The organism is Nibrella saemangeumensis (assembly GCF_039541915.1).
In the GTDB taxonomy this organism is placed as follows: Bacteria; Bacteroidota; Bacteroidia; order Cytophagales; family Spirosomataceae; genus Nibrella; species Nibrella saemangeumensis.
The window spans coordinates 1-97,906 of record NZ_BAABHD010000076.1 but is presented as its reverse complement, the minus strand read 5'-3'; the positions used below and the strand labels follow the sequence as shown (position 1 = coordinate 97,906).

Here is a 97,906-nt window from a genome sequence, read left to right as displayed (position 1 = left end):
GTTGCCTCGCTGTGTCAATCGCTTGTCTTTTAATCCGGTTAGATGTCTGGTCTGCACTTTTTAGTATCAAAGATACCAAAATGACTACTTGTGTCCAGACGGTAGACTGTGAAGCGGGGGTGTATTTGTAGACCGGACCGGGTCGCCGGTGCGATTGTACTCCGGTTAATCGTCGGCCAACCAAAACCGGAATTTTATTCCGGTCTACAGGCATTACTGATTTCTACTCTGGAACGCGATCAGGTCGATCAGGATGCGGCCGGTTTCGTTCAGATACAGGTCTTTTTTCTTCTTGGGCGCAGCTGTGGTTGTAGATGGCGTCGTGGTCGAATCACTTTCTGCTTCATCATCGCCTGTCTGCGTTACCTTATTCATGGCGGCCCGTTTCTTCTCAGCTTCTTCGCGCTCTTTCCGGCGCTTGGTCTCCTGTAGGGATACCATCGTATTTTGTTTGGCTTTCTTGAACTCAGCCAGTTCCTGCGATAGTTGCTTCAGCTCCGGGTCTGACTTCAGACGCTGCTCATACTTGTCGCGCAGACGGTTGACCGTTTTTTCGTCGAGGCCACGGCTGGCTTCGTACCGGGTAGAGGCAATCTGATCCCACGGCAGGGCGCTCGGTTGTGAGCTTTCGCCGTATTCTTCAGCGGTTAGGGCAGACGGCAGTTCGATGTCCGGTACAACACCTTTATGCTGGGTACTGCTGCCGTTGATGCGGTAGAACTTCTGCACGGTCATCTTTACCTGACCTACTTTCTCCGGCTCGCGGGGTAACCACTGGCTCAGGTCGAGCAGTTGCTGCACGGTTCCTTTCCCGAATGTTTGCTCGCCCACGATAACACCGCGCTTATAATCCTGAATAGCGGCCGCAAAAATCTCGGAGGCCGAGGCACTGAATCGGTTTACCAGCACCGCCAGCGGACCGTCGTACGATACCGACGGATCAGGATCGTTGTAGACCTCAGTCTCGCCGGTCGACTCGCGCACCTGCACCACAGGGCCTTTCGGAATAAACAGGCCGGTCAGGTTGATAGCCTCTACCAGCGAGCCCCCCCCGTTGTAACGCAGGTCAATCACAATACCGTCTACCTTCTGGGCTTTCAGCTCGTCGATCAGCTTCTTTACGTCAGACGTGGTGCTGGCCATGTCTGCGTCACGCCGACGGGCCGCTTCGAAGTCGCGGTAGAAGATAGGTATGTTTACCACGCCGATCTTAAACGTGCGGTTGTTTTCCGAGACCTCGATGACCTCTTTCTTAGCCCGCTGCTCTTCGAGTTTTACTTTCTCGCGGACCAGCCGGATCTCTTTTGCCGGAGCACCGGCCAGCGCCGTAGCGGGCTGAATCTGCAGGCGGACAACCGTGCCCTTGGGGCCTTTGATGAGCTTCACGGCATCATCAACCTGATAGCCGACGATGCTCACGATCTGACCATTGTCACCCTGCGCGACACCGACAATCCGGTCTTCCTTATTCAGCAGTTTGCTCTTAAACGCCGGGCCACCGGGTAATACCTCCACGATCTTGATGTATTCGCCATCTTCGCGCAGCATGGCACCAATACCTTCCAGTGACTGGCTCATCTCCTGATTGAAGCGGTCGGCGGAACGGGGCGACAGGTAGTTGGTGTGCGGGTCAAGCGCTTCGGTAAACGAGTTCAGATAGATCTGGAACACATCTTCGCTGCGGAATCTGCCCAGCGCCCGCTCCTGATTTTTGTAACGCTCGCGCAGCATAGCATACACCGCACTATCTTTCTTGCCACTCAGCTTTAACTCCAGTGCCTGATTCTTCAGCAGCTTCCGCCAGATTTCATTCTGCTCCTCCACTGACTTCGGCCAGGTAGCTTTCTGCCGGTCCGTATTGAAAGTTTCGTCTACTGAAAAGTTAAAGGGCTTCTGTAACGTCTCCTGGACGTACTCAAGGCGCTCCTGGAAGCGCTTCCGGTAAATGTTGAACAGGTCGTATGCCGGTGTTAAGTCACCGTTGACCAGAGCCTCGTCAATCTGGGTACGGTACTTCTCCAGCGAACTCACATCGGAGGCCAGCAGGTATGATTTGTTGTTGTCGATCTCCTTCAGGTAGTTATCCCAGACAACCGACGAAAGGGAATCATTCAACCGCACCTTCCGGTAATGATACGTGGTCAGGAGTTTCGACACCACCTGAGATACTTTCTCCTGCGATACCGTCGGTTTCAGGTCTTCGCCCCCCGACGATAACTGAACGCCCGCGTTACTGCCTTTTGGGGCACGCGCCGTTTGCGAGTCCGGCTGAAAGCTCAGCATCAGCACGGGTACAAGGGTTACCAGATATTTCTTCATACTACCTGTTAGGTTATTTAGTCCCGTACCCTCTGTACGGTTGCTGCGGAGCGGCTTTGGGCCGGCCAGCAGACTTTATTTTACGATCTCCAATAACTCGATATCAAAAATCAGCGTCTCGTTCGGACCAATCTCGCCCCCGGCACCGCGATCGCCATAAGCGAGGTTACCCGGAATATACAGCGTCCATTTCGAGCCAACCGGCATCAGCTGCAGCGCTTCAACCCACCCCTGAATAACACCCGTTACCGGAATCTCAATGGGCTGTCCCCGCTCTACCGAACTGTCAAAAACTTTACCATTAAGCAGCCGGCCGGTATAGTGGGCTTTTACCTTATCGGTGGTCGTTGGCTTGGGACCGGTACCTTCCTTCACGATCTGGTACTGCAGGCCACTAGCGGTAGTAACCACACCCGGTTTCGTCTTATTCTCTGCTAAGAACGCATCACCCACCTTTTTGTTAGCGTCACCGGCTTTTTTACTTTCTTCCATCTTGGCTGCGTACTGTTTCTGCATATAAGCCATCAGTACCTGCTGCGATAATTCTTCACTCATGGCCATTTTCTGGCCTTTCAAAGCATCCTGTAAGCCACGGGCCAGTACCTCGGTATTTAAATCGCTAATACCCTGCTGCTTGATATTTTGCGCAATACTGACGCCGATACTATAACTTAACGAGTCACGGCTGGTGGCAATTCGGGAAGAGGCTGTGGCCGGAGTAGCTTTCTGGCCGGTGGCCGGCGCTCCGGGGGTTGCCGGTCTGGCAGCCGGAGCACCGGCCGGTTTCCTGGCCTGCGCCAGCGTTTGGTTCAAAAAAGCACTGCCCGACACAAAAGCAGCCGACAAAAGGCCGGCCTTAACCCACTGATTCAAAGTCATGCGAAAGAAATTCAGATTATAATTAGAGTGATTTACTGACAAAACGTAAAATAGAGTATAAAAAGTTTGGTAATCGCCTGAGCGGACGAAATAAATAGCCGTTGGCTCAGGATTAGCCCGGCCCGGCGCTACTGGCAGGTTTCCGGGCTTTGCATCAGGTAAAGTAACAAATCTTAGTAGCAAAGTCCAAACCCCAAAAACAGAATTGTGGCTAATGAAGGCATATCAGTTTGAGCGGTCAAATCTAACCCATCAACGGCATAACCGGGGCCTGGACAATAAGGACGCAAAGTCCAAGAAATCGGATACTACTGGCCGGCGGGGCGGGGGCTAAGGCTGGGAAAGGCCGTCGCCTTTTTTGTTGACAGTCACTTAGGAATGGCTCCAAACAGCTGCTGGCAGGGCTCTTGTATGAACCAACCTGATTTATTAGAAAAATCTAACTTTTCGGCTTTGTTTTTCAGACTTCAATCGGTTTTATAAGATTTTAGCGCTATCTTTGCGGCCGAAATTAGAACAATCTTAAAACAAAGATCCATCAACTTATATGGTATCCGTAAGACCCGACGAGGTATCAGCCATTCTCCGCGAGCAGTTGTCCAACGCTCGTACCGAAGCCGAACTGGAAGAAGTCGGTACGGTACTGCAAATTGGCGACGGTGTGGCGCGTATCTATGGCTTGTCGAAGGTGCAGGCCGGTGAGCTGCTCACGTTCGAAAACGGTTTGCAGGCATTAGCGCTGAACCTGGAAGAAGATAACGTCGGCGCCGTATTGCTGGGCGACTACAGTGAAATCAAAGAGGGTGCCACGGTAAAACGTTCCAACCGGATTGCTTTTATCCGCGTAGGCGAAGGTATCCTGGGCCGTGTGGTCAATACACTGGGTGATCCGATTGACGGTCTGGGACCGATTCAGGGCGAAACCTTTGAGATGCCACTGGAGCGCAAAGCACCGGGGGTTATCTATCGTCAGCCGGTAACGGAGCCGCTTCAGACGGGTATTAAGGCGATCGACGCCATGATCCCCATCGGCCGGGGCCAGCGTGAGCTAATCATCGGTGACCGTCAGACGGGTAAAACCGCCGTGGCCATTGATACCATTATCAACCAGCGGGAATTTTACGAAAAAGGCGAACCGGTTTACTGTATCTACGTAGCCTGCGGTCAGAAAGCCTCTACCATCAAGCAGGTAGAAGCCACGCTGCGCCGGGCGGGTGCCATGGCGTATACGGTAATCGTAGCGGCTGGTGCGTCTGACCCGTCGCCGATGCAGTTCTTTGCGCCGTTTACGGGTGCCGCCATCGGTGAATATTTCCGCGATACAGGCCGTCCGGCCCTGGTGGTCTACGATGACCTCTCGAAGCAGGCCGTTGCCTACCGCGAAGTATCGCTGCTGCTGCGTCGTCCTCCCGGACGCGAAGCCTACCCTGGCGACGTATTCTACCTGCACAGCCGCCTGCTGGAGCGGGCCGCCAAGATTGTAAACAACGACGCCATTGCCGCCCAGATGAACGACCTGCCGCCCTCACTGCAGGGTAAAGTGAAGGGTGGTGGTTCGCTGACGGCCCTGCCACTCATCGAAACCCAGGCTGGTGACGTTTCTGCCTATATTCCGACCAACGTAATCTCGATTACCGACGGTCAGATCTTCCTCGAAACCAACCTCTTCAACTCCGGAATCCGGCCGGCCATCAACGTAGGTATCTCGGTATCGCGCGTGGGTGGTAACGCCCAGATCAAGTCGATGAAGAAGGTGGCCGGTACGCTGAAGCTGGATCAGGCGCAGTTCCGCGAACTCGAAGCCTTTGCCAAATTCGGCTCTGACCTCGATGCCTCGACTAAGCTGACCATCGAGCGGGGTCGCCGGAACCAGGAAATCCTGAAGCAGCCTCAATACTCGCCGGTACCGGTTGAGCGGCAGGTAGCTATCATCTACGCATCGACCACCGGTCTGCTGGACCGCGTGCCGGTGAACAAAGTGAGGGCGTTTGAAGAAGAGTTTGCCATGATCATGGATTCGCAGCACCGCAGCGCCCTTGATTCACTCCGCGCCGGTAAACTCGACGACGAGACAACGGCTACGATCAAGAAAGTAGTTTCTGATCTCGCTTCACGTTACGCATAACTAGTTCTCAGTGCGCAGCAGGCAGCAGGCAGTACGCAATAAATGCACACTCCTGCTGCCTGCTGCACACTGCCTACTGCACACTAAACTATGGCAAGTTTAAAAGAAGTACGCAGCCGGATTGCATCCGTAAATTCGACCCAGCAGATTACCAAAGCCATGAAAATGGTGGCTGCGGCCAAGCTGCGCCGGGCTCAGGATGCCATTCTGCAGATGCGGCCTTATGCCCAGAAACTGGGCGAAATGTTAGGTACGGTATCGGCCGGTGCTGAGATGGCCGGTGATAGCCCCTACAAGCGGGTACGGGCGGTAGAGCGCGTACTCCTGATCGTGGTAACGTCGGATCGGGGATTGTGCGGAGCGTTCAACACCAACGTGGTTAAAGCTGCTTTAGCGGTAATAAACCAACGTTACGCTGATCAGGCCCGCCGGGGTAATGTCGAAATTCTGGCCATTGGTAAAAAAGGTGGCGAAGCATTTGCCCGCCGGGGTTTTAAAGTCAACACCACTTACGTCGATACGTTTACCTCACTGAGCTTTGCGCGGGTTCGGGCTGCGGCAGAAGATGCCATGCAGCGCTTCGCCAGCGGTCAGTACGATGTGGTAGAAATCGTTTACAACGAATTCAAGAACGTGGCGACGCAGATTATCCGGGTGGAGCAGATGCTGCCCATCGTCTCGACGCCGTCGAACACCACCTCTACAAAGGCTGCGAATGTAAATTACATCTTTGAGCCATCGGAAGAGGAAATCATAACCGAACTGATCCCGAAGACACTGAAGATTCAGTTGTATAAAGCGGTGCTGGAGTCCAATGCTTCTGAAAATGGTGCCCGGATGACGGCTATGGACAAGGCGACGGAAAATGCCGGTGAACTGCTGAAGGAGTTACGCCTGGTGTACAACCGGACCCGTCAGGCCGCCATTACCAAAGAAATTCTCGAAATCGTCGGTGGTGCTGAGGCCCTCGCTGGTTAAACCAATCTTATACATACAGGTTCTGAAAACCCACGACTCACTAGTTGTGGGTTTTTTGTTGGCTGGCTCAGCCGGGTGCCGTTTATCAAAGAAATGTAACCGCTGGGCACAAAAGTAGCTACGACTTTCGGATGATTTCAGTAAGTTTGGGTAATTGTGTGAAAATAAACAGCTTCAACTAACTCAAACCATGAAGAAAGTAAGTGTACTGGCAGTTCTGTTTTTCGTAGCCCTTATTGCTCAGGCGCAGACCGTCGATGAGATCCTGAGCAAGTATTATGAAGCCACCGGTGGCAAAGACAAGTGGCTGGCGCTTCAGAGCATTCGCATGACGGGCAAAGGCAAAGTACAGGGTATGGATATTCCGGTATTCATGACCCAGAAAGCGCCTAACAAACAGATCCTGAAACTGAATGTGCAGGGTAAGGAATTTGTGCAGATGGCGTTTGATGGAACCACCGGCTGGTCAACCAACTTCATGAGCCAGAAGCCGGAGAAAATGGCGGCTGAGGATAGCGAAAATCTGAAGCAGGAAACGCAGCTTCAGGATTCCTTTATTAATTATAAAGAAAAAGGGTATAAAGCTGAACTGGAGGGTAAGGAGACCATTGAAGGGACAGAATGCCATAAAATCAAACTTACCAAAAAACCCGTGATGGTGGATGGGAAGGCCGAAGAAAACGTTAGTTATTACTTTTTCAGCGTAGCCGATAATGTGCCCATTATGGTGCGGTCTTACGTGAAGAAAGGACAGGCCAAAGGGACCGCGATTGATACCTTCATGAGCGATTATCAGGAGGTGAATGGGCTGTTTATGCCCTACTCCATTACCCAGAAAGTGAATGGGCAGACGGCTTTCTCCATGACGGCCGATAAAATTGAAACTAATATTGCGGTTGACGATAAAGAGTTTGCTTTCCCCAACGAGGGTTAATCAGCAGGTATTTATGCACAGGCCGGCCTATAAAGTCGGCCTGTGCTGTTTTGTTTCCATCTTTTCACTACCCTTATGAAAAAGTCTCTTTATATCACGGCACTGTGTGTTGTAACACTACAGGGATATGGCCAGGACGCCGTTTCCCTGAAAGGCGACGAACTCTTTGGTGCATTGCGGGCGCGGCATATTGGCCCGGCCGTTATGAGCGGCCGCATTGCTGACCTGGAAGGCCACCCGACCGACTCCCGCATCATGTACGTCGGCTCGGCCGGCGGTGGCGTCTGGAGATCGACCGACGGCGGAGTGACTTATAAGCCTCTATTCGATAAACACGTCCAATCCATTGGGGCCGTAGCGGTTGACCCGAAAAGTCCGGATCAGGTGATCTGGGTCGGTACCGGCGAATGCTGGACCCGCAACAGCGTTTCCATTGGCGACGGTATCTATAAATCCACCGATGGCGGGCAGAGTTGGGCCAATCTGGGCCTAGCCAAATCGGAGCGGATCAGCGCCATTAAGATCGATCCGGCAAACCCGAATACCGTCTACGTCGGCGTGCTGGGCGCGTTATGGGCCCCTAATGCCGAGCGTGGGGTCTACAAAACGACCGATGGCGGCAAAAGCTGGGAGAAAGTGCTGTTCGTGGATGAGAACACCGGCTGCGCCGACCTGGCGATGGACCCGAAAAACCCGAACGTACTGTATGCCTCGTTCTGGGAGGCCCGCCGAACCGGCTGGTCATTCAACTCCGGTGGCCTGAAAAGTGCCCTGTACAAATCGACCGACGGCGGCAAGTCCTGGAACAAGATCCATAACGGCTTCCCGGCGGGGAAACTGGGACGGATTGCCGTGGCCATTGCGCCTTCCAGTCCGAACATTCTCTACACCGTTATCGAGTCTGAAAAGGCCGAGACCAACGGCCTGTACCGCTCCGACGATGCCGGCGCATCCTGGAAACGCACTAACGGTGATTTTGAACTGACGGTACGCCCGTTCTACTTCTCCCGCATTGTGGTTGATCCCCGTAACCCGGATATCCTGTGCAAGGCCGGGCTGAGCGGTTCCATCAGCCGCGATGGGGGCAAGACCTTTACCAGCCTGGGCGCTATGCACTCCGACATCCACGATATCTGGTTCGACATCGTCAATCCGAACATGCTGTACGTGGCCACCGACGGTGGGTTGTACCGGTCGTATAACGGGGGGAGTGTGCTGGAAATGGTCAAAGGGTTGCCGCTGTCGCAGTTCTATCACGTCAGCCTCGATAACGCGAAGCCGTATAAGATCTACGGCGGTTTGCAGGATAATGGCTCATGGTATGGCCCTTCTGACAGCCCCGGCGGTATCGAAAACCGCGACTGGTTCAACGTAGGGCAGGGGGATGGCTTCCGGGTATTCCGGCATCCGACCAAAGCCAATATCGTGTACTCCGAAATTCAGGGGGCCGAGTACATCTGGCGGTACGATACTGAGCGCCGGCAGGTGAAAATCATTAAGCCCTACGCCGAAGCCAACGATCCCAAACTGCGCTTCAACTGGAATGCTGCCCTGACCACCAGTCTGCATAAGCCCGACCGGCTCTATGTGGGCAGCCAATTCCTGCACCGTTCCGACGATATGGGTGAGACGTGGGTGAAGGTATCGCCCGACCTGACGACCAACAACCCGGCCAAGCAGCAGCAGGAGGAATCGGGCGGGCTGAGTGCCGACAACTCTGGGGCCGAAAACCACTGCACCATCTTTGCCATCTCGGAGTCGCCGATGGACGAAAACCTGATCTGGGCAGGGACGGATGATGGCAACCTGCAGGTAACCACCGACGGTGGCAAGACCTGGACCAATGTGGTGGCCAATGTGCCGGGCTTACCTAAAAACACCTGGGCATATCATCTGGAGCCCAGCCGCTTCGATAAAAATACCTGCTATGCCGTGTTCGACGGCCATACCCTGGGCGATATGGCTACCCACGTGTATAAAACCACCGACCTCGGCAAAACCTGGACATCCATCGCCACTGGCGACATCAAAGGGTTTGCCCGGCATATTAAAGAAGATCTGGTCAGCCCGAACCTGCTTTTTCTGGGGACCGAGTTTGGCTTGTTTGTTACCGTGGACGGCGGACAGAACTGGTCACCATTTACTAATAACATGCCGGCGGTAGCGGTACACTATATGGCTATTCATCCCGACGAGCATGATCTGGTGCTGGCTACCCACGGACGCGGAATCATTATCATTGACGACATCAGCCCGTTACGGCAGATTAGTAAAGAGGTACTGGCAAAGGATGTTCACTTCTTCGCCATTGCCCCGACGGTGATGCGCGATGATGCCGGTTTTGCCGAGGGGGGAGATGCCAGTGAATATGTAGGCCAAAATCCGAGCCAAACCGCCAAAGTGGTGTACTATCTCAAGAACCGCCATACGTTCGGCAAAATGTCGCTGGAGATTTTCGATAAGTCCGGACAGAAGGTTGCCGATCTGGCAGCGGGCAAAGCAAAGGGCATTAACATTGTCGACTGGAATTATCGTCTGAAGCGGCCGAAGGTGGCTCAGGGAAAGACACTGACCTTCGGTGCCTTTACAACTCCTCGCCTGCCGGAAGGCGATTACAAAATTGTTTTGACCAAAGGCACCAATACCTACGAGTCGAAGATTTCCCTGAAAGCCGATCCGAACACTATTCACTCGGCCGGCGACCGCATTGCCCAGTACGAATCGACCATGAAGCTCTACAACATGACCGAGCAGCTGGGTTACCTGGTCGACCAGATTGACGCTATGCGCCAGGGGGCCGACGAACGGCTTAAACAGGACGTTAAACTTAAGAAAGTGGCCGATCCCCTGCTGAAAGACTTGGCTGCGCTGAAAGAAAAGCTCGTAATCACAAAAGGCGATAACTACGTAGGAGCGGCCGAACCACAGCTGCGCGAGAAAATAGCCAGCCTGTACAGCCAGGTGGCCGGTTACTATGGACGGCCCTCCAACGCCCAACTGGCTAATATGGTCGTTCTGGAAACGGAATTAAAAGCTGCTCAGTCGCAGCTGGACACCCTGAAGACTACCCGCTACAAAGCTTTTACCGATCAGTTGACAAAAAACAACCTGCCGGAAATCTCCGTCCGCAGTTTCGATGATTACAAAAAATCAGATGGCTAGCCCTACTGGCAGCTAACGTTTTGAGATAGACACCAAAAAGCGCCGGCACCCCGGCGCTTTTTTTATTAAAAAAATGCAGCAGCCGGAAACCTTTTCAGGAATTTACGTGTATATACATCAAATGTCATTACAATTTAAACCAATCCCATTAACTCATGGAAACTGTAGCAACTAAAACCATCTGGACCATTGACCCCACCCACTCTGAGGTTCAGTTTAAAGTACGTCACCTGATGGTGTCTACTGTAACGGGTCAGTTTAACAAATTTGACGGTCGCCTGGAAACGGAAGGTGACGATTTTACCAACGCCAACGTTTACTTTACCGCCGACATCGACAGCATTACTACGAATAACGAACAGCGCGACGGGCACCTGAAGTCGGCCGATTTCTTCCATGCCGAAGAGCATCCGCAGATGGTATTTGAGTCTACCTCGATGACCAAAGTAGGGCAGGAGCGTTACGAACTGGCCGGCACCATGACCATCCGGGGTATCAACAAGCCTATCGTCCTGAACGTGGACTACGGCGGGCAGATGGAAGACTTCTACGGCAACCATAAAGCCGGTTTTGAAATTACCGGTACCATCAAGCGCAAGGAGTTTGGCCTGATGTGGGATGCCGTGACCGAAGCCGGTGGCGTCGTGGTCAGCGACGAGGTAAAGCTGGCCCTGAGCATCCAGATTACGAAGCAGAAATAATTGTTAAAAATTGTTAATGAAGCCCCGGTCCGAAAAGGCCGGAGCTTTTTGTTTGTATGCGCCATTGATAATGAACGGCTTATAGACAGCCGTATACAGCCGAAAAAACATAACTTTACGAACTTCACGCATGAGATTTTCGTTATATTAGTGCTGTATACTGTAAACGCACTTAAAGGGCTGGTTATCAGCACATAATCAAATATTTGGTGCAACAATGGTGCAACTTTTTGAGGTTGCACTATTTTTTTGTGTTAGACAGGTATGGTCCCGCAGCTAATTAAGGAGAATATCTGTCAATCTGTCTTACGCCCTTCGCTTCTGTAAAAGTTTTATCTCTAACACTTGGAGCATACATTTTTTAGCAGTTGTTCGGCTAGGACTTCAAGCTTTGAAGAGTTCTCAACTCATAGGTTAGGTTACAGATAGCCTGTCAACACGTTGATTGACAGGCTATTTTATTTTTCGTGGTAGCACATCGGTGGCACAATTCACGAAAAGCTCACATTGCCTCCAGAGTCTTCTGAGTAAGACAATAATTTGTTGCCTGCAAATATGTAGGCGGTATCGTCAGTAGGTAACCATTTAATAACTTACCTGAACCAACTGCAAACTGCTTTGTTCCTATCCCTACATGCTTTCCGCTTCCCCACGCCAACGGTATGATAAAAAGAAAGACACTAGTACGTTCTGCGCTCATTAGCCTTTTTGCAATTTCTTTACTGGCAATTTATAAACTTGTTTATCCTCAGCAGCCATGGTTTAAAGAAGTTATCTCCAATCTGGGTTTTGACATAGCTCCTACAGCCGTGAGTTTTTCCGTGCTGGCAGTGATGTGCCTGGTCGGGCTACTGGTATTCCCGGCTGAAGCAGTAAAGCAGGAGAAAACTGTTGAAGAGGTAAAACTACCTGACCCGCAAACCTGGCAGTTGAGCTACTCCAACAGGTATAGGTAACCCATAAGCAGTTTAGTTACTAATAAGCTTGAGCACCACTTGCCGACAGTGGTTACTCCTATCAAAGCCAGTAACGTTGAGTTTGAGTAGGTTTGTTACTGGTGGTTAACAGGAACTAGTCTGTGCAACACCCGATGCATTACATCTTCAGCTATCCTGCGAATCGGGTAGTCCGGTCAGCACTTCCCTCCGCTACGTGAAGGAACTCCGCTAATCCCTCCAGCACCACAGATACGATTCCATGCAGCGATGCCAGTAGCCGTTCATCAAGAAACAACCACACGGTATTTGTACCCACAACTACGCGCATGGCCCCACGCTCGTAAATGGATACAGCTCCATACCTAATAGGCGACACATAAAGCGGTGTTTCAAGATCTGATTAAGATTGACAGACCCAAGATTCTTATTGGTCAGGAAGTGGTGCTGCTGAGTAAGTTTATGGAGTAGTACAGCTATGAATCATGCCGCATAGCTCCCTTCCTCCGTTTGCCGCAGCAGCGACAGCGCCCTAAGCGTACCCAGCAACGCGGTCCTTCAATATGGCTATACTTTTTAAGGGTTTATACTCCATGATCCGGCATACGCTAACAGTTCGGCAATCTGCCTGTCCGGAAGCCGTTATTTGCACGTTTTGCCCGGCAAATACTCTTTCAGCCAAATTAACCAGTAGACGGGCTGCCTCTTGGAAGTTGGGTTAAACGTTGCAGATTCTGACCAGTTAATCAATTTTTACGGCGTTAACTTAAACATTGAGTTGTATTACTTTCTTTACTCTATTCAAAAATACCTGACAAGGGCTACTCCCAGAACATGCAACATCAATACTCAACCACTCATCGGAACAAGTACTGTATTCGGGTACTCCCAACCTATCCCGATTGCGAAAGTACACTTGTAGAGGGGCTGCGGCAAGGGCATAACTGGGCTTTTGTTGCCCTGTATAAGCACTATAGCCCCAGCCTGCTTAGCATCTTACTACGGATGGTCGACGATCCGACGCAGGCCGAAGATCTCCTGCAAGACAGCTTTATTAAAGTTTGGAGAAACATCCATCAATATAACCCCACCCAAGGCCGGCTTTTCACCTGGATTCTCAATATAAGCCGCCACACAGCACTGGATTACATCGCTAAAAAGAATCCGCTCCGGTATGCCAACGACCTGGCCACTTGCCCGGTCCAGTACCTGTCGGTGGTCAGCCCTAATTCCGCATCAGAGGTGAAGCAGATGGTGAATACCCACCTGGCGGAAAAGTACCGCGTCCTGGTTGACCTGATCTACTTTCAAGGCTATAAGCAGCACGAAGTAGCTGAACACTTACGGCTGCCGCTGGGTACGGTCAAAACCCGGCTTCGGCTAGCCATTCAAAACTTACGGCTAGTCCTATCAACACATTAACTCTCTAAATAAATTTATGAAAAAGAATACACGCCCTTCCAGCCTGGCTGGCAAAAAAGCTATAACAAACGTAGTGACTGGCGGGACACTGACGGCCCTGTTGGTGATGCTGTTGCTATCATGTTCTAATAAGAACACAGCCAGTGATGATAGCGATACAACCAGCACCCGCGATGCGTCCGATCTGAAACCTGCCGGACCCGAGCCGGCCTGGGCACCAAGTATGACTGACCCGATGCAGGTTGTCATTGAAAAACTTACCAGCTATGGTACTCCTCCGCTGCCTACACTTTCTGCTGCTCAGGCCCGCCAGGCACCCTCACCGGCCGACGCGGCTATGGCCGTGATGCAGGAGAATAATCTGCCAATGCCGCCTGCTTCTGTCGATACCAGCGGGAAAGATATTTCGGTACAGGGGGGCACCATTCATCTGCGCGTGTACACGCCTAAGACCGGCAAAGCGGCTTATCCGGTTATTGTATATTACCACGGCGGAGGGTGGGTTATTGCGAACCTGGACACCTACAACGCATCGGCACAGGGACTGGCCAATCAGGTCGAAGCGGTGGTGGTGTCGGTGGCATACCGGCAGGCACCCGAACATAAGTTTCCTGTCGCCCATAATGATTCCTATGCAGCTTATGAGTGGGTAGTGAAGAATGCGGCTTCCATTAAAGGGGATCCCAAGCGGATAGCGGTGGTTGGCGAGAGCGCCGGAGGTAATCTGGCAGCGGCCGTGAGTATGATGGCGCGTGACAGAAAACAATCGTTACCCGTTCATGAGGTGCTGGTATACCCCATTGCCGGGTATGACTTCAACACCGAATCGTATCAGAAGTATACTGAGGCCAAGCCGTTGAATACCGGTCTGATGAAGTGGTTCTTTGAGAAGTATCTGAAAAGCCCGGCCGACGGGGCTAGTCCGATGATTTCTCTGGTAAAGGCCGATCTCAAAGGGCTACCTCCCACTACTATTATTGCCGCCGAACTGGATCCGTTGGCTAGTGAGGGCGAAACCCTGTCGAATCAATTCAAACAGGCGGGCGTTCCGGTAACTTACAAACAGTATAAAGGCGTAACCCACGAGTTTTTTGGCATGGCGGCTGTGGTGCCGGAAGCGAAAGACGCACAGGGTCTAGCTTCCGACGAACTTAAAAAGGCGTTTAACAAGTAGTTTGATAAAGCCCCACTTGCTGTAGGGTGGGGCTTTAACCTGCATATGTCCCTTCCGGTGTTTGCCGTAGCAGCGACAGCGCAGTAAGTGTATCGAGCAGCGGCTGTACTTTATCGGCCTTTGTGCGCCGGAACCGTTCTGCAACCTGTTTAGGTGTAAGCGGCTGACCGGCCTGTTGTACAGCGTCACGGATAGCTTGCATCTGTTGAGCCAATTCCTTCGGCCATTCCATTGGGCCGGTTGCCTCAGTAGTTGTTTCCGTAGTAGCTGCTGCCATAGGTAGCTCTAAACCGAGTTGCTGCTGACCAGGCGCTTGATAGGCTGGGCGCAGGTAACGGATATGCCCGGCCTGTTCCTCGCGGGCGCGTTCGTGGTTCAGCCGTACCAGCCGGTTGAGAATTTCGGCTTCCGGTAAATCCGTGGGCCAGCCGTAGGCTTCCGCGACGGCGGCATCTAGTTGCTGATGGAGACTCAGCACAACCGACGCTAGCCCCTGCTGATTGATAGTTTGCTCTTTGGCGTTTAGCGGCTCTTCAGATTTCAGTTTCTCCACTACATTGTATAAATCGGTTAGCGTCAAAGTAGGGTGTTGTGCCTGCTGGCGTTTACGATGTGCGTCTAATTGTTCGGCTAGTCCACGAATACGGACTTGCTGCTCTGGTGTGGCATTGGGAAAAGGGAAGGGATCAAAACATCGGGAATTATTGTAACGCGGAGTATTACCCCCTAAATCTCCACCAGCCGCCAAAGTCCATACTATATGAATTCTGCTAGATAGGACTCCTAAATGATATGCATCATCAAGAGCAATTGAAATGATAGCATCATCAGAAAGAATATCTCCTGCTAAAAATGAAAATACCCTGTGTTTAGCTGTGACAACTGTGGCTATATAACGGTGCAAACCTGTAAGGGCTAATCTAAGCTCGTCTCTAGTTCGACCAAATAGCCACCATCTATCTTTAACCCTTGGCTCATTACTTTGATCTCGTTCAGGCTTAACACGTTCTAGTACATGCTGATATACTACTGGATAATTCTGTAAAACCTCCTGCTCTGTTAGGCCAAATAAATCAATTACGTAAGCACCACGATTGTTTCTTGTAAAATCTTTACCATTCAAATAAGTCTTAATAACGTTCTGGTTTACAGAAGATTTGCTGATGAAAGAATTAACAGCCTCCTTCTCAAGAATAAACCCGGCCCCATAAAGTTGTACTCCCCGGCTACTTAATCCAGCGTTTGACTTTAATGGTTTAGCACTATCAAGATCAAAGCCGATTGTCAAGTCAGAATATATTTTCCCGTATTTTTCAACAAAGGATACATCGGCAGCTTCATCACCATCTGGAATAGTTTCCTCAAGAACTGTCATGAGTTTACCCATAGCACTAGCTGAAAAAGCCTCTCCTACCGTCATAGCAATACGTACTGCGGCCCCTTCCACACTATCAACCCATGGATGGTCAGGAATAGCAAATGTAAGTACAAGCGAAGGGTTGTCGCCTTCAAGAAAAGGCTGCATTACCCGTCGATTATAGGTTTGTTTTATGCTGTTAGTTGTAATAAAGCCAAACCTTTCGCTAGATCCGCTTTGTACTGCACAGGCAGCATTATGCCACCAATACATTACTAGGTCTGCTGAATCAGGCACTTTGCCTTTATACGCTTTTCGTAATGCCTCAGTATAGCCGTCCCCCAAAGCCTCCCGCATATATTTGTTCCCTACAAACGGTGGATTTCCTACTATGAAATCTACTTCCGGCCACTCGGCAGGTTTAGGATTGGGGTAGTCATAAACCGTTACACGGGCGGTTTCATCAGGTATAGGCTGGCCGGTAACGGGATGCATTTTGGTGGTTACGCCATTCCAGCGGGTAACGGGTTGACCGTTGGCATCCAACCGGGGAACGGGTGTGCCGTGTTGCAGCACCGCGTCTTGCTGATGAATGTTCTCGTACTCGTCCAGCAACGGCTCGCGCAGTTCGCTGGCGCCGTGGGTGCGCAGGTGCCATTGCAGGTAACCGATCTTCAGCACCACATCGGCAATGGCGGCAGCGCGGGGGTTTAGCTCCAGTCCCAGCAGTTGGCGCGGGCTTACGGTAGTCCCGCCACCTAGTTCTAGCAGTCCCGTCTGGCCGTAGCTGTTGATGGCGGCTAATACCTCACCCTCCAGGCGCTTGAGGTGTTCCAGCGTTACGTACAGGAAATTACCGGAGCCACAAGCAGGGTCTAATATCTTGATTGAGGTCAGCCGGTTCAGAAAACGTACCAGTTCAGCGCGTGCGTCTTTTGGCTTGTTCTCCTCCAGCAGCCGGGCCGCAGCCGCCTGTGCAGCCGTCCACTCCCTGCGCAGCGGCTCCAGCACCGTAGGCAATACCAGCCGTTCTACATATCGGCGCGGGGTATAGTGTGCGCCTAAACTATGCCGTTCGCGGGGATCAAGCGCCCGTTCCAGCAGCGTACCGAAGATAGCTGGCTCTACAGCTGTCCAATCAGCCTCAGCCGCTTTTAACAACAGCTCTATCTGGTCAGCCGATAGTGGTAAGGCAGTAGCATCATGGAACAGCTTACCGTTAAACCTACGCAAACGGGCTTTCAGCTCAGATGAAAAGCCACCGGTATCCATCTTCTGCCATAGGTTTTGCAGCGCATCTGGCAGAAACTCTCGAAGATCAGGCGCGGCATACTGCCGCAGCATACCGGTAAATGAATCCTTCGGAATCAACCCTACGTCTTCGGAGAACATGGTAAACAGGCAGCGCATCAGAAATTGCGCCACCGTATCAGGCGCATGTCCAGCCCGCTCCAATTGGGTCGATACACCAGCCAGATAGCCAGCCAGTTCGCGGGTCACCCGTGCCGACCGCCGGCTTGGGTCCAGTTCACGCGGTTCCAGAAAAATCTGGCGCAGCATTTCTCTCGTACTCTCCTGCTCCAAAGCTGACAGATACAGCCGGTAGCGCGTCTGGTCAGGGAAAGGGATAAAAGAATCACCGACACCGGCAAAGTTGCTGTAGATGTCAATGCAGTATCCCACATCAACCACCAGCACAAACAGCGGCCGGGGTTCATCAGCCGGGAGCGCACGCACATAGCCGAGAGCCTGCTGGCGGGCGGCTTCCATCATCTGCCCCCATTTGGTTGTACCCCGCACGGCATGTCCTTTCCGGCGTTTTTCCGGAGCCAGACCTAGTTCAGCCCGTTCCACCGCCTTCTGCTGGTCGGGAGTCTCTGTGCCTTGTTTTGTCTCCAGCACAAAACAGCCACGCTTGTAGAGGTCTATACGTCCAGTACTCTTTTTTATGCCATCGTTGAATTCTACGGCTCTTTCCAGCACGTAGGCATCCTGAGCGGGATTGTCGGTAGTGGGGTCAGGGCGGGGTACGCCTAATAAATCGCAAAGGTCTTGTAAAAACAGGCCGTAGTTGGCGCGTTCTGCTCCGCCAGCAGGTTTCCAGCGGGATTCAAATTCGGTAAACGTCACAATAGGTAATGGAATAGCCGTGTGTTAAAAGCGACAATATAGTGACTTGGCTAAACACTGGAAACAGAATTTTCATACTAGAGTTGCTGAAGGCCATCGTCTTTACTAAACTGCCCCCGATCTATAGACTCATACACCTCTTTCTTGCACTTAAAAAGCTCTGCCCACGCTAAAAACTGCTACTTTTGGGATTGGTTTACGTTCCCAGACAGATTTTGTCACAGAATGGTACTTCTGACAGGTGCCTGCTTAATCGGATCACTGACCAAAAACAGGTATATGCTGGAAGTCTATTATATTTTATCGCAGGAGCTAATCGAGCAAAATGGTCTCACCCGAAGTGGTTACTGGGCTACTAGTCTGGAGTTCAACACGGCCGTGGAAGTGAAACTCTCCCATAGTAAACAACCCGAACTGGTTATAGCCGTGCGGAATGAACCTGGCTTACAAGTAGGTGTTTTTATCCAAATAACTAACGGAAGCTGTGCCACCGTAACCTATTGTTCGGCCCGGCTGGCGGCTGATGCGATTTTAGGTTTATGACCGACTTCACTGAGTAGGGCCCCAGCCTGTGTTTTGGAAGCCATCAGGCGGCTTTTGCAGACTTCACATAGGATTGGCCGTCCCGTTAGCTCAGAATATAAAGCACCCTAATTTCAAGTTTGTTCACAAATACCTGTTTTAAGTTGAGTATGGTACTGTATGGTTGTGTTGAAACTCCGGTTACGCTGTGGCCGGTGTTTTCATGATTTCCCGGAGGGTTACCTTCTATTTACTACGCTTTCTTTGTAACGAGAAGTTCATCAGTTTATCACTAGGTTTGGAAAACCCGGTTGCGCTGTAGCCGGGTCTTTTTTTTATTCGCATTGGCTCGCCTATGGTTACCTCCCGCTTAACAACGGACAAGGTCTTTAGCCGGGCAACGATAGGCTTTATACGACGGCGAGATAAGATCAGCTCAATCCCATTAAAAAGGCAAATGGCGGCATGGTTGGGAGAGGGTTGCTCTAACCAGTCGATGTGAAGCGGGTTCACCAGCGCAGACTTATTGATCCGAATGAAGTTACCCAGGTTCCGTTCAAACCATTTCAGCGTCTGCGTAATCAGGCTAGTCTCTCCGCTTAGGAAATGGACTTTGGTATAGTTGCCATAGCCTTCTATCCAGATAATCGTGTCGGTGTCTACATTCCTTTTGTACCCGATCAGATAAATCGTACCCATATACGGTTAACTCATAGTACAATTTGACCATACAAGGTAAATGTAGATGTTTTAGTTTACTTTTTATAAATACAAATTCTGGTTTTTCATTTAAAAGATGCTGGATAGCCGAGCGCAGCTAACAGGTAAGCGACAGATATGGAGGAGTTGGTTATATGTTTACCTCGGCTGTTTCAAGATATCTTCCCATTGCGCCTGCAACATGGCCATTTGGCTCTGAATAGGTTTACCGTCAAAAGCAGCTACCGGCAGTGACATACAATGGCCATCTTGATCTTGAAGGTTTACATAGAGGATTGACCAGCCCTCAGCGACCAACCGGTTCACAAATTCCAGCGCTCCATCCAGGTCTAAATCGCGGGAGCCGTAGATAAACTCCCGCTGAGGAACCTGATCTTTGCAGGTTAATAAGGTAAGATATACCATTTGTAGGGAGTTTTACATAGGGGTTAGGCATAAGCCGTAAGCAGTTTTACTTAACCGCTAAACTCTACAAAGGCAATATAGTTTATAGTTATTTTCCTTAGGGCTATTTTAGGTCCATCGGCAGTTCGGCCACATCCAGCCAATATTGTTTAATTCTGGCCACCATTGTTTCGGTCTCAGCGGCAGATCGCGGCTTACCCATAAAGGCATTACTGCCTTTATCATAACACTGCATTACCTCTTCCGGACTGGCGCTGTGCGCCATCATTATAACGGGAATACGTCTGAAGTTTGGATTTGTTTTGATGAAAGCTAAAACAGCCAGCCCTTCCGCCTTGCATACATGCAGGTTTAGCAGAATCAGATTGGGGAGCCGGGGGCGGGTAACATCCTGAAGATTATCGAATAAACTACTTCCGCTGACAAAGCCAATTACATGGCAGTTACTACATTGTTTCTCCATTTCGTAATGGAGGAGTTGCCGATCATCATCCTGATCGTCCACAAGGTAGATGATGGGGTCTCGAATGGAACTCATTAGGTAGGTTAAGTTAGGCGGTTACTCTACAAATATAATTTTTTAATTTTCAGGATGATATGAAAGTAGGTAAATAATCTGGCCGTAATTTATTAACAATCTGATAGGTAACTATGTTGTTTACGTCAAACAACGCTTGCCGACGAGGCAGGCTGAAACGTTATGAAGATGAAAAAGGTAATGATGGCGGCTGCTGTTAGTGCCGCCCTGATGTGGTCAGGTACAGTTTTTGCCCAGGCCGTGCAGGAGGCTAAGGAAGCCAAAAAAGAAATGAAGGCCGAAAAGAAAGTGGCCAAGGCCCAGAAGAAACTGGAAAACGCCAAAGAAGATAAGGGGATTGTGGGTATCACCAGCCCCAAAACCAAGATAGAAAAGGCCGAGAAGAAACGTGAGAAGGCCATTAAGAAGGAGATCAAGAGTGACGCCAAGGATCTGAAGGCGAAAGCCAAACGCAGAACCAAAAAAGCTGATAAAATTGTAACTCCTAACAACTAATCTCGCACAAAAGACCAGCCGGTGGCAATCGTATGAAAGCCACCGGCTTTTTTGTTGAAGATCTGTTCCCTCACAAGCGGTGAAGCGGCTACTGTTCTTTAGACCAACGATTACGAATCTGTCTGCGGATCATCCAACAACCCGAATCCTCCAGCGTCCATTTTGGACGTAAATGCTCAAATAAAAGACAAACTCCGGGTGTATAGGGTACTGGTAGTGGATTAAGGCATCCTGCGTACGAAACCTTATTTCCTGGCTATCATAATTCCTCTCATCGTGCTATTACAAACACTCCTTAACCAGTTCAATGGATTTTTACATAGTTTAGAAAAAACCAATTTTGGTTCGGGCGACATCTGGCAGGCACTACGAGGCAGCACCAGCCTGGCGACAACCAATCTGTTACCTCGCCCTTAGCGGCTCTATTGAGTTTAGCTTCTGCATGTTATATTTTTAGGTTAAATATTGGCTCCTAAATTCGTCAGCATGGACCCGCATGATCATAGAGAAGACTCCTTGTCCGACATCCAGAAAGCTCTCTCTGAAGCAGTCGTTTTCAATCAGACCTACAAGGTAGGGGATCGTTTATGGGTTCGCGATGGGGTAGGTGGCCAATTTCAGGCCACCTTGGTCAGTCCGGCCAGAGTTCTGGGTTCAATCGCTGTCATTGAGATCAAAGAGCATCCGAAATGCATCTTTGTAAAAGACATTCTTTAATAAAGCTCTGTTTAGTTGACCGTGTTGTACCAGGCAATTTCTAGTTGCCTGAACAAATACTGCTTTAAAGCAGTTAGAACCATATACGTTTGATTTTGCATTTTATCTTTCTTGAGCAGTATACGTCTTTTTGTACTCTACTTGCGCCTGATGAATTGCTTCCGACTCGTCTTTAAGCAACAATCATCATGGATCACCCTACTGAGGGAGTTTTCTCCCAACACCAACCACTTCGCCAAGACGCTTATACAAACCAAAGCGAGAACTCACAATCTCCCTTTAAGCAACTCTCCCAGACAATAGCAAGCCTACAAGACAGGAATGAATGGTCAACCTATCGTTTAAGGCAAATGATCGCACAAATTGACGATATATTGGAAGGAAAGTAAACGCTGTTTGAATTTCACTTCCAAGACCATTTGGTTGACTCCTTAGAATTTGTTTATGCTGTACTCGTATAAACCTCACCGTGTCCAATAATTTTTGCTACATCAACAGGTGGTTAAATTCTGACTACTCAACTACTCTAAAATGGATGATTGGGGCTTGGCTCATAAAGCTTATCAGGAGGCTAATGCCTTCAATCAGCAATACAAGGTTGGCGACACGGTATTTGTCCGAACGGCTCATGAATTCATCTATGGTGGTTTATTAGCTCGCCCGGCCATAGTTTTAAATAATGAAGTTGTGATCCATCTTCAAGGTATACCAGAGTGCTTTTTACTAAATCAAGTCCTTCCTAAACCGAAGTAAAGCAATCGCTGGTTTCATTGGTCAGCAACTCGATAATAAGTTTAGAAAGCGACATGTTAGCAAACAATCGCGTCAATCTATCAACTCAACTTTCCAGTTTGTCCTCATATGTTTCTTAACGCCGGTACTGAATCCGACACGGCAGGCCGTAGCGGTCAATCCAAACCCGGTCTTTGCTACCGCTTGGCTGCATAATCCAGAGGTCACGCTTTAATAACTGCAAATTTTCGACGTGAGCGGTGACGGATTGCTTTGAATGCGTCAAAATGAACGATAGCTGCTTCGTTCATGTACAAGTTCCTGACCTCCGTACTTGCAATCCTCTTTACCAACCCCATCCATTCGGATCGTGAGTTTGCCGCCAGCGAAGTGATGACAGCCGTCCTGCTGATGATGGCCTCTATGCTGCTGGTTGGGCTGTTACTTTGACATTTATTGCATATCTCATTGAATTTTACTAATCTTCCCTCATCGTAAGGGTGTAAGTACAAACTCTCTACAGCAGTTATCCTGCACAGTGTCAGGAGTGAAAAGCCTCCCATAGAGGCAACTTAGCTCGGCATTCACTATGGTGATTTTATAGGTCAACTTACCACACTATGGCTTAGCAGGTGACAAGAATATGCTTGATTTCACTGAAATAAGTACGACATAAAAAGTGCAAATCTGACTTGATATTGTTCAAATAAATACAAAAAGTACGACAAAACTTTCGCATATTTACGAGTTAGCAGCAACCCGTGTTGACAGTCCGTACATTTTGATTGACTGCAACCTTATCCTTTGACAAACGACTTCTATGGTTTGACTTTTGTAGTCAATCGCATCAATACTCACCAAAATTAGAGACATGGAAAATATGAACGGTATGAGCTACAAGAAATTCACAGTGATGATGATTATCTCTTTCATCATTATGTATGTCGTAATGTTCTTAAATGTCGACAGCATTGAACATTATCACACAAGTACGACAAGGATTTATATGGCAATTTTGATGATTGCTCCTATGGCAATAGTCATGATGACCATGATGGGAAAAATGTACCCAAATAAAAGGACAAATACAGGAATTATCATTACAGCAATCATTGTTTTTATTGTGACACTAGCCGCACTACGGACGCAAACGCCTATCAGTGATGTACAATATATGAAAGCAATGATACCTCATCACTCATCCGCAATCTTGACGAGTAAGCATGCTAATATTAAAGACCCAGAAGTAAGAAAATTGGCGGACAGCATTATTGCTGCGCAAGTTCGAGAAATTCAACAGATGGAAACTATACTGAACCGGATGAAATAAGATAATTCCGACAGAATATTAAGTTTGCATTACGCGACAAAATAGGGTATGCTGCTAACATTGCATTGGCAATATGGCGGGTGACGACTATATTCTCAGCTTTTTATTCATTAATCGGCTTCGGTTTCGTCAGACGAATAATGCCGAGCAACAGAATAAACAATGAGCTTTTGTATCTTTAACCAGCAGCGGCACCGGGCAGACAGAACTCAGAATACCGCCACATCGCCAATGCTTCAACGTTGTCCAAACGCTAATGCTTGAAAAGAATTCGACGGGGTAGTAATAAATATAAGTATTTATAGAGGAGAGCGTTAGTCTGTAATATCTTCTACAAAACTTGTGGTTGGAAGATTATTGTTACTATGATTATTGAAGTACAGCTTAATTCTCTCCTCTATAAGGGATGCACCGATCCATTACAGACCGGTGCGGGTAATTACTTTGATCTTCTGCCGCGCTGAGTGACAAAGCGCTTAACCACATAGGTCATGTTAGCCCACCCCGGCAAACTGCCGTTGCTGGCCCGAATGCCGACCGTTGTATGGCTTTGCTCGTCCTTTGACTGATGGACAACATAGCTCAGGTCTTTTTTGGGAAAGAAGTCCCGCGCAGCTTCCGCCAGAGCGAGCGGCAACGTCTGTTGCTCAAACTCCCATGTCGTCACTACGCCGGGTTGCCCTAATGGACTTGTGTAAGTGTCCTGATACATGCGGCTGTAATTGTTTTGAATAAAGGCCACCACGTCCTGAATAGTGGCTACCTGTGCTGCAATCATCGTCATTGTTTTGAGAGTATTGATTAATCAAATGCTACGCCGGTAATCTGTGCGGCCTTCCATTTGGCATCAGCCGTGATTTTCCGCTGCCAGCAGCGGCCAGCGCGTGACCAGTTAAAGCCAGACTTTTTTAGCTGGTCAATTACAGTCTGCTCCGGCTTTTCATCGTGCATAATATGGAGCCGGTCTATGTCGTAATTCAGCACCACAGACCCGCCCTCAAAGGCGAAAACCTGCTCACCATCGCACTCGCGGCCCTTGACCTGCTTGGCTTCAAGCTGGGCGATACGCTTACGCAGCCGGTTTACTTCAGCGTTGTTATTGGTCAGCTTGTAATCCGGAAAACCAATCCGGCCCGCAAAGTCCGCCGTCAGGAGTTTGGCAATTTGGGGCTTGGTGAAGCCCATTTCCATCAGCCGCTCCGTTACCTGCTCACCCTTGCGGATGATCTTGTTGGCTTCTTTCATCCGCTCCTGCTGGTGCATTCGCTCGTCCATCTTCTTGCGGGCTTCATCAATCTCCGACAGGATGGTGGAAGCAGGCTTTAGCCAGCGCGGAGCCCTGGCCAGAAAGCGCTCCCGCCATTCGATGAATTCTCTACATCGTTTGTCTTCAATGTTATTAGCCTTCTCTGCTCGGCGCGTGGGAAACTTGCTCGGCCCGACAATCATGGCTGAAATGCAGCGGCCTTTCGCATAGAGCCATACCCGCAGCAAGCTTTCATATTTTTCCTGATACGATGCAATCAGCGCGGGTAGCTGTTCTCTCCCGTATTCGCAGGTAGCCAGTGAAGTCAGATAGGCTATGTCTTCGTTTAGCTGCCGTTCCTCACCGGCAATCAAATCAGTGCCGCGCTTTTCCGGCGAAAATGACGTGTGCCGGTGCGCGTCGATAGCTAACTGTTTTAAATGCTGTAGTGAAACCATAAATGGTAGTATTAATATTAACCTATTGAACACAAGAAGCCCGGTTATCGCTGTTTGTGGTCGCGTCGTCGGGCTGATAGTAGCTCTCAGTATATTGGTATTTGAGCATCAGGGTTTGTTCGTAGCAGGCTTCCGCGTAGGCCAGCCAGTCCAGCCCGTAGGGTGCTAAGGCTCTGGCGTAGCTCAGCAGCGCCGTATCAATCCGATTTTTGGCCAGCCTAAAATTTTCTTCGGCTCCTTTGCGCGGTTTGGCTCCGCTCATTATATCCTGTGCGATATATTGCCGGTAGGCATCTGTGCCTAAAATTCGGTTTTTTATTTCGTCTCCGGTGCAGGCGCAAACATCGCAGTACAGCCGGTGCGCGGCTTCAAAAAATTCATGTGCCTGTGTTTTGCTAATTGTTTTCATCGGTAAGAATAGTAATGGTTATAGGAAAAGAGCCGGACTTGCCGGCCCGACTGACTTATTTGTTAATCATCCGGCGCGGACAGATCAGCATTGGCCCATAAACGGCGTATCTGTCGTCATTGCCTCTAAGCAGCTTTAGCTCACGGGCAATGTAGGTAGCGGGTCGGTTGAACGCTTTCCCCTCTGTGGTAGCGATCACGGCGCGTTGAAAGACAACCACTACCCGGTTAGTACCGTAGTCCACCCTGTCCTGATGGCGGGAATCCAGTATGTTCCAGTCGCTACTCAGAAAATGCTCCAGCTCATCCGGCGCAAACCCTTCTTTGTCCAGCGGGCGTATTTCCTGAATCACGCCATCCGGCCAGACCACGACTGGCCCCCGGTAGAAAATGCCCTGTGAGTCGTGGCAGACAACCTCACCTGTAGGCAGGTTGATCTCGGCGTGGTACTCTTCGTCGTAGACATCCAGCAGTGGAGCGCCCAGCCCGGCATGAGCTGGCATTAGGTCGGTATCATCTTCCGGATAAGTGGGTTCAAGATCATCGGGAGTCAGTTCGCAGTCTTCCGGCAGTTCGTCCTGGGCTTTGGCCTCTGGCCCTTCATCAGCCTGCGCCTGTTCCTGCTGATCGGCATAAAGCTGCTTGACGGCCGCGAAACTACCCTTCGGCCGGGGCGTCGGCAGACCGAGAAAGTCCGCAATACCCTGCCACGTCTCAAATGCCGCGTTGGGCATTCCGATGGCTTTAGCGAATGATGGGGCGGTGTCGTACTGTACCGGATTTGGGATCTGAATTAAGGTTTCCATGTGCTGTTTGTTTTGAGAGTTAGAAATATTTAGAGGTAGCACAGCCGGAGAATAACCGGCTGTGCTGTGTGAATTCAGTCAACTAAATACTGTTTCAGGTTCCAGTCCTGAATCAGTTCATCAAAGGCAAAGGCTTCGGGCTGGCAGTACTTGTATTCTTTGCCGTGACGGTTTCGGCCGTACAGCGACGGTATGTAAACCGTGTTTTCCTGCATCAGAATGTTAGGCTTGAATCCTTCGATGTGATCGCAGCCGCCGTAGCAGTACAGGTTTTTAGCCGGTCTGTGCATATACGCTTTGAAAAAGTCAGTGGCACCTAAACAAACGACTGACATATAAGCGTAATTAATTGGCTGGTTATAGGCCTTAACTGTGCAGCAGACTTCGTAAAAACTGCCGTATGGCGTGTTGCAGTTGATGGTAACCGCGTCGGAGTAGTTGACGGCGATCACCCGAACCCGGTAGCCTGAGTTCTCCAGACTGTCAACTACAGATAAGGCCGTTGCATAGTAGCGGAATCCGCAGTCCTGGGCAATGGCATGTTCTACATCTACATTGATGTACAAGTCCAGAAATTTCGTCTGTGTGTAGGCCGCAAAGTCAACCATACATTCGGGCTCACCCGAAACATACCGGCCGACATCTACAAAGTCACCATATACTGAATAGTCCAGATCAATACCACGCGCTTTAACATCCATTTTCAGCGTCTTTTTGAATTCCAGAAACTTGTTCAGTATGGCTTCATTGCCATTGATTAGCTGGTCGTTTAGCCTCTTTTTCCAATAGTCACCGCTGGTGCTGGTTTCCAGTAGCTCAAAGGGTGTCGGCGCTCCATTGGACAGGTTTTTGAACTTTGCGTTCCTGACTTTGTAGGCGTAGCGCTGGGTATATGACAAATCGTGAAATTCTTCTTTAGAAAGCTTTCTTTCCAGTTCGCTTTGTTCCTGCTTTTCTAATTGATCGAATTCGATAGCGTTCATAGTGATTAAATGAGTTAATGTTTTGAGAGTGTCAGGGTAAGTAGCACAGCCGATAACTTACCGGCTGTGCTGTGTGAATCAATAGCCAGCATCTAAAACGACGGGCTCAACTTCTGAATTTACCGGCTGTGCTGTTTCCAGCTGTGGTTTGTAGATCTCTGTAAAGATGGCTTTGACCTTTGCGGCAAGATTTATATCCATGCCTTTTATGATGCGTACCTGCATCGCGTATTCAGGAGTAAAGCCGGTATTTATCAGGTTACAGCCAGCCAGCGTAGCCCGTGGAGAAATGACAATCCGTTCATTTTTCAGTGAATTCCGAACGGTTTTGACGAACTTAAACCATTGCTTATTGGTGGCTAACTGCTTTTCTAATTTCTCATCATATTGGAATTCCAGTATTGAGAACCGGTCTAACGTTGCCGCGTCGAGCTGGTTTCTACCGACGTATGACCGGTCTGCACCGGTTCCGAAGGTATTAGCGCAGGCTACTAATACGAAGTCCTTATGCTTCTTAATCATGCCATCGGCAAAGGCGCAATACCCGTTTGCCAAAGCGCTGTTTAGCACTGCAATTACGTTCGGGTTTCCGGCGTCGATCTCGTCTAATACGAAGACACCGCCGAATTCATACGCCTGCCGGAACTGAGTGCTGATATACTGACCCGTTGCACTCATATAGCCTAACAGTTCGGCTTTAGATGTTTGAGCGCAGACCGACTGACAATAGAAATCTAGTTCTAAAGCGTTTGCGGCCTGCTCACAGGCTGTTGTTTTACCGCTGCCTGCTGCACCGACTAAAAGCAGGTTGTCACGGATTGCCAGATGCTTTACAATGTTCTCAAACTGACTGTGTACCAGTCCTTCGACTTTTACCGGCTTTTTATCGTTTACTTTTACTTCGATAGTCTGAACGGCTTTTTTCTGATCTTTTGCCAATAGTTCAACGTCACGGTTTAACTGCTCAATCAGTTCGGTAAACTGCTGCTGAACGGCCTGCATTTTCGCGTTCACAGCCTCATTAATCATAGCGGCAACGGTTTCCGGATTGATTACCGCCTGAGTTTTTAAACCGGCCAAAGCCTGAGCAATCAGCCGCGCTGTTTCGTCTATGCTATCGGTAGCCGGTACAGCCGTTTGTGTCACGGGTACCGGCTTGTTTACCGGCTTTACGTCTGCCTGTGGTTTCGGCTGTGGTGCGATCTGAACCGTTACCGGCTGTGTTGGCTGTTGTACCTGTGGAGCGGCTGTAGTAGGTGTCACAGCGACCGCCTGAGCCGCCGTCTGAACCGTTACCGGCTGGACTGGTTTCGGCTGCGGGGCCTGTTCTTTCTTTTGCGGTAACTTGCCTAACGTCTGTAGCTTATAGGCATTAATCAGCGTTCTTTGTCCGCCTTTTTCTTCGATAATCAGACCAAACGCTTTACAAATCTGATTCCAGCCATAATCAGCCGGTAAACCGTATAGCTGTGCAAATCCGGCCGCGTTGTTCTGATAATTGGCCGCGTTTGCAATGGCGGTAAATCCTGTGCTGTTAAGTTGAGCAACATTGTAAACAGCGATAGCAGCGGTGTCGTTTGGTGCGATGGTTTGAGCTGACATAATCGTTAAAGTTTTGAGAGTGTAGAAATTGAATTAGTCTGTTACCTGCATTGAGGTAGCCGGATAAAGTCTATTCGATAGCAGAACCAAACGCTTTATAAAGTCACATTTTCTAAAGCGCTCATTCGCTTTATCCGGTATAGAACCGTCACGGTTTGTTGCGTTCCGACGTTCAACGAGTTGTTTAGACTCTTACCGGAAAAGTGGTTCGCACTCTTTTTGCGCTCTCAGTATGTCAAAGCAGTTAACCTGTCAGTCAACCGGCAGAACTACCGTTGCAGTCCTGCAAACATTTCCTTCGTTGTATTTGCTGTTTCAGTGCCGAAGTGCATTGCAATATTAATATTGATATTACTATTTTGTCAATAGTGTATAGAAAAGTTTATATGACTTATTTTCTCTATTTTTTATAAAAAGCTGATTTTCTGAGCGCAAAAACAAGCATTAAGTTGAAAATTCCTTTTTTCCCTATATTGACATATCTGCTTTATTGTGTACATAATTTTCTATACTGTGTTTTCCTGTTCTCAGTGTAGATTGTTTCTGCCTGTTACCTGTAAAGACTGTTTATAGCTGTTTTCCGGCTGTTTCCGCGTTTGTTATTAGTCTGCCTGTGCTGTATGCTGTTTAGCCTGTTATTTGCGGTTTATGCTGCTTAAATCCGTTATTTAATTTGTTTTCTGACTACCGGTATACTGCCTGTTTTTAGCTGTTTTTCTTTGTTCTGTGCTACGTTCTTAGTTCCTGCTGTGTGATGTAATATTTGTGTCAGATCGCAACTGTAAAGCCGTTTTATGCCGTTTTGGCCGGCTTTGCCAGTAGTTTGACGAAACTTTGTTGGGTCAACTGCCGGCCCGACCCGTGATTCTTCGGCCGCGCTGGAAAACGACACCTATGCACCCCTTTTCAGACCTGCCTTGCTACGGCCCTGTATCACCTTGCGGATAGACCAGGTCGGGGCAACCACGTCTGAAAAATTCCCAAAAAACCATGGGTGCCTGTTATATTTTCCCGAAAGACCGGGCAATCACCACGTCAGGGAAAATTTTTTCTACAACTACCTTAATTTTCTATGTCAATAATGATATTATTTTGCAGGTAAAGCATTCATCAGATGGAGTATGATTAAGATTTCGCCCAAGCTGGCGCATCTGCCCACGATTGACATTTGCGAGGTCGATGATTTTCAGGGGGAGCTGAAAGACCTCAGTGAGAAGAATTACAAAAAGCTGAGACGGTCGCTGGAGAAGTACGGCGTCACGTTCCCGGTCTTTGTCTGGCTCAATCCGGACACGGGCCGCTACATGATGTTCGACGGCCACCAGCGCAGGCGCTTCTTTCAGGAGGAATACCCCTTCGGCTTCGAGTATCCGTATCTGGAGATTGAAGCCCACAATGAGCAGGAAGCCGCCGAAAAGCTCATGCTGTTCAACTCACAATACGGCAGCATCACAAAAGATGGCTACGACGAGTTTGTAGCCCGCTACAACATTTCAGACGGCTTTGTACGGGAGCTGACCACGCTGGATAACCTGATTGATTTCAGCCCGTCGAGCTTCAGCGCCATCGGGGCCGATGAGCAGGAGAGCAGCGACGATCCGGGCCTGTCCGATGCCGGTGAGGTAACCTACCGGGTCGAGGTGATTTGCCTGAATGAGCGGGAGCAGCAGGCTTTGTACGAGCAGTTAACTGGTGACGGCTATCAATGTAAGATTCTGACGCTATGAGTACCTGCCGAGCCTTTCACATTGTCCGTCAGTCGAAGCCCAAAAAGAGCTTTCGCGTGGCTTCGGTGATGGGTACGTTCGATTTGCAGGAGCCGGGCGTATCGGAAAACTTCGCGGGGGTGCTGGACTTTCCCCAAAACTGGAAAATCGGCCTAATTGTCGGTGCCAGCGGCACGGGAAAAAGCACCATTGCGCGGGAGTTGTTCCCTGACGCCTACGTGACCGGCTTCAATTATACGTCGGAGAGCCTGCTGGACGATATGCCCGCGCACTGTTCGGTGCAGGAGATCACCAGTATGCTCAACAGTGTGGGCTTTTCGTCACCCCCAGGCTGGCTGAAGCCTTACCATGTGCTGAGCAACGGCGAAAAAATGCGGGTTGACCTGGCTAACGCCTTGCTGTCGGAGCAAAAGCTGGTCGTCTTCGATGAATTTACCTCTGTAGTTGATAGAACCGTTGCCCAGGCGGGTTCCTTCGCCGTTCAGAAGGCCATCCGCAAGTCTGACAAGCAGTTTATCGCCGTCACCTGCCACTACGACGTAGCGGATTACCTGCGTCCCGACTGGATTTTCGACACCAACACCATGAGATTCCGTGTGCCGGAGGTCACACCGGAGCCGGGAAAGCATTATTCGACGTGGAACTGTACCACGTCACCGAACTGGCTCAAAAACGCGCATTATGGGGAGTTTTTAGCCGCTATCACTATCTATCCCACACCTTCAGTGCTGGGGCGAAAGTGTACGTAGCGACCGTAAACGATAGTTTGGCCGCATTCTGCGCGGTTATCAACTTCCCGCACCCAAAAGTCGATGCCATGCGAATTCATCGGCTGGTGGTGCTTCCGGCCTTTCAGGGCTGCGGAGTGGGTATGCTGCTGATGGACTACGTAGCCCGGCTGTATCACAAGCAGCGGAAAGTGATGTTCATCACCACGACCCACCCGGCGCTGATCCGGGCCATGAGCAAGTCACCGCACTGGATTTGCTTTGACAAAGGCCGCAAAGGCAAATACGGCAAGAACAGCAACTACAAAAACTCGTCAACTGACCGGATAACGACCAGTTGGCGGTTCAGACCATGAGACATTTATGGCGGAAGAACTGAAAGCACTGGAGCCTATAGTAACCGGTAAGCCCAGGCGAAAAGGCCGGGGCTACATCAAAATAGACTGGGCCAGAGTCGATGACATGCTTAAAGCCATGTGCGACGGCACCGACATTGCCGCAGCGCTGGGCGTCTCGGAGGATACGCTTTACCGGGCCGCCCGCCGTGAAAAAGGAATGCAGTGGGGCGATTATGCGGCCGCTCAGTTTGCCAATACCCGCGCCCTGCTACGCCAGACGCAGCTCAACAAAGCGACCGGTTATAAGCGTGTCGAAAGCGTACCGTTCAACACAGCCGAAGGCGTGGTTTTCCATCAGGTAACAAAGTTTTATGAGCCGGATACCAACATGCTGAAGTTTCTTGGTGTGCAGTATCTGGGTCAGGCAGAAAAACAGGACGTTAAACTTCAAATCGAAAATTACCGCATCGTTGGCGATGACGAGGAGAGCGCCGACGAGGAAATCTAAATGAGTCGCCCACGGAAGCGGGAGCAGGTGACGGCCAGCCGGAACGCCGGACCGTCCAGACAGAAAACGCTGGCCGCACCCACCATTGACGTGTCGCTGGTTAAGAGTCAACTGTTACGGGTCTACCATGAGCTGAAGCGGGCCAACACGCCGTATGTTATCAACTATGGCGGGGGCGGTTCGGGCAAGTCCCACGGTACGGTTCAGTATCTGGTCAGACGGCTCCTGTCCAAACGGGAGAAAATGCTGGTGCTGCGTAAATACGCTACCAGCTTGCAGGATTCGGTGATCGACCTCTTTAAAGAGATCGGTATGCCGTTCTTTGCCCTGAAGGAAGGTATTGATTACACTTACAGCACTGTCCGTAAGCGGATTGAGTTTGCCAATGGCAGTGTCGTGATCTTTCGGGGACTGGACGACCCCGAAAAGATGAAGTCCATCACGGGCATCACGATTGTGTGGATTGAAGAAGCGACCGAACTGGAACCGGACGAGTTCAAAATTCTGTCTGACCGCATCCGGGGCGAACCGCAGATTTTCCTGACCTACAACCCAATTTCGGAACGGCATTGGCTGAAGGCACGGTTCCACGACAAGCCCGACCCCCGTGTGTCGATTATCTTCAGCACCTATCTGGACAATCCGTTCGTGGGTCAGAAGTTTCGCGACGATATGGAATGGTATCGGGTCAACGACTATGACCATTATCGTATCTATGGCCTGGGCGAATGGGGCGTTATCCGGCCGGAGAACCCGTACTTTACCGCCTGGAAGCCGTCGCTGTACGTCGGCACCTGCCACTACAACCCGGCCCATCCGCTGTATATTTCAGCCGACTTCAACGTAAAGAACAGTTTCCTGTTCTCGCAGCACTACAGCCCCAACGCCATTCATTACTTTGACTGCTGGCACGGCACCCACCTGACGAATACGGAAGGCCCGCAGCCGAAGACAATGGATCTGGAGGAACTGTGCAAGCAGATCGCCCAACGCTATAAGCACAACCTGATCTACTGGACGGGCGACGCATCAGGTAACAACCGCTCGGCTTATACAACGGGTAACATGAGTGCCTGGGAACTGATCCAGATGTACATGATAAAGTACGGAGCTGTGTTCTGTAACTACGACCGGGTACCCAAGTCCAACCCATCGACAGCGGCCGGGCGGCATGTGTCGAATGCGCTAATGACCTACTACGGCAAACGCATGGTGATTGACCGGCAGAACTGCGGACTGCTGATTGACGATATTGAACGGATGCAGGCGACGGCGGACGGTAGTTTGGACAAAGTGGACGCCAACAAGCAGAACTACGGACACGTAGGCGACTGCTTACGCTACGACCATTATCATTTTGAGTATCACACCTATCAGATGATCGGGGTTATCAAAAAAGCGGCTTGACGAATTATTAGTTTAAACTTAGTCACAAAAAATCACATATTATACTTGAATCCTATATGTTACCCGCTGTATAATTGCGGTACAATAGCCCACCTCTCCGGTGGTTTTTATGTAATCGTCTTGTAATCAGTAATATTACTTTTTTACGCATGAAGCATAGGAAAACTATTACTATTCTGGCCGTATTACTCGCCTATTACGGGTCAGGATTATTATTGATGTGGCCGCTGGGGCTACCCGGCTGGGCCACCTTCAGCGGGGCGCTGGCAGCGCTGCCGCTGGCCATTGTGTTGCTGCTGCTGGCTATTGCCCTCACGGCCCTGGTATTGTTGCTGCTGGGTATTTCCGCCCTGATACTCGCTTCGCTGCTGACTCATCTGTTTCTGACACTCACCGACGAAAACGACACGCTGAGAGCATGGAAGGAACGACGTTTGACGCGGGCAACCACAACCACCTGACGAGGCTGCTGATCGAGGCCGGGGAGCTGATAGCCGCTGACATGGAGCATTTACCCTGCCCGGAGCGCATCAGCGTACTGCGCTGCATCAACGAAGCGCTGGTACAACAACTCAGGCTGAGTGACCGCAGGAGCCGTCAGCCGCAGCCCGGCCAACTGGAACAGACCTTACGCCGTCACCTGACGCGCAAGGGGCTGGAGCAGAAAAATCAGTTTAACAACCTAAAGGTAGCTGTACAATGACGAACCCTTTCCGTTCCGTTATTGGTCTGCGTGGCGTTGACCAGACGGCCGCGCTGTGGATCAATGATTTGCCGGGTATGAGTACCGAGCTGGTCGAAGACCTGTCAGTGCCTTCCGATAAAACAGAAGACGACGACCCGACCGGCGTAAAATCGGTGTGGGAGCGCCTGCACCGGCTATGTTACGAGCGGCTGATCGGAGAAATTGAAATAGCTATCAGCAGGGACGACCATTTCCGGCCGGTGCTGGCCAGAACGCAAACCCCGCAGCCGGTGTACCCAACGGCTGAAATGGCGGCTGCATCGCATTATACGGGGTTGGTTGTGTCGTGCGGCTACATGCCCGACTCGCGGCTGATACTCCATAAAATGCTGTTTCTGGCCGAAATGGAAGCGCCCACAGAGGCCGATCTGGTCGTTATCGACCTGCGGGCTAAACGCCTGTTGCTGAAAGAGAGCCGGGACATTGAGCCGGGGCTGAATACGCTCTTGCTGGACGTGTCCACCCAGTTAAAGCTGATGGGTACGCCTTTAGTCTTTGTCGGCATCGACCAGCGCAACCTGCCGCTTTGGGAATTGGAACCGGTTCGCTGGCAAACCTACGCCCGCCAGGACGAGGGGCCCTACAGGGTGCAGCCTGCCGCTTACACGCTGGCCGATAACCGGCCGGTGCTGGCATCAGACGTAATGCCGACCGGCGTGTTTGTCGATGCGACGCATGAGCGGACGCTGGCCGACGTGCTGGAAAACTATCAGGCGGAGCTGCGCACGGCGTATCTCTACCTGCTGGGGTCGATCACGCTGACCGACAAACTGGCTTCGCCCAACCTGACGCTGTACACGGCCTCCAACCGGATGTTTACCGATGAACTGGAAAACCGCTTTCTGTCAGACGCCCGGCGGCTGCTGGCTCCCGTAGCCAGACGCATGTACGCCGACCTGACCGACTCGCTGGTAGACCGGCCCGACGATAGCGATCTGCGGTATTATCGCGGCTCTTACGTTTGACGTATAATATAAACCGTTAGTAAATATTAACCTCAATATTACCATTGCATGTTTACCACCAATGCCGATGAAGCCATTACAACCCTGGGGCAAATCCGGGGTGGTTTGCTGACGGTAGAGCAGAAAGCTGACGAGGAACTGCTGGACGTAGCCCGCATGGCTGTTCAGGAAGTAGCCGGGCGCATCCAGATGCGGGGGGAAAACACGGCCGGTCAGCTAATGCAGACCAAAAGCCAGCAGACCATCGGCCGCTATTCACGCACCCACGGGCAGCGCCGTCAGCAGGCGGGTCTGACCACCAGCATTGTGAACCTGACCTTTACCGGCGATATGATGGAATCATTTACGGCTATGCCGGATGCCACAGGCGTTGGCGTGGGGTTTGCCTCTGATGCCATGAGCGAGCGGGCCGATTACATTGAAGCTTATTTCGGTACGGCCTTCCAGCCGACTCAGGCCGAGGAGCAGTTTCTGTCGGAACAGTATCAGCAACGAATCTATAACCAACTTGACCAGCAACTCTAATGCAGTTAAATCCACTTCTTCAACCGATAAGCGAGAAGTTGCTTACAACGCTGCCGGACGGCACCCGCGCCGTTTTCACCGGCCGCGTTGAGCCGCAGTACGACCCATCAATAAAAGGGCTGAAGCTGGTGCGCGTGGAAGAAAACAACGCGCCGTTTCAGCTCAGCTTTACGCCCGATGTGCAGGTGATCTACCGCCATAACGGCACCCTGCCCAACCGCGCCGGGAATATGTACGGCACCAAAAAGGACGTAAAATTCGACGTGACGGTTACGCTGGCCTGCGCCTGCCGGAATCCGGAACTGCTGCCGGAATTCCTCATGGCGCTGGAAACTCTAAGCCGGGTGATCGTCCTGTCGGTCAGCACCAACACGCTGCAAGTGCTGAAAGAGCAGTTTCTGTACGTGCCGAGCGACAAAACACCTTACGACCCTACGCTTCAGGCGTTTGCCATCACGCTGTCGCTGCTGGGCGTATCGAAAACGATCTTTTCACAAGCTATTGAGAGTCAAGCATGAAACGACACCCCGAATTTGAGCAGGCGCTGCAAAAACAGTTGATCGTACCGGCCGTGCTGCCCAACGGGGAGCCGTTCATCCGCGACGGCATCCAGTTCTATCAGGCGGCAGAGAACGGGCTGGCCATGTACCAGGGCCGATTCGTGGTCTTTGCCGACATCACCGAAAAGCACGACCGGCTGAAGCTTGACAGTGAGCTACTGGACGCTTATTTCAGGTTTATGGCCGAAACCGACATGAAACTAATGTCGGGGCTTTTGACCATGAAGCCCGACGAGATTCAGGCGATTCTCAACGAGCGCTACATTCTTACCCAGCGTAACCAGCAGCGGCTGAGGCTTTACGACGAGTGTAAGGAGTACGGCATCGGCTCCCAGGTGGGGCGGGTTTTTGAACTGGCAAGTGTGTGGTTCTTCGCCGAAGACGAAGACCCGGCCGTGTACGACCGCGACAAGGCCGAGCGGTTTTTGAAGATCTGCTACAAGTACATGGAGCTGTATAGTTTTTTTTTACACATGCAGTTAAGCCAGTTCGTGCCCTTAGCCGCGCTCTCGAACGAGGTTACCCGGAAGTCTATCGAAAATTTACTGGAAAGCGCTCAGACGGACTTTTTGGATTTCGGCAGAGCTATCTTGCTGAGCAGAACCAGCGGGCTAAAGACCGCTACGATTTCCTCTTTAGAGTCACAAATGGAAGCCCAGAAGGCATACATCGGCTCTTACGCCTACCTGTTGCGGAGTTCCACGACTTCATCAGCGCCTGGCTCCGAAAGCAGCAGCGGGACATAGACGCTATCAGGCAAAACCAACCTAAACAATTTCTCAACTACAGAAAGCCGTTAGGCAAACCGCGTACTTAACCTATGGAAAGCCGTTTTAATGACTCCGTTGATATTGATTCCTTTCTGGCGCAGGCAGTGGACGAGTTTATCCAAATGGAAAACCTGAACGCCCGTCAGGAAACAGCCGTGCGGGAACTGGCCGAATACCTCAACCTGTGCCTGCCGCTGGAACGGCTGACGGTGGACAATCAGATGGAGTTTTTCAAGCAGTATTTTTACGTGTGTCATATTTTCCTGACCGATCTGACATCGCCCATGGTGACCTACCGGGCCGCCCGCCGGGCGTTACGATTCGGCTGTTTTTTTTATCTTCACCAAAGCGCCGACGATGTCGAACGGGTGCTGCGTAGCTGGGAGTTCTGCCACTACGTACAGAAAGTTTTGTCCAACCCGCATTCCTGTACGTTCGTGCAGGGTGTATAACCCGCTGTGTCTACTGAAGCAAAAAACATTCGCTTTCGCTTTGAGGTCGATTCAGAATTAAAACAGGTCAGCAGCGAACTGGATGTCATCATCCAGAAGACGCAGCAGCTAACCCAAACAACTGCCGGGAGTGGGGCGCAGACCAAAGCCCTGCTCCAGCAGCAGCTCCAGCAAGTCCAGCAACTTCAGGGGGCCGTTCAGCAGGCCACCCAGCAACAGGCCGTCGCTGTACAGCAGTCACTGGCCCAGGTCACCACGGCCCAGCAGGCCGAACTGCAAAAACAGGTCAACGCCCACAAGGCCGCGTTAGACATTCAGGTAATCAACGCGCAGGCTGCGGCCAAAGAAAAAGAGGCACTGGCCGCTAAGCAGGTTGCTGCCTTCAAAGCGGCCGAGCAGCAGCAGACTGATGCCGCCCGCGCCGAAGAAGCCCGGCGGCTGGATGCCGTCCGCACGGCCAATTCGATGAAGCTGGCCGATTACAAGGCCCAGACTGACGCTACCATTCAGGAGAAGCGCAAACAGACGGCGGCAGAAATCGAGGAGGAAAAGCGTAAGACGGCCGAAGCGACCGCTCAGGGCCGTATCCGCGTAGAGCAGGCCCGCAGCCTGGCCAATCAGGAAACCGAAGCGGCCCGGCAGGCGAGCATGGCCTACCGGCAGGCTATTGAACTGGATACGGATTTTCACCGGGCGCAGAACCGCGCCCGCGTATCTCAGTTTGAGGAAGCCCGTAAGCAGGAAACCATCGCTTTCCGTGGAGAAATCCAGCGGCAGAACATGGAACTGAAAGCGGCCTTGCAGGAACAGCTTATCGAACTGCGGAATCAGGGCCAGTTCTGGCGGGACATCAGATCGCTGATTGCTGCCGCCTTCGGTGTGTACGAAGTCTACGAGTTCACCAAAGCCGTTATTGATGCCAAATCGAAGGTAGATTCCTTCCGTATGGGGCTGACGCAGATGCTGGGCAGTAAGCAGGAAGCCGACCAGCTTACCCGTGAGCTATTGGACATGGCCAAGCGAACGCCTTTTGAGGTGGAACAGCTTATGCAGGTAACGTTCATGCTCAAAGGGATGGGCGTGGCTACCCGCGAACTGCTGCCGACGCTAGAGCAGCTTGGCAACATGGCCGCTGTAGTGGGTCAGGACAGACTGCCCCTGATTGCCAAAGCCTACACCGACGTTATGAATAAAGGCAAGCTGATGAAGCAGGAGATCAATCAGTTTGCCGAAAACGGCGTGCCGCTCTATGATCTGCTGGCCGAGTCGATGGGCAAAACCCGGCAGGAAGTGGTGAAGATGGCCGAAGACCATACCATCAGCTTTGAAATGGTCAAAAAAGCCATCAGGGACGCATCCGACGTAGGAGGTCGCTATTACAACATGATGGCGATTCAGGCGCAGACGCTGGGCGGTCAGATGTCCAACCTAAAAGACGCCTTCTTTGTAGCAAAAGCGGTGGTCGGTGACTATTTCGAGAACGGGCTGGGCAAAGGCGTTAAGACCATCCGTGAGTTTACCGAGCTGACGATAGGCTCCGAAGCGGCCGTCAAACGAACCGTCAACGTGATTACGGCCGGGGTAAGTGCCTGGGCTGCCTACCGCATTGCGATGGAGCTGGTAGCCGCTCAGAAGCTCATCAATGAAGGCCGTACCAAACAGCTTACGACGGCGCAGACCCTGCTGACGCTCAATACCGAGGCCATGTCGCTGGCCATGAACGGGGCTACCGGCTCGCTCCGCGCTATGTGGGCGGCACTGGCGGCAAATCCGCTGGGAGCCATCCTGACGGCCGTATCGCTGGGTATTTCGCTGTGGCAGTCCTACGCGGCCGTGACTACCGAAGTTACCTCTGCCGTAGGAGCGCAGGAGGTCGAGCTTCAGCGCGAAAAGAACTCGCTCATAGCACTGGTCGAACTGGCCATGTCCAAGAAAGAAGGCGATCAGCAGCGCATTCAGCTTATCTCGCAACTGATGGCGAAGTATCCAGAATTCTTCGCCGGTATGGATGCCGAAAAGGTCAAAAATGCCGAGCTGATTAAGATGCTGGAGAAGGTTAACGACGTGTTCCGCGACCGTATCCGGCTGGCCCGCGAAGCCTACGCCGAGGAAAAGCTGGGTGAGCGCGAAAAGGCGCTGATGGAACGGGAACGGCAGTTTTTCGAGAAGATCAAGGATGTGCTTCCCGCTGATTTTATGGCCAAATACGGGCCGGACTCGCAGAAGCTCATCGAGCTGATTAACCAGACACCGGGCATGGTGGCCAAAATCAACTCGTCCGCATTTACGTGGTTTGGCAGCGGCACCATGATCGAACAGCTTACGGCTATTCGGCAGGGCTTCGACACCATCGAGAAAGAGCGGAAGGAGCATAAACAGCGGATGCTCAACATCGAGGAGTCGGAAACCAACGCCCGCATCGAGGCCGAAGTGACCCGGCACAATCAGGTAATTGCCCAAATCCGGCAGGGTAACGCCAAAACCGAAGCTGAACGAAAGGCGCAGGCTATCCTCATTGAGCAGGAGAATAAACTGCACCATAACAACCTGCTGGCGATCACTAAACAGACTGAGGAGGAGAAAACAACCATCATCAAAAAAGAAGGCAAAAAGCGGCAGGAAGCCAACTTTCTGAACGCCCAGCAGATCGAGGTTATCCTGAAGGAAGCCAATCAGAACACGCTGAAGGAAACCAAATCCTATCTGGATGCCCGCGAAGCCGAGGAAATCAAATTCTTCAACGCCCGGAAGAATAAGATGGTGAAGGATGCCGAGGAAGCCCGTAAAGTGACGGCCGAGATTCACCAGTTTTACGACGTGCTGAGAGCTGAAGCTGCCGCCAAAGATCAGCGGGAGTTTCAGGGTAAGATAAAAGCGGACATCGACAGCCTGACAGAGTTCTTCGGTCAGCGCTCAAAAGAGCTGGTGATCGGTATTGAGGCCATGCTGGGCAAGGAGCGCGAACGCTACGTGTATTCGATTGCCGAAGCGAAAAAATACCAGAAGGAGGTAGCCAGAATCCAGCAGGAGATTAACGAAGTCACCGAGCAGAACGAAAAAGCGGCTATTGCCGCCCGTAAGAAGTCCCTGCAGGAAGTCTTTAGCTTCATCGGTGAACAGGGCGGTGTGCTGGGCGAGCTGGCTAAGCAGGCCAGATACGTCGTTACCAATCTGGAACTGCTCAGCGGCACATCGGCCAAAGCCGCCCAGGACAACTACGACCGGGCTAAAGCCGCGCTGCTGTGGGCGCAGACCGTCTATAACGAAGCCGACCAGCAGGGTAAGGTCAGAATCAAGCAGGCCGAACTGGATCTGGAAAAGGCGGCCGGGAAACGGGATGAAGCCGTGCGGGCCGCTAAAGAAGCCGAGAAAGGCATGGTGATGATGGCGCTGGAGCTGGGGCGGATGCTGGCAAAAGGCATTGCGGACGGTATTGCCGACGGCTGGCAGTCGATGGCCGAGTCGCTTCGCAAGACCCGCGATGTTGTCGTGGACTTCTACGAGGAGATCATGGCGCTGTCGAAGTCGGCCATGCAGGCGGAGCTGACCAACAGCCAAAACGAATATGAGGCCAAACTACGCTACGCCCGTTCGACGGTTACGGATGCCAAAGCGCTGGCCGCTGAGGAGCAGCGCATCATGGCGGACAGCTACACCGAGCGGGAGCGCATCATCCGGCAGTACTATGAGCAGCAGAACAAACTAGCTACAGACCGCAGCAGCTACGACGCCCAACTGTCGTACATCAGTGACGTGGCAGCGGCCCATGCCAATTACACCAGTAATATCGGCAGTGCCATTCAGAGCCTGCTGAAACTGGATGTCGTCGGCTGGATCGAGGGTATGGCAACGGCTCACAAAAAGAAGGCCGCTGACATGGAGATTGCTACGCTCAACCGCACAAAGCGCGAACTGGAAGCCGAAAAGTGGCGGGTCGAGCAGGGTATTGAACTGGAACGCGAACTTCTCGAAAATAAACTGGAAGCCCTTGACCAGGCGCTGAAGGCGTACCGCGATGCCAAACAGGCCGAAATGGATGAGGCCCGCCGGGCGGCTGATGCGGAGAAAAAAGAAGTGGAGCGGGCGCGGGATGCCGCCGTCGATGCCGCCGAGAAAAAGCTGGCTGCGTTCAAGGAATCCGCCCAGCGGGAGTACGAAGCCGTCAGGAAAAGCTACGACGACCAGATCAGTGCGCTGCGGGATCGGCAGAAGGCCGAAGAACAGGCGCTGAAGGAAATGTACGACTACCGGCGCAGCCTGCTGGAACAGTCCAAAAAAGACGAGATCGAAGCGGCCGGTATTCTTGACCGGGTGCGCAACGAGGCACTGGAACGCTACCGGGCTGCGGAAGTGGCCCGGCTGGAAGCTACCCGTGAGCGTATTCTGGCCACGCTGACCGACGAAGCCGAAAAGCGGCAGGTCGAGGAAGCTTACGCCCGCCAGATCGAGCAGGTACATAAGGACGTTGAGGATGCCAAGCTGGATAAGACCAAAGGCAACAGTCTGGCCGCTACGCAGATTCGGGCCGAAGAAAAAGAGCAGGCGGAACGGCTGAAAAAAGAAGAAGCTGCTACGCTGAAAGCACTGGCCGATAACTACCAGCAGCTTTTCAGGCAGCAGGCCGAAGAACGCGACGCTGTACTGGCCGAAATGAAGGAGCGGGCAAGCAAACGGGAGGCTGAGCTGAAAGACGAGATAGTAGCCATCCGGGATGAAGCCAAAAGTAAAATTCAGGCTATTGAAACCAGACTGGAGGCTGAACTGGAGCGGCTGCGGAATGAGATCACCCGTAAGGAAGCCGAAGCAACCGAGGAGCGTAAGCGGCTCCAGCGGGAATATACCGCTGCCTTCAATGCCGCTCAGCAGCAGATGTTCGAGATTACCAAACAGATCAAAATTGCCGAGCTACGCGCTGAGATCGCCCAGCTAAAGTCCAAGCGCTGGCTGCTCAATGCCGGGAAGATCAACGCGGCCATTTCCGAGATCGAAGGCATTATCCGGATGATTGAAGGCTCCAGCCTGGGGAATCCCCCGGCCAGCGGTGGCGCAGACGTAGGTAGCGGGCCGATTCAGCCCGACCCACTCTATCAGGAGGTAATCACGCAGCCCCGAACGCCGACGGATTCCACCGGCAGGCCGATTGCGCCGGTCGATATGCGCAACGGTCAGCCCATCAGTCAGGCGTATTCGGCGCAGGGCCATCCGGTCGTGATTACCTACAATGCGTCGGGTAAGCGGATTGTCGTCTACGACCAGTTCGGCAACAGCTTTGAGGTGGCTTACGCGGACGGTTATAATACCGTGACCGGAGAGCGATTCTTTAAAGGTACGGAGTATGTCGAGCGGGGCAGTTATCCGAATGGTGTAGATACGATTCCGGCATGGCTCAACGAAGGGGAGCGGGTGATTACCACCGAGGATAACAAAAAGCTGGGCGGTATGTCGAACGAAGAACTGGTTCGGCGGGCGCTGGCCTTCGATGATCTGCGGCTAAGCTGGCAGGACATCGGCGGGCTTTCGCTGCCCGACGTGGCCAGCCTGCCACCCGCTCCGCAGGAGGTGCTGATCGACCTGTCGGAATTGAAACAGGAGTTGCAACAGCTTCGGGAGGATTTTATGCGTAAGTCGCTTGTTAGTATTAATATTGATGAAAAAGGGTTTCTTTTGCAGGAGCGTTCGGCACACGCGACGATTGAACACTATACCAGTCTTTTTTCGCGATAATGATTCGGGTACTGTTGGACGGTCAGGTGGTGGATGCTCCGATGGGCATTGACCGCCTGACATTGAAAAAGGTTCGGCACCCGCTATACTGGGGACTACTCTACCGGCGTATCGGCTATGCGCAGGGCATGGGAGAAGTGCAGTTCACCGACCCGGCAGCGGTGCGACTGCTGCACGACCGTTTTGAGCGCTACGGCGTTCAGGCGGAAACCTCCTACCGGATGGTGACCGATTCGGGCCGGGTGCTGTACGATGCCTATGTCGATTACAGCACCTACCGCTACCGGGCGGGCAGCGTCAGCGTCAACTTCCGCGATGAGCCGGTAAAGACTGGGCTGGAAACGCGCCTGACGGCCAGTTACGCCATTACGCCGACCGGTAGTATCCGGCTAACCGGCCAGCCCATCAGCGGCACGGCTCAGTTTGTGATCGGCCGCTCTGAGGTCAACCTGTCGGCGCAAAGCTGGCAACCATTTGCCCATGCCTTTCCGCTCCAGCGCAAAAGTGACCGCCAGCAGGCGGTTCCGGGAATGCTTCAGAATGTGCTGAATCCTTTCGCCGGAGACAGCGCCATCTACCGCAACGATACGGGCCAGTCCGTGCGGCTGCGTATCACCGGTTTTATCCGGTGCAGCGTCCGGGCCAGCCACAACATTACGGCGGGGATGGGCTACACGCTGACGCTTCAGAACGGCTACCAGACGAGTCAGGCGCTGACCACCCATTCCATCACTACCAGCTACAGTGAGGTGTCGGCCGCGCTGGATGCGACCGTCGATGTACCGGCCGGGGCGTCGCTGACGGTAGGCTGGGTCGGTACGGAACAGGTCACCAGCCTGAGCGTACTCTACCAGCCTCAGACCGAACTGGCGCTATCCGAACCGCTGACCTATCCGGCAAGCGATTGTCCGGCCATGCCGGTCTATGATCTGTTTGCCGCGCTGCTGAGCCGGTTAGCCCCGCCGGGCGGCCCCGCGGAAATGTCTTTCAGGAGCGACTATTTCACCAAAGGGAGGGGAAAGACCCTGTACATCACCAATGCGGCCTGTCTGCGTGGCGTTTTGCGGCCGCTCACGGCTTCGTTCAATAGCCTGTTCACCGGCCTTAATGGTATGCTGAACCTGGGTCTGTCGCTTGAAGGGAATACGCTTCGGCTGGAACCGAAAGCTGACCTGCTGGCCGATGGGCGCATTACCATGCTCGATGAAATTACCGAAGTCGAATACAGCGTCAACACCGACTGGCTGGCCTCGCAGGTAAAGACCGGCTTTAAAACGTGGCGCGGGGAGTCGCTGCTGTCAGCTACCGAAACGGCCGGAAACGCTACGTTCAGCACCGGCATTACCACGCTGCGCAATGAACTGGATTTGCAGTCGGAGCTGATCGCGTCGGGTACGCTCATCGAGGAGAACCGGCTGAAGCAGTTCGACCCCAAAACGGCCGGGGAACAGAAAGCAGATGCTGCCGACGATGCCCTGTTTGTCATCGACACCAGAGACGGCTACGCTCCGGCTTTCATCGGTGGGCGCTACAACGAGAAGCTGACCCCGGCATCGGGCCTTGCCGCCTGGGCAAACCTGCTGACCGGCTGCGGAGAACTGAAGCTGGAAACTTACGAAGGTGCAGCCCCGACGATCCCCCGCTTAGGTGCTGATCCTCTGATTGGGAAGTACAAGGCGCTGGTTCGCGCTCCGATGCCAATGGAGCGCTACGAGCCGCTGAGTGACTGGATTGTATTTCGGGACGGTGACCGGCTGGTTAGGGGGCTGCTGCTGGAAGCCGAATGGTGGCAAGGTGCTTCCGGAGACATTGCCAAACTCTTAATTGCTTGCTAAATGTTCGACCACTTCATTCGATTCTTTACGCTTTCCGACCAGGGAAAAGCCTATCCGGACAACCGGCTGCTGCCGGATGAAGATTATCCCACGCTGCCGGTGGTGGCCGGTGACCGGCTTAGGTTTCTGGTGCCTGCCGCTGATCTGCCCCGCTGCCCGGTGGAATACCTGAGCGTCCGGCTGAAAAACCTGCGGACTCAGGCCACTACCTCCTGCGGGCAGCTCAGGCTCCAGGATGGTGAGCTATGCACCCGCATCCGACTGCGTATTAACCGGCCACCTCGCCCCGGCCAGTGGCGGCAGTTTGCCCTGCAAGGGCAGACACCCGACCGGAACGGCATTATGCAGCCTATCAGCATCCTGCGTACCTTTACCGGCCAGCAACCCGCCATCGAGGAGTACATTGAAGCTATCCGGCAGCATTTTCAGGATTATCCCTACACGCCGGTATCGGTAGACCGCTTCGGTAACGAACTGCTGATCCGGGTATACCACAGCCGTTACTTCCGCCTGGGCAATCAGCCATTGCAGATTGCGCTGGGCGAAAACCGGCTGCTCAACACCAACCAGCCCCGGTTGACGGCATCGCTGGCCGGTACGCAGCAGCGCCCTGCTCAGGACAGCTACGAGGTACTGATTGGTTCCGACATTGAAGCCGGAAACCTGTTCACGCTGGCGGGCAGCAGCTATACGGCCAAAGCCGGTGACGCCCCGGCCGACGTACTGAGCGGTCTGGCCCGCTCCGGCGCTCCCTTGCAGGGTAGACGGCTATTTGTGGCTGAAAACAGCACCGTTTTTGCGAAAGCAGAAGGTGGCACTGCTACACTGGTAAACCGCAACAGCCCAACGCTGGAGCTGCTATACAGCCACAGCGAGAACGGTAATGATCTCTACACGGTGGTAGTGGGCGCGGACGTACAGCCGGGTAATATCTTTCAGATAACCGTACCGGGTCAGCCGACAAAAACCAGAATTGCGCAGGCAGGCGACACGGCCGGGGCGATAGCCGCCTTCTTCTTCAACTACGGCGACCGGCTGGCGGCACCTTCCGGAACCTTGCCTGCCAAAGCGGTTCAGGCCGGTGTACGCACCATTGCCAACACCAACCAGCCGCAACTGCTTTTGCTGAACAAACAGCGCCATCCGGCTACGACGGTATCGACCTACAACGTCTTTGTGGGTACCAGCATCCGGAAAGGCAACGTGTTCGTCGTGGGTGACCGGCGCGTAGTAGCCGAAGATACCGATACCGTCCTGACCATTGCCGAGAAGCTGGGCTATAGTGGCTACCCGTTTCAGGTCGAATTGCCGGGCGGGGTACTCATCGAGGCTATAGGACTTCCGGAAGGTATCATCTTTAACAGCCAGACCATGCAGCTTAGCGGCCGGGCCGTTAAAGCCGGTACGTATCCGGTGGTCTTTAAAGCGGTCAACGGCCAGGGCAACACGCAGCAGGCGGTACTGACGCTGACGGTTAATGAACTGCCGGGTTCACCTCTCCGTGCCCTGACGCCGAACTGGAATCCGCAGACCGGCCGGTTCGTTTCGCGCTATGGCGGTGGTGACGGTACACCGGTACGCTTCTCCATGCCGGGCTACGCCTACTTTCAGGATTCACCGGAATTCATTGTGCCGGTGTCGGCGCGGCAGCAAACCCAGTTTTACGTCGGCTATATTCAGTCCGGCGTCGGCTATCATAACATTCTGGTCGATGTGGACCCGGTAGGGGGTAACAATCCGGTCGAGCCGGGCACTACCGAAGTGCCGGCCGGGGCCGTCAGCCTGGGCAATGCCGCTACGACGGCGCTGCAATCCTTCAGCTACACGCTGGACACAACCATTTTTGGTAATCTGGCCGGTGAGGCTCTGACGGTGTATGCCGCCAAAGGCTACGCCTACGGCACGGACAATATTGCCGATGTGGAACTGCTGGACGGTGCCGTGTGGCTGATAGACTTACCCCGCGTCTGTGACGTATGGGTGCCACAGCTACCAACCGGCTGCTACCGGCTGGAAATCTATAATACCAAAACCGATGCGGTTCATGCCGTCAGCAATCCGCTGGAGTTGCTGGCCAATGCCGACGATACCTCAGTAATCCGTTACGGCGACAACCACCCCGGCAGCGGACGCCAGCGCTTCGGCCATTACTATGCCGAGCCCGGCCTGATGCAGCAACTACGCCTGCCGGTGGCGCTGTCCTACCCTATGCAGCGGCAGAAAGAAGTCGTTTATACCACATTTGAAGGCACGACAGCCCGCAGTTCGGCGCAGTCCGAGCTGGAGTACACGCTGGTGACGGAAGCACAGCCGGGCGTGTTTCACCGCGCTCTGTACGCGGCTCTGAAGCATCCAGCGCTGTACATTGATGGGGAGCCGTTCTACTGCGAAGGAGAGCTGAAGGAGCTGCCTATTAACGGCCAGTACCGGCTCATGCAGAGTAGGGCCACGCTGCTGCTACAGAACAGCCTGCGGCACGACCGCGACCGGCTGGCCATGCCGGTGAGTCATACACTGTCTTTCCGGGCGGCTACCATTGAGCAGATCACCGGAGCGGACGGCCTGCTGATCGCCCTGCGCAAAGACGGCAGTTTGCTGCCGGTTAGAGCCGGACAGCTTATCCAGCCCGGCGCGTATGATCTGCTGGTACGTTGTGAAGGGGAAGACCTGTATCTGACGGTGTACCGGAATAACCGCAGCACAGGCCGTAGCTGGCTCCGGCGCAGACGGCTCAACCGGTCAGCGCAGCCCTTCGACGTGCGACCCGGCGACCGCCTTGTACTGGTGCTGAAACCGGCCGACAACCTCAGCGCGACGATCAGCCAGTTCCAGCCCGGCACCGAGGAGAGCCCCTACAGTGACGGATTTTTATTTCAACCTGAGTAGTATTAATATTACTGTATGTTTCTCTTAGAAAAGTTTTACGAAAAGGTAGACAGGAAAATACCGGATAATCGGGTAGGCATGGTGGAGCCTTCCGATTTGCGGGCGGTTATCAAAGACCTGGGCTTTCAGCTTTTCTCTGACCTCAAATCGGCAACGGCGGGCTGGTCGCCGGTCTTTGCCGTAGTGCCGGACGGTGAGCGTCGGGTGATGAAGCTGGTAGACTGGACAGGTTCGCTTGGCACCAAGCCGTTAACGGGTCTGTACGTTGGAGAAACCGGTCTGGTAGAAGACATGGCCCAGGCAGTCGATGTGCGGGGGGTAGCTGGTCTGGATGGCATGGACGGTTCGGACGGATTGCCGGGTACGCCCGGCGCACCGGGGCCGAAAGGCTGGTCACCCATTCTGGCAGCGGTAGCTGACGGTACGCGCCGGGTGATGCAGGTGGTGGATTGGGTCGGTGGTGAAGGCGCAAAGCCTGCTACCGGTCAGTTCTTAACTCCTACCGGCCTGACGACGGTGCTGGCCAATGCACTCGATATGCGCGGTGCGCCGGGAGCAGACGGCGTGAACGGTACGCCGGGAGCTTTATGGTTCAATGGCTCCGGTGTTCCGGCCACGGCTACCGGCAGCAACGGTGATTACTTCCTGAACACGGCTAGCGGTGATGTGTACCGCAAGCAGTCCGGCGCGTGGTCGCTTCAGGGCAATATCCGAGGCCCGCAGGGTACTTCCGGCACTCCCGGTACGAATGGCACCAACGGGGCAACGTGGTTCAATTCAACCGGAGTGCCATCGGCCGCTACCGGCGCAGATGGTGACTACCACCTGAATACATCTACTGGTGATGTTTCGCGTAAAGCGGCCGGTGCGTGGAGCGTGATCGGTAATATCCGTGGGCCGCAGGGAACTCCCGGCACCAATGGTACAAATGGCGCTACGTGGTTCAGCGGCTCCGGTGTTCCGGCCAGCGCTACGGGTGTGAACGGCGACCATTACCTGAATACGGTGAACGGCGATGTGTACCGCAGGCAGTCCGGCGCGTGGAGCGTGGTCGGCAACATCAGGGGGGCTGATGGGGTGGCCGGTGCTGCCTGGTACAACGGTACGGGCGCACCCTCAAACGTTACCGGTGTGAACGGTGACTACTATCTGGATACGGTGAGCGGTGATGTGTACCGCAAAACGGCCGGTACGTGGGGCATCGTCGGCAACATCAAGGGGCCGGGTGGTGGCGGTGGTGGCGCTACCGAGCCGGTTACACAGTCGATTGGTGCGTCCGGTGCCTCCACGCCAACGTTTACCGGGACGCTGACGCTGATCGGATTTGTAACAGTCACGCCCGGCAGCATTACCGACCGCGTGAAGTTGTCGGGCTGGCTGCGACCGCGTAAAGACGGTGGTACGACGGTGCGCCAGTACTGGATTCAGTGTAAGCGCAACCTGACCGGCGCAGCTCCGGCCAGCAGTGACCCTAACATCGGCCAGAGCGATTCAGGCGGCTTTTCGCTGGGAACGGCTAACTCCGATATGAGCGTTGCTCCGTTCGATATTACCGACGCACCGGGCGTAGCCACGCCGGTCACCTATTCGCTGTGGGCCAGATCGGACGGTTCCACGCTGACGGCCCGCAACTACGAGATCAATGCCCAAGTCCTTACGGGCAGTAGTGGTGGCGGCAGTAGTAGCGGCCCCGCGTCGGTGTCTGTGGCCTCGGCCAGCTTCACGCTGGCGGCAAGCGACGGCGGCAAGATCATTCCGGTTACGGCCTCCATTCCCACAGTGATAACTGTACCGGCTAACGCATCGGTCAGCATTCCGGCAGGAACAACGGTGCATCTGATTCAGGAAAGCACCGGTTTTGTGGTGGTCAATCCGGCCAGCGGGGTGACCCTGCGCAGCCGCAACGATTACCGGCGAACAGCCTGCCGGGGCGACCGGCTGACGCTGACCAAAATCGACACCAACGTATGGGATCTGTCGGGTGATCTGGCTGCTCCGCTGGATGGCTTTTCGCTGAATATGGCCTATGCGTTCTCCATGCGTCGGCTCTTTAGCGGCTACAGCCATAAGGTGCTGCATATCCGGCGCAACGGTGACAATCAGGAAACGGGCGTATTCTTTGATTCGATGGGCCGGATTTCGCGCTTTTCGCCCACGGAGAGCGACCGGCTGACGCTGGCTGAATGGGCGGGCTGGTCGGATGTCTTTGTTAAGGAGTTCTACAATCAGGCCCGCTGGAGCCATTATTTCGGACAGTACGACTGGAACATGCAGCCGAAAATGGTCTTTGATGCCAGCGGGCGGGCTATGCTGCGCTTTGATGGACAGGATGCCATGGGGATGGGCGGTGGCGCTGACTTCCGCTTTCTGCACGACGGTACAGGCTGTTTCCTGCGACTGAAGTACAGTAACGCACAGACTACCCTGAACGGAGCCGCAGTGCGGGTGCTGCTTTCGACTACCGAAGGCGGCTACAGCGGGGAAACCGGCTTTGCTATTCGCCTGAACGCCGACAACCAGCGCAGTATTTCTATTGTACGCGGTTCGAGTGGCAATCTGCTGGCCTACCGGGATGCTCCGGCTACCAGCGGCTACGAGATCGCAGAGTTCCGCCATAAGTTCGACCAGAACCCGCAGGCGGTGCTGAACCTCAACGGCAGCATCTACAGCGGAGCTTATTCGAGCGCTCCCCCGTCATCAGGGGATTCACCCTTCGGTATGTTCCTGGGCGGGCCGTACTGGTTTCAGGCCAGCGCCTTCGACTTTGACGAGCTGATAATCTTCCGTGAAATGCTTAGTGATAACCAAGTAATAGCGACGCTGTAATGAATGATTTAGACATGCCTCCGCATCCGGATTTACCGGTTGATGTAAAACGCAGAATGTTGCTGTCGCAGCACAGCCGTACCATCGACTACGCAACCCGAACGGTCGTCTTGGTGGTGCCGGTACTGCACTACAAAGTTGTTGAAACTACCGAAACCCGGCTGGTGCCAGTCCTGGGAGAACCACAGCCTGCCCCACAGGAACCGATAATTGTGGTCAACGAAGACGGCAGCACGACGGAGTATCCCCGCGCTCAGCCGGATACGGTAACCTACGAACAGCAGCAGGTAGTCACCCGGCGTGAGGAGCCGTTTGCCCTCATCGGCAAAGGTGGCAACGGCATCCGGCGGTTCCGGCTCATGGCCGACGACCGGCGAACGGTAGACATTCGCACCGGTCTGTATGCGACCTATACCGGCGAAAATAACGAGTACATCAAACCGGAGTTCACCTATCTGGATGATTTGCTGAAGCAGGGGATTACCGAGGCCGGACTGGTCGAAGCCATCATGCTGCGCAATATCGAACGAAAGAATTTTGACGGAAACACTTACGAAATTTTGGACTAATATGCCTGTACCTCTTTTAGAAGCCTCTGTCCGAAAGGTCTATAACCTCAAATACAGTTGGTGGCAACTGGAACAGTATGCCACGTTGCAAGTGGCGGGCCGGGAGTTCATCATCCCGGCCGGTTACCGCTCCGATTTTGCGTCGGCTCCGCGCTGGAGTTGGTGGCTGGTACCTCCGCACGGGCGGAGTGCGCTGCCGAGCGTAGGGCATGATTTCCTCTGTGACTACGCGCTGGTGCCGCGCCAGCTTGCCGACCAGTGGTTCTATGCCGCCTTGCAGGAAGCCGGTGTTCGCCGGTGGCAGGCATGGCTCATGTTTGCCTATGTGCGCTTACTTGGATGGGCCAGATACGGCCAGTTGGCTACGCAGTACAAAAACACTCCGAACGGATTATGAGTAAAAGAACAACAAGAAAGCAGGCTAACGGTGCCGTAGCCGCGCTGGTGGAGGCCATTGCCCGGTATAAAGAACCCATGCTGAAGCTTGAATCAATCAACACCGAAAGCGGGGTGATCGTCTACCAGACCGACGCACCCGACGGGCAGGTGTTGCAGGTGACGCTGAATGGAACCGGCTGGCCGTCGCGACGCCTGACCGGCAAAGTAGAAAAAGGACAGGTGTGGATACGGGCCGGTCGCCCATTTGGTCAAACCTATAGCCTGACAGCAACATGGCGTTAACACTGGCTCAGATCGTATCAACGCCCTACGAAGGCGCAACATCGGTAAAAGTACAGTGCGCGGTAGCCGATGGCACCCCCATTTTTCTCTACCGGGGTGAACTGCTGCTGGGCAGTGGCGTGATTGCTTCGCAGGAATGCACTATCGCTGTTGCCGGACTCTACGAGCGGGACGTTATTCAGGCCAGCGTCAGCCAGAAAGGCAATCTGGCCGGAACGCCCGTTATCGTGCAGAAACTACCCGTACAGGTGACCGGATGGGCTACACCGACCGAACTGGAGGTGTGGGACGCAGACGGCAACCGGCTGACGATGCCCGCCGACCAGTTCGAGGAGTTGTACGGTTTCCGGCCTGCCGCCTACTACGACGCCGAAGGAGTAGGCGCGGTCGTGCTGCCGGAATACAGTCCGCTGCCGCAGCAAACCATTCAGTTCGGGGTGAACATCATCCATCAGCCAGGGCAGACTATCCTTGAAGTGGTGGACGTGCTGTTCGCCAATGGCGCACCGCTCATAGCCTTCAACAACGGGCCGTTCTCCAACCTCAATACGCTGACCGTCACCGAAAGCACTACAGTACAGGTATCCGTCAGGGGTGAGGATGATACGCAGGCGGTGGCCCGGTTGCTGACGGTCGATGTGCTGGCGGCTCCCAGCGCCGGGCCGGTCACCAACGGCAATCCGGCGATTATGTGGCCTTCTTATTGGCTGGAAGGTAGTTCGGAGGTGTGGCCGCTGGCTCATAGCTGGCAACCGCTGGAATGTAACATTGATGGCTTTGATGAGACGTGGCGAGCGCCGTTCTTTCGCATCCACACCCGGCAAAACTTCGTATACCCAGGTGTGGGGCCGGGGCTGTACACGATTCAGTTCCGCGTCGCGGGCGATACCAACCCCGACAACTGGACAAAGGTGCTGTTCAACAAAACATGGTAGTAGAATTTTTTTCTTGAGTGAGTTAGTATTATTATTACTTTAGAAAATAAAACCACATCTATTGAATGAACACGGTAAAGAACTTTCTGCTGGATGAACTGGAAGATGCGGTGGTAATAAAGCGGGAGTTGGAGGATGGCAAGCAAAACCCGATCTCCAACTACATCGCCTGTGTGATGGTCGAGCGCGACCTGATTACACTGGGCGAGAGCTTCACCCCGTCGGGCGGTGGTCAGCCGGTGCTGGTGGACGCTTCCAACATTGTCGATCTGCTGGTGGGCCTGACCTTTGAGGGTAAGGCGTATTTCTTCGGAAACGGTACGGTCAACGGCTCAAAAGCCCGGCCGGAGGAAATGATGGAATCGCAGGCGTATGGTTCCTACACCGAGCCGCGCCCAACTGGTCACGTTAAAGAGTTGATTGAGTTTACCTACAAGAACTCATTCCTGAACACGCCTTTCCTGAACGCTTTGCGTCGGCGTACCAAGAAATTCGACGTGTTTGTGTTTACCGACACGACCGTTCAGCAAATCCGCTACCGCAGAAACCAGCCGATTTTTAAAGGCATCGGGTCCGCGCTGACCGGCAACGCGCTGGAAGAAGTGACGGGCGGCTTCCAGATTTCCTACAATGACGAAAAAGGCGAGCTGGAGCCATGGGTCGGCATCAACGAGGATGATCTGGACGCCGAGCGGATTGCCTACACCTTTGGTGCTTACGGAGCGCCTACCGGTCTGACGGCCGTAGCAGGTGCCGAAGGCCGGTACACGATGGTAACAGGCACAGGCGGACACTTCACCCGCACTGTGGAGCAGGCGGCTGGCTCTCCGGTATACAGCATTTTTAAAGACGGCAACAAGGCCATTCCCAACGCGGAGCCGGTGACGGTGGACAGCAATACCGGTAAGGTAACTGTAGGAAATACGTTGCCGGTGGGTCGCTACACGTACACGGTGGTAGCTGAGAATGCTACCGGTGTGCGTGGTAAGTACACGTTCACCATTCACGTCAATCCGGCCTAATGACTTCAATTAAGAGCGTTGTCCGTTAGCTGCGGGCAGCGCTCTTTGTGTGGACACTATGCTGAGCTTTGAACTTGACATTCTGCCGTACCTGAAGGTGGGGGCCAACGGAGGCCAGCCATCGGGGCCACTGCTGCACGAATACTATAAATGTGCGGTTGACCACGCGGCCGAGATCGAGGAGGTCTTTTCGACCAAGTACCCCAAATTTCTGGATGTCAACCGGCCCAAAGAGCAGAAGCAGTACAAGGATTATCGCCGGGAAATATTCGTCAATCCGTTTGTGGGATTCATCAACCGGGTTACGTCGGTATTCGGCTATATCCGGCAGGCGGATGATTTTGACGTGAAGTTTCCCAGCTCCGAGCTGCCCGACGAGGACAAGCTGGAAACCTACTGCGGCAAAGGCTTTTCGGAAGACGGCTCGGTGATGGACTGGTTCTTTGCCAACGCCATACCGGGTTACGTGCGCGACCCGAACGCGGTGCTGCTGACACTGCCGGACGCGCCAAGCTATGATGAGAACGAGTACGTGAAGCCCCGGCTGCATCTGATTCCGGCCGGAAATGTCTGGCTGTTTCAGAAGGGCAAAAAGGCCGTGCTGCTCTCTACGGAAAAGAGCTGGATTCAGGTAGGGCAGGAAATGAAGCAGGAAGGGTCAATCATTTTCTTCATTGACCACGAAAGCTATTGCATTGCCCGGCAGACCTCCGATACTCCGGCAGGCACCGTTTTACCCGGCAGAGATCCAACGGCGGGCTGGCAGATACTGGGTCTGGCGTATGAGCCGTTTGATACGGTTGACGCGGACGGCAATCCGGTTACGGAGCTGGCGCAGGTGTTCCGCCCACCGCTCCACTACTGCAACGGGTTACCCGCTCGTAAGCTGGGCTTGAAGCGCCGGGCGCGAAACGCCAAAAAAGAGGAGTGGTACGAGTCGCTGCTATCGGACGCCATTCCGTTCATTAAGCTGGCGTTGCAAGACCAGAACGACATTCAGGTGGAAAAGAACTTCCATGTGAGTTCGCAGGAGTGGCGCAGGTCTACCAACAAGTGCAAGCAGAAGGGCTGCGTCGGTGGCGTGGTCTACAAGCAGGCGACGATTGAAGGCGTGGAGGTTATCACCGACACCGAAGAATGTCCCGTCTGCAAAGGCACCGGCTTCGACGTGTCCGGCTCCGGCGTGGGCATTATCTGGGTAACTGGTCAGGAGAACATGGGCTTTATGAACGGTGACACCGGCAAGATTCCGCCCGGTGCGCCTGGCGGGTTCATTCCGCGTAACATTGAATCGCTTCAGGAACTCTGCAAGCAGTTCAAGGAAAACACCAACGAAGCCTATGCGACCATCAACATGCAGTTTATTCGTCAGACCCCGCTGGAGGTGTCCGGTACGAGTAAGCGGTATGACCGGGAGGAGCTGTACCGGGAACTCAACACGCAGGCGGCTCATGTGCTGAGTCTGCTGCGGTTTGCCTACGAGTGCATAGACGCCCAGCGCTACGGAGCCAGCGGCCGTGACGGGGTGATGGTGCCGGACGTGATGGTGCCGGTTCGCTTCAATCTGGAGAATGCTGAGCTGACCAGGGAGGAGCTGAACAATGCCAAAGAGCGGGGTTACGACCCGACACTGGTGGAAGTCTTCGAGACAAAGATGCTGATGTACACGGTCGGGGAAAAGACGCCGGAGTTTCTGCGCTACAAGCTCCGCAAGCTGCTTGACCCCTACAAGGATATGACCGACGAGACAAAGGCATTCTATATGTCGATGCTGTTCCGTGACCCGCAGAGTTCGCAGCAGAAGAAGGCGCTGGAACGTTTCTGGCTCAGTATTCACTTTGACGGTCTGGTGAGTGATGCGCTGATTGACGACGAAGGTTTTTTTGAGCTGCCGTTGAAGCAGCAGCGGGAAGAACTCTACCGCCGGGTGCGGGAACTGATGGGGCCGTACACAACTGGCATGGCCGTCAGTGGTGCAGGTCAGCAGGGTTTTCCGCAACTGGAGACAATGACCATGCGGCCCGCCGTCGATGCCCAAAATATTGACCAGATAGAGCAGGAAACGAAATAATTTTTATTTTCGCTTTGTAACTATTAATACTAACTAAAATAATATGGCAGGTAAAAAGTACGCTGAACTGGCCGATACGGATGAGATTGTCGTAGAGGTCGCTGGCCGCTCGGTTTCGGTGGGCGGCAAACAGAAAAAGATTGAGAATGATCGTCAGCTTGTCGTCAGCAAGGCTTGGTACGAAGATTTGGAGCGCGACAAGGACGGCGACCCGTTGCAGTTTCCCCAGGGTATCAAGCTGCTGGGGATACCTAAATACAAGGAGGTAAACGACGCTATGGGCCGACGCCGGGAATATACCGTTGAGCCGTTTGCCGAGGCTAAGAAGGCATGAGTTTAATCTTATAAATGGTTTGTCAATATTAATATTATTTATGGGGGTTTCGGCCCCGCCCCACGCATGAAACGGAGATCAGTTCTCGAACGAATCTTAAAGAAAGTCACTGAGCATCTTTCGGATGCTGAACTCACTGAACTGCTGAATGATCTCGATGGCGAAGTCGATGACGAAAAGGCTGAAAAGATCATTGCTGCGCTGATGACTGCCGACGAGGCTGCGGGCAACGACGCGGTTTTCAGCAAGATCAAGGGCAGAGCCAAAGCGGAAGCGCTGGACGGCGTAGACAAAATCCTGAAGAACTACGAGGGTAAGCTGACGCCGGAAGCCAAAGCGGAATACGCGAAGCTGGGTGCTGACTCTTACAAGAAGTACAATTTTCTGCTGAAGCACTTCGATGAGCTGGGCACCAAAAAAGGTGACGCCAACTACGAAGACCTGAAGGCAGAGTTCGATGCGCTGAAAAGCAAAATCGAAACCGACTATGTAGCCAAATCCGAGTACGAGACGGTAAAGGGGCAGGTAACGGCCAGACAGCAGGACGCTACCAATACCCGGCTGCTGATTGCGGCCATCAAGTCCGGCAAGCTCAAAGATGTGTCCGGCGACCGGCACTTTGAGCGCAACTTTCTGGCCGACGCACAGGAAGTGCTGGAGGGTGGTCTGAAAGACGGCAGCAAAACCATCAAGGTCGTTATCGACCACGAAACCGGCAAGCTGATGCGGGCCGACTCGCCGGAGCAACCGGCGCTGATCGGTGGCCGGGCGGCAACGCTGGTTGATCTGGCTGAGCAGACCATCACGCGCTTCGATTGGGCTAAGAAGTCGAACACCTCCTCATCCGAAGAAATCCAGATTCCCAAAGGGGATGCCCAGGCTAAGGGCAGCAATGCCGCTTTGCGGGCTATGCTGGAAATGGAAGCAAAGGAGGATAAATGATTGTCACACGATTAACCTGTTGTATAACGCCGTATGGCAGCAAATGATGTGAATTTAGGGCTTGCCCGAATCATGCGGGCGGCCATTATGCACACCGCTGAAAACGGTATGCGTTTTGAAGAAATCGGTACGCTTCAGGCTATGAGTTCTCCGCAGCTTCTGGGCTTGAAGAAGGCCATGAGCGCCGAAGTGGCCGACGGTGAGAAACGGCTGTCGATAGAGAAGGGGCCGGGCGGTGTCGATGATATTATCCCGGTTATCCGGCTCAACTACAAGCAGCAGTACGTTCCGGCTGAGACGCGCAACACCCGGCAGGTGGTAGACGGCGGGGAGGAAATGAAAGACCCGGTAGAACTGGACGTGCGTTACAACAACCACCGCGAGTACGACCATAAGTTCTACACGCTGGATTTGATTAAGCTGGAAGGGGAAGCGCGTCGGTATCTGGCCAGGAACATGAACGGCTTCACGCAGGACGTGGGCCAGCTTGGCGGGCTGATTGAAGTCGGCTCCGAGATTCTTTCGACCATTGAGCAGGGTCTGTTGGTGCCGATCAACACGTCCGTACTGTCGGCACTAATTGCGGGCATCGGCGGGAACCTGATGTACGGTAAGACTGCCCCGGCTAACCTGGCGCTGCCTAACATTCCACTTTTCAATACGGATGGAACAGCCCGCAAAGACTTCTGGCAGTGGATCAACCTGCTCAAACGTATTCATAAGATCAAGGGCAAGCTGATCGTCGTGGGTGGCAAGCTGCTGGTGAAGTTTATGGAAGATCAGAAGGTCGCTTCCATGAACGACATCATCCTGAATCAGCAGGCCATGTACAACACGCTGGCGGTGGAATGGTACTACGACCCGCAGATCGACATCACATATGGGCCGGGCAAGATCATTCTCATGGATGCTGGTGCGGCCTGTATGCAGACGATTCTGGAACACGAGTATATCGTCAAACAGAAGAAGGTGGCCAACACCTCGTTCAGTTCGGCAGCGGTGCAGATCGCGCAGTACGACAGCGGCAGCTTTGCCATGCGTTTCGACATCCGCGCCCGCGAGTACGACACGGGCAAGTACCCCTACTTCACGGTCACGCCGTCGGCTCATTGGGGTACGTTCGTGCGGCCTGCGGGCTACCATAAACTATATGGCGGCTGGGATACGGTCACTGGCATTTATGGGGCGCAGCTCGTTGAGACGCTGGAATAATGAGTTTAAGGGGCTGGTCAGTGGTGACCGGCCCTTCCTGACAATCAATACGGACATTATAAACGGAGACAGATGAATCTGCTTACCATGCTGACGCTGCTGGGTCTGGTGGTACTGGTGGTACTGCTGACACTGAGAGTTCGCGAGTTGAAACAGGAGGTTGAATACGGCCCGTTGCGGCCCCAGGACAAACACCCGCAGGATCGCTATACGGAGCGTGTACTGCGGCAGCAGGCGGCTGATGTGCCTGCCTGGGCGCTTCCCGATCAGGCATCGGAGCCGGATGGCAAGGTGAACGAGGAGCCGTATCAAAAGCAGCCGGAGCGAAAAAGCGGGCTGGCGCACCTAATCAGTACGCTGTACATGGCCGTTGGGGCGCTGGTGTGGTATCTGTGCGTGATCTGGTACGACAATCTGGCCCGCTACATCACGCCTTCGGACGGCTCTATCGGTGATTTCCGGATACTGTTTTTGAAAAAGGCGGTCGGCGCGTTGATACCCTGCCTGTCCGGTGTGGCCGCTGCGGTCATAATGTTTTTCATGGTTTTCCCCCGCATTTACACGTACCTCAACGGATGGACATCAAAAGACTTCGACCTGTATTCAGACCTGAAAGACCCCTACGGCCGTTCCGGAGCGCTGGTGCGTATCGCCTTTTTTGCGCTGCTGTTCTTGTCGTTTTTTGTGGCCTTTCTGGCGCTGTTTCCGCTCAGTCTACAGGACTTGACCCTGTAGCGGTGCTGAAAGGTGAGAACTGGGTACGGGAGCGGACGAACCGCAACGACCACCCACGCATAACGGTCTACAACCGCACCTACTGGAAAATTCCGGCCGACAGTCCCTACTGCGGCTCGTCGGTGGATTGGGCTATCAGGCAGGCGGGCTGGAAGCACGATATAGCGCTGGCGACAATGGCGCGGTACTGGGCACAGAAAAAGCAGTATATCGTCTGGAACCGCTACGGTGGCCCCACCATCCGGCCGGACGGCAGGCCCATGAAGCCGCAGCGCAACGATGTGGTAGTCTTCTACCAGAGCGGGTTCTGGCATATAGGACTGCTGGAGGACTGGATGGAAGGAAGTGTACACTGTAAAACGGTCGAGGGCAATACCTCTGACCGGGGCGTACTAACGGTTAAAAAACCAACGGGTAAACAAGGAGTCTACGATGAGAAGATACGCAACAAAAAAGACATCTATTGCATTGTGCGGCCTTATATCTTTTAGTAGTATGCTTTGGGGCTGCGTGGAAGTAGTTGACAACCCAAAGGCTGTAAACTGGTCGGTGCAGGCCGATACGGTCGGTATGGTTCACGCTTCGGAAATTGATTCACTGGCGATCTACCAATGCGACGATTGCGCCTTTGCCGTCCGCTACCGCAGTGAGAACCGCTCACAGGTTAAACACTGTCCCACTTGTCCATGGGAGGAGTTCAAAGAAAGCCACACCCAGCGTCGTCACGCTTCAGTGCGGCTTAATGGGGGCAACCCGCCCACAGAGGTCATAAGCGAAAAAGACGACCACGCTCCACCTGTGGCTTCGGCCCCTGTGAGAGCCGAACGCTACCACGAACACCTTGGGGATAATATCGATTGATACCAGCATAATGACTGATATTCATAAAAAAGCTCCGGCTAAGAACCCGGAGTTTTTTATATCTACATTTGAATTCTATTTTAGCAGGGCAATCATAGTGGGCAAGTGTGCTTCAAGAAAGCCAACTAAATACAAATAGCTTCTAGGCAGAAAGCGGCACTAGTTAAACCGACCTAACAGGTGTGCTTTAGAGCCAAGCCAACCACCCCGACAGGTAATTTTAAATATTTAGGAATGGATTACAAGAAGTTACTGAACCGATCAAATGCATTGATCGACACTCTTACGAGTAGAATGGAAACATGTAGCAACTGGTCTGAGGAGAAAAAGCAGCGATTTAACCCTCATGAATTACATGAAGCCAGGTACATTTTTGCGCAGGCAAAAGCACTAATCAGAATGCAAGATAATGGCAGCCCTTTCCTTGAACTATGTTTAGAGGATGAGAGAAATTGGCAAGATGATGTCGGGCAGATATATCATGAGTACATACTCATTCTACATGCATTCAATGAGCATCTAGAAGCATTTATAGACTGATATTGCTGCTAATTTAGCTTTTAAGCACTATAACTGTATTAACGGTTAACTTGCAGACAGGGTTCTTACTCACTTGTTAACTACATAGGCCAGGCGAGTAGTATAACTTTAACCAGTCGAGGATGAAAGTTACGTACCCAGTGATAGTAGCGCTTTCTGTAGCTATGTTTAGATTTGATTGCAAGTGGACGAATGGCTTATGCTAACAGCATATGCACACCAATTCTAGAAATTTCAGCATTATTAATAATTGAACCAATGGGTCAGATTTCAACGCGAGAGTACCTTACTCAGTTACAGAACTTAAAAAGATCATTTACTACCTTACTTTATTTCAACGCTGAAAGCCCAAAACGAATTCAATGGGCGATTGCAAATGCCATTAATTATCTTGAATCAGTTAATGTAACAGGCATTTTAAAAAGTCGTGTCGAAGATGCACTTAAGGATTTAAAGTCTGCCCATTCAAATGCAGATACGTTCGCTCGCGATATGAAGCCTGATCTGAAAGATAGAGATTTGAAAGTTATACACGATGATCCCACCTATTGGTATCAGCAGGTGATAGGAACTGCCGAATCAGCAATGGACAGGATTATAGATTATTTGACCGATAATGAGTAGAAAGGGGGGTAAGGTCAGGACGCTATATATCAATTAGCCACAACAAAACCACTGCACTTATCGAAAATTTATTAGAATAATGAGTCGGGTTGGTAAAATTCTAGCATTGTTTATTTGTGTTGCTCTATTTAGTAAGTCTTTAGAAGGTTTGGGTCAGCCCCCTAACCTAATATCTAACTTGAATATGGACAGACAGGCCAAATGGCCGAAATCTGGCATTGAGACTGTTATAGATGTATGTTGGGAGAATCCAAGTAACTACACTTTAGAACGTGCATTGGTTAAGGAAGCGGTTGAAAATACATGGGGACAAGTTGCCAATATCCGTTTTCGCGGGTGGGGCGGTTGTTCAACAACTAGTAAAGGAATTCGTATTCGGATAGATGACGAGCATCCTCATTGCAAAGGCTTAGGTACTGCTATAATGGGACTACCGGCCGGCATGGTTCTGAACTTTACTTTTAAAAATTGGCCTCACATTGGTAACAGTAGTAAGCAAGAAGCTATTCAATTTATCGCTGTACATGAATTTGGTCATGCCCTTGGTATTGCTCACGAGCAAGATAGGGAAGACTGCCGTTGCAACAAAGAGCCACAGGCTAGAGGGGGAGGCTGGTTTGTAACTCCCTGCGACCCTAATTCTGTAATGAATTATTGCAATGAGAGATGGAATAATTATGGTCAGTTGAGTTACCTAGACAAACGTGGTATTCAATCCATCTATGGCACTCGTTATGTGTACAGTGAAGCAGGGGTAGTAACTTTTCGGGATCAGTTAGGTAGCGGAGATGTACTAGAAAACGTCTATGTAAACTTAGGAGGAGCAGATATTACATTGAATGTCAGCAATGAATCGCCAATTGACATTCGACAAATTAATTTTAAGCAATCCGGAAGATACCCTTATAAGGTTTATTCAAGAACCCGTAATCAACAAGGCTTAATAATCGAGGGATATGGAGAAGGAACACTAACTTTAGATATAAGCCGTAATTACAAAATAAACTTAATGGGTGAATTGAAAAACGGTCGTTACAGAATTACGCTAGGCGTTGACTAATATCCAAATTTACCATTTCATAAGTGTTTCTTACTTAAGAAAAGCGAGTTCTGCGCCCTCCCACGGTAGAACTCGCTTTCGCTTTGCTAAGAGTCAATGCAAATGTAATATTAGTATTGACAGCATGGGCATCAAGTGAGAAATTTTTCCTCCATTGCCGCTAAGTCTTCAAACCTAAAGCTACATAGCTCCGAGCGCCAAGTTGATTTTTTACCCAGCAACGGAGCTGTCTGGTAGTCGAAGCGTCCGGCGCGTTCCTCGCAGTCGATGTAAAAGTACTTGCTGGTGCGGATAAACTCATCAGCGTTCTTAATTTTGGGCAGTTTGACCGAATAGCGACCTTCGCCCGCGCTTACACCACTAAGCAGCTTCAGGTGAATAGTTATGTAGAGCGTGTTCAGATCGGTTCGCTCTGACCATCGGAAGAAATGCCGGTAGATTACCCGGTCGTCCACAATTATACGCTTAATGATGGTTGATTCGATTTTGACTTTAGGTGCGTTTTTCATGGCTTAGTAGTTGAAGTCGGTAAAATGTAACAGGGTGCCGTGATAGGTTCGGTCGGGCTGCTTATCCACAACAGCCAGAAACCAGCGTTCAAACTGCTCCAGCGTGTCAAATCCGTCGTTTACAGCCAGTAGCTGAAGCCGCTCAGCAGTAAGCGCTTTGCCGTCGATAGCAACGGCCAGCCGTCCCCGCCTGCGCCACATAGCAACCGGCTGTTTTCCTTTTAGCACTCCATCCGCAAATTTTCGGTAGTGCCTGGTACGAACACCGGTAGCGTGTTGTATGCTCATACCTATGCGCCAGCGGTCGCCATTGGTGCGTATGGTGTGAATCTTGGTCCCAGCCAGAATCTTCTCCACAAAGCCGGTTGGGTTGCCATCAGGCAGTTTTGTGCGATAGCCGATTATCATACTTCTGAATTTATGGGTTTAGCCTGCTGGAGTCTCCAGCTAAAGAATACCAGTATTTTAGTGCCTGTGCTGCCGTCCTTGCGGACAACGACGCCCACCGGTTCACCACCCGTGCTTACGTCTGTGAGCCGGTAGGTCAGCCCCCGAAAGATAATGTCCTGCCCCATCTGTAGGCCATACTGCCGCAGAATGCCCGCGCAGGTGATGATCTGGTAATCCAGTCTGGCGGCTTCGTACTGGGTACAGGCCCGGTTGAGTCGCTGGCTGATAACGGCCGTCTGCGTCTTCAGCGTCTGATCGGAATACCGCAGAAAGTTGTTGATACGCTCTTGCAGATCGGTCATGGTCAGAAAGGCAGATCAATGTTGGACAGAAGGAATTTCAGCCCTTTCAGGCGACGAATAGCGCTGTTAAGGCATTCAATCTCGTGGTGGGCCTGATGGTCGGTGTAGCGGCCCTGCTTTACCATTGTCGGCAAAGCGCCCTCGAATAGCTTCTTCAGGCGGGTGACGGCTTCAATTTCTTCCACCAGCGTTACCTGCTCGCGGGCGACGAATACCGGCTTGTCGGAATTCATGGTGCTTTCCGGCTCTTGGGAAGTCTGTGCGTTCTGCATGGTCATAGTCGTCAGTATTTGGCGGCTGAGAGCCGTAACAAACCCTCAGCCGCGTGTAGAATTCATGGTTCGATGCCGATTTGGTGACTGTTGGGGTATTTGGCCCTGAACTGCTCCAGCCGCGACGGTGGCACCAGAAATACGCCCCGTTCGCCGTTGTTCTTGACCATCCGCAGCCAGCCGCTTTTGCAGCGGATAGGCCCCTGATAGGGTCGGTGCTGTATGTCACAGCCGAAGGTGCTGAGGTTTCTGGCCCGTCCCTTCTCCGGGCTCTTGATGGTTGCTTCGGGTTGCTCAATAGTCATATTAATATTAACATTAGAGTTGTAAAAATTCATCCGGATGTACTTCCAACTGCTGCTGTTCTTTGATGAGGGTGACGAAAGCGATCTGCTTGGCTTTGACCCGAATTCTGGCTTTAGTGTCGGCATCATGGTCATTGAAGTCTGTAACCTTTGCCATCACTTCGGCCAGACGGCGGGCGGCTTTATGCTCCTGAGCGAAGCCTTTGGAACCTTCGGCCGTCAGTTCAGCCTTCAGGCGTTTTTCGGCATCGCGAACGAACTCCCATTTACGGCTGTCGCTGAACGGAATCAAGCCTTTTGAATCCAGCCAGTCGTAGATGTGATTACCGAAGTCGATGTAGCTGCCTTTCACTTCAATAGCCTTCCAGGCAAAGCGGAACAGCTCAACCATTTTGCGCTCCAATTCTTCAGGGGTAGGCTGTGGCGTCTCCGGCAGTGACAGCAGCCGCTGAGACTGGATTTCTTCGTGCAGCTCACGTCTGCGCCAGATCATAAAGGCGTCGATCACGTTACCGACCTGCCGGGCATTTAGCTCAGCGTACATTTCGATGCCCAGCTTTCTGGTGACACCGGCCGTGTACGCCTGCCGGATTTCGTCCAGCGTCAGGTGTGGGTATTCGCGGCTCATAAAGGCCGACAGCGCCCGCAGGTTGTCGCGGTGTTCGCTCACGTTAGCGTCGGATACCTTGATGCCCAGCATCACGATGATCTCATTCCAGATTGATGTAAAGTCGGCCAGCGTAGCCTGACTGCATTTCAGTCCCCGGTGCATGGTGTTCATCAGCGCTGTCTTCGAGGTTGACAAGGCCCAGTCGCTTCTCGCTGCGGTGGCCAGTGCGGTTGTTGGTTCCATGATGGTTAGCAGGTTTGTATTTCGTGTTCCAGTATGCCAGACGGCCAGCCAGATCGAACTGACCGTCTTTTTTGGTGGCCAGCTCGAAAGCCAGCAGATCGCCTTTTTTGAGGATTGTCCAGTAAGCGTAAAACTGGTTGTACATATCGGCCGGATACTTGCCGGAATGGTTGGCGGCAAAGGCTCTTATTTGCTCTCTGAAGGCCGTTTTCCGCTCATCAATAGTTCCGGCTACCTGAAAGGCTTTTTTCGGCTCAGCGGCCTTTTTTGCCTTTAGCCAGTTGCGGACAACAGTGGTTAGTTCAGCTTTGCTGTTGTAGTGGTTGCCCCGGTTCTCCAGCACGAACGCGCCAACGGCTTCGTTGCTGTAGCCGCGCAGCTTCAAACTCGGCCCCAGGCTGTCACAGGTGTAGGCTTGCCCCTGACAATAGATCTCCGCGAAGTGGGTTAAAATTTCGCGTTTTTCGACAAAAAAATTATAACTCTTAGTAATAGTAGTATTATCTATACTACTGGTATTATTTATATTATTATATATTTTATTGTCGAAAGTGTCGGGGGTGGTGCAATTTTTTGCACTACCTGACGTAACTTCCTGATTTTCAATTTGAGCGGGTGGTGCAAAATTTTGCACTACTGCAATTTTTTGCAGGTCTGTGGTGCAATTTTTTGCACTACTGCACTTTTCTGCACTAGTGCATTTTTTTGCAGTACTGCAATTTTTTGCACCACTACCCTGAACGCTGGCGGTGAAGTGTTGCAGCACCGTCAGGCAGTCCTGGGCGTTTTCCTGAGCGTCGGCTGTCAGCCGTATGATGCGCCGGTTGGCCGCTCCGCGCCGGGTTTCGATTAGCTTCCCGGTTTCCAGTTCACGCAGCAGATTGTGCAGGTTGCGCTCTTTGCAGCGCAGAATCCGGCACAGGTCTGCGTGAAGTATATCCGTCTCACCGGTCACCTGACAGAGAACCACCAACCGGCCGAAAGCTATTTTGGCGCTGTCGGTCAGCTTATCGTTTTCCAGTACTATGTCAGGTACGACAATCATGTTAAAGGACTTTGTAACGGTTTAAAACAGGTCTGGTCTTTCTAAGTAACATTAATATTGACGAACTGCCTCAAAAATTAAAGAATTTTCAGCCTGTCAAGCATGGCTACCGGTATGCGTTGTCGGCCGTGCAGTTCCGTCAGCGGTTCCGGCTCAATGCGGACGTTATCACGGTAGGCTATTTTGTCGCCTTTAGACGTGTAAACGGCTTTACAGAAGTAGCGGAACGTTTGCTTTTCTGCCGACGTATCAACGTGTATTTCGTGGTTCAGCAGGTCAATGCCGGTTAGTTTTCCTCTGTGGTGCATCGTCAGCCCGTTGCAGCGAACGGCTACTTCTACGGCTTTGTCTTTGGCATTGGCTCCTTCAATGTGGCTCAGCCGTTCTTTTTCTGAAAGTGATTCCGGAAATGTGATCGAGAATGGCATAAACAGTAAGCTTATTATGGGTGCCGACCGGTTGACCGGCACCCGGTGTTAAACATGGTTACACTCGTTTGTTGACGGCAGACGATGCCTGGGCGGTGATCTGTTTGATTTCCTGTTGGCGTATATCCAGTTCAGCAAAGGCGCGTTCCCGCCGGTCGATCAGGTCATGGTCTACCGGGCTTGTATAAACTCCGCTGAGATCTTTGGCGATAGCCCGCAGGTCAAGCGCCCGGTCGTCATTGCGTCCGGACTTGAAAAAATCGACGGCCTGATTCATGAGGTAGTCAATGCAGGCCGTTACGCCTTTGTCATAGCCGATGGCCAGCCCTTCGTTGTAGCTGGTTTCCTGAATGATCTGGCCCAGCGATGCCAGCGATTGCGTTCTGATGGTGCTATCCATTGTCGTTTATTTTATAGTTACACAGATGGTTTCCGTAGCTCGTCTGGCTGGTGGATAGGCGTGGTACATTTCGCCGGTATCCGGATGCGCGATCAGCAAGCCGCTCCTGGGGAGTTTCTTCAATGTATTCTCCCACTCCTTCACCTTTGCCTGTGCAGCCAGCGCTTCAGCATTCAGCTGCTGCCAGACTGCATCAAGGCTGTAGTCGAGTTTTACGCCGGTTTCGCGGGTTTGCAGTTCGACACCGTGTTTGGTCAGTATCTGCCTGCCATACTGCTGCATTTCACGTTCAGAGGCTTCTTTAGCCGCTTGTTTGATCTCTTTGGCCAGCAGCTCCAGCTTTGCCGCCAGTGCCAGCACGGCCAGCGAATCTCCGCCTTCCTCTTCAATGCGGGCCACAAAATGCTGCGCCCGGTCGATGATCTCCTGTTTATCGGCGGATGCCAGCCCCACCGTAGGGAGTGCCGGCACCCTGATTACTTCTGCGTTCATTTCCTGGCCTGCGATTCTTTTAGTACGTACACGTCCCGATCCAGCCGTCCCTCCCCGGCCGCAATCACCAGCCGGTCGAGAAGCTGATGAGCCCAATCCGGAATGAACTTGCCGTTCTGACTCGCTGACAGTTCGATCATCACTTTCGGATAGTCGTACAGCTCCCGGCCTAATCCGAACTGTACAGCCGCCCGCTTCATGGCATCACTGATACCGCCTTTCACCGGCTCTATGTCCGTGCGGTTGGCTCCGTCGGTCTTGCTGATGGCTTCTCCTCCGTCCAGCACGACGGTAATGGTGCAGAGAAAGCCTCCATCGACTTCCCTGATTTCGTTGCGCCAGCGGTCCCAGCCGAACTGTTCATCGAAGCGCTGCATCACGCACCGGTTCGTGATGTACGGCACTACAATTAGTTTGCTGTTGTCTTTCGTCGTGGACGCCACGCGCCATTCGACTTCATTGGGTTTCAGGGGCGCCAGCAGGATGTCCAGTTTAGGCGATCTGTCGGCGGCAATTAAGGCTGTGTTCATTGTTTTGAGAGTATAAAGTAATATTAATACTAACTAAAAAGAGTGTTAAAAACCTGATTTGCGCCTTTGATGATTCTGTGCCGGTCTTCCGGCTGTGATGACTTTAGCGTATCGCTGAGCGCTTCGCGGAGTGTTTTGCGGAACTCATGTTCGGATTCGCCCCGCGCCTGACGGATGAACCCTTTCAGGTCTTCGATAATCTCGGCGTTAGTCTTACGCAAATCAACGTAGCCGGTAAAGCTGTAAACGCCTACCTGCGCTCCGTAAGCGCTTTCCAGTTCGACTTCGATCAGGTCTTTGTCCTGCTTGCATTCGGCCAGCCATGCCTTATCTACCTTGTGGCTTTGCTGCGTAGCGTTCAGCAGACAGCCACGCACACGGCGGAACTTTGCCAGTAGTTCCGTAGTTTTGCGGTTAACAATTACTGTGCTGTTCATAGTACCGTTAATTGTTTTGAGAGTATTTGAAGAACGCCGGTAGCTATGCAATCGGCGTTTTCTGTTATTCGCATCAAAAGTAATATTAATATTAACATAGCGCAAGTAGTTAAGTCAATTTTTTACGTCTTTCCAGCAGGTTCTTACGGAACCGCTGGTCGATTTCTTCTTTAGATACGCCTTTCTTTTCCAAATAGGTCTGTAGCGACCGCTTACAGAACAGCGGTTTACTGGTGCCGCTGGTGGTGCTTTTGATCTGATGTGTACGGCGAAGGTTGTGCAGCGTGGTGGAGCCGCATTGTAAAAAGGCCATTGCCTGCTCGCGTGTGAGCCATTCGCTGCCTACGGCCGTCATGCTTTCGAGCAGTTCGACGCGCTCTGACAGTTGGATAATCTTGTCTTTCAGTTCAATAAATGCTGTCAATGGCATTTGAACCATAGGCACTACCTGTGCCTGTGATACTACGCCTGCAATTCCTCGGTTTTCCATTTTTCCAGTTCTGCTACGTATTGGTTCCACTTCTGTGCTTCTTCTCTGGCCATGTCCAGCGTTGCCGACAGGATTCTGCCCCGGATATTGCGTTTAAAACCTAACTGCGGATTTCTGGCCATGCGACTCACCGCCTGGTAGGTCACATAAGATTTCGCCGCGATCTGGTTAAACCCTAGCTTTTCCGCTACCGTCTGAAAAATTTTTTGTGGTTCGCTCATGGTAAATAGTAATCTTTGCGTAGGTTATCAGCGTTGTAATTAAAAATTATTGCGAATATTGACATTAGAAAAAATAAAAGCAAAATTTAGAGTAAAATCTTTCGACAGAAAACAACAGAGAGTACAGCGCATGATTGTTAATTTCCTGACTGAACGGGTAATGACCACAAACGAGAAAATTTCTGCCATCCGGGAGAAGGTGGGGCTCAACCAGCACAAATTCTCCAAGTTGATCGGTGTAGCGCCGTCTACAATGGCCCGCTGGGAACGATCGGCCAGTCCGGACGCTCCCAGCCGTGACGCACTGGAAAAGATTGCGGGTGCCTTCAACGAGATCAGTCTGGAATGGCTGCTTGATGAGGACAGCACGGACTTGCCGGAAAGCCTGACCCTTTCCGAGCGGGGCCATAAAGCCACCACGACAAAAGCTGAAAACGAAGGGGAATGGCTTCGGCGGTTTCTCGACCGCTACGACATCACGCAGCAGAAACTAGGCGATACCATGGGTGTTTCGCGCAATCAGGCGCATATGTACACCAAGACGGCCCGGTTTCACAAAGAAGTACACGATTCGCTGCTGTATGCGCTGGGCAAGATTTTAGGTCGTCCGGTTGCCACCGAGGAAGTTTTCGGCGGGAGCCGTCTGTCGAGAGTCGATATGCGGCCGATGGCTGATACTATGATCGCCGTTCCGCTGATTCGCGTAGCCCACCGGTCAGAGCTGTCGGAGGCCCGGCTTAAGCAGATTCAGGATGAGTTCGTACCGGCGCTGATGCCCGATTCGCTGGCGTTTGCGCCTAAAACCGCCGTTGAGCCGGGACGGACTGGCCGCTACTTTGCCCTGGAGATCGCGTCCAACGACCGCATGGAGCCTGCGCTGTTACCCGGTTATAAAGTGTTGGTTGAATGGCTGGAGCCTGCGCAGTATGAGCGCCTGAGTGACGGAGTAGTGGCCATTCAGCAGTTCGACAACGGGCTGATCGTAAAGCGCATTGAGGCCAACCGCCTGCGCAACGGCGGGTCGCTGGAACTGTCGGCCTACAACGGCAGCAGTGTATCGCTGCAACAGGGGGACATTACCCTGTTCTTCCGGGTGAGTCGCATTCTTGATGGTGCCATGTAATAATAGGAGGGAGGCTTATTATGGGAAATGTCACGTTAAAGGTGGTACTGCATCCACGCGCCAACGAAGACGGGCGGCATCTGGTGATGCTGCGCATTACAGCCAACCGACAAACTAAGCGTATTGGCACCAGCGTCTATGTTACACCCAAGCAGTTCAATCCGGACGGTAAGTCAGAGTCGCAGAGTTGGGTCCGTAAGTCGCATCCGGACTATGTCGCGCTTAACGGCATGATTAAAGCTCTGTGGGATAGGACACTTCAGGTAATTGCTGACCTGCAACGAAAACCGCCCTTTACTGTCGATGACGTAGTACGCCGGATAACTAACCTGTCCGATATGTACTTGTCTGCTTACATTGACGAGCAGATAGATCTGTACCGCCAGCGTGGGCAGACGGCCAACATGAACGCACAAATAAGCATGATGCGAGCGCTGCGAGCGTTTCTCAATATAGACGAAAAGCAGCCTATTTCCCTGCATCAGCTTTCACCTGCGGTACTGGAGCGCTTTGAAACCTACCTGCTGAACCGGTCAACCGGTCGTAAGACTTCGACCGAGGCATCCAAACGCAATACCGCTACCGACTACCTGCGCCGACTGAAGCAGCACATAAACGGGTATATCATACTAAACAAGCTGCCGTCAGAGGATAACCCTATGCGGGGTAAATCACTGGTGACGGCTCCGGTTAATCCGGTATGGCTGACAACGGCTGAAATGGAGATTTGGGAAACCAAGCAGCTACCGACTGAAACCGCGCCACAGCGCCGACTGGATGATGCCCGTAAGTTTTTTGTGATTTCCTATTACCTGCATGGTATTCGGGGCGGTGACTTGCTGACAGCCCGCGCTTATCAGGTGCAATCTGTTTGGCAGATGACCCCTGAGCGTAAGCTGGAACTGCAATACCGGTTCGCTTATGTAAGCGATAAGAAGAATAAAAACAAAACGGTGCTGATTGAACCTGCGATTTTGCCCTGGCTGCTGGAGTACGCCGAAGGAAAGGAGCCGGATGATTTTCTGTTTCCGTTCCTGAAGCCTAATTATCGTTATCTGCCTGAGCCGAAGCTGACCGAAAAAGTTAAGTCACAGATAAGCTATTTAGGCATCTTGTTCAAGCGGATTGCTGAGCAGCTAGGCACCACCGCGCCGAAAGGTATCCACGACGCCCGTCATAGCTTCGCTGACCATCTGTACGAAGAAACAGGCGACTTGCGGCTGGTACAACTCAGCTTGACCCATGAACTGATTTCAACGACGCAGCGGTACGTGTCCCGCTTCAAGCAATCAGTCGTTGACAGGGCCAATCAGGTCTATCAAAAACGTGGTGCAACAATGGTGCAACATTCTGCGAAAAACGACGAAAAAGATGGTTTCGTGGAACACGAAGATGTTGCAAATTGTTAAGTATCTGAAAGGATTTCTTTCGTAGGTAAATAGACTTAGAACAATAGTGCTGTATACTAACAACCATCCGGTAGCGTTATCAAGATGGTTTTAGGCGATGGTGGCCTTAGCCACTACCGTAATCTACAGTACTAATTCTTAACGCAACCATACTATGAAACTCAAAGGCATAATAGCAAGCTTGTTTGTGGCGGGTCTGTTGGCTTCCTGTGCGCCGGCCGTCACGGTTAAATACGACCACGACCCGAAAGTGAACGTGCGCCAGTTCAGCACGTACCGTATCGAAGCAGATCGCCAGCGGAACGCCGACCCGATTGTGGGTGGTAACCTGAACCAGCGCCGGATTGCCGATGCCCTGGATCAATCCCTGAAAGCCCGGGGTTACAAACCGGCTCAGGGTGGCAACGCCGATCTGGTAATTCGGTTCTTCGCCGACTCACGTGACCGTCAGCAAATCCAGTCCAACAACAACTGGAGCCCGTACTGGGGCTGGTGGGGACCGGGTTCCAACCAGGTGTACTCGCGTAATTACGAAGAGAACCGGATCGTGGTAAACGTTTACGATGCCCGTACCAACGACATTATCTGGCAGGGCTGGGCAACCGGTCAATTGAACCAGCGTAAGGAGCGTGATCGGGATGCCGCTTTCCGCGAGTCCGTGGTCAGCATCATGAAGAACTTCCCCGAGAGCGCCGGTCAGGACTACGGTGCTGTCCGCTAATCAGCTTACATTTATATAAGAACCCCGGCTCCAACGAGCCGGGGTTTTCTTTTTTACCCGGTCGCGTTAGCACAAAGGAGGTGAACTCAGCGCTTTAATTCGGCATTTGTCTACGAAAATTTTGTATTTTGACACGTAGGAAAAGGAAAACGTCATATGCGTGTTCGCTATCTGCTGGTCTTGGTCCTGCTGCTACTCACTGCGAGGATTACCTGCCAGGCGCAGGCTGCTTTTAAACGCCTGACTACCAGCGATGGATTATCTCATAATATTGTCAACACCCTGATTCAGGACCAGAACGGGTTTTTATGGCTGGGCACCGCCGATGGCCTGAACCGGTACGATGGGCAGAAGTTCCAGATCTACCGGCGCTCCCAGCGCGATCCGCGCAGCATCAGCAGTAACGAAATTACCTGCCTGTTGGAAGACCGTCGGCACCAGCTCTGGGTTGGTACCCGGTCGGGTGGTCTGAATCTGCTGGCTCCGTCGGGTGTTCATTTTGATAAACTTTCCCGAACGGCAACGGGGGCCGATATTGCCACGACATCAATCACCGATTTGGTTCAGGACGCTACCGGGCATATCTGGGCGGCTACCTATGGACAGGGCGTTTTAACGATTGACCCGGCTACCCGGCAGGTTCGTCAGTTTACCGCCAAAGCCGACCGGCTGCCTTCGGATGTAATTCAGCGTTTATGTTTCGACGTTACCGGCAATCTCTGGCTAGGCAGCGCCGGGGGAACCATTGCCCGAATGCGGCTAACGGATAATACCCTTCAGGTTTATAAGTTGCCCTCGCAGGGGAGTCTATCGTCGGGGAATACCATGACGATGCTGTGCGACAGCCGGGGTACGATCTGGGTGGGTACGCAGGGGTGGGGCTTGTTCCGCTATAACCCCCAGCGTGACCAGTTTGAATCGGTTTTTTTCCGCCCCCGAATTCTGGAGGGTATCAATATAGCCCGGAGCCTGTATGAAGACAAAACCGGACGGTACTGGCTGGGTACCGACGATGGCCTGGTGGTAGCCGAAAATGCCCGCTTTGAGCAAATCAGCCACTACCGCGCTAATCCGGCCGACCAGCATAGCCTGAGTACACACGCCATGGTATGTGTGCGGGGCGACCGGCAGGGAAACATCTGGATTGGCACCTGGGAGGGAGGACTCAACGTGCTGTTTAAACAGCCGGACTCCTTTGAACAATACACGCACCAGATTGGTCAGAAAAATAGCCTTCCCACGCAGAAGGTATCGGCCGTACTGGCCGATAGCCTAAATAATGTATGGCTGGGCAGCTCCCAGGGTCTGTCGTACCTGGACCGGAAAACAAAAACCTTCCGGCATTTTTCGCACCAGCCGGGCAAGCCTGGTTCGCTGGCGGGGAATGACGTGACGGATATTCATCGCCTGTCGGACCGGGCGCTGCTGGTCAATGTCTGGAACGAAGGGTCCGATGTGTTTGACCCCCGGACGGGACAGGTTGTCCGGCACATTACTACCCTGAAACCCGCTCAGATTCATAGTGTGGTGCCTACTGCGGGGAACAAAGCCTGGATAGCGACCAACCAGGGGGGAATATGGCGTATGGATCTACGTACCTGGCAAATAGAGCCCGTGCGGGCGTTTCCCTGGATGTCGTATTCCTTTACAACCCTGGTGGAGGCCCCCGACAGCACCTTGTGGATCGGTACGTACGGGAATGGGCTCCTGGAATGGCAGCGCCGTACCGGCAAATTACGCGTTCACCGCCGGATGCAACAGGCCGGCGGACTGTTGGATAATCATATCATCTGCCTCCTGGTTGACAGTCGTAAACGGGTATGGGTGGGCACCTCCGGTGGGCTGCATCGGTACGATCATCAACGGAAGTGCTTCGAACTGATCTCTACCGAAAATGGTCTTTCCAATGACGCCATCATGAGCATTCGGGAGGATACGCAGGGGAATCTGTGGGTGGGTACCAACGATGGTCTCTGCCGGATTGACCGCACCGATAAGGTGGTTCGTACCTACCGGCAAAGTGATGGGTTACCGGGCAATGACTTTACGGAACGAGCCGTGAGCCAAAGTCCCAACGGAACCTTGTTCTGGGGCGGTAAACATGGGCTGACGGTGTTTCACCCGAAGCAACTGGAGGCAACGCAGCCAACGTTTCCGGTGTATCTGACTGGCCTGAAGCTGTTTAACAAAACCGTAGTGCCGGGGGCCCCGGATGCTCCGCTGACACACAACCTGACCGAAACCAGGAAAATGACGCTGCGGCATAATCAGTCCGTGGTGACGTTCGATTTTTCGGCCGTGCTGTTTCAGGCGTACCGCAACGTCCGGTATGCTTACCGGCTGGAGAACTTTGAACCAACCTGGAACTACGTGGGTTCGCAGAGTTCAGCTACCTATACGAACCTGGACCCTGGTACGTACCTGTTTCGGGTGAAGGCAGCTTTGTCCGACGATTTCCGGCAGGCGTCCGAAACGGTTCTGCAACTGACGGTGCTGCCGCCCTGGTACCGGACCAACTGGGCTTATCTGTTATACGCGCTGCTGGTTGCCGGATTGCTGGCGCTGATTCGCCGGATCATCCAGATTCGGGAGGGCTACAAGACGGAACTGCGGCTGGAGCACCTGGAGACCGAAAAAGCGCGGGAACTGGACCGGCTCCGGTCGGGATTCTTTACTAATATCTCGCACGAGTTCAGGACTCCGCTAACGCTGATCCTGACACCCCTGGAACAATTTCTGGCTGACCTCACGCCCGACCGGCGACGCGGGCAGTTCCAGACGATGCACCAGAATGCCAGGCGGTTGCTCCGGTTGATTAATCAACTGCTGGATTTGTCGAAGCTGGAGTCCGGGTCGTTAAAACCCGACATCATGCGGCTGGATGTAATCGAGTTTGTGCGCCGGGTGGTAAATTCGTTTGAGCCGGCCGCTCTGCAGCAGCGGGTGACGCTCACCATAGAGGCCGACCTGACAACGTATACCGGCTATTTTGATCCGGATATTCTCGAAAAAGTCCTGTATAATCTGATTGCCAATGCCCTGAAATACACGTCGGAAGGAGGGATGGTCACCATCCGGTGTGCCATTCATGAGCCGGACGCAGCGCCGGAACTGCGGCTGGAAGTTGAGGACACCGGTATTGGCATATCGGCTGAGCACATCAGCCACATTTTTGACCGGTTCTACCAGGTGAACGGCCAGCACCGGCTGAAAAAGGCGGGTACCGGTATCGGCCTGGCCCTGACCAGGGAGCTGATTGAATTGCACCAGGGGAATGTTCAGGTCGAAAGCCAGCCGGGAGCGGGTACTGTGTTTATGGTAGTGCTACCCCTGTACGAAGCCGCTTTCCCTGCCGACTGGCTCTCGAACCGGGCTACCGATTCGGGCATACCGCTCGATAGCCCGGCCACGTACCTGGATACCCACACGGACGATACGCCGAGGGTGGCAGTTTCCTCCGGCGATAAGCCGCTGCTGCTGGTGGTGGAGGATCACGACGACCTACGGCACTACCTGGCCGATTGCTTCCAGCCCCATTACCGGGTTCTGGTGGCCAGCAATGGGCAGGAGGCTATGGCCCAGGCGGAAAAAGAAGTGCCTGACCTGATCATCAGCGACTGGCTGATGCCCGATATGGACGGCGTACAACTCTGCGAAGCCATCAAGACCAACGAGAAAACCAGCCATGTGCCGTTGATTCTGCTTACCTCCCGGTCGAGCAACGAAAGCAAGGTGCAGGGGCTGACCGTGGGTGCCGACGATTACATCACCAAGCCCTTCAACGTAAGCGTGCTGCAAACCCGCGCTACTAATCTGATTCAGGGCCGGAAGCGGTTGCGGGCGAAGTTCAGCCGGATGCTGTATCTGCAACCCGCCGATGTACCGATTGAATCGGCGGAGGAACAGTTCCTGAAAAAGGCGATCGCGTTTATTGAGACCCATCTTGCCGACCCCGAACTGGAAGTACAGCAGCTTGAGCAGGAACTGGGTATGAGCAATACGCAGCTCTACCGCAAACTAAAAGCACTGACCGGCAAAGGCGGTAACGATTTGATTCGGAATATACGGCTCCAGCGGGCGGCCAGGCTATTGCAAACCAGTGGTCGGCAGGTAGCCGAGGTGGCCTATCAGGTTGGGTTCAACGATCCGAACTACTTCATCCGGGCGTTCCGGAAAGAGTTTGGCGTATCGCCCGGCGAGTACGCTAAAACAAGTTCATCGGAAGAGCTGACATCATCGTAACGTTTATAACTTCGTCAGCTGCACACGGCTGACGGTCGATTGCCAGACCTGCAACGGACCATTGTTGTTGGTAACCAGCCACCATAAGGAGCCGTTGGGCCGGCGGAGTGAGGCTACGGCTTTGGCATCTTTATCCAGGTTAAGCCCGGCATTCAAAATGGGGCGGAAGTTGCCCCGGCCGTTGCCGGCCAGCAGGAGTCCTTTTCCGGCATCCTGTTGCCCACCGATGGTTTCGGAGCCGTAGAAGTTACCCGCCAGCAAGAGGTCTGTTTTGCCATCGCCGGTAAAGTCACTTGCCTGGATTCCATAAATCGGGGCCATCTGCGCTTCAATGGGCAGGCGGTGTACAACAAACCCTGCCTTACCCCGATTCTCGATGTAACAACTGGCCATCTGCTGGGCCTCCCGAACGTAAACTCCGGCGAGTTCTTCGTTGGTAAACATCTCCTCAAACGGATGGCTGGCGTAGTCGTGGTAGGTAGGGAAGCGCTTTTTAATGGATGGAATCTGCGAGGTCATCACATCCCGCTGGGCAACCGGTACCTGCTGGTGGTTCAGATAATAAGTCAGAATCGGGTCGAGCCGACCGTTGTGGTCGAAATCACCGGCGTAGACCCGCACCGGTTCCTCCGCCGACGCCCGAAATTTGCAGTTCAGACCCAGGTTACCGGCAATAAAATCAACATCGCCGTCGCCATCCATATCCTTCGCCAGCAGGGAACACCACCAGCCGGCTGTTTCCTCCAGTCCTTTGGGTGTGCCTCCTGCAAGGCGGTCGCCCGTATTGGTAAACAGGGTGGGTGCCATCCATTCGCCCACCAGCATGAGGTCGGGTTTACGATCTTTATTCACATCCGTCCAGACCGCAGCGGTAACCATACCGGCCTGGCGCAGCCCCGGCGCTACCTGATTCGTTACATCGGTGAAGACGCCTTTATCGTTCCGGAGCAGGTAACTATCCGCTGGCTTTGGATACTGGCCGGGAATAATTCGGCCACCCCGGAAGAGATCAACGTCACCGTCGCCATCAAAGTCAGCAGCTGTGACGCAGGAGCCGCTTGAACGGGTAGCCGGCACGGCTGAAAAGGCAATCTCATACGTTGGCAGACCTTCGGCTCCTTTGCCCGCGTTGAGGTATAGCCGGTCCTGGTATACTTCCGATAAACCTTCCTCCTGACTACCTCCGCTGACCACGTACAGGTCCTGATCACCGTCACCATCGGCATCAAAGAATATTGCGCCCATGTCTTCGTACGCCTGACTGCCGGGTAAGCAAACCAGGGCGAACCGACCAGATGCCTGCTGGACGTAAATCGCTGAGGGCTTTCCAAAATCAGTACCCATAAAGAAATCGTCGAGGCCATCGCCGTTGGCGTCACCCACCGTGAGGCAGGGGCCATTTTTCGAGTACTGATGGGGCAATAGTGGTGTGCGGTTAAAATCAACAACGGCGTTTTCCTGGTGCGTCAGATGCAGACCCGTATGCTCCGCCGATAGTTCGGCAAATAAGGGTTGGCCGGCGGGAGCGGATTCCTGCCAGTCGCCGGACGGTTTATACGGTACCGCCAGAAGCTGGTCGACAGCACTTGGGCGGAGGACCTGCTTCTGGCCATTGGGATAGCGGATAACCAGCGAGTCGATGCGACTGACGCTACCCAGGCCAAAGTGCAGGGCAGATTCTACGGTAGAGACAAAACCCCGCACCGGTGATAGCTCCTGCATCTGCACCTGGTTACCGGCGTACAGCCAAACCTTCGTACCAATGGTGACTGGGAGTTCGGGTGTGGTGGCAAAGGTCAGCCGGAGCCAGTGGGGTGCATTCTCGCGCTGGTTTAGCCGGTTCTCCAGCACTAGGGCTTCGCCATCGATGTTGTTGGTGATCAAATCCAGATCGCCGTCATTGTCGAAGTCGGCGTAGGCGGCACCGTTGGAGTACCCGGCCTGATCGAGCCCCCAGTCGGCAGATACATCGGTAAAGGTCAGTGCCGCAGCCGGGTTACTGCCCTGGTTGCAGTAAGCATAGTTGGATATATTGATTTCGGGCAGGCGGTATAGTTCTTCTTTGATCTTCCGGGCCTGAGCCTCGGGCGTCCCAAACGTCGCCTGCTCGTGGTTGAACACGATGTAATCCAGGTTGGTTACGTCGCGTCGGTAGCCATTGGTGATATACAAATCTTTCCAGCCATCATTGTCGAGGTCGGCCAGCAGCGGTGCCCAACTCCAGTCTGTCTTCTCGATACCCGCCAGTTGGCCAACTTCGCTGAAAACAGGTAAGCGGGTTGGGGCGGGGCGCACGGGGCTTGGGGGGGAAGTATTGATGCCATCTCTACTGTTTACTCCCTGCGCCTTTCTTTCTGCTCCCTGCCCTTCGCCCCAACCCGCTTGCCCCAGGCTTCCTCGGTTCAACTGGAGCGTATTACGCACGAACTGGGGTTCGTAGCCCAGTTGCAGGTCCATCTGGAAGCGGTTGTAATTGGAGCCGGGCAGCATCATCTTCTGCCGGTAATTGTCCGCCGGCAGCATATCCATGACCACAATGTCGGGTAGTGCATCGTTGTTGATGTCGGCAATATCCACGCCCATACCGTTATGCGTCTGGTGCTTCAGCATGGCAGCCGCCTGATTGGTAAACAGAGCCTTGCCGGCCTGGTTACCCGGTTGATTGAGCCAGACCAAATCATTCGACAGAAAATCGTTGGCGCAGTACACGTCCGGCCAGCCATTATCGTCCAGGTCACTCACGCACAATCCCAGTCCGTAGCCCTCCGTCAGGATGCCGGATTGATGGGTTACATTGACGAAGGTGAGTTCTTTCCCCTCTTTACTCATATTCCGGTACAGCCGGTCGTTGCTGGGTGATTCGCCGTGGGTGCGTTTGGGGCGGAGGGCGTTCCGGTTGGTAGTCTCAATGGCGTTGGTCAGCAGGTAACAGTCGAGGTCGCCGTCACGGTCGTAGTCGAAAAAAGCGGCCTGGGTGCTGTAGCCCATATCGTTGAGGCCGTATTCGGCGGCTCGTTCGGTGAAGCTAGGTATGCCGTCGGGGCCGGGGCCGTTGTTGATAAAGAACTTGTTGGCTCGCCGGGTTGTGTCTTTCTCGGGGCCGGCTACGCAGACATAGATGTCCGGCCAGCTATCCTGGTTCACATCGGCCACGCTGACGCCGGTACACCAGACATTCGTGCCGGTTCCCGATTGTTTTGTGATATCCTTAAAGTGAAAGGCGCCTTCATTCAGGTATAGCTGACTGGAGACCTGATTACCGGCAAAGTACACATCGGCCAGTCCGTCTTTGTTGAAGTCGCCGATACCAACCCCCGCGCCATTGTACATATACTCGAAGGTGAGCGCGTTTACGGAATCGGTCTCGGTCAGCCGGTTATTAAACGTAATGTTGGTTTCCGCCGAGCTACGCTGCACAAAGAGTCTGTCCCGGGAGGTGCAGCTACTCAGCCACCCGGCCAGCCACAGAACGGCCCAGCCTGAGCGAAAAAGCAATTTGGTACACATGGTTCAGGATTAGCAGGTAGCCCGGAATTGTAACTCAAGTGGTAAAACGTAGGGCGACTGACCCGGCCCCGGTTGTTTGCCGACGATCTGAGCCACTAACCGGCCAATCTCCGCCGACGGATGCGAGATAACTGAGACGCCACCGGCCAGCAGGCGCGTGTATTCATTTTCGATAAAGCTGACAATGCCCAGGTCCTGTCCAAGGCGGAGCTGGTGTTGCTGGCTGTAATCCACCAGGGTGATCAGGTCGGCGCTGTCCATGACAAAGTACGCCTGGTGCCGCCGGATGTCGTTGGAGGTAAGTTCATCCAGCAACTGAAAATCAAAGTCATGGCGGATACAGAACTGCTGAAAGGCCCGTATGTAGTCGGCACCGAAGAATTCAGCTGTCGGCAAGACCAGATTCAGGCGTTTGTACTTCTTCAGAACAGACGCCTGGCTTTGCAGCGCTTCGTAGAGAGCCTTTTCGCCCCCGTAACGGATCTGGTGGCCATGCTGTAGAACTTCCTGCCACTGGCTGCCGACCAGAATCAGCTGGTTGCCCGGCAGGTTGCGCAGGCACTGAACGGTAGCCGGGCTGGTGCCAAGCAGGTGAGGCATCAGCAGAAAATAATGGTAGTTGCCCAGGTGTTTGTCAATGACCTGGCAGAGCAGGTCCTGGCGGTAGTTGTAGGTGCAGATGTCAATGAGGGCTTCATCGTTCACGTGCCGGGCAATGGCATCGTGCAGCTGCTTCACACTCTCGGTCAACTGTCCGGTAATAATCAGCACCCGGTGCGACCGGCGGCTGGATCTGCCGGCAATAAAATAGCCTTTGCGGTAGACGGAGGTAATCAGGCCGAGTTGGTAAAGGGTCTCGTACGCCCGCTTTACCGAATCTTTCGAAAGATACCATTCAATACAGGCTTCATTGATGGAGGGTAGCCGGTCGCCAATGCGTAATACGCCACCTTCAATGTCGCTGATCACCGCGTTGACCACTTGCAGATACTTGGGCGACCGCTGACTTTCGTTAAATGTAGGTGTGTGTTTCATAAGGTTTGAGGCTAGTTGTATCAGGTTAGTACGAGCCAAATCACCGCCAGCAGAATACCGAAAAGCAGCAGCAGCGCCATCGGCTCTAACCAGCGACTATTTTGCTCGTTAACGATTGGGGCTTTGGCGAACCAGTGACGAAGGTTCCTGACCATCCGGGCCGGTCCATTGCTCCAAACTTTACCGTTCATTACTTACTAAAATTCCTTGGTAAAGTGATACAAATATCCTCCTGCGTCTGAAAAGCGGGTAGTACGGATTCAGCGTTTGATAGCATAAATCCGGCAAATACCCTGAAAAACGTTATCTGACAGGCTTTTTAGCAGAACAGGCCGTATCACGGCCTGTTCTGTATGGATTACTGACCTGACAACTGCCTTAATAACCGGTATTCTGTTTCAACTCTGGATTCAGGTCAAGTTCGCTCTGCGGAATCGGTTTCAGCAGATTTTTGTCCGACCAGTTTGCGTTGGCTGCCTGCCGGCCGAAATCAACGTTCTGCTTAATGTTGATCTTTCCCGCCCGGTGCCAGCGAACGAGGTCGTTGTACCGGTGGCTCTCCAGCGCAAACTCCACCCGGCGCTCGTGCATCAGCGCCTTGAACAGGTCGGCTTCAGTGGTGGCTGTTACATCGGGAAGAATCGCACCGGTAGGGTCGGCCCGCCGACGTACCTGGTTGATCAGTTGGGCAGCGCCGGCCAGATCTTTGGTTGGTCCCAGAATCTTGCACTCGGCCAGCATGAGCAGCACATCGGCGTAGCGGATCACCCGCTCGTTATTTACGCTCAGGTTCGACCGGAAGTCGATGTTACCGTCTTTCTTCACGTACTTGGCCGGCGACGACCCCGTCCCGGAATAAGCAGCCTGATAAACCCATTTCTTGGAGCCGTCTACGTTTTCGCCGGTATCGTACGGGTCGCCTTCCAGGAAAATGGTGGCGGCCCGGCGGGGGTCGCCTTTTTCGAATTCATTCTGGAGGGGCGTTGTAATCTGTACCTGGCCGTAGCCCTGGGCGTTGGAGCCGGGGGCGCAGATGTTGTTGGGTCCACAGGACGCCCGGAAATAGATCAGGCGGGCCGTACCGGCATCACCAATGCTGCTGCCACCGGCCGAGAAGTTAAAGTCGGCCGGGAGCCACGGATTACCACCTCCCAGGCCCATCTGAATCTCGAAGATCGACTCCGCATTGTTTTCGGTGGTGGGGGTGAAGTTATCCTGAAAGTTTTTCACCAGCGAGTACTTGCCAATCAGGCTCTGGAACTCGCTGGCGGCTTCGGTGTACAGGGCCGGCTTGTTTTCCCACTGCGCCCGGTACAGCAGCACCTTGCCCAGCAGGGCCGTAGCCGCGCCTTTGGTTGCCCGGCCCCGGTTACCATCGTCCCATTTTTCGGGTAGGGCCTCTTTCGCCAACTTCAGGTCCGAGACCACCACATCCCATAACTGGCCGGCAGTTGAATTGCCCGACCGGGTCTCTTCCAAACTACGGGCGGTCTTCTCCACCAGCGGGGCCTGCCCGAATTGGGTCGCCAGGAAAAAGTTGTAGTAAGCCCGCAAAAAACGCGCTTCGCCGTCGAATGCTTTCCTGGTAGCATCCGGTAAGCCCTTAGCTTCCGGTAGTTTTTCAAGAACGATGTTGGACCGCTGAATACCTTTATAGGTGGTTTGCCACAAGGCCCGCCAGGTTCCGTCGGTTGAAGTCCAGTTGAACAGGTCGACGTTGTCTACAGAGCCGTTCGGATACGTGGTATCATCGTCCGTCAGCAGAACGCCCTTGAACCAGCCACCGCCGTCGAATTGCTCGTACGTATAGTTGAGCAGCGCCGAGTAAGCCAGCAGCAGGGCCCCTTTAAAGTCATTCTCGGACTGGTAAAAGGTCTGTTCGTCGAGGGTGCCGAGCGGAGACAGATCCAGTTTCTTTTCGCATTGGGTAAATGTGCCACCGATCAGCAGAGCGGCTAAGGCTATGGGAAGAAATCGCTTTTTCATACAAGTTTCGAGTAAGGCTTAGAAGGTCAGGTTAGCACCAATCTGGATGATCACCGGCTGGGGTATGTTCGAATTATCCGTACCAGCCTGCAATTGGGAGGCACTACTGCCATAGGTAATGACCTCCGGATCGAGACCGCTGTAGTTGGTGATCCGGAAGAGGTTGGTCGCGGCTACATACACCCGTGCCGACTGGAACGCCCGGATCTTGTCGAGGGCAAGGCGGGGTACCGTGTAGCCGAGCTGGATGTTCTTGAAGCGCAGGAAACTGCCACTCTCGACCCAGCGGCTGGAGAACCGGTTGTTGCTGTTCAGGTCGTTGGCCGTAGCTCTGGGCATTTCGTTGCTCGATCCTTCTCCGCGCCAGCGGTTGTTGACACTGGCCAGCGCATTACGACCTCCGCCCGTCAGGCCTTCGGCACCGACCCGGAACGAGTTATAGACGCTGTTGCCGGCAACACCCTGGAACAGAAGCGCCAGGTCAAAGCCTTTGAAGGTGGCATTCGCCCCAAAACCATAGAAGAAATCCGGAATGGTTTTGCCCAGGTACGTCCGGTCCTCAACGGTGATCTGCCCATCGGACTGGCCGCTGAACCGCTCTCCGTCGGTACCGGGGCCGTTGTTGTCTTCAAAGATCAGATCACCGGGTACCGGCTTCCGTCTGTTGACAGTCACATCGGGCAGGGCTGCGTTGGCCTGCTCCTGATTCTGGTAGACGCCCTGCACCTTGTAGCCGTAGAAATAGCCGATGGGGTAGCCCACCGCCGTACGGTAGTTACCGCTCGCATACTCCTGCACTCCCGGTGCTAGCGACACCAGCCGGTTGCGAATGGTAGTGATGTTACCGAACAGTTCGAGGGTGGCCCCTTTGCCCAGCTGCGACCGGTAGCTGGTTTCCAGTTCGATACCCCGGTTGTTTACCTGCCCCAGGTTTACCGGAATGTTTTCAAAGCCGGATGTCAGGTTTACCGGAAGGCTGTACAGGAAGTCTTTGGTGTTGCGGTTGTAGTAGGTGGCCAGGATGTTCAGCCGGCCGAAGAAAGTAGCGTCAAACCCTACGTCCACGCTCTCGTTGGTTTCCCAGCGCAAACCCCGGTTGATGAGCGACGGAATACCCGAGCCTTTAAACGATGATTGATTGATACCCAGCGTATACCAGGGCGATTGCACCACCCGTGCTACATATGGAAAATCGATGTTGATCTTGTCGTTGCCTAACTGCCCCCAGCTACCCCGCAGTTTCAGGTCGGTGATAAACGCGACTTTGTCTTTGAAAAACTCTTCGCTCGAAATCCGCCAGGCGGCCGATACCGACGGGAAAAGCTTGGCGCGGTTCTCCGGCGCAAAGTTCGACGACATATCGTACCGGGCCGTTACCGTAACCAGGTACTTGTCGCGGAAGTCGTAGCTGACCCGGCCGAAGTAGGCGGCATAGGCGCGTTGTGACAGGCCGGCGCTGGCGTTGTTGAACAGGAAACCACCTTTTCCGTCGGAATTACCCTGCTGGTTGCTTACGTTCTGGTAGAAATTCGGGTTGGTGCTCTGGAAGTTGAAACCGGTGTAGCCCAGCGAGCTGCCCCGGATGTCCTGGAACTCGGTTCCGGCAATGGCGTTGACCGTGTGGCCGCCAAATACGTTCTCGTACGACAGTGTATTGGTAAATACCTTTTGAATACCGTCCCCGCGTGAATCATTGTACTCGTTGGTGTTGCGCTCCTGACCGAGTTCGGCGGCTGTGTAGCCGGGGCGCCAGCCCGTATTTTTAGAGACGTTGTAATCCAGGGCGGCCACTGATCGGAACTTCAGCCCTTTAACAATCTCTACTTCACCGTAGATATTACCCAGCATCCGGGTTGAGTTATTCAGGTTATCGACCACCTGGTTGATACCGGCCACGTTCAGGATGGTCAGACCTGCTACCCCGGCATTGCCCGTGAAGCCGTAGCGGTTGCCCGGTACCGAATTGTCGGTATCGTAGATGCTGAAGAAAGGTGGCTGGTTGATGGTACCGGCGTAAATGAAGCCGTCGCCACCGGCATTGCTGCCCCGCCTGATCTGCGAATGGGCAATGGTCAGCGCCTGCCCGACTTTGAGCCGGCTGCCAATTTTGTGGTCGCTGTTGACCCGGAAGGAGTAGCGGTCCAGATCCCATTTCTTCACAATGGAATTCTGCTGGAAGTAGCCACCCGAAATAAAGTAATTGGAGTTCTCGTTGCCGCCGTTTACCGATAAGTTATAGTTGCGAATCGGCGCGTTGTCCTGTACAACGGCATCCCGAAACGCCTGCCGGTTGTCGACGTTAACGTACTTGCTGCCCGGCCGCAGATCGGGGTGCAGCACCAGATAGTCCCGGTCACCGGGCTTCAGGCCGGCCTGGTTATTGGCGTTTGCCTGGGCCTCCTGCGCCAGCGCGAGGTAATCGGTCGTGCTCAGCATCTGGTATTCTTTCGGGAAGTTCTGTACGCCCGTATACACGTCGAACGCCACCCGTGGCTTGCCTTGTTTGCCCCGCTTGGTGGTGATCAGCACGACCCCGTTAGCCGCCCGCAGACCATAGATAGAGGCCGATGAGGCATCTTTCAGCACCGAAATATTTTCAATATCGGCCGGGTTGATCTGGTTGGCCGTACCATCGCCGATGGGTACCCCATCGACCACAAACAGGGGCTGGTTGTTACCCACCGTGCTGACGCCCCGGATGCGGATGGATACCGGCCCGCCGGGCGTACCGTCGACGTTCGTAATCTGCACCCCGGAAACGCGTCCCTGAATAGCCGCTTCCGGACTGGCTACCGGCAGGCGGGTAATCTCGCGGGCCTGCACGGTTCCGATCGACTCCGTCAGCTTACGCGTTGTTTTCTGGCCGTACCCCACTACCACCACCTCGTTCAGGGCGCGGGTATCCGACTGCAGCGTTACACTAACCGTGTTGCTGCTGCCGACCGGTGCCTCCTGGGTGATAAAACCGACCGACGAGATCACCAGCGTGGCTGCGTTGCCCGGTACACTAAGCCGGAAGTTCCCTTCGGCGTCGGTGGTGGTACCGGTGTTGGTGCCTTTAATGACCACGTTGGCGCCGGGCAGGCCCCGGTTATCGGTAGCATCGACAATTCGCCCCGATACCGTGCGGGCCTGAGCGTATACCGATTTGTTCAGGCCAATCAGCAGGATCAGGCTCATCACAAACGGGACAACGCGTAAAAAGTAGGGTGTTGGGTTCATAGAGTATAAGGCTTGAATAATATGTCGAGGGTAAAGTAGAGAAGATTAGCTTGCATATCTGGGTGGGTCTGGGTGGCCCCAAAGCCGATAAACCAGCAAAATTTAGCTTATTGCACCTGCTTAACCCGTGCAGCCCCATGTCTCTCCGTCTGATTTTCCTGCTATACCTGCTCGTGTGGTCTTTTCAGTTGCCCGCCCAGTCGTATCCGCCGGTGCCGGAACTGCCAGTACCGGCTTCATTTACCGCTAATCTGCCCCGAACAACCAGTCTGCTGACCTCCACCGAAAATCCGCCCAGACAGGTTCGGGTGCTGGTATACGGTCAGTCCATTAGTATGCAGACCTGGTGGCAGCAGGTGAAACAGTTTTTGCAGCAGCGCTACCCTAATGTGCAGCTGGTGATGGAAAACCGGGCCATCGGCGGCTTTAGCAGCGATCGGCTGAAATGGATGGTGGCGAACGATGTGGTGCCGTTTTATCCGGACCTGATCCTGTTTCACGACTACGGTAATGAACCCGATTACGAGCAGATCATCCGAACCATTCGCAGCCAGACTACCGCCGAGGTAATCATTCAGACCGACCATATAGGCATCGGCCAGAATGAGGAGTGGCACGACCGGCACGGCAATGTCTGGATGCCGGCTCTGTGCGACAAGTATGGGCTGGCGCTGCTCGATGTGCGGGCTGCCTGGAAAGCGTATCTGGCGCAAAATCAGTTAAAGCCTGGCAAATTACTTTCTGATAACGTTCACCTGAATGAGCACGGCAACCACGTGATGGCCCAAATCGTTCAACGCTATCTGGAGGCACTGCCCAAGCGCGCCGAAGAGTTGGCCAACACCGTTCGGGTGCTGCGCAGCGGCCGCGACTTTTCACCGAAAAATAGGACGATCCGGCTGCCTGTGACCGGCAATCGGATAGATATCGTCTGGCGCGCAGCCGCTGATTCGGTGCAGCCGGTAGCGGTAACTATTGATGGTCAACGGCCATCAACCCACCTGGCAGGCTACTACTACAGCCGTCCGGCGCTTAAGCCAACGGGTTTTTTCCTGAACCGGATTGGTCAGTTGCTGGTAATCAGACTCGGTGGTAAGCCACAGGCAGAAGACTGGACGCTCACCGTTACGGCAGTTGACACTATTCGGCAGCAGCTTCAGTTCAGCGTCAGCGGGTCCCGGACGGGTGAAGATGGTACGGGGCGCAGCGACCAGCCATTTATTTCCAGATCCGGACGGATGCAGATTGATTCAACGGGTTGGTTCCGGCGCAAAAATCCGGGCGATTTCCGGCAGTTTCCCTGGTTGAAGCCCGGAGATTCGTTGCACTGGCGGGTCTTCTCTGCAGGTCAGGATACCTGCCAGCCGGGTAAGGAGGCAGTAACTACGATTGTGCAGGGAATAGCCAATACGGAGCACCGGCTGGCGCTATCCGGTAAAGGCATACGGGCTATTCAGGAAATCAGGGTGTACCAGCCGCCGTTGCGGCCTTAGTGGCTCTGCTTAGTTCTGCACGTAAAAAGGAATATTGGCGGTGGCCCAATGCCCTTTTCCGTCGTAGGCGTAGACAAACAGGCGATAGGCCCCCTCCTCGATGGGGGCCTGAAAAGAGAGTTGAGAAGTATTGGGCTCCTTTATCAGATCAGGAATCGCCGGTGGGCGCTTTTCGCCGTTGCCGCCGTAGGGAAATGTGGTGCCTTCGCGGAGTACCTCCCAGTTGTACTGTAGCGCATCGCCCTCCGGATCGCGAACCCACACCCGCGCCTGCCCAGGCTGACCGGGTTGCATATAAATGCCCTGATACGCTGTTTTTCCATCAAGTTTAACGGAGTCCAGTCGAGGTGTCCGGTTGGCGGGCCAGCGGCCGGTCCATTCGTAATGCATCACATCAACGGCTTCGGTTTCCAGCCCCTGCGCGTCGAACATCCCAAACCAGGTGTGGGTGCGTTCCTGGTGCTGCCGCCACAGGAACACGAAGGAGCCAAGGCACATGGCTTTATCGGCGGCAATCACGCGTTCGTACCGCTGTCGGTATTGGTCGGCTTTCATGCTGCTGGTTTCTTCGATGGGGGCTTTCCACGGCGTTTTCGGTACCTGCCAGAATCCGGTTGGACCCCACTCGGTGACGGCATAGGGTTTTTGCCAGCCAAACTTCCGGAGCCACTCCGGTATTCTGTCCAGATCACCGTATTCGTTAACGCCCAGCAGGTCCAGGTCGGGGCATTTGGTGAGCAGATCCTGCATCTTCTCCTGGTTGATCGATCCGACCACCGTCATGACCGGATGATTGGGGTCGACCTGGTGAATTTCCTTCGCCAGTGCGTTTACGGCATCCCAGACTTTGGTGTTATAGTGGTCCTTTACATTCGCTTGAATAAAGTCCAGCTCATTGCCCAGCGCCCACATCAGCACCACCGGATGGTCTTTGGTCTGCCGCACAATCGCCATCACCCGGTCGTGCTGTTTTTTCACAGCTTCCGCATCATCGTAATTCATACCGTCGCGTTCGGCCCGGACGGGCAGATTTACCAAAGCCGTAAGCCCCAGGCTGTCGGCCCGGTTCAGGTTTTGCCGGTTAGCGCCGGTTCGGATGGAGTTGCCGCCGTACTGCTTCAGCTTGACGAGGTAGTCATTACCAACGGCTCCCTGAATAAAGTAGGGCTTCCCGTTCCGGATAAGTTGAAAGGCGTCTTTGTTCTTTGTGATACGCACTACGCTGGGTTGACCGAAGGTAGTGGTGGCGCAAAAGGTCAGGAGCAGAAAGAGGGTACGTTTCATGAGTTATGGGCTTGGGTTAATAGTGGGGTGTGGGGTAGAACGGATTGGAAATCCGTTTTACTTAATACCCACCAGCGTAAGCACGCTCCTGGCTGGCAATATAATGCTCTCGCCGACCTTTACAACAGCGCCTTCTTTGCAGTCTTCGGTAGCCGACGTTCGATAGGTCTGATACTGGGTGGAAACACCGTCGCCTTTGACAAATACCGCTTTTTCCGCGCTACCCACATTGCTGATGACAAGCGTAGGCAGGCCATCTTTAACAAACGCCAGCGGCAGCAGATCGGCATCGGTAGTATTCGCTTCTACGCGCACGGCACCGGGGCGGACATAGCGGTAAAACTGCCTGGAAACATAATACCGCTTGCTTTTTTCGCCCTGGCTGTTCATTAGCGAGTATTCATCGAGGGTGCCGGTGCTGAGGGTCCAGAAGACCCAGGCCGATACGTTGCCGTAGCGCAGGGCAGTGTACATGGCTTTGGCGAGGGACATGGCCCCCTCGTGGTTATTTTTGAAACCCGAGGTTTCGGTCATCCACAGAGGCAAATTATACGGTTTGCCCCAGCCAGACATCGTTTGCCAGGTACCGGCGTCTGTTGAAGCCGGCTGAACCCCGTCAAAGGCGTAACCGTGGGTGGCAATCATGCCGACGAAGGACCGCGCTTCGGGATCATTCAGGGTAGGCATTGTCATGTTCCGCACGCCGTCGAGCCAGCCGACGTCTTCGGGCAGAAAAAGTTTGGTGGCAATACCTTCCTGCTTAAAGCGGGCGCCCACCACCTTGACTAAATCCCGCAACGCTTCGCCATCGTACACACAGGACTGGTAAAACTGGGAAAAACGGGGTTCGTTCTGAAGGCTGAGTCCGTAGAGGTCGACCCCAACCTCACGTTTGAAAATCCGGCAGTACGCTACGCACATTTCCGCAAACTCGGCGTAGTTCTCTGTTTTAAGCTGATTACTATTGGCGGTTGGGTTACGGCTGTAGGCGGGGGCGGAGTTTTGCTGGGTTCCGTTATCGATGCGGTTGTTCCACTTCATCCAGGGGGGCGGACTCCAGACGGAGGCAATAAACGTTTCGACACCTGCCTGACGGAGTGCTTTCAGGTGCGGCACCCGTTCACCAAAGGGCGCATGGTGTCCTGGAATCCGCCGGTCGAGGTTGTAACGGGACAGGTCCGTGACGGCTGGGTCAGCATTGTCATTTTCGATCTCGAACGAGGTGGGGAGTTCGTCGCGGATGATGGTGCAGCCAAGGTCAGTTACGATATCACGCACAAACCGCTCGCTGGTAAACGGCCCGCTGGACCAGTACACATCCTGCGCTCCAAAGCCGCCAAATCCCGTGATGGTCTGATACGTTTTACCGGCATCGAGTGTCAACTCCACGGGTGTTGGTCGGGCGGGGGCCGGCGTTGCGTTAGTGCCTGAATCTGTCGGCTGACACGCAACCAGGTTGCCGCCAAAAAGCAGGATAGGGAACAGTCGGGTCATCATAGGGCAAAGAACGCCATTTAGGCAACCGATTGCCAGACCCACCCACCCAGACCGACCCAGCCCGACCCAGCCCGAAACAAGGCTTTTACTGCGTAGCCCGCAGCACCCAGCCGGTCTGGCCATTTGGCGACCGGACTAATTGAAAGTCTTCTACCACCCCCAGCACATCAACCGCCATGCCGCCGGGCAACGTTTCAACGATGGCCGCCTGGGAGGTAGCCGCTTCGAGCAAATTGGTTGGCCCCGCAATGGGTAACCGCCGGATTGGTTTGTCAACCGGCTCTATGACCGTACTGGATACGTAGCCGGTCAGCTCACCGGGCAGTTCGACCCGGAGCCATTCGGCGGTCCCACCCAGCACGGTGAAGGCAAAGGACCGGGGTAGTTCCTGCAATACGGGGGCATCGGGCTTCGGCGATTGCCGCACCACCGCCCGCGTGACCGATACCCGAACCGAATCGCCAAGGCGGCTTTCGGACAGCAGTGGCTGGCGGGCCGGTCCCGAGCCAAGCCGCACAAATGGTAGCGGATCGACGGCCCCTTCGCTGAACTGGTAGACGCCAAAATGCAGGTGGGGAGCTGTGTTGCGGGCGTTGCCGGTGTTCCCGACCGTGCCGATGGTATCACCTACAGACACCTGCTGCCCCTCCCGGACCAACTGCTTATCCAGGTGAGCGTAATAGAGCCGGAGGTTGCGCTTGACATCCGACAGCCAGACCACATTGCCGCCCAGCCTATTAACGCCGACGCCCGAAATGATGCCGTCTACCGAAGCCAGCAGCGGGGTGCCACGCGGAGCAAAGATGTCGACACCTTCATGGGTACGCCGGCCTCCGTCGCGGGGTGCTCCGAAATAGCTGCTGATACTGCGGCTGTCGCGGTCCTTCACCGGAAAGCTTAGTACGGGTTCACGGGTGATGGAGATGGTATAGCTACCTCCCCGCAGCAATTCCGGCTGAATCCGGATGAGGTGGGCCCCCGACCGACGGGTTTCCCAGACGAGCCGGTTGGTATCGGCCTTTGCCGACACAATCCGGTCCGGCTCGCGGCCACTGAGGTCAAATACATCGATAAAGACCTGAGCATCCTTCATCCCCTGAATATCGACCTGAATATAAAAACGGTCCCCCCGCTTGGAGTTCAGCCGGTAACCGACCGCAAAGGGTTTGCTGGCCGAAAAGTAGCCACTCTCCCGGTGCGGTACCGAGATCCGGACAGAGTCCCGCATGGCGCGATCGGCAGCCGCTACCCAGTCGGCCCCCAGGGCTGTCTGATCGAGTTTGGCATCTTTCAGGGAGCGCTCATACTGCTCATGCGGGGAACTCGACCGGAACAGCGTATTGGGTCCTAGACTCTTACAAGCGTTGAGCCATACCAGTATTGCTATGGCAACAAACTGTTTCCAGAACCGGGGTATAAACCTACGTTCAAGCATATCATCTGTTAATAATTCATTCATGTAGTAAATGTCCAGACAGGCATTGAGCCTCATTGCGTTAACGGACAGAAAAAGCAAGATGTTTGTTCAGGAGCCGGAAAGGGCCGCAAAGGTCTTTTCAGCAACAAATGAAAACAACAGGTAGTTAGGGGGGAAAGAAGAAATGTTATGGAAAGCAGAGCAAAACTTTTGGGCCATCCGGCCCACCAACTCCTGATCGTATTTCCGCTGGGCCTGCTGGCCACAGCTGTCATTTTTGATGTTATTTACCTGATAAACGATAATTCCACCATGGCGGTAGTTTCGTACTACATGATCAGTGCCGGACTGATCGGCGGACTGGTGGCGGCCCCGTTCGGCTGGATCGACTGGCTGGCTATTCCGTCGGGCACGCGGGCCAAAAAGATCGGTCTGATGCACGGCATGGGCAATGTGCTGGTGCTCATCCTGTTTGCGGTGAGCTGGCTGTTCCGGATGGACAATACGGACAATGTTCCTTCATCAGCCGCTCTGATTTTTTCGTTTGCGGCTTTTGCCCTGGCCGGCTTTACGGGCTGGCTCGGCGGTGAGCTGGTCGACCGGCTGGGCGTCGGCGTCGACCGGGGAGCACACCTGAACGCACCCAGCTCTCTTTCGGGCCGCCCGGCTGTGGAGGGGAGAGCGCTTTAGGAATGAAGAACGATGAATGGGCTAGCGCAGCTTTTCATTCATCGTTCCTCATCAAATATTACGGTTGCTTCTGTGCGACCGGGGCTGGTGCTTTCAGGTATTTGTCAAACCACTGCAGATAGCGCTCGAATCGGTCTTTCTGGTAACTGGGCACCGAAATACCGTGGAACTGACCTGGGTAAATAATCAGTTCGGTGGGAACGCCCAGCGAACGGAGTGCCTGGTACATCTGCTCGCTGCCGGCCACGGGCACATTAAAGTCTTTTTCGCCGACCATGAACTGGGTCGGCGTTTTTATGCGGTCCGCTTTCAGGAAGGGGTACGATACCTTCAGCCATTTATCCAGATTCTTCCAGGGCGCCCCCAATTCAGTTTCGTACTGGTTGGTATACTGGTCGCTTCCGTACAGGGACAGCTGAAGCGAACTACCGGCTCCACTAGCGGCTGCTTTAAAGCGGCTATCGGTGGCGATGGTGTAGTTGGTCAGAATACCGCCGTAACTCCAGCCGCCGATCCCCAGACGCTCAGGATCGGCAATGCCTTTCTCAATCAGGTAATCGGTAGCGCCGAGAATATCCACGACTTCCTTATTGCCCCAGTCGGCATAGATGGCTTTGGTAAAATCGAGGCCACGGCCGTTGCTGCCCCGGTAGTTGACGGCGGCAACGGCATATCCGCCGGCCGCCAGCATCTGACGGGAGAGATCAAAACCATAGTTGTCCTGTCCAACGGGACCCCCGTGGATGAACAGGATCAGGGGCAGGCGCTTGCCGGCCGGGGCATTGGCCGGGCGGTACAAAATCCCGGATACCTGCGTGCCGTCTTTGCTGCGGGACGTAAACCCTTCAACGGAAGCTAATTGCAGCGGGCTAACAAATTCGTCGTGAACCGTAGTGAGTCGACGGGGTTTGCCGTCTTCAAGCGCGTACAGTTCGGCCGGGAGGTGCGGTTCACTCATCAACGTCAGCCATTGTCCGGCCGCTTTCGGCTCCAGGGCACTAAACGTCCGATTGCCGCTCGCCAACTGGGTTAGTTTACCGGTGGCTACGGCATATTGGCCCACATATACCTGCCGGTCATCTTCGACCAGCACACCGATTGATTGCCCGTCTTTCGACCAGCGCGGATTACGTACCGGACGGTCAAGCGTTTTTGAAAGCAGGGTAGGCTCGCCACCATCTTTACTGATTACAGCCAATAACGGCTGATCGTACATCAGGAAGTTACCCGAGCCGGTCGAGCGAAGGTAGGCCAGGCTTTTGCCGTCGGGGCTCCATACGGGGCTGTGGTCGTAGCCGGTCCAGTCGGTGAGCCGTTTCAGGGTGGCTCCTTTGCGGGCATCGATCAGCCAGATGTCGGTGTTCTGGTTCTTGTCCGGGTCTTCGGTTCGGTTGCTGACAAAGGCAAGCTGGGTGCCGTCCGGCGACCAGACGGGCGATGTTTCGTCAAACGAGCCGCTTGTGAGCGTATCCAGCGTTTTAGCCGCTACATCGAACAGGTAGAGGTGAACCGGGTTTTTCTCCAGATAACCCTTTATGTCCTGTTTAAAATGGTACCGGTCCAGCACGTACGGCTTCCGGATCTTGGTCTTGGCAGAGTCAGCGTAATCCGGATCACGCACTACCAGCGCAATGCGTTTTCCGTCGTGTGCCCATTCGTAGTCTTCCAGATCGCCTTTCAGATCGGTCAGCTTTTTGCCTTCGCCACCTCGCCGGTCGAGCAGAAAGAGCTGGGGCTTGGTCGCTCCGTTGCGCGTTGCCACAAACGACAGGTATTTACCATCCGGACTCCAGCGGGGCTTCGATTCGCCGTCAGGGCTGTTGGTCAGTTGGATGGATTCTTTCCCGTCCCAGCTCACCATCCAGATGTCGGCATTGCGCTTGTCTTTGGCCACGTCGACGGCCGATTGGACATACGCCACCCATTGACCATCGGGTGAGACCTGTGGGTCGCTGATGGCTTGCAGGCGGTAAACATCCTGCGGAGTAAGACTACGTTTAGAAGGCGACTGGGCCGCAGCGGCCAGGCTGATGAGGGCAAAAAAATACGTGACAGCGGAGCGCTTCAGGGTCATGAGCGGGTATCGTTTGCGAAATTTACCCACTAATTTACAAAAAAAGAGCCATCCTTCGGCGCGTTCGCAAAAGGATGACTCAGGTACTACGCCAGGTTAGGCCATAGCTTTAACGGCTTTCTTGTTTACTTTCTCCGTGGCAATCTTGGTCAGCTTCTCATCCGTAGCTTTCTCCTCGTTCAGAGTTTTTTCGAGCAGATCAGCAATTTTTGGCTGGCCGGCGGTTTGCGCCAGCGAGCAAACTGTGCCGTAGCCGGCAATCTCGTAGTGCTCCACTTTCTGGGCAGCTCCGATGAGCAATGCATCCATGATTTCACTGGGAAATTCTTCACCCATAAGCTTTTCTGCTTCTTCGATCAGGCCCTGCATCCCCATGCAAAGCTCACCCTCCGGCTCACAACCGAGCATCTGGCAGGCTTTTTCCAGGCGCTCGCGCTGCTTTTCCGTCTGCTTCAGGTGTGTTTCAAACGCTTTTCGCAAGGTAGCGTTGCTGGCCCGCTGTGCCATGAGGGGTAGCGCTTCCAGAATTTGTGATTCGGCCGAGTACAAGTCCTGCAACTCGTGTTCCAGTGCTTCCTGAATAGTTTTCATACCGTTTTGTGTTGTTAATTGGTTAAGGCTGTTGATGCCCGAATGTCAACTCACGGCAGATTACTATTGTTTGCCTATAGATGTAATTATATGCTGACCCTCGCCGGATTCTGTTTTTCTTTGAGCCACCGGGTTAGTATCTTACCGGTCACAAACGTTCCTTATGAAGGTATGGCTCAATGTATTGGCAGTCCTGCTGGTTGTGATCGGGTGCAACCGCTCGCCCCAGGTGCTGGCTTTTGACAACCAGACAACGGATACGCTGCTGGTGACGGTGCGGTTTATCCGGCCTCATTTTTACAATGGTGAAGAAAACGCCCGGCTGCTGCGCCGGGTAGCACCCGATACGGCCGTGTTTGATAAAGGGGTAAAGCAAAGCTTACCGCCCGGACGATACGTGTTTGAGGTTGTTCCGCACCACTACCTGTATCTGGGTAAAGCCAGGGGGAAAAATGACAATTTCACCTTCAACGAGATCACCGTACAGCAGGGCGCTTTCAGGGCCACCTACGATCTTCCCAGATTAAAAGCTCATTTCTTTAAGCAAAGCAACGCGTTTACCTTTCACTACCGGTAGGCGTTCTCCGTTTCGTCATGTAATAGACCGGGACACCGAGCCCCGCAATGAGCAGGCCCATACCGGTATTGAAGGTTTTTTCGATCAGCAGAATACCGCAGATAATCAGGCCGGCAACGATATAGAACAAGGGTAATACGGGATACCCGAAGGCCTTATAGGGACGCTCGGCATCGGGTTCTTTCCGGCGGAGCAGGAACAGCCCGCCGATGGTAATGATGTAAAAGACCAGCGAGGTAAAGGTGCAATAGTCGAGCAGGTCACCATACGTGCCCGACAGGCAGAGTACCGATGCCCAGGCACACTGCAGCCAGAGCGCTTTGGCCGGCACCGAATGCTGGTTGAGCTGCGATGCCCGCTTCAGAAACAGCCCATCTTTCGCCATGGCGTAGTACAGCCTGGCACCGGCCAGAATGAGGCCGTTGTTGCAGCCGAACGTCGAAACCATGATTAGTACCGCCATGATGCTGACGGCAACATTACCGAAGATCAGTGACGAGGCCGCCGTGGCTACCCGGTCGTATTCGGCAAACTGCATGCCCCGGCCCATCACATCCGTAGCCGCCGGCGAGCCCTGTAACGGCAGCAACGACAGGTAGGCGATGTTGGCCAGCACGTAAATGACGGTGACGATGAGCGTTCCAAAGAACAGGCTCAGCGGAATGTTTTTGCGCGGCTCCTTAATCTCACCCGCAATAAAGGTAACGTTGTTCCAGGCATCCGCCGAAAACAGGGAGCCGATCATGGATACCCCAACGGCCATTACCAGCGCCAGACCCGCCAGGGGTACCACCGAGCCATCAGCCGTAATCCGGCTGGCTTCCCAGGCATTGGTCAGGTTGACACCCAGCATACCAGACCCTGCTCCAACAACCAGACCCACTACGATCAGGCCCAGCAGCGAAATCAGTTTGGCGGAGGTAAACAGGTTTTGAATGATCTTACCACTTTGCACTCCCCGGCTGTTCAGCCACGTGAGCAGGACCAGACTGCTGATGGCAAATAGGGACGCAGCGGATACCTTGAGCGGCCCAATGGTGAACAGAACGTTCTCGGGATTGAGCGCCGGAATAAACACGGCAGTGTACTTGGTGAAGGCGACGGCGACGGCGGCAATGGTGCCGGTCTGGATTACCGTGAAGACCGTCCAACCGTAGACAAAGCCCAGCAGGGAATTATAAGCCCGCTGGATATAGATGTATTGACCACCGGCTTTGGGCATCATCCCGGCCAGTTCGCCATAGCTTAGCGCGGCCGTTACGGTGATGATACCGGTGAGTACCCAGACAAACAGCAGCCAGCCGGATGAGCCGAGGTTGCGCGACATATCGGCGCTGACAATAAAAATACCGGAGCCGATCATGGAGCCGGAGACAAGCAGGGTGGAGTCGATGAGTCCCAGCGACCGCTTGAGTTCAGTTTTTTCTTCGGTTAAGACGTTTTCAGGCATATGAGAGAGTGGGTCGAATACCGCAAGATACAAGAAGACGCAAAAAATCTGGAACGTTCTGAAAATTAAAAACCCCGCCAGTATGAGGGCTACCGTCTGGACACATCTTTTGATAAGGTGAAGCCGATAACGATGGCATCAAACTTTTTGAGGCCTAACCAAAACGTGGTGATGCCCGGCTTTCGTCCGGATTG

At 53.4% G+C, this 97,906-nt stretch carries 89 protein-coding genes; 51 read left to right on the top strand and 38 right to left on the bottom strand.

All coding sequences use genetic code 11. The features are described 5' to 3' along the window. Positions 1 to 213 precede the first annotated feature (213 nt). Entirely contained in the window at positions 214 to 2,319 is a 2,106-nt protein-coding gene (locus ABD949_RS21925; protein ID WP_345247058.1) for a carboxy terminal-processing peptidase, read from the bottom strand. A 75-nt stretch (positions 2,320 to 2,394) separates the two neighbouring features. Beyond that, a complete protein-coding gene (gene bamJ, locus ABD949_RS21920) occupies positions 2,395 to 3,198 on the bottom strand; it encodes a BamJ family beta-barrel-assembly machinery protein (protein WP_345247056.1) in 804 nt (267 codons plus the stop codon). 547 nt (positions 3,199 to 3,745) lie between these two features. On the opposite strand from bamJ, the gene atpA reads away from it, so the two are divergent. From atpA to ABD949_RS21890, 6 genes are all read left to right on the top strand, one after another. Further along, on the top strand, positions 3,746 to 5,323 hold the full coding sequence (gene atpA, locus ABD949_RS21915; protein ID WP_345247054.1) for a F0F1 ATP synthase subunit alpha: 1,578 nt from the start codon (positions 3,746 to 3,748) through the stop codon (positions 5,321 to 5,323). A gap of 90 nt (positions 5,324 to 5,413) precedes the next feature. Continuing rightward, on the top strand, positions 5,414 to 6,301 hold the full coding sequence (atpG, locus tag ABD949_RS21910) for an ATP synthase F1 subunit gamma (RefSeq protein ID WP_345247052.1): 888 nt from the start codon (positions 5,414 to 5,416) through the stop codon (positions 6,299 to 6,301). A gap of 190 nt (positions 6,302 to 6,491) precedes the next feature. Further along, entirely contained in the window at positions 6,492 to 7,235 is a 744-nt protein-coding gene (locus ABD949_RS21905) for a LolA-like protein (protein WP_345247050.1), read from the top strand. A 75-nt stretch (positions 7,236 to 7,310) separates the two neighbouring features. Continuing rightward, a complete protein-coding gene (locus tag ABD949_RS21900) occupies positions 7,311 to 10,397 on the top strand; it encodes a VPS10 domain-containing protein (RefSeq protein ID WP_345247048.1) in 3,087 nt (1,028 codons plus the stop codon). Positions 10,398 to 10,552: 155 nt separating this feature from the next. Next, positions 10,553 to 11,098, top strand: a complete 546-nt coding sequence (locus ABD949_RS21895; RefSeq protein ID WP_345247046.1) for a YceI family protein — start codon at positions 10,553 to 10,555, stop codon at positions 11,096 to 11,098. 662 nt (positions 11,099 to 11,760) lie between these two features. Then, positions 11,761 to 12,054 carry a hypothetical protein gene (locus tag ABD949_RS21890; protein ID WP_345247044.1) on the top strand — a complete coding sequence of 98 codons (294 nt, stop codon included), beginning with the start codon at positions 11,761 to 11,763 and terminating at the stop codon, positions 12,052 to 12,054. 151 nt (positions 12,055 to 12,205) lie between these two features. Here the strand turns inward: ABD949_RS21890 and ABD949_RS21885 are convergent, their stop codons facing one another. After that, positions 12,206 to 12,412: a hypothetical protein gene (locus ABD949_RS21885; RefSeq protein ID WP_345247042.1), complete on the bottom strand. Its 207-nt coding sequence runs from the start codon at positions 12,410 to 12,412 to the stop codon at positions 12,206 to 12,208. Between the two features lie 455 nt (positions 12,413 to 12,867). Between ABD949_RS21885 and ABD949_RS21880 the strand changes: the two genes are divergently transcribed. Further along, on the top strand, positions 12,868 to 13,455 hold the full coding sequence (locus tag ABD949_RS21880; protein WP_345247040.1) for an RNA polymerase sigma factor: 588 nt from the start codon (positions 12,868 to 12,870) through the stop codon (positions 13,453 to 13,455). A 16-nt stretch (positions 13,456 to 13,471) separates the two neighbouring features. Continuing rightward, positions 13,472 to 14,629 (top strand): alpha/beta hydrolase, encoded by a 1,158-nt coding sequence (locus ABD949_RS21875; RefSeq protein WP_345247038.1) that lies wholly within the window; start codon positions 13,472 to 13,474, stop codon positions 14,627 to 14,629. Between the two features lie 34 nt (positions 14,630 to 14,663). Here ABD949_RS21875 and ABD949_RS21870 read toward each other — a convergent pair whose 3' ends face one another. Beyond that, on the bottom strand, positions 14,664 to 18,116 hold the full coding sequence (locus tag ABD949_RS21870) for a class I SAM-dependent DNA methyltransferase (RefSeq protein ID WP_345247036.1): 3,453 nt from the start codon (positions 18,114 to 18,116) through the stop codon (positions 14,664 to 14,666). 279 nt (positions 18,117 to 18,395) lie between these two features. On the opposite strand from ABD949_RS21870, the gene ABD949_RS21865 reads away from it, so the two are divergent. Further along, positions 18,396 to 18,659, top strand: coding sequence for a hypothetical protein (locus tag ABD949_RS21865; RefSeq protein ID WP_345247034.1), 264 nt, complete (start codon positions 18,396 to 18,398; stop codon positions 18,657 to 18,659). A gap of 225 nt (positions 18,660 to 18,884) precedes the next feature. Here the strand turns inward: ABD949_RS21865 and ABD949_RS21860 are convergent, their stop codons facing one another. The 3 genes from ABD949_RS21860 to ABD949_RS21850 form a co-directional block, all read right to left on the bottom strand. Further along, complete coding sequence (locus tag ABD949_RS21860) at positions 18,885 to 19,337, bottom strand: LytTR family DNA-binding domain-containing protein (protein WP_345247032.1); 453 nt, start codon at positions 19,335 to 19,337, stop codon at positions 18,885 to 18,887. 159 nt (positions 19,338 to 19,496) lie between these two features. Then, on the bottom strand, positions 19,497 to 19,763 hold the full coding sequence (locus ABD949_RS21855; RefSeq protein ID WP_345247030.1) for a hypothetical protein: 267 nt from the start codon (positions 19,761 to 19,763) through the stop codon (positions 19,497 to 19,499). 103 nt (positions 19,764 to 19,866) lie between these two features. Continuing rightward, positions 19,867 to 20,301: a response regulator gene (locus tag ABD949_RS21850; protein WP_345247028.1), complete on the bottom strand. Its 435-nt coding sequence runs from the start codon at positions 20,299 to 20,301 to the stop codon at positions 19,867 to 19,869. A gap of 168 nt (positions 20,302 to 20,469) precedes the next feature. Between ABD949_RS21850 and ABD949_RS21845 the strand changes: the two genes are divergently transcribed. The 5 genes from ABD949_RS21845 (at position 20,470) to ABD949_RS21825 (ending at position 23,575) form a co-directional block, all read left to right on the top strand. After that, a complete protein-coding gene (locus ABD949_RS21845; protein ID WP_345247026.1) occupies positions 20,470 to 20,796 on the top strand; it encodes a hypothetical protein in 327 nt (108 codons plus the stop codon). Positions 20,797 to 21,282: 486 nt separating this feature from the next. Beyond that, positions 21,283 to 21,513: a hypothetical protein gene (locus ABD949_RS21840; RefSeq protein ID WP_345247024.1), complete on the top strand. Its 231-nt coding sequence runs from the start codon at positions 21,283 to 21,285 to the stop codon at positions 21,511 to 21,513. Between the two features lie 531 nt (positions 21,514 to 22,044). After that, complete coding sequence (locus tag ABD949_RS21835; RefSeq protein ID WP_345247022.1) at positions 22,045 to 22,266, top strand: hypothetical protein; 222 nt, start codon at positions 22,045 to 22,047, stop codon at positions 22,264 to 22,266. Between the two features lie 288 nt (positions 22,267 to 22,554). After that, a complete protein-coding gene (locus ABD949_RS21830) occupies positions 22,555 to 22,695 on the top strand; it encodes a hypothetical protein (RefSeq protein WP_345247019.1) in 141 nt (46 codons plus the stop codon). Between the two features lie 421 nt (positions 22,696 to 23,116). Further along, the gene (locus ABD949_RS21825; protein WP_312087582.1) at positions 23,117 to 23,575 is read left to right on the top strand and encodes a DUF305 domain-containing protein; all 459 of its coding nucleotides are present in this window, start codon (positions 23,117 to 23,119) and stop codon (positions 23,573 to 23,575) included. Between the two features lie 439 nt (positions 23,576 to 24,014). On the opposite strand, the gene ABD949_RS21820 is transcribed toward ABD949_RS21825, so the two are convergent. From ABD949_RS21820 to ABD949_RS21795, 6 genes are all read right to left on the bottom strand, one after another. Continuing rightward, positions 24,015 to 24,359: a hypothetical protein gene (locus ABD949_RS21820; RefSeq protein WP_345247014.1), complete on the bottom strand. Its 345-nt coding sequence runs from the start codon at positions 24,357 to 24,359 to the stop codon at positions 24,015 to 24,017. A 17-nt stretch (positions 24,360 to 24,376) separates the two neighbouring features. Next, entirely contained in the window at positions 24,377 to 25,279 is a 903-nt protein-coding gene (locus ABD949_RS21815) for a hypothetical protein (protein WP_345247012.1), read from the bottom strand. A gap of 22 nt (positions 25,280 to 25,301) precedes the next feature. After that, positions 25,302 to 25,688, bottom strand: a complete 387-nt coding sequence (locus ABD949_RS21810) for a hypothetical protein (RefSeq protein ID WP_345247010.1) — start codon at positions 25,686 to 25,688, stop codon at positions 25,302 to 25,304. Between the two features lie 55 nt (positions 25,689 to 25,743). Continuing rightward, a complete protein-coding gene (locus ABD949_RS21805) occupies positions 25,744 to 26,493 on the bottom strand; it encodes a hypothetical protein (protein ID WP_345247009.1) in 750 nt (249 codons plus the stop codon). 74 nt (positions 26,494 to 26,567) lie between these two features. Continuing rightward, on the bottom strand, positions 26,568 to 27,476 hold the full coding sequence (locus tag ABD949_RS21800) for a DUF7192 family protein (RefSeq protein ID WP_345247007.1): 909 nt from the start codon (positions 27,474 to 27,476) through the stop codon (positions 26,568 to 26,570). A 78-nt stretch (positions 27,477 to 27,554) separates the two neighbouring features. Next, positions 27,555 to 29,078 carry an AAA family ATPase gene (locus ABD949_RS21795; RefSeq protein WP_345247005.1) on the bottom strand — a complete coding sequence of 508 codons (1,524 nt, stop codon included), beginning with the start codon at positions 29,076 to 29,078 and terminating at the stop codon, positions 27,555 to 27,557. Between the two features lie 1,121 nt (positions 29,079 to 30,199). Between ABD949_RS21795 and ABD949_RS21790 the strand changes: the two genes are divergently transcribed. The 30 genes from ABD949_RS21790 (at position 30,200) to ABD949_RS21645 (ending at position 62,660) form a co-directional block, all read left to right on the top strand. After that, the gene (locus ABD949_RS21790; RefSeq protein ID WP_345247003.1) at positions 30,200 to 30,805 is read left to right on the top strand and encodes a ParB N-terminal domain-containing protein; all 606 of its coding nucleotides are present in this window, start codon (positions 30,200 to 30,202) and stop codon (positions 30,803 to 30,805) included. Further along, positions 30,802 to 31,554 carry a hypothetical protein gene (locus ABD949_RS21785; RefSeq protein ID WP_345247001.1) on the top strand — a complete coding sequence of 251 codons (753 nt, stop codon included), beginning with the start codon at positions 30,802 to 30,804 and terminating at the stop codon, positions 31,552 to 31,554. The genes ABD949_RS21790 and ABD949_RS21785 overlap by 4 nt, the downstream gene beginning before the upstream one ends. Positions 31,555 to 31,571: 17 nt before the next feature. Further along, complete coding sequence (locus tag ABD949_RS21780; RefSeq protein ID WP_486348247.1) at positions 31,572 to 31,889, top strand: GNAT family N-acetyltransferase; 318 nt, start codon at positions 31,572 to 31,574, stop codon at positions 31,887 to 31,889. Positions 31,890 to 31,896: 7 nt separating this feature from the next. Further along, on the top strand, positions 31,897 to 32,379 hold the full coding sequence (locus ABD949_RS21775) for a helix-turn-helix transcriptional regulator (RefSeq protein WP_345246997.1): 483 nt from the start codon (positions 31,897 to 31,899) through the stop codon (positions 32,377 to 32,379). Continuing rightward, complete coding sequence (locus tag ABD949_RS21770) at positions 32,380 to 33,786, top strand: PBSX family phage terminase large subunit (protein WP_345246995.1); 1,407 nt, start codon at positions 32,380 to 32,382, stop codon at positions 33,784 to 33,786. It abuts the gene before it with no gap. A gap of 149 nt (positions 33,787 to 33,935) precedes the next feature. Beyond that, positions 33,936 to 34,247: a hypothetical protein gene (locus ABD949_RS21765; RefSeq protein WP_345246993.1), complete on the top strand. Its 312-nt coding sequence runs from the start codon at positions 33,936 to 33,938 to the stop codon at positions 34,245 to 34,247. After that, positions 34,205 to 34,489, top strand: coding sequence for a hypothetical protein (locus ABD949_RS21760; RefSeq protein ID WP_345246991.1), 285 nt, complete (start codon positions 34,205 to 34,207; stop codon positions 34,487 to 34,489). The genes ABD949_RS21765 and ABD949_RS21760 overlap by 43 nt, the downstream gene beginning before the upstream one ends. Next, positions 34,486 to 35,496 (top strand): hypothetical protein, encoded by a 1,011-nt coding sequence (locus tag ABD949_RS21755; protein WP_345246989.1) that lies wholly within the window; start codon positions 34,486 to 34,488, stop codon positions 35,494 to 35,496. Before ABD949_RS21760 ends, ABD949_RS21755 begins: the two co-directional genes overlap by 4 nt. Positions 35,497 to 35,544: 48 nt before the next feature. Further along, the gene (locus ABD949_RS21750; RefSeq protein ID WP_345246987.1) at positions 35,545 to 36,021 is read left to right on the top strand and encodes a hypothetical protein; all 477 of its coding nucleotides are present in this window, start codon (positions 35,545 to 35,547) and stop codon (positions 36,019 to 36,021) included. Continuing rightward, complete coding sequence (locus ABD949_RS21745; protein ID WP_345246986.1) at positions 36,021 to 36,539, top strand: hypothetical protein; 519 nt, start codon at positions 36,021 to 36,023, stop codon at positions 36,537 to 36,539. Before ABD949_RS21750 ends, ABD949_RS21745 begins: the two co-directional genes overlap by 1 nt. After that, positions 36,536 to 37,327 carry a hypothetical protein gene (locus ABD949_RS21740; protein ID WP_345246984.1) on the top strand — a complete coding sequence of 264 codons (792 nt, stop codon included), beginning with the start codon at positions 36,536 to 36,538 and terminating at the stop codon, positions 37,325 to 37,327. Before ABD949_RS21745 ends, ABD949_RS21740 begins: the two co-directional genes overlap by 4 nt. 74 nt (positions 37,328 to 37,401) lie before the next feature. Next, positions 37,402 to 37,803 carry a hypothetical protein gene (locus ABD949_RS21735; RefSeq protein ID WP_345246982.1) on the top strand — a complete coding sequence of 134 codons (402 nt, stop codon included), beginning with the start codon at positions 37,402 to 37,404 and terminating at the stop codon, positions 37,801 to 37,803. Positions 37,804 to 37,809: 6 nt separating this feature from the next. Further along, positions 37,810 to 43,527: a tape measure protein gene (locus tag ABD949_RS21730; RefSeq protein WP_345246980.1), complete on the top strand. Its 5,718-nt coding sequence runs from the start codon at positions 37,810 to 37,812 to the stop codon at positions 43,525 to 43,527. Further along, the gene (locus tag ABD949_RS21725; RefSeq protein ID WP_345246978.1) at positions 43,527 to 45,362 is read left to right on the top strand and encodes a hypothetical protein; all 1,836 of its coding nucleotides are present in this window, start codon (positions 43,527 to 43,529) and stop codon (positions 45,360 to 45,362) included. The genes ABD949_RS21730 and ABD949_RS21725 overlap by 1 nt, the downstream gene beginning before the upstream one ends. Further along, on the top strand, positions 45,363 to 48,248 hold the full coding sequence (locus ABD949_RS21720) for an Ig domain-containing protein (protein ID WP_345246976.1): 2,886 nt from the start codon (positions 45,363 to 45,365) through the stop codon (positions 48,246 to 48,248). It abuts the gene before it with no gap. 15 nt (positions 48,249 to 48,263) lie between these two features. Further along, positions 48,264 to 51,074: a hypothetical protein gene (locus ABD949_RS21715; RefSeq protein ID WP_345246974.1), complete on the top strand. Its 2,811-nt coding sequence runs from the start codon at positions 48,264 to 48,266 to the stop codon at positions 51,072 to 51,074. Further along, positions 51,074 to 51,643, top strand: a complete 570-nt coding sequence (locus ABD949_RS21710; RefSeq protein WP_345246972.1) for a hypothetical protein — start codon at positions 51,074 to 51,076, stop codon at positions 51,641 to 51,643. The genes ABD949_RS21715 and ABD949_RS21710 overlap by 1 nt, the downstream gene beginning before the upstream one ends. Before the next feature lies 1 nt (position 51,644). Next, on the top strand, positions 51,645 to 52,040 hold the full coding sequence (locus ABD949_RS21705) for a DUF1353 domain-containing protein (protein ID WP_345246970.1): 396 nt from the start codon (positions 51,645 to 51,647) through the stop codon (positions 52,038 to 52,040). Further along, a complete protein-coding gene (locus ABD949_RS21700) occupies positions 52,037 to 52,324 on the top strand; it encodes a hypothetical protein (RefSeq protein WP_345246968.1) in 288 nt (95 codons plus the stop codon). Before ABD949_RS21705 ends, ABD949_RS21700 begins: the two co-directional genes overlap by 4 nt. Further along, positions 52,315 to 53,259 (top strand): hypothetical protein, encoded by a 945-nt coding sequence (locus tag ABD949_RS21695; RefSeq protein WP_345246966.1) that lies wholly within the window; start codon positions 52,315 to 52,317, stop codon positions 53,257 to 53,259. Before ABD949_RS21700 ends, ABD949_RS21695 begins: the two co-directional genes overlap by 10 nt. A gap of 65 nt (positions 53,260 to 53,324) precedes the next feature. Next, positions 53,325 to 54,281, top strand: coding sequence for an immunoglobulin domain-containing protein (locus ABD949_RS21690; RefSeq protein ID WP_345246964.1), 957 nt, complete (start codon positions 53,325 to 53,327; stop codon positions 54,279 to 54,281). 58 nt (positions 54,282 to 54,339) lie between these two features. Next, a complete protein-coding gene (locus ABD949_RS21685) occupies positions 54,340 to 56,352 on the top strand; it encodes a hypothetical protein (RefSeq protein WP_345246962.1) in 2,013 nt (670 codons plus the stop codon). A gap of 43 nt (positions 56,353 to 56,395) precedes the next feature. Next, positions 56,396 to 56,686, top strand: coding sequence for a hypothetical protein (locus tag ABD949_RS21680; protein WP_345246960.1), 291 nt, complete (start codon positions 56,396 to 56,398; stop codon positions 56,684 to 56,686). A gap of 66 nt (positions 56,687 to 56,752) precedes the next feature. Continuing rightward, complete coding sequence (locus ABD949_RS21675; RefSeq protein ID WP_345246958.1) at positions 56,753 to 57,628, top strand: KH domain-containing protein; 876 nt, start codon at positions 56,753 to 56,755, stop codon at positions 57,626 to 57,628. A 33-nt stretch (positions 57,629 to 57,661) separates the two neighbouring features. Next, positions 57,662 to 58,840 (top strand): hypothetical protein, encoded by a 1,179-nt coding sequence (locus ABD949_RS21670; RefSeq protein ID WP_345246956.1) that lies wholly within the window; start codon positions 57,662 to 57,664, stop codon positions 58,838 to 58,840. 72 nt (positions 58,841 to 58,912) lie between these two features. Then, on the top strand, positions 58,913 to 59,575 hold the full coding sequence (locus ABD949_RS21665; protein WP_345246954.1) for a hypothetical protein: 663 nt from the start codon (positions 58,913 to 58,915) through the stop codon (positions 59,573 to 59,575). A gap of 2 nt (positions 59,576 to 59,577) precedes the next feature. After that, the gene (locus tag ABD949_RS21660; RefSeq protein ID WP_345246952.1) at positions 59,578 to 60,066 is read left to right on the top strand and encodes a hypothetical protein; all 489 of its coding nucleotides are present in this window, start codon (positions 59,578 to 59,580) and stop codon (positions 60,064 to 60,066) included. A gap of 4 nt (positions 60,067 to 60,070) precedes the next feature. After that, positions 60,071 to 60,436 carry a hypothetical protein gene (locus tag ABD949_RS21655; RefSeq protein WP_345246950.1) on the top strand — a complete coding sequence of 122 codons (366 nt, stop codon included), beginning with the start codon at positions 60,071 to 60,073 and terminating at the stop codon, positions 60,434 to 60,436. 732 nt (positions 60,437 to 61,168) lie between these two features. Next, a complete protein-coding gene (locus ABD949_RS21650) occupies positions 61,169 to 61,600 on the top strand; it encodes a hypothetical protein (RefSeq protein ID WP_345246948.1) in 432 nt (143 codons plus the stop codon). A gap of 184 nt (positions 61,601 to 61,784) precedes the next feature. Next, positions 61,785 to 62,660, top strand: coding sequence for a zinc metalloprotease (locus ABD949_RS21645; RefSeq protein WP_345246945.1), 876 nt, complete (start codon positions 61,785 to 61,787; stop codon positions 62,658 to 62,660). 131 nt (positions 62,661 to 62,791) lie between these two features. Here the strand turns inward: ABD949_RS21645 and ABD949_RS21640 are convergent, their stop codons facing one another. The 14 genes from ABD949_RS21640 to ABD949_RS21575 all read right to left on the bottom strand — a co-directional run bounded on the left by ABD949_RS21640 (position 62,792) and on the right by ABD949_RS21575 (position 69,394). Continuing rightward, entirely contained in the window at positions 62,792 to 63,169 is a 378-nt protein-coding gene (locus tag ABD949_RS21640) for a hypothetical protein (RefSeq protein WP_345246943.1), read from the bottom strand. 3 nt (positions 63,170 to 63,172) lie between these two features. Further along, positions 63,173 to 63,577, bottom strand: a complete 405-nt coding sequence (locus tag ABD949_RS21635; RefSeq protein ID WP_345246941.1) for a hypothetical protein — start codon at positions 63,575 to 63,577, stop codon at positions 63,173 to 63,175. After that, the gene (locus tag ABD949_RS21630; protein WP_345246940.1) at positions 63,574 to 63,921 is read right to left on the bottom strand and encodes a hypothetical protein; all 348 of its coding nucleotides are present in this window, start codon (positions 63,919 to 63,921) and stop codon (positions 63,574 to 63,576) included. Before ABD949_RS21630 ends, ABD949_RS21635 begins: the two co-directional genes overlap by 4 nt. Before the next feature lie 2 nt (positions 63,922 to 63,923). Next, the gene (locus tag ABD949_RS21625) at positions 63,924 to 64,193 is read right to left on the bottom strand and encodes a hypothetical protein (RefSeq protein ID WP_345246939.1); all 270 of its coding nucleotides are present in this window, start codon (positions 64,191 to 64,193) and stop codon (positions 63,924 to 63,926) included. 62 nt (positions 64,194 to 64,255) lie between these two features. Next, positions 64,256 to 64,498: a hypothetical protein gene (locus ABD949_RS21620; RefSeq protein ID WP_345246938.1), complete on the bottom strand. Its 243-nt coding sequence runs from the start codon at positions 64,496 to 64,498 to the stop codon at positions 64,256 to 64,258. Between the two features lie 13 nt (positions 64,499 to 64,511). Continuing rightward, the gene (locus tag ABD949_RS21615; RefSeq protein ID WP_345246937.1) at positions 64,512 to 65,279 is read right to left on the bottom strand and encodes a hypothetical protein; all 768 of its coding nucleotides are present in this window, start codon (positions 65,277 to 65,279) and stop codon (positions 64,512 to 64,514) included. Next, complete coding sequence (locus ABD949_RS21610; protein WP_345246935.1) at positions 65,209 to 66,396, bottom strand: hypothetical protein; 1,188 nt, start codon at positions 66,394 to 66,396, stop codon at positions 65,209 to 65,211. The genes ABD949_RS21615 and ABD949_RS21610 overlap by 71 nt, the downstream gene beginning before the upstream one ends. A gap of 77 nt (positions 66,397 to 66,473) precedes the next feature. Then, positions 66,474 to 66,824, bottom strand: coding sequence for a hypothetical protein (locus ABD949_RS21605; RefSeq protein ID WP_345246933.1), 351 nt, complete (start codon positions 66,822 to 66,824; stop codon positions 66,474 to 66,476). Between the two features lie 58 nt (positions 66,825 to 66,882). Further along, positions 66,883 to 67,224, bottom strand: a complete 342-nt coding sequence (locus tag ABD949_RS21600; RefSeq protein ID WP_345246931.1) for a hypothetical protein — start codon at positions 67,222 to 67,224, stop codon at positions 66,883 to 66,885. Positions 67,225 to 67,230: 6 nt separating this feature from the next. Continuing rightward, a complete protein-coding gene (locus ABD949_RS21595) occupies positions 67,231 to 67,716 on the bottom strand; it encodes a hypothetical protein (RefSeq protein WP_345246929.1) in 486 nt (161 codons plus the stop codon). Continuing rightward, positions 67,713 to 68,246, bottom strand: coding sequence for a Rad52/Rad22 family DNA repair protein (locus tag ABD949_RS21590; RefSeq protein ID WP_345246926.1), 534 nt, complete (start codon positions 68,244 to 68,246; stop codon positions 67,713 to 67,715). The genes ABD949_RS21595 and ABD949_RS21590 overlap by 4 nt, the downstream gene beginning before the upstream one ends. A 29-nt stretch (positions 68,247 to 68,275) precedes the next feature. Beyond that, the gene (locus tag ABD949_RS21585) at positions 68,276 to 68,683 is read right to left on the bottom strand and encodes a hypothetical protein (RefSeq protein WP_345246924.1); all 408 of its coding nucleotides are present in this window, start codon (positions 68,681 to 68,683) and stop codon (positions 68,276 to 68,278) included. Between the two features lie 109 nt (positions 68,684 to 68,792). Next, entirely contained in the window at positions 68,793 to 69,173 is a 381-nt protein-coding gene (locus ABD949_RS21580) for a hypothetical protein (protein WP_345246922.1), read from the bottom strand. Then, positions 69,146 to 69,394, bottom strand: a complete 249-nt coding sequence (locus ABD949_RS21575) for a hypothetical protein (protein ID WP_345246920.1) — start codon at positions 69,392 to 69,394, stop codon at positions 69,146 to 69,148. The genes ABD949_RS21580 and ABD949_RS21575 overlap by 28 nt, the downstream gene beginning before the upstream one ends. Positions 69,395 to 69,524: 130 nt before the next feature. On the opposite strand from ABD949_RS21575, the gene ABD949_RS21570 reads away from it, so the two are divergent. The 4 genes from ABD949_RS21570 to ABD949_RS21555 all read left to right on the top strand — a co-directional run bounded on the left by ABD949_RS21570 (position 69,525) and on the right by ABD949_RS21555 (position 76,889). Next, entirely contained in the window at positions 69,525 to 70,517 is a 993-nt protein-coding gene (locus ABD949_RS21570; protein ID WP_345246918.1) for an XRE family transcriptional regulator, read from the top strand. A gap of 20 nt (positions 70,518 to 70,537) precedes the next feature. Then, the gene (locus tag ABD949_RS21565) at positions 70,538 to 71,926 is read left to right on the top strand and encodes a tyrosine-type recombinase/integrase (RefSeq protein WP_345246916.1); all 1,389 of its coding nucleotides are present in this window, start codon (positions 70,538 to 70,540) and stop codon (positions 71,924 to 71,926) included. Positions 71,927 to 72,080: 154 nt separating this feature from the next. After that, positions 72,081 to 72,647: a DUF4136 domain-containing protein gene (locus tag ABD949_RS21560; RefSeq protein ID WP_345246914.1), complete on the top strand. Its 567-nt coding sequence runs from the start codon at positions 72,081 to 72,083 to the stop codon at positions 72,645 to 72,647. A 156-nt stretch (positions 72,648 to 72,803) separates the two neighbouring features. Next, positions 72,804 to 76,889: a two-component regulator propeller domain-containing protein gene (locus ABD949_RS21555; RefSeq protein ID WP_345246912.1), complete on the top strand. Its 4,086-nt coding sequence runs from the start codon at positions 72,804 to 72,806 to the stop codon at positions 76,887 to 76,889. Between the two features lie 3 nt (positions 76,890 to 76,892). On the opposite strand, the gene ABD949_RS21550 is transcribed toward ABD949_RS21555, so the two are convergent. The 5 genes from ABD949_RS21550 to ABD949_RS21530 all read right to left on the bottom strand — a co-directional run bounded on the left by ABD949_RS21550 (position 76,893) and on the right by ABD949_RS21530 (position 86,639). After that, entirely contained in the window at positions 76,893 to 80,396 is a 3,504-nt protein-coding gene (locus ABD949_RS21550; protein ID WP_345246910.1) for a VCBS repeat-containing protein, read from the bottom strand. Between the two features lie 9 nt (positions 80,397 to 80,405). Further along, positions 80,406 to 81,431, bottom strand: coding sequence for a GntR family transcriptional regulator (locus ABD949_RS21545; RefSeq protein ID WP_345246908.1), 1,026 nt, complete (start codon positions 81,429 to 81,431; stop codon positions 80,406 to 80,408). Between the two features lie 20 nt (positions 81,432 to 81,451). Beyond that, positions 81,452 to 81,622: a hypothetical protein gene (locus tag ABD949_RS21540; protein WP_345246906.1), complete on the bottom strand. Its 171-nt coding sequence runs from the start codon at positions 81,620 to 81,622 to the stop codon at positions 81,452 to 81,454. A gap of 187 nt (positions 81,623 to 81,809) precedes the next feature. Next, positions 81,810 to 83,417 (bottom strand): RagB/SusD family nutrient uptake outer membrane protein, encoded by a 1,608-nt coding sequence (locus ABD949_RS21535; protein ID WP_345246904.1) that lies wholly within the window; start codon positions 83,415 to 83,417, stop codon positions 81,810 to 81,812. An 18-nt stretch (positions 83,418 to 83,435) separates the two neighbouring features. After that, on the bottom strand, positions 83,436 to 86,639 hold the full coding sequence (locus ABD949_RS21530) for a SusC/RagA family TonB-linked outer membrane protein (protein ID WP_345246902.1): 3,204 nt from the start codon (positions 86,637 to 86,639) through the stop codon (positions 83,436 to 83,438). A 137-nt stretch (positions 86,640 to 86,776) separates the two neighbouring features. On the opposite strand from ABD949_RS21530, the gene ABD949_RS21525 reads away from it, so the two are divergent. Then, entirely contained in the window at positions 86,777 to 88,132 is a 1,356-nt protein-coding gene (locus ABD949_RS21525) for an SGNH/GDSL hydrolase family protein (protein ID WP_345246900.1), read from the top strand. A gap of 9 nt (positions 88,133 to 88,141) precedes the next feature. Here the strand turns inward: ABD949_RS21525 and ABD949_RS21520 are convergent, their stop codons facing one another. The 3 genes from ABD949_RS21520 to ABD949_RS21510 form a co-directional block, all read right to left on the bottom strand. Further along, positions 88,142 to 89,416, bottom strand: coding sequence for a glycoside hydrolase family 2 TIM barrel-domain containing protein (locus ABD949_RS21520; RefSeq protein WP_345246898.1), 1,275 nt, complete (start codon positions 89,414 to 89,416; stop codon positions 88,142 to 88,144). Between the two features lie 57 nt (positions 89,417 to 89,473). Next, entirely contained in the window at positions 89,474 to 90,913 is a 1,440-nt protein-coding gene (locus tag ABD949_RS21515; protein WP_345246896.1) for a glycoside hydrolase, read from the bottom strand. A gap of 85 nt (positions 90,914 to 90,998) precedes the next feature. Further along, positions 90,999 to 92,348 (bottom strand): peptidoglycan DD-metalloendopeptidase family protein, encoded by a 1,350-nt coding sequence (locus tag ABD949_RS21510; RefSeq protein WP_345246894.1) that lies wholly within the window; start codon positions 92,346 to 92,348, stop codon positions 90,999 to 91,001. A gap of 171 nt (positions 92,349 to 92,519) precedes the next feature. Between ABD949_RS21510 and ABD949_RS21505 the strand changes: the two genes are divergently transcribed. Continuing rightward, entirely contained in the window at positions 92,520 to 93,020 is a 501-nt protein-coding gene (locus ABD949_RS21505; RefSeq protein WP_345246892.1) for a DUF2231 domain-containing protein, read from the top strand. A gap of 58 nt (positions 93,021 to 93,078) precedes the next feature. On the opposite strand, the gene ABD949_RS21500 is transcribed toward ABD949_RS21505, so the two are convergent. After that, positions 93,079 to 95,094 (bottom strand): S9 family peptidase, encoded by a 2,016-nt coding sequence (locus ABD949_RS21500; protein WP_345246890.1) that lies wholly within the window; start codon positions 95,092 to 95,094, stop codon positions 93,079 to 93,081. Between the two features lie 96 nt (positions 95,095 to 95,190). After that, positions 95,191 to 95,685, bottom strand: coding sequence for a YciE/YciF ferroxidase family protein (locus ABD949_RS21495; protein WP_345246888.1), 495 nt, complete (start codon positions 95,683 to 95,685; stop codon positions 95,191 to 95,193). A gap of 163 nt (positions 95,686 to 95,848) precedes the next feature. Here ABD949_RS21495 and ABD949_RS21490 point away from each other — a divergent pair, with 163 nt between their 5' ends. Further along, positions 95,849 to 96,262, top strand: coding sequence for a hypothetical protein (locus ABD949_RS21490; RefSeq protein ID WP_345246886.1), 414 nt, complete (start codon positions 95,849 to 95,851; stop codon positions 96,260 to 96,262). On the opposite strand, the gene ABD949_RS21485 is transcribed toward ABD949_RS21490, so the two are convergent. Next, complete coding sequence (locus tag ABD949_RS21485) at positions 96,243 to 97,712, bottom strand: APC family permease (protein WP_345246884.1); 1,470 nt, start codon at positions 97,710 to 97,712, stop codon at positions 96,243 to 96,245. The genes ABD949_RS21490 and ABD949_RS21485 overlap by 20 nt on opposite strands. Positions 97,713 to 97,906 lie beyond the last annotated feature (194 nt).

Excerpts from the sequence above, each read along its gene's own strand:
- ABD949_RS21925 (WP_345247058.1), bottom strand. The coding sequence starts at position 2,319 with ATGAAGAAATATCTGGTAACCCTTGTACCCGTGCTGATGCTGAGCTTT.
- bamJ (WP_345247056.1), bottom strand. The coding sequence starts at position 3,198 with ATGACTTTGAATCAGTGGGTTAAGGCCGGCCTTTTGTCGGCTGCTTTT.
- atpA (WP_345247054.1), top strand. The coding sequence starts at position 3,746 with ATGGTATCCGTAAGACCCGACGAGGTATCAGCCATTCTCCGCGAGCAG.
- atpG (WP_345247052.1), top strand. The coding sequence starts at position 5,414 with ATGGCAAGTTTAAAAGAAGTACGCAGCCGGATTGCATCCGTAAATTCG.
- ABD949_RS21905 (WP_345247050.1), top strand. The coding sequence starts at position 6,492 with ATGAAGAAAGTAAGTGTACTGGCAGTTCTGTTTTTCGTAGCCCTTATT.
- ABD949_RS21900 (WP_345247048.1), top strand. The coding sequence starts at position 7,311 with ATGAAAAAGTCTCTTTATATCACGGCACTGTGTGTTGTAACACTACAG.
- ABD949_RS21895 (WP_345247046.1), top strand. The coding sequence starts at position 10,553 with ATGGAAACTGTAGCAACTAAAACCATCTGGACCATTGACCCCACCCAC.
- ABD949_RS21890 (WP_345247044.1), top strand. The coding sequence starts at position 11,761 with ATGATAAAAAGAAAGACACTAGTACGTTCTGCGCTCATTAGCCTTTTT.
- ABD949_RS21880 (WP_345247040.1), top strand. The coding sequence starts at position 12,868 with ATGCAACATCAATACTCAACCACTCATCGGAACAAGTACTGTATTCGG.
- ABD949_RS21875 (WP_345247038.1), top strand. The coding sequence starts at position 13,472 with ATGAAAAAGAATACACGCCCTTCCAGCCTGGCTGGCAAAAAAGCTATA.
- ABD949_RS21865 (WP_345247034.1), top strand. The coding sequence starts at position 18,396 with ATGCTGGAAGTCTATTATATTTTATCGCAGGAGCTAATCGAGCAAAAT.
- ABD949_RS21860 (WP_345247032.1), bottom strand. The coding sequence starts at position 19,337 with ATGGGTACGATTTATCTGATCGGGTACAAAAGGAATGTAGACACCGAC.
- ABD949_RS21855 (WP_345247030.1), bottom strand. The coding sequence starts at position 19,763 with ATGGTATATCTTACCTTATTAACCTGCAAAGATCAGGTTCCTCAGCGG.
- ABD949_RS21850 (WP_345247028.1), bottom strand. The coding sequence starts at position 20,301 with ATGAGTTCCATTCGAGACCCCATCATCTACCTTGTGGACGATCAGGAT.
- ABD949_RS21845 (WP_345247026.1), top strand. The coding sequence starts at position 20,470 with ATGAAAAAGGTAATGATGGCGGCTGCTGTTAGTGCCGCCCTGATGTGG.
- ABD949_RS21840 (WP_345247024.1), top strand. The coding sequence starts at position 21,283 with ATGGACCCGCATGATCATAGAGAAGACTCCTTGTCCGACATCCAGAAA.
- ABD949_RS21835 (WP_345247022.1), top strand. The coding sequence starts at position 22,045 with ATGGATGATTGGGGCTTGGCTCATAAAGCTTATCAGGAGGCTAATGCC.
- ABD949_RS21830 (WP_345247019.1), top strand. The coding sequence starts at position 22,555 with ATGTACAAGTTCCTGACCTCCGTACTTGCAATCCTCTTTACCAACCCC.
- ABD949_RS21825 (WP_312087582.1), top strand. The coding sequence starts at position 23,117 with ATGGAAAATATGAACGGTATGAGCTACAAGAAATTCACAGTGATGATG.
- ABD949_RS21820 (WP_345247014.1), bottom strand. The coding sequence starts at position 24,359 with ATGACGATGATTGCAGCACAGGTAGCCACTATTCAGGACGTGGTGGCC.
- ABD949_RS21815 (WP_345247012.1), bottom strand. The coding sequence starts at position 25,279 with ATGGTTTCACTACAGCATTTAAAACAGTTAGCTATCGACGCGCACCGG.
- ABD949_RS21810 (WP_345247010.1), bottom strand. The coding sequence starts at position 25,688 with ATGAAAACAATTAGCAAAACACAGGCACATGAATTTTTTGAAGCCGCG.
- ABD949_RS21805 (WP_345247009.1), bottom strand. The coding sequence starts at position 26,493 with ATGGAAACCTTAATTCAGATCCCAAATCCGGTACAGTACGACACCGCC.
- ABD949_RS21800 (WP_345247007.1), bottom strand. The coding sequence starts at position 27,476 with ATGAACGCTATCGAATTCGATCAATTAGAAAAGCAGGAACAAAGCGAA.
- ABD949_RS21795 (WP_345247005.1), bottom strand. The coding sequence starts at position 29,078 with ATGTCAGCTCAAACCATCGCACCAAACGACACCGCTGCTATCGCTGTT.
- ABD949_RS21790 (WP_345247003.1), top strand. The coding sequence starts at position 30,200 with ATGATTAAGATTTCGCCCAAGCTGGCGCATCTGCCCACGATTGACATT.
- ABD949_RS21785 (WP_345247001.1), top strand. The coding sequence starts at position 30,802 with ATGAGTACCTGCCGAGCCTTTCACATTGTCCGTCAGTCGAAGCCCAAA.
- ABD949_RS21775 (WP_345246997.1), top strand. The coding sequence starts at position 31,897 with ATGGCGGAAGAACTGAAAGCACTGGAGCCTATAGTAACCGGTAAGCCC.
- ABD949_RS21770 (WP_345246995.1), top strand. The coding sequence starts at position 32,380 with ATGAGTCGCCCACGGAAGCGGGAGCAGGTGACGGCCAGCCGGAACGCC.
- ABD949_RS21765 (WP_345246993.1), top strand. The coding sequence starts at position 33,936 with ATGAAGCATAGGAAAACTATTACTATTCTGGCCGTATTACTCGCCTAT.
- ABD949_RS21760 (WP_345246991.1), top strand. The coding sequence starts at position 34,205 with ATGGAAGGAACGACGTTTGACGCGGGCAACCACAACCACCTGACGAGG.
- ABD949_RS21755 (WP_345246989.1), top strand. The coding sequence starts at position 34,486 with ATGACGAACCCTTTCCGTTCCGTTATTGGTCTGCGTGGCGTTGACCAG.
- ABD949_RS21750 (WP_345246987.1), top strand. The coding sequence starts at position 35,545 with ATGTTTACCACCAATGCCGATGAAGCCATTACAACCCTGGGGCAAATC.
- ABD949_RS21745 (WP_345246986.1), top strand. The coding sequence starts at position 36,021 with ATGCAGTTAAATCCACTTCTTCAACCGATAAGCGAGAAGTTGCTTACA.
- ABD949_RS21740 (WP_345246984.1), top strand. The coding sequence starts at position 36,536 with ATGAAACGACACCCCGAATTTGAGCAGGCGCTGCAAAAACAGTTGATC.
- ABD949_RS21735 (WP_345246982.1), top strand. The coding sequence starts at position 37,402 with ATGGAAAGCCGTTTTAATGACTCCGTTGATATTGATTCCTTTCTGGCG.
- ABD949_RS21725 (WP_345246978.1), top strand. The coding sequence starts at position 43,527 with ATGATTCGGGTACTGTTGGACGGTCAGGTGGTGGATGCTCCGATGGGC.
- ABD949_RS21720 (WP_345246976.1), top strand. The coding sequence starts at position 45,363 with ATGTTCGACCACTTCATTCGATTCTTTACGCTTTCCGACCAGGGAAAA.
- ABD949_RS21715 (WP_345246974.1), top strand. The coding sequence starts at position 48,264 with ATGTTTCTCTTAGAAAAGTTTTACGAAAAGGTAGACAGGAAAATACCG.
- ABD949_RS21710 (WP_345246972.1), top strand. The coding sequence starts at position 51,074 with ATGAATGATTTAGACATGCCTCCGCATCCGGATTTACCGGTTGATGTA.
- ABD949_RS21705 (WP_345246970.1), top strand. The coding sequence starts at position 51,645 with ATGCCTGTACCTCTTTTAGAAGCCTCTGTCCGAAAGGTCTATAACCTC.
- ABD949_RS21700 (WP_345246968.1), top strand. The coding sequence starts at position 52,037 with ATGAGTAAAAGAACAACAAGAAAGCAGGCTAACGGTGCCGTAGCCGCG.
- ABD949_RS21695 (WP_345246966.1), top strand. The coding sequence starts at position 52,315 with ATGGCGTTAACACTGGCTCAGATCGTATCAACGCCCTACGAAGGCGCA.
- ABD949_RS21690 (WP_345246964.1), top strand. The coding sequence starts at position 53,325 with ATGAACACGGTAAAGAACTTTCTGCTGGATGAACTGGAAGATGCGGTG.
- ABD949_RS21685 (WP_345246962.1), top strand. The coding sequence starts at position 54,340 with ATGCTGAGCTTTGAACTTGACATTCTGCCGTACCTGAAGGTGGGGGCC.
- ABD949_RS21680 (WP_345246960.1), top strand. The coding sequence starts at position 56,396 with ATGGCAGGTAAAAAGTACGCTGAACTGGCCGATACGGATGAGATTGTC.
- ABD949_RS21675 (WP_345246958.1), top strand. The coding sequence starts at position 56,753 with ATGAAACGGAGATCAGTTCTCGAACGAATCTTAAAGAAAGTCACTGAG.
- ABD949_RS21670 (WP_345246956.1), top strand. The coding sequence starts at position 57,662 with ATGGCAGCAAATGATGTGAATTTAGGGCTTGCCCGAATCATGCGGGCG.
- ABD949_RS21665 (WP_345246954.1), top strand. The coding sequence starts at position 58,913 with ATGAATCTGCTTACCATGCTGACGCTGCTGGGTCTGGTGGTACTGGTG.
- ABD949_RS21655 (WP_345246950.1), top strand. The coding sequence starts at position 60,071 with ATGCTTTGGGGCTGCGTGGAAGTAGTTGACAACCCAAAGGCTGTAAAC.
- ABD949_RS21650 (WP_345246948.1), top strand. The coding sequence starts at position 61,169 with ATGGCTTATGCTAACAGCATATGCACACCAATTCTAGAAATTTCAGCA.
- ABD949_RS21645 (WP_345246945.1), top strand. The coding sequence starts at position 61,785 with ATGGACAGACAGGCCAAATGGCCGAAATCTGGCATTGAGACTGTTATA.
- ABD949_RS21640 (WP_345246943.1), bottom strand. The coding sequence starts at position 63,169 with ATGAAAAACGCACCTAAAGTCAAAATCGAATCAACCATCATTAAGCGT.
- ABD949_RS21635 (WP_345246941.1), bottom strand. The coding sequence starts at position 63,577 with ATGATAATCGGCTATCGCACAAAACTGCCTGATGGCAACCCAACCGGC.
- ABD949_RS21630 (WP_345246940.1), bottom strand. The coding sequence starts at position 63,921 with ATGACCGATCTGCAAGAGCGTATCAACAACTTTCTGCGGTATTCCGAT.
- ABD949_RS21625 (WP_345246939.1), bottom strand. The coding sequence starts at position 64,193 with ATGCAGAACGCACAGACTTCCCAAGAGCCGGAAAGCACCATGAATTCC.
- ABD949_RS21620 (WP_345246938.1), bottom strand. The coding sequence starts at position 64,498 with ATGACTATTGAGCAACCCGAAGCAACCATCAAGAGCCCGGAGAAGGGA.
- ABD949_RS21615 (WP_345246937.1), bottom strand. The coding sequence starts at position 65,279 with ATGAACACCATGCACCGGGGACTGAAATGCAGTCAGGCTACGCTGGCC.
- ABD949_RS21610 (WP_345246935.1), bottom strand. The coding sequence starts at position 66,396 with ATGATTGTCGTACCTGACATAGTACTGGAAAACGATAAGCTGACCGAC.
- ABD949_RS21605 (WP_345246933.1), bottom strand. The coding sequence starts at position 66,824 with ATGCCATTCTCGATCACATTTCCGGAATCACTTTCAGAAAAAGAACGG.
- ABD949_RS21600 (WP_345246931.1), bottom strand. The coding sequence starts at position 67,224 with ATGGATAGCACCATCAGAACGCAATCGCTGGCATCGCTGGGCCAGATC.
- ABD949_RS21595 (WP_345246929.1), bottom strand. The coding sequence starts at position 67,716 with ATGAACGCAGAAGTAATCAGGGTGCCGGCACTCCCTACGGTGGGGCTG.
- ABD949_RS21590 (WP_345246926.1), bottom strand. The coding sequence starts at position 68,246 with ATGAACACAGCCTTAATTGCCGCCGACAGATCGCCTAAACTGGACATC.
- ABD949_RS21585 (WP_345246924.1), bottom strand. The coding sequence starts at position 68,683 with ATGAACAGCACAGTAATTGTTAACCGCAAAACTACGGAACTACTGGCA.
- ABD949_RS21580 (WP_345246922.1), bottom strand. The coding sequence starts at position 69,173 with ATGGAAAACCGAGGAATTGCAGGCGTAGTATCACAGGCACAGGTAGTG.
- ABD949_RS21575 (WP_345246920.1), bottom strand. The coding sequence starts at position 69,394 with ATGAGCGAACCACAAAAAATTTTTCAGACGGTAGCGGAAAAGCTAGGG.
- ABD949_RS21570 (WP_345246918.1), top strand. The coding sequence starts at position 69,525 with ATGATTGTTAATTTCCTGACTGAACGGGTAATGACCACAAACGAGAAA.
- ABD949_RS21565 (WP_345246916.1), top strand. The coding sequence starts at position 70,538 with ATGGGAAATGTCACGTTAAAGGTGGTACTGCATCCACGCGCCAACGAA.
- ABD949_RS21560 (WP_345246914.1), top strand. The coding sequence starts at position 72,081 with ATGAAACTCAAAGGCATAATAGCAAGCTTGTTTGTGGCGGGTCTGTTG.
- ABD949_RS21555 (WP_345246912.1), top strand. The coding sequence starts at position 72,804 with ATGCGTGTTCGCTATCTGCTGGTCTTGGTCCTGCTGCTACTCACTGCG.
- ABD949_RS21550 (WP_345246910.1), bottom strand. The coding sequence starts at position 80,396 with ATGTGTACCAAATTGCTTTTTCGCTCAGGCTGGGCCGTTCTGTGGCTG.
- ABD949_RS21545 (WP_345246908.1), bottom strand. The coding sequence starts at position 81,431 with ATGAAACACACACCTACATTTAACGAAAGTCAGCGGTCGCCCAAGTAT.
- ABD949_RS21540 (WP_345246906.1), bottom strand. The coding sequence starts at position 81,622 with ATGAACGGTAAAGTTTGGAGCAATGGACCGGCCCGGATGGTCAGGAAC.
- ABD949_RS21535 (WP_345246904.1), bottom strand. The coding sequence starts at position 83,417 with ATGAAAAAGCGATTTCTTCCCATAGCCTTAGCCGCTCTGCTGATCGGT.
- ABD949_RS21530 (WP_345246902.1), bottom strand. The coding sequence starts at position 86,639 with ATGAACCCAACACCCTACTTTTTACGCGTTGTCCCGTTTGTGATGAGC.
- ABD949_RS21525 (WP_345246900.1), top strand. The coding sequence starts at position 86,777 with ATGTCTCTCCGTCTGATTTTCCTGCTATACCTGCTCGTGTGGTCTTTT.
- ABD949_RS21520 (WP_345246898.1), bottom strand. The coding sequence starts at position 89,416 with ATGAAACGTACCCTCTTTCTGCTCCTGACCTTTTGCGCCACCACTACC.
- ABD949_RS21515 (WP_345246896.1), bottom strand. The coding sequence starts at position 90,913 with ATGATGACCCGACTGTTCCCTATCCTGCTTTTTGGCGGCAACCTGGTT.
- ABD949_RS21510 (WP_345246894.1), bottom strand. The coding sequence starts at position 92,348 with ATGCTTGAACGTAGGTTTATACCCCGGTTCTGGAAACAGTTTGTTGCC.
- ABD949_RS21505 (WP_345246892.1), top strand. The coding sequence starts at position 92,520 with ATGGAAAGCAGAGCAAAACTTTTGGGCCATCCGGCCCACCAACTCCTG.
- ABD949_RS21500 (WP_345246890.1), bottom strand. The coding sequence starts at position 95,094 with ATGACCCTGAAGCGCTCCGCTGTCACGTATTTTTTTGCCCTCATCAGC.
- ABD949_RS21495 (WP_345246888.1), bottom strand. The coding sequence starts at position 95,685 with ATGAAAACTATTCAGGAAGCACTGGAACACGAGTTGCAGGACTTGTAC.
- ABD949_RS21490 (WP_345246886.1), top strand. The coding sequence starts at position 95,849 with ATGAAGGTATGGCTCAATGTATTGGCAGTCCTGCTGGTTGTGATCGGG.
- ABD949_RS21485 (WP_345246884.1), bottom strand. The coding sequence starts at position 97,712 with ATGCCTGAAAACGTCTTAACCGAAGAAAAAACTGAACTCAAGCGGTCG.